The sequence below is a fragment of the Paenibacillus sp. HJGM_3 genome, from assembly GCF_045062745.1.
In the GTDB taxonomy this organism is placed as follows: domain Bacteria; phylum Bacillota; class Bacilli; order Paenibacillales; family NBRC-103111; genus Paenibacillus_AA.
On the sequence record NZ_JBJGED010000011.1, the window covers coordinates 1 to 115,343 of the forward strand.

Annotated in this window: 107 protein-coding genes and 1 riboswitch (1 of these 108 running past the window's edge); of the genes, 16 read left to right on the plus strand and 91 right to left on the minus strand. The window is 58.4% G+C overall.

Annotated features, from left to right (window positions below):
* The 15 genes from ACI5FR_RS13835 to ACI5FR_RS13905 all read right to left on the minus strand — a co-directional run.
* Window positions 1-3,011 (minus strand): ATP-binding protein (locus tag ACI5FR_RS13835; RefSeq protein WP_405455116.1); only part of this gene is annotated, 3,011 nt, incomplete at its 3' end.
* A 186-nt stretch (window positions 3,012-3,197) separates the two neighbouring features.
* Window positions 3,198-6,428 (minus strand): type 2 lanthipeptide synthetase LanM family protein, encoded by a 3,231-nt coding sequence (locus ACI5FR_RS13840; protein WP_405455118.1) that lies wholly within the window; start codon window positions 6,426-6,428, stop codon window positions 3,198-3,200.
* A 6-nt stretch (window positions 6,429-6,434) separates the two neighbouring features.
* The gene (locus tag ACI5FR_RS13845) at window positions 6,435-6,755 is read right to left on the minus strand and encodes a Nif11-like leader peptide family RiPP precursor (RefSeq protein WP_405455120.1); all 321 of its coding nucleotides are present in this window, start codon (window positions 6,753-6,755) and stop codon (window positions 6,435-6,437) included.
* Between the two features lie 103 nt (window positions 6,756-6,858).
* Window positions 6,859-8,019 carry an ABC transporter substrate-binding protein gene (locus tag ACI5FR_RS13850; protein ID WP_405455122.1) on the minus strand — a complete coding sequence of 387 codons (1,161 nt, stop codon included), beginning with the start codon at window positions 8,017-8,019 and terminating at the stop codon, window positions 6,859-6,861.
* A gap of 21 nt (window positions 8,020-8,040) precedes the next feature.
* Complete coding sequence (locus ACI5FR_RS13855) at window positions 8,041-9,303, minus strand: dicarboxylate/amino acid:cation symporter (protein WP_405455124.1); 1,263 nt, start codon at window positions 9,301-9,303, stop codon at window positions 8,041-8,043.
* Between the two features lies 1 nt (window position 9,304).
* Window positions 9,305-10,252, minus strand: coding sequence for an ABC transporter substrate-binding protein (locus ACI5FR_RS13860; RefSeq protein WP_405455126.1), 948 nt, complete (start codon window positions 10,250-10,252; stop codon window positions 9,305-9,307).
* Window positions 10,253-10,278: 26 nt separating this feature from the next.
* Complete coding sequence (locus ACI5FR_RS13865; protein WP_405455128.1) at window positions 10,279-12,945, minus strand: NHLP bacteriocin export ABC transporter permease/ATPase subunit; 2,667 nt, start codon at window positions 12,943-12,945, stop codon at window positions 10,279-10,281.
* A 17-nt stretch (window positions 12,946-12,962) separates the two neighbouring features.
* A complete protein-coding gene (locus tag ACI5FR_RS13870; protein WP_405455130.1) occupies window positions 12,963-15,128 on the minus strand; it encodes an NHLP family bacteriocin export ABC transporter peptidase/permease/ATPase subunit in 2,166 nt (721 codons plus the stop codon).
* A 19-nt stretch (window positions 15,129-15,147) separates the two neighbouring features.
* Window positions 15,148-16,080, minus strand: coding sequence for an NHLP bacteriocin system secretion protein (locus ACI5FR_RS13875; RefSeq protein WP_405455132.1), 933 nt, complete (start codon window positions 16,078-16,080; stop codon window positions 15,148-15,150).
* 213 nt (window positions 16,081-16,293) lie between these two features.
* Entirely contained in the window at window positions 16,294-17,103 is an 810-nt protein-coding gene (locus tag ACI5FR_RS13880; protein ID WP_405455134.1) for a class I SAM-dependent methyltransferase, read from the minus strand.
* Between the two features lie 19 nt (window positions 17,104-17,122).
* The gene (locus tag ACI5FR_RS13885; RefSeq protein ID WP_405455136.1) at window positions 17,123-17,506 is read right to left on the minus strand and encodes a hypothetical protein; all 384 of its coding nucleotides are present in this window, start codon (window positions 17,504-17,506) and stop codon (window positions 17,123-17,125) included.
* A 281-nt stretch (window positions 17,507-17,787) separates the two neighbouring features.
* Window positions 17,788-18,783 carry a Gfo/Idh/MocA family protein gene (locus tag ACI5FR_RS13890; protein WP_405455137.1) on the minus strand — a complete coding sequence of 332 codons (996 nt, stop codon included), beginning with the start codon at window positions 18,781-18,783 and terminating at the stop codon, window positions 17,788-17,790.
* A gap of 91 nt (window positions 18,784-18,874) precedes the next feature.
* Window positions 18,875-19,324, minus strand: a complete 450-nt coding sequence (locus ACI5FR_RS13895; RefSeq protein ID WP_405455139.1) for a NanQ anomerase/TabA/YiaL family protein — start codon at window positions 19,322-19,324, stop codon at window positions 18,875-18,877.
* A gap of 119 nt (window positions 19,325-19,443) precedes the next feature.
* Entirely contained in the window at window positions 19,444-20,448 is a 1,005-nt protein-coding gene (locus ACI5FR_RS13900; protein ID WP_405455141.1) for a Gfo/Idh/MocA family protein, read from the minus strand.
* Window positions 20,445-21,749: a hypothetical protein gene (locus tag ACI5FR_RS13905; RefSeq protein WP_405455142.1), complete on the minus strand. Its 1,305-nt coding sequence runs from the start codon at window positions 21,747-21,749 to the stop codon at window positions 20,445-20,447. Before ACI5FR_RS13905 ends, ACI5FR_RS13900 begins: the two co-directional genes overlap by 4 nt.
* Window positions 21,750-21,964: 215 nt before the next feature.
* On the opposite strand from ACI5FR_RS13905, the gene ACI5FR_RS13910 reads away from it, so the two are divergent.
* A complete protein-coding gene (locus ACI5FR_RS13910; RefSeq protein WP_405455144.1) occupies window positions 21,965-22,729 on the plus strand; it encodes a ParA family protein in 765 nt (254 codons plus the stop codon).
* Entirely contained in the window at window positions 22,716-22,952 is a 237-nt protein-coding gene (locus ACI5FR_RS13915; protein WP_405455146.1) for a hypothetical protein, read from the plus strand. The genes ACI5FR_RS13910 and ACI5FR_RS13915 overlap by 14 nt, the downstream gene beginning before the upstream one ends.
* Before the next feature lie 37 nt (window positions 22,953-22,989).
* On the opposite strand, the gene ACI5FR_RS13920 is transcribed toward ACI5FR_RS13915, so the two are convergent.
* The 15 genes from ACI5FR_RS13920 to ACI5FR_RS13990 all read right to left on the minus strand — a co-directional run bounded on the left by ACI5FR_RS13920 (window position 22,990) and on the right by ACI5FR_RS13990 (window position 44,148).
* Entirely contained in the window at window positions 22,990-24,828 is a 1,839-nt protein-coding gene (locus tag ACI5FR_RS13920) for a cache domain-containing sensor histidine kinase (protein WP_405455148.1), read from the minus strand.
* Entirely contained in the window at window positions 24,825-25,841 is a 1,017-nt protein-coding gene (locus tag ACI5FR_RS13925) for a response regulator (RefSeq protein WP_405455149.1), read from the minus strand. The genes ACI5FR_RS13920 and ACI5FR_RS13925 overlap by 4 nt, the downstream gene beginning before the upstream one ends.
* A gap of 93 nt (window positions 25,842-25,934) precedes the next feature.
* Window positions 25,935-28,058, minus strand: coding sequence for a glycoside hydrolase family 31 protein (locus tag ACI5FR_RS13930; protein ID WP_405455151.1), 2,124 nt, complete (start codon window positions 28,056-28,058; stop codon window positions 25,935-25,937).
* Complete coding sequence (locus ACI5FR_RS13935) at window positions 28,055-29,041, minus strand: Gfo/Idh/MocA family protein (RefSeq protein WP_405455153.1); 987 nt, start codon at window positions 29,039-29,041, stop codon at window positions 28,055-28,057. Before ACI5FR_RS13935 ends, ACI5FR_RS13930 begins: the two co-directional genes overlap by 4 nt.
* A 169-nt stretch (window positions 29,042-29,210) precedes the next feature.
* Window positions 29,211-30,794, minus strand: coding sequence for a type 2 periplasmic-binding domain-containing protein (locus ACI5FR_RS13940; RefSeq protein ID WP_405455155.1), 1,584 nt, complete (start codon window positions 30,792-30,794; stop codon window positions 29,211-29,213).
* Window positions 30,795-31,010: 216 nt separating this feature from the next.
* Window positions 31,011-32,573 carry an extracellular solute-binding protein gene (locus ACI5FR_RS13945; protein ID WP_405455157.1) on the minus strand — a complete coding sequence of 521 codons (1,563 nt, stop codon included), beginning with the start codon at window positions 32,571-32,573 and terminating at the stop codon, window positions 31,011-31,013.
* Between the two features lie 119 nt (window positions 32,574-32,692).
* Window positions 32,693-33,562, minus strand: a complete 870-nt coding sequence (locus ACI5FR_RS13950) for a carbohydrate ABC transporter permease (protein ID WP_405455159.1) — start codon at window positions 33,560-33,562, stop codon at window positions 32,693-32,695.
* Between the two features lie 19 nt (window positions 33,563-33,581).
* Window positions 33,582-34,541 (minus strand): ABC transporter permease, encoded by a 960-nt coding sequence (locus ACI5FR_RS13955; protein ID WP_405455161.1) that lies wholly within the window; start codon window positions 34,539-34,541, stop codon window positions 33,582-33,584.
* Between the two features lie 125 nt (window positions 34,542-34,666).
* Window positions 34,667-35,878 (minus strand): glucuronate isomerase, encoded by a 1,212-nt coding sequence (locus ACI5FR_RS13960; protein WP_405455163.1) that lies wholly within the window; start codon window positions 35,876-35,878, stop codon window positions 34,667-34,669.
* Window positions 35,875-37,701, minus strand: coding sequence for a glycoside hydrolase family 36 protein (locus ACI5FR_RS13965; RefSeq protein ID WP_405455165.1), 1,827 nt, complete (start codon window positions 37,699-37,701; stop codon window positions 35,875-35,877). Before ACI5FR_RS13965 ends, ACI5FR_RS13960 begins: the two co-directional genes overlap by 4 nt.
* 18 nt (window positions 37,702-37,719) lie before the next feature.
* The gene (locus ACI5FR_RS13970) at window positions 37,720-38,079 is read right to left on the minus strand and encodes a cupin domain-containing protein (RefSeq protein ID WP_405455167.1); all 360 of its coding nucleotides are present in this window, start codon (window positions 38,077-38,079) and stop codon (window positions 37,720-37,722) included.
* A 24-nt stretch (window positions 38,080-38,103) separates the two neighbouring features.
* Window positions 38,104-40,311 carry an alpha-galactosidase gene (locus ACI5FR_RS13975; RefSeq protein ID WP_405455168.1) on the minus strand — a complete coding sequence of 736 codons (2,208 nt, stop codon included), beginning with the start codon at window positions 40,309-40,311 and terminating at the stop codon, window positions 38,104-38,106.
* Window positions 40,312-40,344: 33 nt separating this feature from the next.
* The gene (locus ACI5FR_RS13980; RefSeq protein WP_405455169.1) at window positions 40,345-41,766 is read right to left on the minus strand and encodes an MATE family efflux transporter; all 1,422 of its coding nucleotides are present in this window, start codon (window positions 41,764-41,766) and stop codon (window positions 40,345-40,347) included.
* A gap of 1 nt (window position 41,767) precedes the next feature.
* Window positions 41,768-42,763, minus strand: coding sequence for an aldo/keto reductase (locus ACI5FR_RS13985; RefSeq protein ID WP_405455171.1), 996 nt, complete (start codon window positions 42,761-42,763; stop codon window positions 41,768-41,770).
* On the minus strand, window positions 42,763-44,148 hold the full coding sequence (locus tag ACI5FR_RS13990; protein WP_405455172.1) for a family 4 glycosyl hydrolase: 1,386 nt from the start codon (window positions 44,146-44,148) through the stop codon (window positions 42,763-42,765). The genes ACI5FR_RS13985 and ACI5FR_RS13990 overlap by 1 nt, the downstream gene beginning before the upstream one ends.
* A 175-nt stretch (window positions 44,149-44,323) precedes the next feature.
* On the opposite strand from ACI5FR_RS13990, the gene ACI5FR_RS13995 reads away from it, so the two are divergent.
* The gene (locus ACI5FR_RS13995; protein ID WP_405455174.1) at window positions 44,324-44,566 is read left to right on the plus strand and encodes a zinc ribbon domain-containing protein; all 243 of its coding nucleotides are present in this window, start codon (window positions 44,324-44,326) and stop codon (window positions 44,564-44,566) included.
* Here ACI5FR_RS13995 and ACI5FR_RS14000 read toward each other — a convergent pair.
* From ACI5FR_RS14000 to ACI5FR_RS14075, 16 genes are all read right to left on the minus strand, one after another.
* The gene (locus ACI5FR_RS14000; protein ID WP_405455176.1) at window positions 44,555-45,073 is read right to left on the minus strand and encodes a histidine phosphatase family protein; all 519 of its coding nucleotides are present in this window, start codon (window positions 45,071-45,073) and stop codon (window positions 44,555-44,557) included. The two genes, ACI5FR_RS13995 and ACI5FR_RS14000, sit on opposite strands and share 12 nt — an antisense overlap.
* Before the next feature lie 23 nt (window positions 45,074-45,096).
* Window positions 45,097-45,366, minus strand: a complete 270-nt coding sequence (locus ACI5FR_RS14005; protein WP_405455178.1) for a CD3324 family protein — start codon at window positions 45,364-45,366, stop codon at window positions 45,097-45,099.
* Window positions 45,367-45,369: 3 nt separating this feature from the next.
* Window positions 45,370-46,293: a hypothetical protein gene (locus ACI5FR_RS14010; protein WP_405455180.1), complete on the minus strand. Its 924-nt coding sequence runs from the start codon at window positions 46,291-46,293 to the stop codon at window positions 45,370-45,372.
* A gap of 106 nt (window positions 46,294-46,399) precedes the next feature.
* A complete protein-coding gene (locus tag ACI5FR_RS14015) occupies window positions 46,400-46,921 on the minus strand; it encodes a GNAT family N-acetyltransferase (protein ID WP_405455182.1) in 522 nt (173 codons plus the stop codon).
* A gap of 18 nt (window positions 46,922-46,939) precedes the next feature.
* The gene (locus tag ACI5FR_RS14020) at window positions 46,940-47,116 is read right to left on the minus strand and encodes a hypothetical protein (RefSeq protein ID WP_405455184.1); all 177 of its coding nucleotides are present in this window, start codon (window positions 47,114-47,116) and stop codon (window positions 46,940-46,942) included.
* A gap of 17 nt (window positions 47,117-47,133) precedes the next feature.
* Window positions 47,134-47,688, minus strand: a complete 555-nt coding sequence (locus ACI5FR_RS14025) for a QcrA and Rieske domain-containing protein (protein ID WP_405455186.1) — start codon at window positions 47,686-47,688, stop codon at window positions 47,134-47,136.
* Between the two features lie 26 nt (window positions 47,689-47,714).
* Window positions 47,715-47,909: a hypothetical protein gene (locus tag ACI5FR_RS14030; RefSeq protein ID WP_405455188.1), complete on the minus strand. Its 195-nt coding sequence runs from the start codon at window positions 47,907-47,909 to the stop codon at window positions 47,715-47,717.
* Window positions 47,910-48,543: 634 nt separating this feature from the next.
* Entirely contained in the window at window positions 48,544-49,659 is a 1,116-nt protein-coding gene (locus ACI5FR_RS14035) for an extracellular solute-binding protein (RefSeq protein ID WP_405455190.1), read from the minus strand.
* Window positions 49,660-49,663: 4 nt separating this feature from the next.
* On the minus strand, window positions 49,664-51,493 hold the full coding sequence (locus ACI5FR_RS14040) for an RNA polymerase sigma factor (RefSeq protein ID WP_405455192.1): 1,830 nt from the start codon (window positions 51,491-51,493) through the stop codon (window positions 49,664-49,666).
* Between the two features lie 207 nt (window positions 51,494-51,700).
* Window positions 51,701-52,369 (minus strand): TetR/AcrR family transcriptional regulator, encoded by a 669-nt coding sequence (locus tag ACI5FR_RS14045; RefSeq protein WP_405455194.1) that lies wholly within the window; start codon window positions 52,367-52,369, stop codon window positions 51,701-51,703.
* A gap of 32 nt (window positions 52,370-52,401) precedes the next feature.
* On the minus strand, window positions 52,402-53,448 hold the full coding sequence (locus ACI5FR_RS14050; RefSeq protein ID WP_405455196.1) for an ABC transporter permease: 1,047 nt from the start codon (window positions 53,446-53,448) through the stop codon (window positions 52,402-52,404).
* Window positions 53,445-54,170 carry an ABC transporter ATP-binding protein gene (locus tag ACI5FR_RS14055; RefSeq protein WP_405455198.1) on the minus strand — a complete coding sequence of 242 codons (726 nt, stop codon included), beginning with the start codon at window positions 54,168-54,170 and terminating at the stop codon, window positions 53,445-53,447. Before ACI5FR_RS14055 ends, ACI5FR_RS14050 begins: the two co-directional genes overlap by 4 nt.
* Before the next feature lie 136 nt (window positions 54,171-54,306).
* Complete coding sequence (locus tag ACI5FR_RS14060) at window positions 54,307-54,600, minus strand: Dabb family protein (protein WP_405455200.1); 294 nt, start codon at window positions 54,598-54,600, stop codon at window positions 54,307-54,309.
* Window positions 54,601-54,645: 45 nt separating this feature from the next.
* On the minus strand, window positions 54,646-55,560 hold the full coding sequence (locus ACI5FR_RS14065; RefSeq protein WP_405455202.1) for an NHL repeat-containing protein: 915 nt from the start codon (window positions 55,558-55,560) through the stop codon (window positions 54,646-54,648).
* 82 nt (window positions 55,561-55,642) lie between these two features.
* Entirely contained in the window at window positions 55,643-55,957 is a 315-nt protein-coding gene (locus ACI5FR_RS14070; protein ID WP_405455204.1) for a DMT family transporter, read from the minus strand.
* Entirely contained in the window at window positions 55,957-56,322 is a 366-nt protein-coding gene (locus ACI5FR_RS14075; RefSeq protein WP_405455205.1) for a DMT family transporter, read from the minus strand. Before ACI5FR_RS14075 ends, ACI5FR_RS14070 begins: the two co-directional genes overlap by 1 nt.
* A gap of 80 nt (window positions 56,323-56,402) precedes the next feature.
* Window positions 56,403-56,513: riboswitch (guanidine-I (ykkC/yxkD leader) on the minus strand.
* Window positions 56,514-56,679: 166 nt separating this feature from the next.
* Between ACI5FR_RS14075 and clpP the strand changes: the two genes are divergently transcribed.
* Window positions 56,680-57,264: an ATP-dependent Clp endopeptidase proteolytic subunit ClpP gene (gene clpP / locus ACI5FR_RS14080; RefSeq protein ID WP_405455207.1), complete on the plus strand. Its 585-nt coding sequence runs from the start codon at window positions 56,680-56,682 to the stop codon at window positions 57,262-57,264.
* A 75-nt stretch (window positions 57,265-57,339) separates the two neighbouring features.
* On the opposite strand, the gene ACI5FR_RS14085 is transcribed toward clpP, so the two are convergent.
* On the minus strand, window positions 57,340-58,032 hold the full coding sequence (locus ACI5FR_RS14085) for an RNA polymerase sigma factor (RefSeq protein ID WP_405455209.1): 693 nt from the start codon (window positions 58,030-58,032) through the stop codon (window positions 57,340-57,342).
* A 179-nt stretch (window positions 58,033-58,211) separates the two neighbouring features.
* Here ACI5FR_RS14085 and ACI5FR_RS14090 point away from each other — a divergent pair, with 179 nt between their 5' ends.
* Window positions 58,212-58,913 carry a glycosyltransferase family 2 protein gene (locus ACI5FR_RS14090; RefSeq protein ID WP_405455211.1) on the plus strand — a complete coding sequence of 234 codons (702 nt, stop codon included), beginning with the start codon at window positions 58,212-58,214 and terminating at the stop codon, window positions 58,911-58,913.
* A gap of 64 nt (window positions 58,914-58,977) precedes the next feature.
* Here ACI5FR_RS14090 and ACI5FR_RS14095 read toward each other — a convergent pair whose 3' ends face one another.
* From ACI5FR_RS14095 to ACI5FR_RS14105, 3 genes are all read right to left on the minus strand, one after another.
* Entirely contained in the window at window positions 58,978-60,231 is a 1,254-nt protein-coding gene (locus ACI5FR_RS14095) for an FAD-dependent oxidoreductase (RefSeq protein WP_405455213.1), read from the minus strand.
* 102 nt (window positions 60,232-60,333) lie between these two features.
* On the minus strand, window positions 60,334-61,218 hold the full coding sequence (locus ACI5FR_RS14100) for an AraC family transcriptional regulator (protein ID WP_405455215.1): 885 nt from the start codon (window positions 61,216-61,218) through the stop codon (window positions 60,334-60,336).
* A gap of 105 nt (window positions 61,219-61,323) precedes the next feature.
* A complete protein-coding gene (locus ACI5FR_RS14105; protein ID WP_405455217.1) occupies window positions 61,324-62,532 on the minus strand; it encodes an MFS transporter in 1,209 nt (402 codons plus the stop codon).
* Between the two features lie 147 nt (window positions 62,533-62,679).
* On the opposite strand from ACI5FR_RS14105, the gene ACI5FR_RS14110 reads away from it, so the two are divergent.
* Window positions 62,680-62,838, plus strand: coding sequence for a hypothetical protein (locus ACI5FR_RS14110; RefSeq protein ID WP_405455219.1), 159 nt, complete (start codon window positions 62,680-62,682; stop codon window positions 62,836-62,838).
* A gap of 87 nt (window positions 62,839-62,925) precedes the next feature.
* Here the strand turns inward: ACI5FR_RS14110 and ACI5FR_RS14115 are convergent, their stop codons facing one another.
* Entirely contained in the window at window positions 62,926-63,258 is a 333-nt protein-coding gene (locus ACI5FR_RS14115; protein WP_405455221.1) for a hypothetical protein, read from the minus strand.
* Window positions 63,259-63,405: 147 nt separating this feature from the next.
* Here ACI5FR_RS14115 and ACI5FR_RS14120 point away from each other — a divergent pair, with 147 nt between their 5' ends.
* Together ACI5FR_RS14120 and ACI5FR_RS14125 are read left to right on the plus strand one after the other, a co-directional pair.
* Window positions 63,406-64,320 (plus strand): AraC family transcriptional regulator, encoded by a 915-nt coding sequence (locus ACI5FR_RS14120; protein WP_405455223.1) that lies wholly within the window; start codon window positions 63,406-63,408, stop codon window positions 64,318-64,320.
* 86 nt (window positions 64,321-64,406) lie between these two features.
* A complete protein-coding gene (locus tag ACI5FR_RS14125; protein ID WP_405455225.1) occupies window positions 64,407-65,645 on the plus strand; it encodes a winged helix DNA-binding domain-containing protein in 1,239 nt (412 codons plus the stop codon).
* Here the strand turns inward: ACI5FR_RS14125 and ACI5FR_RS14130 are convergent, their stop codons facing one another.
* The 15 genes from ACI5FR_RS14130 to ACI5FR_RS14200 all read right to left on the minus strand — a co-directional run bounded on the left by ACI5FR_RS14130 (window position 65,646) and on the right by ACI5FR_RS14200 (window position 79,859).
* Entirely contained in the window at window positions 65,646-65,993 is a 348-nt protein-coding gene (locus tag ACI5FR_RS14130; RefSeq protein ID WP_405455227.1) for a YkgJ family cysteine cluster protein, read from the minus strand. It lies immediately after the preceding gene.
* A 28-nt stretch (window positions 65,994-66,021) separates the two neighbouring features.
* Window positions 66,022-67,305, minus strand: a complete 1,284-nt coding sequence (locus ACI5FR_RS14135; RefSeq protein WP_405455229.1) for an aspartate aminotransferase type Ic — start codon at window positions 67,303-67,305, stop codon at window positions 66,022-66,024.
* A 106-nt stretch (window positions 67,306-67,411) separates the two neighbouring features.
* Window positions 67,412-68,137, minus strand: coding sequence for a polysaccharide deacetylase family protein (locus ACI5FR_RS14140; RefSeq protein ID WP_405455230.1), 726 nt, complete (start codon window positions 68,135-68,137; stop codon window positions 67,412-67,414).
* A 58-nt stretch (window positions 68,138-68,195) separates the two neighbouring features.
* Entirely contained in the window at window positions 68,196-69,362 is a 1,167-nt protein-coding gene (locus ACI5FR_RS14145) for an MGDG synthase family glycosyltransferase (RefSeq protein WP_405455232.1), read from the minus strand.
* Entirely contained in the window at window positions 69,359-70,795 is a 1,437-nt protein-coding gene (locus ACI5FR_RS14150; protein WP_405455234.1) for a HAMP domain-containing sensor histidine kinase, read from the minus strand. The genes ACI5FR_RS14145 and ACI5FR_RS14150 overlap by 4 nt, the downstream gene beginning before the upstream one ends.
* Window positions 70,792-71,469, minus strand: a complete 678-nt coding sequence (locus tag ACI5FR_RS14155; RefSeq protein ID WP_405455236.1) for a response regulator transcription factor — start codon at window positions 71,467-71,469, stop codon at window positions 70,792-70,794. Before ACI5FR_RS14155 ends, ACI5FR_RS14150 begins: the two co-directional genes overlap by 4 nt.
* 222 nt (window positions 71,470-71,691) lie before the next feature.
* On the minus strand, window positions 71,692-72,534 hold the full coding sequence (locus tag ACI5FR_RS14160) for a Gfo/Idh/MocA family oxidoreductase (RefSeq protein WP_405455238.1): 843 nt from the start codon (window positions 72,532-72,534) through the stop codon (window positions 71,692-71,694).
* Window positions 72,535-72,719: 185 nt separating this feature from the next.
* Window positions 72,720-72,881, minus strand: coding sequence for a hypothetical protein (locus ACI5FR_RS14165; RefSeq protein WP_405455240.1), 162 nt, complete (start codon window positions 72,879-72,881; stop codon window positions 72,720-72,722).
* Window positions 72,874-73,887 (minus strand): TIR domain-containing protein, encoded by a 1,014-nt coding sequence (locus ACI5FR_RS14170; protein WP_405455242.1) that lies wholly within the window; start codon window positions 73,885-73,887, stop codon window positions 72,874-72,876. The genes ACI5FR_RS14165 and ACI5FR_RS14170 overlap by 8 nt, the downstream gene beginning before the upstream one ends.
* Window positions 73,888-73,901: 14 nt before the next feature.
* Complete coding sequence (locus tag ACI5FR_RS14175) at window positions 73,902-74,720, minus strand: arylamine N-acetyltransferase family protein (RefSeq protein ID WP_405455244.1); 819 nt, start codon at window positions 74,718-74,720, stop codon at window positions 73,902-73,904.
* 168 nt (window positions 74,721-74,888) lie between these two features.
* Window positions 74,889-76,127 (minus strand): DUF445 domain-containing protein, encoded by a 1,239-nt coding sequence (locus tag ACI5FR_RS14180; protein WP_405455246.1) that lies wholly within the window; start codon window positions 76,125-76,127, stop codon window positions 74,889-74,891.
* A 208-nt stretch (window positions 76,128-76,335) separates the two neighbouring features.
* Window positions 76,336-76,530 (minus strand): twin-arginine translocase TatA/TatE family subunit, encoded by a 195-nt coding sequence (gene tatA / locus ACI5FR_RS14185; protein ID WP_405455247.1) that lies wholly within the window; start codon window positions 76,528-76,530, stop codon window positions 76,336-76,338.
* Window positions 76,531-76,566: 36 nt separating this feature from the next.
* A complete protein-coding gene (gene tatC / locus ACI5FR_RS14190) occupies window positions 76,567-77,295 on the minus strand; it encodes a twin-arginine translocase subunit TatC (protein ID WP_405455249.1) in 729 nt (242 codons plus the stop codon).
* Window positions 77,295-79,016: a GMC family oxidoreductase gene (locus tag ACI5FR_RS14195; protein ID WP_405455251.1), complete on the minus strand. Its 1,722-nt coding sequence runs from the start codon at window positions 79,014-79,016 to the stop codon at window positions 77,295-77,297. The genes tatC and ACI5FR_RS14195 overlap by 1 nt, the downstream gene beginning before the upstream one ends.
* A gap of 69 nt (window positions 79,017-79,085) precedes the next feature.
* Window positions 79,086-79,859, minus strand: coding sequence for a gluconate 2-dehydrogenase subunit 3 family protein (locus ACI5FR_RS14200; RefSeq protein WP_405455253.1), 774 nt, complete (start codon window positions 79,857-79,859; stop codon window positions 79,086-79,088).
* Between the two features lie 166 nt (window positions 79,860-80,025).
* Between ACI5FR_RS14200 and ACI5FR_RS14205 the strand changes: the two genes are divergently transcribed.
* Window positions 80,026-80,406, plus strand: a complete 381-nt coding sequence (locus ACI5FR_RS14205; RefSeq protein ID WP_405455255.1) for a c-type cytochrome — start codon at window positions 80,026-80,028, stop codon at window positions 80,404-80,406.
* Window positions 80,407-80,489: 83 nt separating this feature from the next.
* Here ACI5FR_RS14205 and ACI5FR_RS14210 read toward each other — a convergent pair whose 3' ends face one another.
* The 3 genes from ACI5FR_RS14210 to ACI5FR_RS14220 are packed head-to-tail and all read right to left on the minus strand — an operon-like array spanning window position 80,490 to window position 82,446.
* A complete protein-coding gene (locus tag ACI5FR_RS14210) occupies window positions 80,490-81,185 on the minus strand; it encodes a hypothetical protein (RefSeq protein ID WP_405455257.1) in 696 nt (231 codons plus the stop codon).
* Window positions 81,185-82,078, minus strand: coding sequence for an ABC transporter ATP-binding protein (locus ACI5FR_RS14215; RefSeq protein WP_405455259.1), 894 nt, complete (start codon window positions 82,076-82,078; stop codon window positions 81,185-81,187). The genes ACI5FR_RS14210 and ACI5FR_RS14215 overlap by 1 nt, the downstream gene beginning before the upstream one ends.
* Entirely contained in the window at window positions 82,075-82,446 is a 372-nt protein-coding gene (locus ACI5FR_RS14220) for a GntR family transcriptional regulator (RefSeq protein ID WP_405455261.1), read from the minus strand. Before ACI5FR_RS14220 ends, ACI5FR_RS14215 begins: the two co-directional genes overlap by 4 nt.
* 153 nt (window positions 82,447-82,599) lie before the next feature.
* Between ACI5FR_RS14220 and ACI5FR_RS14225 the strand changes: the two genes are divergently transcribed.
* Both ACI5FR_RS14225 and ACI5FR_RS14230 read left to right on the plus strand, forming a co-directional pair.
* On the plus strand, window positions 82,600-82,800 hold the full coding sequence (locus tag ACI5FR_RS14225; protein WP_405455263.1) for a hypothetical protein: 201 nt from the start codon (window positions 82,600-82,602) through the stop codon (window positions 82,798-82,800).
* Window positions 82,801-83,058: 258 nt separating this feature from the next.
* Window positions 83,059-84,957 carry an acyltransferase family protein gene (locus tag ACI5FR_RS14230; RefSeq protein ID WP_405455264.1) on the plus strand — a complete coding sequence of 633 codons (1,899 nt, stop codon included), beginning with the start codon at window positions 83,059-83,061 and terminating at the stop codon, window positions 84,955-84,957.
* Between the two features lie 20 nt (window positions 84,958-84,977).
* Here ACI5FR_RS14230 and ACI5FR_RS14235 read toward each other — a convergent pair whose 3' ends face one another.
* The 4 genes from ACI5FR_RS14235 to ACI5FR_RS14250 all read right to left on the minus strand — a co-directional run bounded on the left by ACI5FR_RS14235 (window position 84,978) and on the right by ACI5FR_RS14250 (window position 89,292).
* Window positions 84,978-85,895 carry a YihY/virulence factor BrkB family protein gene (locus ACI5FR_RS14235; RefSeq protein ID WP_405455266.1) on the minus strand — a complete coding sequence of 306 codons (918 nt, stop codon included), beginning with the start codon at window positions 85,893-85,895 and terminating at the stop codon, window positions 84,978-84,980.
* Window positions 85,896-86,037: 142 nt separating this feature from the next.
* The gene (locus ACI5FR_RS14240; RefSeq protein WP_405455267.1) at window positions 86,038-86,805 is read right to left on the minus strand and encodes a sugar phosphate isomerase/epimerase family protein; all 768 of its coding nucleotides are present in this window, start codon (window positions 86,803-86,805) and stop codon (window positions 86,038-86,040) included.
* 141 nt (window positions 86,806-86,946) lie between these two features.
* Entirely contained in the window at window positions 86,947-88,470 is a 1,524-nt protein-coding gene (locus tag ACI5FR_RS14245; RefSeq protein WP_405455269.1) for a glyoxalase superfamily protein, read from the minus strand.
* A gap of 21 nt (window positions 88,471-88,491) precedes the next feature.
* Window positions 88,492-89,292 carry an HAD family hydrolase gene (locus ACI5FR_RS14250; RefSeq protein ID WP_405455271.1) on the minus strand — a complete coding sequence of 267 codons (801 nt, stop codon included), beginning with the start codon at window positions 89,290-89,292 and terminating at the stop codon, window positions 88,492-88,494.
* A 165-nt stretch (window positions 89,293-89,457) separates the two neighbouring features.
* On the opposite strand from ACI5FR_RS14250, the gene ACI5FR_RS14255 reads away from it, so the two are divergent.
* Complete coding sequence (locus ACI5FR_RS14255; protein WP_405455273.1) at window positions 89,458-89,694, plus strand: DUF3951 domain-containing protein; 237 nt, start codon at window positions 89,458-89,460, stop codon at window positions 89,692-89,694.
* 14 nt (window positions 89,695-89,708) lie between these two features.
* Here the strand turns inward: ACI5FR_RS14255 and ACI5FR_RS14260 are convergent, their stop codons facing one another.
* A complete protein-coding gene (locus tag ACI5FR_RS14260; protein WP_405455274.1) occupies window positions 89,709-90,587 on the minus strand; it encodes a LysR family transcriptional regulator in 879 nt (292 codons plus the stop codon).
* A 126-nt stretch (window positions 90,588-90,713) separates the two neighbouring features.
* Here ACI5FR_RS14260 and dapA point away from each other — a divergent pair, with 126 nt between their 5' ends.
* A complete protein-coding gene (dapA, locus tag ACI5FR_RS14265; protein ID WP_405455276.1) occupies window positions 90,714-91,607 on the plus strand; it encodes a 4-hydroxy-tetrahydrodipicolinate synthase in 894 nt (297 codons plus the stop codon).
* 72 nt (window positions 91,608-91,679) lie between these two features.
* Here dapA and ACI5FR_RS14270 read toward each other — a convergent pair whose 3' ends face one another.
* The 4 genes from ACI5FR_RS14270 to ACI5FR_RS14285 all read right to left on the minus strand — a co-directional run bounded on the left by ACI5FR_RS14270 (window position 91,680) and on the right by ACI5FR_RS14285 (window position 95,881).
* A complete protein-coding gene (locus ACI5FR_RS14270) occupies window positions 91,680-92,444 on the minus strand; it encodes a TIM barrel protein (RefSeq protein WP_405455278.1) in 765 nt (254 codons plus the stop codon).
* Window positions 92,445-92,468: 24 nt separating this feature from the next.
* A complete protein-coding gene (locus ACI5FR_RS14275; protein WP_405455279.1) occupies window positions 92,469-93,701 on the minus strand; it encodes an aminopeptidase in 1,233 nt (410 codons plus the stop codon).
* Window positions 93,702-93,804: 103 nt separating this feature from the next.
* A complete protein-coding gene (locus ACI5FR_RS14280) occupies window positions 93,805-94,686 on the minus strand; it encodes a hypothetical protein (protein ID WP_405455281.1) in 882 nt (293 codons plus the stop codon).
* A gap of 262 nt (window positions 94,687-94,948) precedes the next feature.
* Window positions 94,949-95,881 (minus strand): manganese-dependent inorganic pyrophosphatase, encoded by a 933-nt coding sequence (locus ACI5FR_RS14285; RefSeq protein ID WP_405455283.1) that lies wholly within the window; start codon window positions 95,879-95,881, stop codon window positions 94,949-94,951.
* Between the two features lie 233 nt (window positions 95,882-96,114).
* Here ACI5FR_RS14285 and ACI5FR_RS14290 point away from each other — a divergent pair, with 233 nt between their 5' ends.
* Window positions 96,115-96,822: an MATE family efflux transporter gene (locus tag ACI5FR_RS14290; protein WP_405455285.1), complete on the plus strand. Its 708-nt coding sequence runs from the start codon at window positions 96,115-96,117 to the stop codon at window positions 96,820-96,822.
* Window positions 96,823-96,843: 21 nt separating this feature from the next.
* Window positions 96,844-97,515, plus strand: coding sequence for an MATE family efflux transporter (locus ACI5FR_RS14295; RefSeq protein ID WP_405455286.1), 672 nt, complete (start codon window positions 96,844-96,846; stop codon window positions 97,513-97,515).
* A 58-nt stretch (window positions 97,516-97,573) separates the two neighbouring features.
* On the opposite strand, the gene ACI5FR_RS14300 is transcribed toward ACI5FR_RS14295, so the two are convergent.
* The 9 genes from ACI5FR_RS14300 to ACI5FR_RS14340 all read right to left on the minus strand — a co-directional run bounded on the left by ACI5FR_RS14300 (window position 97,574) and on the right by ACI5FR_RS14340 (window position 110,809).
* Window positions 97,574-99,193: a type 2 periplasmic-binding domain-containing protein gene (locus tag ACI5FR_RS14300; RefSeq protein ID WP_405455288.1), complete on the minus strand. Its 1,620-nt coding sequence runs from the start codon at window positions 99,191-99,193 to the stop codon at window positions 97,574-97,576.
* 125 nt (window positions 99,194-99,318) lie between these two features.
* The gene (locus tag ACI5FR_RS14305; RefSeq protein WP_405455290.1) at window positions 99,319-100,248 is read right to left on the minus strand and encodes a hydroxyacid dehydrogenase; all 930 of its coding nucleotides are present in this window, start codon (window positions 100,246-100,248) and stop codon (window positions 99,319-99,321) included.
* 270 nt (window positions 100,249-100,518) lie between these two features.
* Window positions 100,519-101,916 (minus strand): extracellular solute-binding protein, encoded by a 1,398-nt coding sequence (locus tag ACI5FR_RS14310; protein ID WP_405455292.1) that lies wholly within the window; start codon window positions 101,914-101,916, stop codon window positions 100,519-100,521.
* A gap of 188 nt (window positions 101,917-102,104) precedes the next feature.
* On the minus strand, window positions 102,105-104,720 hold the full coding sequence (hrpB, locus tag ACI5FR_RS14315) for an ATP-dependent helicase HrpB (RefSeq protein WP_405455294.1): 2,616 nt from the start codon (window positions 104,718-104,720) through the stop codon (window positions 102,105-102,107).
* A gap of 116 nt (window positions 104,721-104,836) precedes the next feature.
* The gene (locus ACI5FR_RS14320) at window positions 104,837-105,028 is read right to left on the minus strand and encodes a hypothetical protein (RefSeq protein ID WP_405455296.1); all 192 of its coding nucleotides are present in this window, start codon (window positions 105,026-105,028) and stop codon (window positions 104,837-104,839) included.
* A gap of 269 nt (window positions 105,029-105,297) precedes the next feature.
* Window positions 105,298-107,244, minus strand: a complete 1,947-nt coding sequence (locus ACI5FR_RS14325; protein WP_405455298.1) for a stalk domain-containing protein — start codon at window positions 107,242-107,244, stop codon at window positions 105,298-105,300.
* Window positions 107,245-107,312: 68 nt separating this feature from the next.
* Window positions 107,313-108,146, minus strand: a complete 834-nt coding sequence (locus ACI5FR_RS14330) for a DUF4362 domain-containing protein (protein WP_405455300.1) — start codon at window positions 108,144-108,146, stop codon at window positions 107,313-107,315.
* Window positions 108,147-108,249: 103 nt separating this feature from the next.
* Window positions 108,250-109,710, minus strand: coding sequence for a CoA-acylating methylmalonate-semialdehyde dehydrogenase (locus ACI5FR_RS14335; protein ID WP_405455301.1), 1,461 nt, complete (start codon window positions 109,708-109,710; stop codon window positions 108,250-108,252).
* Window positions 109,711-109,735: 25 nt separating this feature from the next.
* Window positions 109,736-110,809 carry an LLM class flavin-dependent oxidoreductase gene (locus tag ACI5FR_RS14340; RefSeq protein ID WP_405455303.1) on the minus strand — a complete coding sequence of 358 codons (1,074 nt, stop codon included), beginning with the start codon at window positions 110,807-110,809 and terminating at the stop codon, window positions 109,736-109,738.
* 512 nt (window positions 110,810-111,321) lie between these two features.
* On the opposite strand from ACI5FR_RS14340, the gene ACI5FR_RS14345 reads away from it, so the two are divergent.
* Window positions 111,322-112,329 (plus strand): aldo/keto reductase, encoded by a 1,008-nt coding sequence (locus ACI5FR_RS14345; protein ID WP_405455305.1) that lies wholly within the window; start codon window positions 111,322-111,324, stop codon window positions 112,327-112,329.
* A 255-nt stretch (window positions 112,330-112,584) separates the two neighbouring features.
* Here the strand turns inward: ACI5FR_RS14345 and ACI5FR_RS14350 are convergent, their stop codons facing one another.
* The 4 genes in view from ACI5FR_RS14350 to ACI5FR_RS14365 are tightly spaced (at most 30 nt apart) and all read right to left on the minus strand, a layout consistent with a single transcriptional unit that may run on beyond the window.
* Window positions 112,585-113,610 (minus strand): Gfo/Idh/MocA family protein, encoded by a 1,026-nt coding sequence (locus tag ACI5FR_RS14350; protein WP_405455306.1) that lies wholly within the window; start codon window positions 113,608-113,610, stop codon window positions 112,585-112,587.
* A 30-nt stretch (window positions 113,611-113,640) separates the two neighbouring features.
* On the minus strand, window positions 113,641-114,345 hold the full coding sequence (locus ACI5FR_RS14355) for a PIG-L deacetylase family protein (RefSeq protein WP_405455308.1): 705 nt from the start codon (window positions 114,343-114,345) through the stop codon (window positions 113,641-113,643).
* A 25-nt stretch (window positions 114,346-114,370) separates the two neighbouring features.
* The gene (locus ACI5FR_RS14360) at window positions 114,371-115,321 is read right to left on the minus strand and encodes a sugar phosphate isomerase family (protein ID WP_405455310.1); all 951 of its coding nucleotides are present in this window, start codon (window positions 115,319-115,321) and stop codon (window positions 114,371-114,373) included.
* Window positions 115,318-115,343, minus strand: the 3' end of a protein-coding gene (locus ACI5FR_RS14365) for a sugar phosphate isomerase/epimerase family protein (protein ID WP_405455311.1). 802 nt of this gene lie beyond the right edge of the window; only the last 26 of its 828 coding nucleotides appear in the window; the start codon falls outside the window, past its right edge; the stop codon is at window positions 115,318-115,320. Before ACI5FR_RS14365 ends, ACI5FR_RS14360 begins: the two co-directional genes overlap by 4 nt.

Sequence of the window (115,343 nt, forward strand, 5' to 3'; positions counted from 1 at the left end):
GCCTTCTCCAGAATAGGGCGGCATTCCCGGGCAGGCAAGCCCCAGACCAACAGCGACGAGCCGTAAATGCTGTACGTTCGGCCCCGTACCGAGTCGTCCCCGAGGTTTTCCGCGAGCTGAACGGCCGTATTCCCGAGCAGGTGGGCGGTCCGATATTGCTTGAAAATCATTCCCTGCATCAGGGCATACGAAGAGAAAGCCACCGGCGCATAGTCGGTATTGCCTCGCTCTATGGAAACCCGCATGAAATGATAGATTAAGTAGGCGTACATCTTGCGGTCGCTGAGCGCCGCAGCCGTACAGGCCATGGACAGCACATCCATGGCCGCGACAAATTCCGGCTCCTCTGCCTTCGGCCTCCCGGTCAGGCTGGCCAGGGTACGCTTCAATCGCACATTAATCGCTAAAGAGCCGAACAACACACCGGCCATCCTAGGCGATGCGGACAATTGAATGCCAAAGTCCCTCAAGCCCTTCACCCCGAAGCGGGTCGCCTCCGCGTACCGGTCTTGAAGGAATGCATGCATCATGCGCATCCGGTATACGCTGAGCTGATCGAGCGGACTGCTCGCACGACGGAACAGCAAGTCGAAGATCGGCTCGGCTTCCGGGAAACGGCCGCATAAGGTCAAGCACTCGGCTTGCCCTGCATATAGAGCGTAGACGACGGCGGGCGAATGCGACCAATCGTCTACGCGTACGAGCTCTAAGCCCGAGCTGTAATACTGCAGGGCGGACTGAAACGCAGCCGTTTTCTTCGCCCTGCCGCCTGCCTCGGCGTTCCAACGGATCAGGGCTATTCGGTCCTCATCCTTCACGGAAGCCGGCTTCCCTAGGTTGAGATGATGAACGGCGGCAAAGAAGCTTTGATCCTCGTCGCTCCGCTTCAGCAGCAATTGGCCGGCTTGCCAATGCGCCGCCTGTCGCGCCGGCTCGCTCATCCCGTCATAGGCGGCGGAGCGAATGCGATCGTGCAGAAATCCGTAGAGCGTGTCTGCCGCAGGCGGCAGCGTCGTTTCCGTATGCGCGATCGGCACGATCATCCCCTCCCGCCGTGCCGGCGAGAGCAGCTCCAGCGTCTCATCGGAACCGGCTCCTTCGACGCGGGCAAGGTCCCGGATATCGAACCGCTCCCCGAGCACGGCCGCGACCGCCATGACGCGGCGGCACGGGTCCGGAAGCTTGGCGAGGCGCTGCTCCATGAAGGCGGCGATATCCTCCGCGAATGGAAGCTGGTCCAGCACTTGGCTGCCCCAATGCCAGATCTCCCGACTCTCGTCGAAGACGAGCCATTCCTCGTCCGCCAGCGATCTCAACAGCTGACGAATGTAGAGCGGATTGCCGGCCGTCTTCAGCCGAAGCGTCCGCCCGAGCGTCTCTGCTTCCTGCTCCGAGCAGTGCAGCGTCTCGGCCAGCAGCCGGTGAATCGCGGAAGGCGGCAGCGGTTCGAGCGGAATATGGACCGCCGCCATCCCAGACCGTTCGGCCTCGCGGATGAATGTGAGGAGCGGGTGCTCCGCCCCGACCTCGATATCGCGGTAGCTGCCGATCAGGAGAAGCCCCTGGCTCTCGGGATCTGTGAACAGCGAGGCGAGTAAGGATAACGAGGCCGGATCCGCCCAGTGCAGATCGTCCAGATACAGGAGGATCGGCCGGAAGTCCACTACGGTGCGGATGAACTGCCGCACGACGTGCCGGAAGCGATGCTGCAGCTCATGAGACGGATGCGCCTTGACCTGCGGCGGATCGCCGATCAACCATCGCAGCTCGGGCACGGCCTCGCAGAGCAAGCTCGAGTTGCTGCCGAGCTCCGCCAGCAAGCGGGTTTTCCACTGCGGGAGCCGGCCGTTGTCGCGTGTGTACACTAGACGCACGAGCTCGCGGAACGCGGCGATCACTGCGGCGTACGGGACCTCCTGCTGCAGCCGGTCGAAGCGGCCCTCCACTTGGAAAAAATGGTCCCCTGCCGCCTCGCGGCATACTTCGCGGACGAGCGTCGTTTTGCCGATCCCGCCCGTCCCGGTGATGAAGAGGATGCGCGAGGCGCCTAAGCGTACCCATTCCACGTGCTGCAGCATTTGGGCTTTTTCGCGCTCCCGGCCATACAAACGGTCGGGAATGCGGAACATGCGCTTGCGGTCGTGCTCGCCCAGCGGAACATCCGGAATGGATCCGGTTTTAATCCACAGCTGCAAGCAAGTCCGCAAATCCATCTTCAAGCCGTATGCGGTCTGATATCGGTCGTCGGGATTCTGGGCCAGCAGCCGCCTCACAATACGAGTGATCGGCTCAGGAGCATCGGGCCTGTACGCCCGAATCTCGGTCGGCTCCCTCGTCAGCAGCGCATGGAACCATTCGTCCTGATGCTCCGCATCGTATGGATACTCGCCCGTTAGCAGCCAGTAGAGCAAGACGCCGGCAGCGTACAGGTCGGATCGAACATCGACGATGTGTTGAAGCCACCCTGCGAGCTCCGGCGACAAGAACGCAAAGTGGCTTCGCTCCATTTTTCTAGCGTTCCACCGAGCTTCCGGCGATTGGGCCTCAATGGGTTCCGCGCAGCTCAGGTCAATCATTTGCAACGCATACGTCTCGGGATCGACGATCATCGTATCGGGCCGGACGCTCCTGTGCACGAGCTTGCGGTTGTGAATCGCCTCCAGGGCGGAAGCAATCTGATGGCCGATCGTTAAGATGCCATGCAGCGGCATGGAAGGGCCAGACTGCAACAGGCACAGCGGGATGCCCTTAGCCTCTTGCAGCACGAGCGCAGCCGATTCGCCCACCGTCTCTATGCCCAGGCAGGACGAGATGCGGGGGTGGTTCAACTGACCCCGGATTTGATATTCCCGCAGCAATCGGGAGACGTCCTGCTGCTGATCCTCCGCCTGTCCGCCGTGCACCTTCAACAACACCGTCTGGCCGTTCTTGGCGTATAAGGCTCGGTACAGGCTGAATCGATGGAACTGGCCGACCGTCTCCACCAGTTTGTACTCTCGTAAATCGGACATGCTTTCACTCCTTCAAGCAGATCGAGGTCCAACCATACGCGATCTAATCCTTTCTCATTCTGCAAGAGAGAATGTAAATCCTTGTCGACAATCCAATATAGACCTAATTGCCCATTCGCTAGGCGATTAGTCCCAATAGGATGCAAAAACCCGACTGCTGTTGCATGAACAGCGAATCGGGTTCACTCATTTCAATAGGCTGGGCAACTGGGACGGCTCGATGCATCGAAGCAGCTCATAGCCGATTCCGGACGTTCCGTGGAACAAGGCCGGATTGAACACAACGCCGCCTTCACTGCCGCTGAAGCGGTAATGGCCTTCTTTCGTTTGGCGTTCGAGCATCTGGCAGGCCTTCGTCCGCGCCGTCTCGAGAAGATCCGGACGTTCCAACACGCTCGCCGCTTCCAGCAGGAAGTCGAGGCGCCCGGCATTGCCGCAGCAGAGCGTATCGCCGGAGTCGGCCGGGAAGTTCGCTGCGTACGCGACCGCGTGGTCCAGATCGGTCCGCCAGACGGACGCGTCGCGCTCCCGGACATAGGGCAAGCTGGACAGGCGGGCCAGCCCTATACCAGGAGCGCCGCTGCACCAGCCGGTCATGAAGACGCTCCGTCCCGGCTGCTCTCCCCTTCCGTTCAGCCGAAGGTCGGGCCAGTTGCGGTGCTGCGCGTCGAACAAGGCGTTCTCATAATCGACCGCCTCCATCGCCGCTTCGTAATACCGATCGTCGCCCGACACGGCCGCGAGACGCAACAGCGCGGCGGCAAAGCCCGCCATCCCATGCGCGGCTCCGGTGAGCGGCGCGTAGCCCAGGCCGCTGTCCCATACGCGGTGGCGGGTCGAGGTTTGTTGGCGTTTGGCCAGCAGATGCTGTCCGCAGTGTACGGCCAGCTCCAGTAGCCGATCGTCCGGTCGTATCCGGTGCAGGTTGACTAATTCGGAGATCATCCCCGCCGAGCCGCCGAACACGTCGAGCTGCCGGTCGGTGTCGATTTGCTCGGAAGTGATGTGGCGGATGAGATGGCCTGCATCGTCCATTAGGGATTCTTCCCCCAGATTCCGGGAAATCGCGCTCAAGCCTCGAACCATCCCGGCCACGCCATTGCCCAAACCAAGCGTGAGGCGGTGGATGGGCATCGGCCTCCAGGCATCATACAGGTTGGCCCGTATTGGCGCGAGCGCCGCCAGCGTCCGGTGCTTGATCCTCTCATCTCCGGTCAGCCGGTAAAGCGCCGAGAGGAATACGCCTAGCCCGATGAGGCCGTCATAGAAAGAGATGTTGATGGAGCCGAGCATCATTCGGTTCGTTGACCCGTCGAATTGCAGAACGATCCAAGTGAAGTCGTCGTCCGTCGTCTGAATCCTCCGATCCATGATTTCTTCATATAGCCGATACGCTTCCCGGAGGAACCGATCATTCAGGAGCTCCCCATCCTCAGGCCCCGCGGACTCTCGCAAATCTGCAGCGAGGACTGCGTCACTCGGACTAGGACGAGCCAAACCCTTGGCTGCCGCGGCCTCTCCATGCGCCGGCTCCCGGTGCATGGAGAGCGATACATGAATGTAGTCGGTCTGCACCTTGCGCTCACGGACGTCCATCTGCCCGAGAATCGCCTGGCACCGCTCCAAGGCGGTTTCCATGAAAAAGCTGCGGTGCAGCTGGGCCGTGCGGTCGCGCAGCGTTCGTTCCCCGGCATACCCGTAATAAATGGGGATGTCTCCCTCCTCCAAGGCGTTCCTTTCCGAGACGAACACGTTCCATAGGTCGCCGTAATCGTCGCCTCCGTCATGCAAGAAATAGGCGGCGGCCATCCGTTCGATCTCAATCGAATATGCCCGTCCGTCTCGTAGATAATTCGGATGCAGCACACGGTCCAGCACGTCGCCGTATACTTGCGAGTTGCGCGTGATCGTCCGCAGCAGGCACCGCTCGAACAGCCGCAGCGGCGAGGAGACGCCGGTCAGCAGCTCGCGCCGCGCCGCGAGGAAATCGAACGTACGCTCGAAGCCGCGGAGCAGGGCATGGCGGTAATCGTTCACGTTCAGCGGCTGACCGCCCAAATGCGGGATATTGCTCGCGCCTTTCTCCAGCCCGGTCAGCCCGCTGAAATCAACCGCATTGCCGCGGGCATCCGATTTCCACACCGGGAGCATGCCGGTGCGGAGCACGGAATCGACGAGGAAGTTATGCGCGACCTGCTGAGAGCTCATCCCGCTCGTCCCGAGGACGAAGGGCTTCACCCGGTGGAGGAGCAGCGTCTCCGTGTCGATGAGGACCGGATGCGTGCCATGGGCGATAAGATTCTCCATATGAAAATCTTCGCCGCCCAGCATATAAACCAACGCCAGCAGGGTGCCCGCCCGCTCGTAGAACAGCTCGGCCTCCCGCTCGTCCAGAACCGGCAGCGGCTCGATGAATTCGGTCCAGCTGTGATTCGAACGGTCGAGCGCATCAGGGACGCGAAATACAGGAAGTCCCTCCTCCTCGAGCCAAGCCACCCACCGCCTCCATGCTTCGTCGATTCCCGCTCCGCGCGGCTTGAGGACGATCTTGACTCCGGCTTCGAACGTGGCGATCAGAACCGATTGTCCGCCGTTGTGCGGGTCCGAGAGCTGCCCGGTTACGCTCACGATACGTCCGAGCGGTCTCCCGCCTGCAGCTCCGAACGTTCTTTCCAGATCCGGACGGTCTTCCTCCAGCCAACCGGCGAATTGCGCCATGTTGCGGACCCAGCCCGCGATCGTCATCATCATCCGTCTCGCCATCACCGGATACTGCTGCAGCAGCGCCTTCCAGCCTCCGCCAAGCAGCTCCTCATGGTAACGCTTCGCATGCCGCGTCAGCTCGTCCTTAGACATCGCCTTGCCCAGGATGGCGTGCAGGGGGTCACGATGGCTGGCGTATGCACGCAGCTCCGCCGCATGCACTTTATGACAAACACGCTGCAGCGACCGCGACAACAGTTCGATCATGTCATTCCGTGCATCGGCCTCGAACATCGCCAGTCTCCCGGCGCCAGAATGGCTGCGGAGCCGGCGCTCCGCGTAGCTCAGGAACGGAAGCAGCGTGTCGTGAACTCCGCCGCTTGTATCGGGAGATGCTGGCGCCTCCCCGGAAGAAGCGAAAACTTCGTTCAGTTCTGTCACCCAATCCGGCAACGCCTCATCCATCGGAGCCTTCTCTGCGGTCAAGATCGTTCGGGCCTCGCGGAGGGTGAGCCCGTCCAAGGACAGCCGTCGCAGGAAAGCCCGTTCTCCGCCGTGGCCTCCCGCGTTCCGCCTCCACGTCTCCAACCATTCAGGGACTGCGCCCCTCTCCTCGTCAGCCGAATCATCGCCCGAGGCCCAAGCTATACGTTCTCGCAGGAAAGCGGCTCCGAATGCAAGCCGCTTCTGTTCTTCCCTCGTCCAGGTTATCATCCCGGCTTAAAACCAGCTCTCGGTGAATTTGCCCGTACACATGCAGTAGCTGCCCTTTGTCGTCATGCAATACGGACAGCCTCCGCCGGCTACGGCTTCCAGCTGCTCGTCGCTCAGCTCGCCCTCCTCCACCGTGGAGATCGAGATTTGTTGCAGCTCGTCTCTCATTTCCTCCTCGGTGAACTCATACCCATGCTCGGCGCCCAGATTCACCGCCTGACTCAGAAGATCCCCGCCTGCCATCTGCTGCAGCGATTTCAGCTGCTCCTGCAATTCGTTGATTTCCTTCACTTTGGCAAAAAACAAACGTACGTTTTCCTGAGACATTGGAATAGTCCTCCCTATAATTCTTTATATCATCCGCCCTCGCGTGCACTCGAGTTTGGAGTGATACCGCTAGTCAGACAGGCATTTTGGTTATCTCGTCTTGTTACTCCTGGATCGTTCGATAGACGCCCTTCTGAAGCTCCTTGATGACGACCAGATCGGCGCTATCGTCTCCGTTGTCAGAGAAGCTGTGCTTGCCGACGGCGCCTTCCCACTGCACCGCACGAAGCGCCTCGGCGACCCGGGCCGGAGCAGCGGATCGAGCTTGCGTCATCGCTTGCGCGAGCAGGCGGACGGCATCGTAGCCCAGCGCCGCGTATTGCGACGGCTCGGACCGATAGCGAACCCGGTACGCGTCGACGAATCGTTTCGCGGCAGCCCGCGAGCTCTCTGCCGAGAAGTAGGAGCCGGCCAGAATGCCTTCTCCCGCTAGTCCCGTCATCTTGCGGAATTCGACCGAATCGACGGCGTTGCCGCCGAATAGCGGGACGTCCGCCTTCGCTTCGCGCAAGTCCAGAACCGTCTGGGCCGCGGTGAGATTGGACTGGGCCAGGAAGATGCCGTCATAGGCCAGCTGCTCCCACTTGTATTTCAGCTCCCGCAGTTTAGCCGGATCGCTGTAATCGCCGACCCGGTCGACGATGGCGATGCCCCGATCCTGGGCGAACTTTTCGAACGATTTGGCCAGTCCTTTGCCATAGGCATTGTCGTCATACAGGATGACCATTCTGCGGTTATTATGCTGGTACGCGTATTGGGCCAGCTCTTGCGCAAGCGCGATATCGCTCGAGATGCTGCGGAAGATGAGCCGGCTGCCGCTGCGGCCCGTCAGCTCAGGCGCGGTCGAGGCTGGGGACATCATAAGCAACCCGGCCCGTTCGTAGATGGAGGAAGCCGGGACCGAGATGTACGAGTTCCGGTGCCCGATCACCGCCGCTACCCGCGGATTCTCGGCGAGCTGCTGGGCGATTCGTAGACCGTCGGTGACCGAGGAATGATCGTCGTATTTGTCGATCCGCAGCGTCCTGCCCAGAACGCCGCCTTCCGCGTTTATTTCCTCGACGGCCAAGTCCAGCCCCTCCGAGAACAGATCGTTGTTTCGCTCGAACGGCCATACGGCGGCGATCAGCACTTCATGCTTATCCGCATTCGAGGCGGCAGCCCGCCGGTCGGCGTCGGAGATTGCCCCGCAGCCGGACAGGCCGAGCGAGAGCAACACGATCAACAGCCATCCCCCATGCCGCTTGCGGAATCGATTGCGCATAGTAATCCCTCTCTTTTCCCATTACGAGCTAAGTTGAGCGGTCTTGACAGGCTGGGCTCTGCCTTCGATCAGCATAGTCGATAAGCCGGCCAGCAGCACGTTCAGGAGCGTCAGAATCGGATCGATTATTGTGATCACCGACAGGAGCAGCACGACCGCCGTCTGGGAGGGAAGGCCGAGCGGGTCCAATATCAGGGAGATCATCGACAGGGAGACCAGGATTGGCGCGCCAGCTCCGGCGATGGCCGCTACGATAGAGCCGATCAGGACGAGGAGCAGTCCCTGAACCCCGAGCTCTACGCCGTACAGCTCCGACACGAAGATCGTTCCGATGGAGAATACGATTACCAGGCTGTAGCGGCAAATCACGATGCTGAGCGGGACGACCAGATTGATCACTTCTTCGTTCAGCCGGAATTTGGTACGCAGCGTCTCCAGCACCGAAGGGATGGCCATCATGCTGTTCCTCGTGCCGAAGGCTAGGAGGAGCGGCTCCTTCATCTGCCGGATCGGCGTGAATACCCCGGTGCCGCGCATCGCGGCGGTGAGCACGCTCCCCAGCGCCATCAGCAGCAGACAGGCGGCGTGTACGAGGGCGATGAACGTCGCCATCGAGTAGATGAGATCCTTTCCCATCCCCGCCACCTCATGGGCGATCATACATAGCAGTCCGAACGGCAAGCCGTACAAGGACCAGGCCATCATCTTCTCGAACGCTTTGTAGGTCATCTCGACGACGCTGATCACATCGTACCTTCGCTCGCTGGACAGCTTGCCGACTGCAGCGCCGAAGATGATGGCGACGAACAAGATCTGCAGATTGTCTCCGCCCTGAAGCGACTGAAAAATATTGTTCGGGATGAGCAGATAGAAGAAACTCCAAAAGTCAAACGACTTCCCGCTCACTTCCGGCGATTCGCCGGATTCCTGCTCCAGGATCGTCTGCCCCAGCACTTCCCGCGACGAATGGTCGACCGAAGCCCCAGGCTGGCCGATCAGTCCGACGATCACGCCGATGACGGCCGCTGCAGCCAATCCCGCGAGGAAGACTAGCGCCATGCGACGCAGATTGACGGCTACGGAACGGGCGGCGAACAGCTTGGATAAACTCGTTATAACCGCGGTTGCCATGATGGGGATGACGAGCATTTTTAAAAACAACATGTACAAGTCCCCAATAGGTGCGATCGCTTGCGCCACGGGCTTCAGGAACAATCCGATCGCCCCGCCGATGAGGATGGACGCCAGAACAACCGACGGTTTTTTCAACCATTGCGCCTTCACTTCATCCCCCTCCTTTCTTCGTACCCGGCAGCGAGTCTCGATAAGTGTTCAGCACGGCTTCCATCTGGATCGGGGGCCGATTGCGAAGGAACGTATTGACCCATTGCTGCAGATTCACGCTCGCCGGAGGGAGCGCGATCGCCAAGTCGTCTTTTCGCTCCTTCATGACTAGCAGCTGCAAGTCGATCAGTGTCTCCGGATGGTCTAGCAAATACCGCTTGAATTCGAACTCGTCGTAGTACGCGGCGATGATCTCCCCCGCCTTCACCGCTTCGATCAAGTTCGTGAAATTGTCGAACGGCCGGATCGACGCCTGCGGGAACGATTGCTGGGCGAATTCCATGTAGGAGGTCCCGCCTAACGCTCCGATCGGCAAGGCTCGGGAGCGAAGCGCTTCGATCTGCTCGCCGTTCTTGGCTTTCAGCCGGGAGAACTGAATGCGGTTCAATAAAATAGCCTGGTTCAGCTTCACATAAGGATCGCTGTACAGCACCTGCTGAGCCCGATTCAGCGTTACACTGATCTTGGAGATGCCCATATCGGCCTTCCCCCGGTTCACATTGGCTATAATCTCGTCGAACGTCTGTGCGCTCCGGTCGAACTCGACGTCCTGTATCCCTAGTTGATGAGCGAGATCCCGAGCGAGCTCGACATCGCTGCCGGTGAGACGGCCGGCTGGATCGACGAAGAAGTACGGGAATCGATCCTGAGCATACATGGCGACGATCAGCTTGCCCCGTTCATGGATACGGCGGATGTCGGGCGGCAGATCGGGAATGCGTTCTTTTGGGAAAACGCTGACCGCCGGATTCGAAGTCTGGATCGCCGCTGCGGGATCTGCCCCTTGATTGTGCCCGTCCTCGCCCGGACCCGCGGCTTTCATGCCGCAGGCGGATAGCAGGAGAACCGCAAGCAGCCCTATAAAGATTGCGTATGTGCGTATGCGCATGAACACGGTATCACCTCTGTTCCTGATCAAGCAAGCTGCCGGCTGGCCATTTCCGTGAAAATGCCTTGCCGTTCCAACAATTCCCCGTACGTGCCATGTTCTACTATTCGGCCTTTATCCAACACATAAATACGGTCCGCATTCATAATCGTGCTCAGCCGGTGGGCAACGACGATTCTCGTGGCGCGCAGCCGGTCGAGGCTGTCGCTGACCGTCTTCTGCGTACGGTTATCCAGGGCGCTCGTCGCCTCGTCGAAGAACAGAATCGCCGGTTTCCCCGCGAGCGCCCGGGCGATCAGGATCCGCTGGCGCTGTCCGCCCGAGATCGTACTCGCGCCTTCGTCGATCATGGTGAACATCCCCATCGGCATCTTCGTGATGTCGTCCGCCAGTCCCACTAGCCGGGCCGCCTCCCAGGCGTCGTCCAGCGTCAGATTGGAGGACCCGACGATATTGCTCAAGATGTCCCCGGCTATAAGCCTACTGTTCTGCAAGACAACCCCGAGCTGGCTCCGGATGAGCTGGATGTCCAGGCCCGCCGCATCCTGCTGGTCATAGTACACGCTGCCCGACTGCGGCTCTTCAAACCCGAGCAGGATGCGCATCAGAGTCGATTTGCCGCTGCCGGACGTCCCGACTAGCGCGACGAACTCGCCGGGCTCTATGTTCATGGAGACATCCTGAAGAACGGGCGGCCCGTCGGGCTCGTATCGGAAGTCTATATGGGACAGCTCTATGGCGCCTCGCAGCTTGCCCGGGTCTTCCTTCGCTTCGTTGATCTCGGGCTCCGCCTGCAGAATCGGCTTGGCCCGCTCGTATTCCGGGATGATCTGCGCTACCGTGATGAAGGAAGTGCTGATGCCGACCATCGCCGTTATGAAACCGCTGAACGCGCTCTGGAACGATAGAAAAGCACCTGTTCCGAGCGGTTCGGACATGGAGGCGAAGCTATAGAACAGCACGACGGTCGTGATTGCGGGGAACACCGCGTTGAACGTCATGAGTCCATTACCAGCGAGCTGCTGCCGGTAGGACATGGAGCGGAACTGCTCATAACTCCGCGCCCAGTAATGGAACATGCGGCTCTCGGCGCCGGCCACCCGAATTTTGGCAATGCCCTGGATGATTTGCATGATCAACCCGGTCATTTTGCCTTCGAACCGTTTGCGCCCGAGCTGCATGCTCCAATAGCTGAATCCGAACGTAACGGCGGCCGAGATGAACACGAGCAGGATCGCTACCCCCGCCAGGGAAGGGCTGTAGACGAGCAAGAGACCGAACTGAAAAATGGAGAAAATGCCCGAGAATACGGAATTCAGCACGGTACCCGACAGCATCTTCCGGATCTTATGGATCTGATTGGCCCGAACCGTCAAATCCCCGGAAGAATATTGCCGGAAGAAGGGGGCAGGCAAATTCAGGATCCGGTCCCAGACGGCCGCCTGGACCGCCGTGTCCACCTTCCCTTCCGCGCGCAGCATGGCCAGCATGCGGGTCGCCTGGAACGAGAAGGAAGCGACGCCCACAGCGAACAGGATCAGCGTCAATTCGAAGATGCGGCTGCGCTCCGCTCCAGGGATCACTTCATCGATCAACATCCCGGTCGCGAGCGGAATGCCCAAGTTCAGCAGCCCTCCGAATACGCCAAGCGCGATGGCCAGGAACAGCTCTTTCCCGACTTTTTCCTTGGCGCTGTAGAGAAGGAGATCCCAAATCTTGAGCGGGTGGTACGGCAAGGGACGATAGAACATGTACGCCCGGTTCGCCAATCCCGCAGCCGATCGGGAAGTTATCCGGATCGCCTGCTGACTCGACGGGTCGTGCATTACATAGGTCCCTTTTGCGGCCGGTACTAGCGCAACCGGACGGTCATCCTCCTTCAGAAAAGCGAGCAGCGGACCATGATCCTGTTTCCACCAGTCGATTTCGAGGATACACTCCCGAGTGCGGACGTGCGTTATGCGGGCGATCCTCCGGATTCGCTCGCCGGCATCGTCTCCCGCGGTGTTGATGGAGGCCGGTACGATCAGCTGCATATGGGCGGCGATAAGCCGGAATGCCTGCTCTAGCGGATCGTCCGACGTGCCTTCCGCACTTCGATAGGCTCGCGGCTCCCTGGTAGACATAATGTTCGCGAGACTGCGATACGAGTCCGCCATCTTTCGCTCATCGAGCTCGATCGCCTGCGAGAGACGCTTCTCCTCCTCGGAGCGGAGCCGGTGCAGGTACTCGCTTACTCCGCGCCGGAAATCTGACTGGGCCGATTGTACCGCAACACCAAGATCCTCCGTCTCCTCCTCCTCCACATTACCCTGCGATGAGACAGAACCAGAGTCAGGAGGAGCGGGAATGCCGTGCAGGATCAGCCATTGGCGAAGCGTCTCTGCAAACTCCAAACGTTTGTTCCTGAGCGCCTCGTCGGACAACTCTAGCCCCGATCCGTGAGGGGACTCGAATGGAACGCGAACAAGATTAGCCTCCTGTGTGCGTTGCAGCAGCAGCCGGTAGCCGGAAGTTTCCGGGTGCTCCATGCCCGCGATGAGCTGCCCCTCGGTGAAGGTGAGCAAATATTCACGCTTGCCGACCCCTCCCGGCGATTCGGAGCGTACGGCGAACAGGTTCACTTCTCCGGCTTCCACAATCCAGCTCGCATTCGGGTCGTTTAGTAGGATAGCTCCTTCGGCATTGCGCACCCGTGTTCTCTCCCTCGCTATATGGTGCGGACTAATTCCGCATAGTGTCCGGCTCGTTCCAAGAGCTCTTCATGCGTTCCCCGCTGCACGACTTGGCCGCGATCGAGTACGATGATCTCGTCGCTGTCCCGGATCGTGCTGAGGCGATGGGCGATGATGATGCATGTGCAGCCCCGTCGGCGCAAATTCCGATCGATCTGCAGCTCGGTTCTCGGGTCGAGCGCGCTCGTCGCTTCATCCAGAATCAAGATCGACGGGTTGTTGATGAGCGCTCTCGCGATCTCCATCCGCTGCTTCTGGCCGCCGCTGAAATTGCGCGCCCCCTCCTCCAGCCAATGATCGTAGCCGCCTGGCCGCGTCACAATGTCGTCATGGATGCAAGCGTCCTTGGCCGCCCGGATCATGTCGGTCTCAGGGACGTTCGGATCCCATAGCGTCAAGTTGTCGCGAATCGTACCCTCGAACATGTGGATCTCTTGATCGACGATGCCGACCGACACCTGGAGCACTTTGGGCGACCATTCGCCGCGAGGTTTCCCGTCGAAGCTCACGACGCCGGCCCATGGCGTGTATAAGCCGGTGAGCAGCTTGGCGACGGTCGACTTGCCGCTGCCGGACCCGCCTACAATGGCGACTCGATCTCCTGGATTTACCTTCAGCCCGAACCCGGAGATTAGCGGCGGATCCAAGCGGCTGTAGCCGAATGTGATCTCCTTCAGTTCGATTTGTCCGGACAGTTTGGCCTTCTCCGGCTTCTCCTCAGGCTGGCTTTCGGTAGGCCGGCTTTGCTGCTCCGGAAGCGGGTACGTCAACACATCGTCGATGCGATTCAAATCGGCCTTGACCTCCTGCAGCCGGTTTCCCATCTCGAGCAGGCCGTTCAGCGGTGTCAGGAAGTTCTGGAGGAGCGATTGGAACGCGACCAGCATCCCGATCGTCATGCTGCCGTTCATGATCTGCAGCCCGCCCAAGCCTAAAATCAGCGTATCGCCGATCACCATGACGAGAAGCGGGACCGACATGAAGAGGCGGGACAAGGCCCCGAGCGATTGTTCCGCTTCCAGCGCTTTGGCCTGGAAGCCGGTGAGCCGCACGAACAAGTCGGACTCCCTGCCCCCGGCTTTGATCGATTCGATCTGCGCCATCCCGTCCATAAACGTGCCGTATAACTTGCCTTGCTCTTGCTGCAGCTTCATATTTTGATCGGTTCTCGCCCGGGACATTCTCGCCAGCAAGAGCAGGTTCGCGACCGCGAGACTGACGCCCACGAGCGTAAGCGGCCAGCTGTACTGAAGCATCATGATGGCGTAGAAGACGACCATGAGCAGGTTGAGCAGGCTTGTCGCCAGTTCTCCGGACAACAGTTGGGCCACACTGTCGTTGGACGTGATGCGCTTGGCCAGATCGCCGCTCTGCCGCTGGGCGTAGAACTCGATCGGCAACCGGAGGGTATGCCATAAGAACCGGCCGGTCATCCCAAGCGCCAGCTTGGATTCCAATCGCAGCAAGTAATATTGCTGCATCCATGTCAGCAGTCCGCGCAGCAGTGCCGTGAGCAGCAATCCGGCCAGCAGCGGCATCAGCCATGCCGTGTTTCCCTTGATGATGACGTTGTCTACGAATATTCGGGAGAAGACCGGAATGACGAGACCCGGGATCATTAAGAAAAAGCTGATTAACGACACAAAGGCGAGAGGCAGCTTCAACGCATGCAAGCGCGCGGACAAAGAAGCGAACAACGTCGTCCGGCGGTCCTCCCGGCGGAATTCTTCCCCGGGCTCGATCGTTAGAACAATGCCGGAGAACGAGTCGTAAAGCTCCTCCCAGGATACGATGCGGGAACCGCTCCCGGGATCGTTCAAATAGACTTTGTCCTTCCGAATGCCTTCGAGTACGACGAAATGGTTCATGTTCCAGTGCAGAATCACCGGCATCTTGAGCCCGCGCAGCGTCTCCGCCTCATATCGGTAGCCTTTGGCCGTCAGTCCATACGTTCGAGCGGCTTTTAGAATATTCGAAGCTTTGCTCCCGTCCCGGGACACGCCGCATGCGATCCTTAATTGCTCGAGCGGCACGAACCTCCGGAAATATCCGAGAATCATGGCGAGCGAAGCGGCGCCGCATTCGACGGCTTCCATTTGCAGGACGGTCGGGGTTTTCACCCGCTTGTGCGGCACACTCACACCGAATCAACTCCAGCGTTCATTTGAATAACGGAAACAGTTTGGCAATCGGATGCGTTCGGTCCAGGGTCACGATTCCATCGCTCAGCATACCGCTGCTCAGCGTCAGGGGCGGACCAACAGACGTGGTCCATCGGTACCCGCTCGGCGTGCCGGCATCAGGAATGAGACTGACGGTCACCTTGATCGGAGCCTGGCTCCCGGCCAATAGGTTGGCCAATTCTTCATTGCCTACGGTATCCGCCACACTCTTCAATGTGGAAGGGTACTCGTCGACCGCCGTCACCGTACCCAACAGGTAGCCGAACTGTTCCTTAATGACCGAGCTCGGATGGAGCTTGACTTCCATCCCCTCGTGGATCGTGTCGCCCAGCTGCGGAGGAACATACAACACCGCCTGCAGCTGATTGACCTCATTGCCGGTTTTTTCTATGGTCAATAACGGGCTTGCTTGTTGAATAAAGTCGCCCCGTTTCACCTTCACTTCCACCACATTGCCGTCATACGCACTCTTGATCTGAGAGGATGTCTCCAGCTCGATTCGGAGCGAGGCCAGTCTGGCTTGCAAGGCGCTTTTCTCAGATTCTGAAGCGGATTTCAAGAGCTGGTCCTCCACGGCACGAATGTCGGCCAACGTTTGCGGTTTCGCCAGCCTGAGCACGATCTGGCCTTTCCGAACCCGGTCGCCCGGCTCCACGCTAATATCCGTGATTTGTCCGGACTGCTCGGAGAGCACTTGCTGAATGCCGCCGGCTCCGAGCAATATCCCGTTCCCGTTGACGCTGCTCGGTAACGTCCCCGTGAAGCTCCAGATCAGAAGCGTGAGGAAGAGCACGGCAATTCCGCCTAGTGCAATCCAGGCACGGGGGGAAGTAACCGTCAACAGACGGTCCAGTTGATCCGGCGACTGCAGCTTCTCCATAGAAGCCTTTCGAAATAAGGGTTCGGTCATAAATGAAATCTCCTATTTGTGCGTGCGTACTTGGAAATTGTACTGAAGCCTCAGAAAATGCGCATACCACCAAAGTGGTAGATGTCGGATTATGTGCTGAAATTGTTATATGCCGGGCTTTTCTCCTCCATGCCGCTTATCGAAAAAGCCCGCTCCTGGTCCATAGGGATCAGGATGGCGGGCTATATCCAGGCACATTGACTTATTTTATTTTTATTGCATTTTTCTACCGATATAAAGCAAATGGGAACCGAAGCCCAAGATAGACGGATCCGATGCGGACTCGTAAATCAACCGCAATACCCGCTCCTCCTCGCCCCGGGATCGCCAATAATCCCACTGTGCCGGCGTTAACCCCGCCCCAATTCCGCTCGAGGAGATTAATTCGATCGTCTCGAACCCGTGGCTTTCGAAGAAAGGTTCGATCTCGGCTAACGGGAAGAAGTAAGCTCCCGTGAACCGTCCCTGATCCGCATGATTGAACGTTCCGGTTTCCTTGAACTCCATGATGGCCTCCATCGTGTGAAGCGGCTTCCATTGCTCAGGAAACATTAATGCCGTTAACAATTTGCGAATCCGGGATCTCACCGCTACGAATACGACCCCTCCGGTCTTCGTTACCCGTCTCAACTCTTGAACGGCCTGGATGCGGGACGCTTCGTCCTGCAAATGATACAAGGGCCCCATCATGAGAGCGGCGTCGAAATGCTCGGTCGGGATGCCCTCCAAAAGTCTGGCGTCTCTGACCAGGAACCGGTCGAATTGCGGGCTTAGTTCGAGTTCATCGGCTTTCGCTTGTGCAATCTCCACGAGCCTCGGTGTAAGATCGGTCAGTGTCATGCGATACCCGAGCTTCGCCAGCTCCATCGCGTATTTGCCCGGCCCGGCTCCATTGTCCAGAACTTTCCCGCTCTTCGGCATGTTTTGCCGAATGAAATGCATGTTGACTTTGTACTCGAGGGGCTCCCGGTCCAGCCTCCCCCACTCGTCGAACTTGGAATAGTAATCGATAATTTCGCTCATTACCGCTCTCCTCTCTTTATCAAACAACCCCGACTTGAAACTCGTCCTCGTTGACGATTTCTCCCGGATGGTTCGTAAATACTACGTCGTACGGGACGCCATACTTCTCCAGGAGACGAAGCAACGGGTCCAGACGGCCGATCATTTCGTCGGTAGTCCCCGTTTTGAACCAAGTGATCCCACGGATCGTATTCCCGTCCTCGTAGAACGGCGGGTTGGGCAGATGCTCTTCGAACCACTCTTCAACCCTTAGAAACGTTTCCTTGTCTTCGTCCGTCAGGCAGTCCTGGCGCATCGTCCCCCTCATCAAATGCCAACAGGCCCCGAAGATCCCGACAGGCTTGCCGGTCTTCCCGGAATACCGGACTTGCACCCGCATGTACTTTTGATCGATCGGCATCATAATGCCTATGGCCCCCTGTTCCGTTAAAATACAATACAAAAAGCGCGAAGGACGCTATGGCCCGTCGCGCTTCGTGAGCGGAAGGCGGGCCAACGCGAAATGCGCTAGCCCACCTGATCGGATGCAGGTGAACTAACGCTTCGTGAGAAGATGTTCTCGATGGATACGGATCGTCGTCATAGCCAGAATCTTCCTTCGCATTAGGATTGTAGACGATTATACGAGAAAAGCCTGCGCTTGACAATGCTATTTTTCAGACTCGACTCCCACTCATCCACCCGTCAAGGCGCATACTCTTCCAGCCTGCGTCGGATGCAGTCTGCAATCTCGACGGACTGAAGCCCGGAACGGATATCGTCGACAGGCCGGCGGCCCGCCCGGATATCGTCGAAGAAGGAGGCGTTTTCCGCATAGAAGCCGTTCGTCTCGAAGAGCTCCTCCCCATCCGTGATGTCGGATCCCGACAAGTCCGCCAACACCTCATTGCTGTGCATGTGGATCAGGCGGCCTGGAAGATCCGGCGATCCCCATACCGGGAGATGCATGTGGAAGGAATGACCGCGGCCGTGAACGGTAGCTCGTTCGATCACCCCACCCGAGATCGGACAGAAATTCAATTGCGCCGTAGCCCCGGATTCGAACGTGCAGTCCATATAAATATTAACTATATCCGATCCCGGCTCCCCTACATCCTGGTATCGGAATCGGACATGTCCGTAGTCCGATCCCAAGAGATGCTTCACCGTATCGATGCCATGAATCGCAGTCGTGGAGAAATCGGCGTCCTTCCGGTTCACCCGGCTAAGATCATAGCGGATATGATGAATATCCGACGGGTCCAGCGTCGCCGACAGCTGCTGCTTCATTTTGTTCACGAGAGGCATATGCCGTCGGTTGAACGCTGCTTGATTGGGCACACCGAATCGTTTCGCCGCTTCGATCATGCGCAGCGCTTCGGTTCGATTCATGCCTGGAGGCTTCTCGGTCATCACCGGAAACCCCTTCTCGCAGATCCGTATGAACAGTTCGGCCGTAAGGTGGACCGGCACCACCAAGCTAACGGCATCCGGGCTCTCGGTATCCAGCATTTCTTCCCAATCGGTATACCACCTGGAAAAGCCGAACTTCATCTGGAACTGGGCCGCAGCCGTTTCGTTCTTATCGCAGCAGGCGGTCAATTCCACATCGGAGTGGATCGAAGCGTATTTCCGAAAGGATGGCCCATGTCCTTCCGTCGCCATATGGCCGCAGCCGATTACCGCAATTTTGAAGCTCATCAGAAGCTCCCTCCCCACATCGTTCATCTATACCGAACAAAGAAGGACACGCTTCTGAAGAAGGGTGTCCTGGATTGGCGAGAGCGGCGGGTCAGATCAACACTTTTACTACGATTTTCTTAACCGGCGCCGGCTCTTGCACCGCGATACCGGGCATATGCGCATCTTGAGGCGCCACGATCGCGAACGATCCGGCCGGCAGCAGGCAGAAGCTGCCTTCCCCTTCGAACAACGCATAGTCGCTTTCTTCTTCGTACTCCTTCGTAACGCGAACGCTGTCGAGCGGAGCATACCCGAACCTCTCCGTACCTTCCACGACATATTGGATGTCGTAATATTTCCGGTGCGCTTCCCACTTCCCCGCTTCGAGCGGCTTGGACTCGTAATGCTGGACCAGATAATAAATGTCGCTGCCCTCAATCTCGTACTTGCCGGGCTCTAGCCCGTTCAGAGCTTGTTCCTGCAAAAAGCGCAGGCCGACCGCAAGGCGCGGATGGAGGCCGTAATACTGGGAAGCATGCTTTAAGCTGTCGATCACCATCGGAATTCCACAACCTTTCCATGTTCTAGCATCGTCTGAAGACGGTTAGGGGTGGCCCTCGCCTTCCGTACAGTAAAATTCGACCGATGCCTCGACGTTCCCTGCTTGCTCATTCCAAATTACTCGAGCGACATGCTGTTCAGCTTCGTGCTGGCGCCGTCGATCCGAACGACCATCGCGTTTGCGCGGCACACGTCATCGGCCGTGAGACGGTGCGGCTGGCCGGCGATCTGCGCCAAGAAATCCGCTGTTAGCGATGCCGGCGGCTTCAGGATATCCACCCGCCTCGTCTTGTTGACATGGTCGGTGAACGCCAGGAACGGCCCGGGCTCTCCGAGCGGATCGCCGGACGTGCGAATTTCGGCCCGCCCTTTCGTGCCGGTCACGAGGATGCGGCCGTCGCCCCATGACTCGAACGCTTCCGGCATGAGCCAATCCGATTTCATCGTCGCCGTAATATGATCCTCCAGCAGGACGTTTACGATCGCGTTCTCGTATAAGCCCGGATACTCGGGGAACCGGTTCTTGACGAGCAGCGCGTGATGGCCGACAATCGATTTGCCCGTGAACCACCACAGCATGTCGACATCGTGGATCATCAAGTCGACGATCAGCCCGCCGTTCAGCGACTTGTCGAAGAACCACCCGGGGCGGGTAGCGGGATGCAGCTTGTGCGGCTTCAGGAAGGTGAAATCCTCGATTTCCCCAAGCTCTCCGTCGTCAATCATCCGCTTCAGCGTATATTGCGCGGGCGCGAATCGGGCCGTCAGCATCATGCCGAGCTTGATCCGCTTCCGGTCGATGACCGCCCGCAGCCGCCGTACGCCGTTCTCGTCGATCACGATCGGTTTGTCCGTCATTACGTGGATGTCATGCCGCTCCGCCCATTCCACCACGTCGATTTTGCCGGGGTTCGGACCGGCGCTGCCGATGACGGAGACGCCTTGGTCCAGCACCTCCTCCAGCGAGGAGAGTGTCGGCACTCCGTAAGTCACGGCATACTGCTGCGCTAACGGGAAGCCGTCCGGATCGTAGATGCCGGCGAAGGAATGGCCTTCCCGGATCATGTCGTCGATAAAAGTTTTAATATGATAATGTTGGCATCCGACAATTGCAAATTTCATAGCTGTTCATCCCCTGTTTGTTGTGTATGATGGTCCGCTTTGTAAAGTCGGCCGGTCCCCGGAGCGAGGAAAATCGCCTCGTCGGTCCGGACGGGACGCAAGCGCCCGGAGCCCAGCGATACGCTATGCAATCCGGTGAAGCCGCTTTGCAACCGCAGCCGCAGCTTGGCCGTACGCCCCATATCGAGATTGACGACCATGAACCATCGGTCCCCTTCCGGATCCCGGAACTCCCCGATCATAAGCGGCAAATCTCCTTCCACGACTGCATCCGCGACAACTTCCCCAACGCCAACGTTCATTGAGCTCAAGCGGTACGGCTCAATATTGCGGAACCGGACACCCGTGGACGTCATCGCCATCAGCCGATCGCCGTACAGCCGTGCCTGGCGGTTCACTTCCTGCAAGTAATAGAACGTCTCCGTCCGTTCATGATCCAGAGCCGCGTCTATAGGTGAGAGCTCGTAATAATAGCTGCCGTCCGCCGCGGGCCGCGTCGACTTGTAAAAGCTGTACCAGGCGAGCCCCTTGTAACCGGCCGCCAGGGTAGTATAGGCTTGAAACCCCAAATTCGCCGGTGTCGGGATCGAGGCGTGGGGACGAATCTGGCAGCTGCACGCCGTGTTCCATGCTTGAAGACCGCGTGCGAACGCAAACTCCCTCACCTGCAGCAAATCGGAGAAATAGCTTCGCAACCGCTGCCGATCGTCCTCGGACTGATCCCCGCGAACGTGGGACACCTGGAAGTTGTCGTACCGGATGAAGTTGTTCGGCTGCACGACGTCCGCGTACTGCTGCAAATAGGCTCCGAAGGGGTCTTCGACGTGCTCGTCCACGCCGAGCTGGGTGCGCTTCGCATGCGACGGATATAAGTTCACGAAGCAGGTCGTATCCGGGTCGTATCGTCGGATCGCCTCGATAATCTCCCGAATGTACGCGAATTGTTGCGTCGATGGCTCATCGAAAATGTAATAGGCCAGCACCGTATCGCGATAGGGTCGGCAAGCGTCGACGAGCTCCCGGGCCCGCCGGTCGAGTTCGTCTTGCGAGAAGAACTCCTCCGGCTCGCGCGTGGAATGCCAGGACCGGTGATCCTGCCGCACGATCGCCCGCAATCCCAGCGCCCTGCACTCCGGCAGATCGGAAGGAAGCACGAAGTTCGTCAGCGTGCAGTGAAGCTCCTTCATCGAGGCCAATCCTCCGTCCGGACGGCGGTCGTATTCGCCGTGATGGCCATGCAAGGCGCCTCCCATCATGATTGGGTAGACGTCAAGCGCTTTCAAAGACGGGCTTATTGCCATGCTCATTCCTCCCTGGGCTGAGTAGGATTCATTCTGAATTTACTGTATCCGAAACAGGCCCAGAGCGTATATGGTTTATTTTGCAGTAGTATGGACGAACTCGAATCAAAACTCTCTATCCTCAAGCTCAGACCGGACATGACCCCCCTTTACATTGAACTTTTGCAGAATTATATACAGGAATACAGATTTACAGAGATAAGGAGGAATGGATTATGGGAGCTATCATTTCAATCGGTAATCAAAAAGGCGGCGTTGGCAAAACGACAACCACGGCCATCACAGGGTATCTTCTCTCTAAGAAGTACAAGGTTCTATGTGTGGACTTCGATAGCCAAGGCAATTTGACACAGTTTCTTACTCAACGAGATATACACGATTACTCCAAAATGACGATTTTCGAGGCATGTAAAAACAGGAATCCCACCCCCTACATCCGCAAGTTAACCTACAACCTTCACTTTATCCCGGCTGATGAAATGCTTGCCACTCTGCCGATGCTGATCCATCAAAATCCTTCAATGGGTTCGACCGTCCTGAGGGATACACTACAAAAAGTAAAGGCCAGATACGACTACATCCTTATTGATTTACCTCCAAATCTGGGAGAACATACGATTAATGGTATAGTGGCTTCAGACTATGCAATCGTCATGCTGCAATGCGAACCCATGTGTTATGACGCGCTGGACAGATACATTGCAACATTGATTCACATCAAAGAGGTTAAAAAGCTCGGCCTTGTTCTATGCGGCATATTGCCAACAATGATCGATTCTAGAACAGTCCTGGATAAAACTATCATTGAGAGGGTAAGGAGAGAGTACGAGGAAGTTGTGTTTCGAACGGAAATAAAGCGAAGAAATAGAATCAAGGAGTTTTCAATTACAGGAATACAGGAATACAGCAATACGGATAAAGCGGCACTAACCAATTATAGAAATTTTGTCGAGGAGCTGGAGCAGCGTGTCCAAGCGTGATGCGATTGAGCAGTTATTAGGAAAACGGAGGAGTCAGGCTATACAGGAAACCATAAATACAGGTATACAGAAACCTGTAGCTAAGAAAAAAGCGACATTTGATTTCGATGATCAATTCCATAAGGAGTTAAAGATATTCGCCGCGAAACAGAATAAGAAGATGGTTGATATTGTGGTTGAGGCTGTGAAAGAGTATATGCGAAACCATAAACCACCGGTCTAGAAAAAGCCGCCCAAGCGTTCGCTCGGGCAGCCCTGGTTCAAGAGACGATTTTCTTCTGATGCTGGATGCGCGGCATGACCAGCTTGATCTTCGTCCCGCGATGCTCCTCGCTCTCGATGCGCAGGCCGTACTCGTCCCCGAACACCATTTGGATTCGGCGGTGCACATTAAGCAGGCCGATCCCGCCCTTGCCCTTCTTGCCGGCCTCCTCCTGATCCGGGCTGGCGAGCCGGTTCATACTGAGTTTCTGCTGGAGCGCCCCGAGCTTGTCGGCGGGCATCCCGCAGCCGTTGTCCTCCACGCTGACCCAGAAGCAGCCGTTCTCCACGCCCCCATCGATCCGGATATAGTGGAAGTCCTCTACCCCATCCGGGAACGCGTGCTGGAACACATTCTCCACCAGCGGCTGCAGGGTCAGGCGAACCATCGAATGAAGCAAATATTCCGGAGGAATCGCCACGTCCAGCTCGAATTCGCGTCCGATCCGATGCTGCAGCACCACCTTGTAGAACATGACGTGCTTCAGCTCGTTCGCCACCGTAATTTCTTCCAGGTTCGTCTGGACGGAGTAACGCAGCATGTAGGCGAGCGCTTTTACAATTTCGGAGATTTCCTCCGAGTCTTGGATCGCGGCGTAGCAGACGATCGTCTCGAGGGTGTTGTACATGAAGTGCGGATTGATCTGGAGCTGCAGCGATTGGAATTCCGCCCGCTCCCGCTCCATCCGGATTTCCTGGTTCTGCACCTCGACCTGCACGACCTTCTCGACGGCCTCGGACAGCCGGTTGACCATCGCATTATACCGCATCATCAGCTCGACGATCTCGTCGCGCTGCTGCTTCGGCAGCGGGATGGGCGCCCAATTCCCCTTCTCGGTCTCGCGCATGCCGGACTTCAGCAACTGGATCGGCTTCGTGATCGATTTGCCGAAGCGGAAGGCGAGCAGCACCGCGAGCAGCAGCGTGAAAAGGCCGACGACAACCGTCACCGTCCGGATGTTGGAGACGGGCTTGCGCAGCTCGTCGAGCTGCATGGAGACGACGAGTCTCCAGCCGGAGTAGCTGGACGTACGGGCCATGTACATGCGCGGCTCGCCTTCGACATCATCATAGAATGCGCCGTCCCCGGCTTCTCCGAGCTTCTGGATGAACGTGTCTGGAGCGGCGGTCCCGATTTTGGCGGCATCCGGATGATACACATAATTCCCGAGCTTGTCCGTGATGAACATGTAGCCGTACTCCCCGAGGTCAATGCCCTTCCACAAAGCGGACAAGTCCGCCGCCCGCACCTCGATTGCCAGCAGCCCATTCAGATCCGGCGACGTGAGCGGCCGAATGCGGCGCACGAGCGTGAGCATCTGATTTTGCTGGCCGGTCAGGATGCTGTGGTTCAGGATGCTCAGGCCGCCCCCAGGGTTCGTATTCTCGAGCAAATAGTTCCGTTGGCTGCGGATGTCCTCCTTGGTAAACGATTGCTCGTTGACACCGTTGAAATAATAGACGGCGTTGCCCTTGTCGCTGATGACGTACACCGCCGCGATGTTGGGCGCCTGGATGAACAGCGGATCGACGCTCACTTCCCGGATCAGCTTCCGGTACGAGTAGTAGTCGTACTCCTCGCGGGTGCTCGGAAGATCGAGGAACTCCATGATTTGGCGATTCGTGAGCAGCGACACGATGGACCGCTCATAATCTTTTAGGTACAGGTCGGTATGGTGGTCGGCATTGCCTACGATCTGCACCAGCTGCTTCTCCGCCTGACGGTCCAGCTCGCGGGAAGCCGACGTATAGGAGAAAACCCCCACGCCGGTGAGGGAAATCATAATAACGACCAGGAAGTAAATAAACAGCTTCTGATACAGGCTTCGGATTCTCATTTGATGCCAAACCCCGTTCGATATTCGGAGGGGGAGACGCCTACGATCTTTTTGAACGTTTTGGTGAAGTGCGGATAATCGTCGTAGCCGACCTCGGACGCCACGTCGACGATACGGATATGCGGCACGGCGAGCAGCTCTTTCGCTTTATCCATCCGCCGGTTGATCCGGTATTGCACGAACGTCTCGTTCGTGATTTTCTTGAACAGCGCGCTGAAGTACGTCGGGGTCAGACCGACCATCGCCGCGACTTGATCGAGCGATACCTCCTGGGACAGCCGGCTGTCGATATAGGCCTTCGCTTCCTCCATCGGATCGCGGAAATGACCGCTGCGCGTCGCGGACAGCCCTTCGGCCACCCGCCTCAAGCCGGACTCGAACGCGTCGAGCGCCTCTCTCACGCTGCACGCATCCATGTAGGCCTGATAGGGCGGCGGCGTGAAATTGCGGGCCGTCAGCCGCTTCGACAGCATCGCGTAGCAATCGTTCAGCAGCTCCTTCAGCTGGGCGAGCGTCAGGTTGGCGGACAGGCAATATTCGCGCCACCAGACGAGCAGCGCCCCCAGCTCCTCGTGCTGAAGCGACCAGATGTGCTGCTCCAGCCGGTCGATCCATTCCACCAGCCGGGACGGAGCGATGTGCCCGCGGGCCTTCTTGATCAGCTGATCAAGCACCTCGTGCACGTCCGGCTTCGTTACCGGTTTGAGCAAGTAGTGCTTCACCCCGTAGCCGATGCATTTTTGCGCATATTCAAAATCGTTATACCCGGAGATGACGACGGTGGCGATGTGCGGATACTGCTCGTGCAGCACGCGGCACAGCTCCAGGCCGTCCATCTTCGGCATCCGAATGTCCGTGAGCACCAAGTCCGGTTCAGCGGCGCGAATGCGCTCCAAGGCAGTGACGCCATTATCCGCGGTCTGGATTCGGGCAAGCGTCGCCGGATATTGTTCGGCCATCTTTACAAGACCTTTGCGTATGACGGGTTCGTCGTCCACGATCAACAGGTTCATGTCTCCACCATCCTCCCTGCGGTCTGCCTAGCTGTCGAGACTTCTATCTTACTCCCAATCGGGCGGTCCATCAATCGGAAAACGATTACAGCGCTACAACCGCGTTTGTTCGAAACGCCATGAAACCGACTTGTAAGCCGTCGGTTCCTGGAACGTTCCGCCTATATGACGCATCGTCCCCGTCCATCGTCCCCCGGCATCGCGGACTGCCATCGCCTGCCACCAGCCGTACCGGCCGGATTCATAGTCGTATGTTTCCCCGTCATCGTCATATAAGGCAGCTTCCCCGGCGGACGCTCCGAAATGCACCCATTCCAGAGCGACCTGCTCCGTGGAAGAAGGAACGTTCGGTAGGCTTGCAATCAGCGGCAGAACGGAGCCGTCCTTCACGAAGACAGGGATGCGTTCCAAGCCGGCGCGAATGCTCACGATCTGCCCGCCATCATAGCGTTCGCCGGTTTCCAGGCCGTACCAGACGCCTGGCGGCAGCAGCACTTCCCGTTCCGACTCGCCGGTGAACAGCGGCGCTACGAGCAAGGCGTCACCGACCATATATTGGTCGTCCCATTCCTTGGTCTTGCGCTTCCCGTAGGCGCCATCCGTCGTATTCAGGACGTCGGCCTCCGTTCTCGCCTGCTGCGCTTCCGCGGCAGCAATCTCGTCCGCGGACATGACGAGCGGCATCGCCCGGAACGGCGGAACGCCGCGCTCGCGGTATTGCGCGAATACGGTGTACAAATACGGCAGCAGCCTCATCCGCAGTTGGATATAGTGGCGGACGATCGGCTCGACCTCCGGGAACGACCAAGGCTTCGTGCCGTCTCCCCAGGCGTTCAGCATGGCGAGCGGCGAGAAGACGACGGTCTGAATGCGGCGCACCCACTCTTCCGCGCTGCCGGCCTTGCGCACTTCCGGCGTCCAGAGCAGCCCGCTGAACGAAGCGTTGCACAGTGCGCGGATGAACTGGCGATGGTCGTACAGATCGGAGTACAGCACACTGGGCAGAGAGGACGCCGCCGCGTTCGAGGCCCGTACGAGCCCGTACGTTCTAGTGTTGCGGCTGCGGTACAGCTCATCGGTCATTTTCTGGAATAACAGTCCGTACAGCTGACGCATCTGCTCCCCGTCGAGCCCGGACGGAAACTTGGCGTGCGCCGGGAACATCCAGGAATTGTTCGTCAGCTCGCTGCCGTCGCATTCGTCCAGCTTGTACCCGGCGACCCCGATGTCGACATGGTGCTCCGCATGCTGCTTCTTGTAGGCCTCCTGCGCCTCCGGGATCGTATAGTCGGGTGCGAGTCCGCCCCAGACCGTATAACTGCCGGATAGCGGTTTTAAGCTCGAATAAAGGCCGCTCTTCGGCGAGACGTAAGGATGCTCCCACAAGTTCACTCGGAAGCCGCCCTCCCGCATATCACGTATGAAGGAAGCCGGATCGGGGAACCGCTCCCGCGCCCACTCGTACGTGACGGGATAGCTGGCGCTATGCCAGCCGGGCTCGAGCCCGATCACGTCGCACGGGAAGTCGCGCTTGCGGAATTCCAGCGCCTCCTCCATCGTCTGCTCGGCGCTGTACAACGTCGGCACGCGGTGCCAGAACCCGAGCCCCCACTTCGGAGGCAGGACGCCACCGCCGCAGAACAGATTGTATCGGCTCACCACATCCGCCGCGGACGGACCGGCGAACGCGTACAGATCCGCTCCTTCGGCGGGCAGCCGGACTTCAACATGCGCCGAGGTCATCGTCGCCTTCCAGCCGCTGCCCTGATTCCGGTCCCGGATGTCTTCGTCCCGCGTGTCCTCGGTTCTAAGCGTAGCTCCGCCGTAGACGGTCACGATGCGCGAAGTGTCGATTAGGAAGCCGTACCCCCGGTCGCTGACATAGAACGGGACGGGAGCGTGCGTCTCCCCGGTATCCTGCTTCGGGTCGCTGTTCACGCGCAGATACCGGATGCGGCCGCGGTGATTCATCCGCATGAACTGCAGCCCCATGCCATACAGCTTCTCGGTCTCGCCTAGCGGCAGCGAGACGATGCGGCAGCCGGGGCCGGCCTCGACGGTTATCTCGCTCTGCTCGAAAGGCAGCCGTGCAGGCTCCATATGGGCCATCGCTTCCAGACGGGGGGCCGCTCCGATGACTTGCAGCGGGGTCAAGCCCTCCGGCGATCCCACCGTAGCTTTCCAGACACCGGGTGCGATCTCTTTCCACGGAATCACATCGTTTCCACCTTTCCTGGAGATGTTAACGGTAACACAACCGGCAGTGTTCGGCCGGCTTCTCCCGACAGCTTCGCATAATGAACGAGCGTTTGCGTCAAGAGATAATCTAGTGCGCTCGTCTCCGCAACACGTCCTTCGCGGAGAGCCGCGAGAAATTCGGCCAGCGTGTCGGACTCGTCCACACCCGACAAATCCTCGACATGCCGGATCTCCCCGTCCTTGTGAATCCGAATCTCTTTGTCGACCAGCTCGAGCGCCCCTGCGGTTCCTTCGATCCGCCAATTTCCGCTCCACGGCGTCTCTGTGCCGCGCGCCGCGATCGAGGCCGCATAGTTGACCGTGATACCGCCTTCGAGCTCCAGGAAGGCAGAGGCGTTCAAGATCGCGCCCTCTCCCTGCCAGCCGCCGATCGGGTTGTACAGCTTCGCCGCTACCGATACGCCTTCGCGGCCGGTCAAATACCGGATCATATCCATATGATGCACTCCGATATCGTCAAGCACGCTTACCGTGTATTTCCGTTCCACATGATGATAGCGGAAAAATTGAATGTCGATGGCCGAGATTTCACCGATTGCCCCGTTATCCAACAGCTGCTTCATTTTGCGAACGTACGGGAACCGGCGGTAATTCTCGGCGATCATGAACGGAATGCCTTCCAGTGCCGCCCTCGCGACGACTTCGACCGATTCGCCGTAGTCGAACGAAATCGGCTTCTCGCACAACACCGGCAGCTTGCGGTCGAATGCCGCATGATTCACGCGCGTATGAGCCATCGGGGACGTCACGTTTACGAGGAAATCGGCTTGCTCCTTATCCAGCGCTTCCTCAAGCGAGGTGTAGAACGGATACGGATCCGCTCCCATCTTCTCCTTCATGCCCGGATCGGTCTCCACAACCGCCGCGAGCAGACCTTGATCCCGCAGCCGCTTGTACCAGCTGAACCCGGCGGAGCCTAATCCGACCAGTATCGCTTTCATTGCGCACTCTCCTCTATGCCAATGTCAGGTTAAGTATGTCTTTATTATGGACGATTCCCTCTCCCCGCACTAGAGCGCCGCTTACGGTCGGTTGTGTTTTTTTACGATGCCCCGGAACAAGGAAAAGCTCCCCATCCGGATGATGGAGAGCCGATCCTCGAGTGAATTCTTATTTTTTCGTATCGATCAGAATGGCGCCTTGCTTTTTGTTCCAGCGGTCGGTCGCTTCCTTGATAATCTCGTTGCCGCCTTTCGCCTTGTACTCCTCGATGACCTTCGGCCAGTCGGAGATCGGCTCCTTGCCATAGATCATCTTGATCATATGGTCGACGATCAGCTTCGGACCTACGTCAGGCTGAGGAGCGGCCAAGTCCGGATACTGGCTGAATGAAGTCAGCTCCGGATAGAACCCGATGCCGGGCAGCCCTTCCTTCGTGAGCACCGTGTCGAACGCCTTCAGCGTCGCTTGGCCGTCTTCGTTCAGCTCCAGGCGAGGCTTGTTGTACGTCGAATCGTGTACCGCCCAGATCGTTCCGCTGCGCCAGCCTTCTTCTTCGGTATCTTCCTTGGTCACCGGGAACTTGTAGTTGATTTTGCCGGACGCATCCTTCGTGTACGTATCGCCTTCGATCCCGAAGGTGAAGAACGTCTCGGCATCCTTCGTCAGCATCCAGTCGAAAAATTTGATGATGCCGGCGGCCGTATCCGCCTTCACGTTCTTATTGATGTAGAACGTACGGATAACCGGCGAGTAGTAGAAGTATCCGCCTTTGCCTTCCGGACCTTTAGGCGAGTCGATAATGTCGATCTTGGCGCCCGGAACGGCCCGGCCGATGTTCGTCCGGTATCCCGGCAGCCCGGAAGCGTTCTGCGACCAGATCCCCGGCTTGCCCGCATCGATGCTCTTCGTATAGTCGGTGGACGAGATCGTCGCGAATTCTTTGGAGATGAGGCCTTCGTCGTACATCGTCTTGTAGACGTTCAGCGCCTTCATGACGTTCTCGGTGTCGAAGAACTTCGGCACCACTTGCCCGTTCACGAGCTCGAATTGATCTTTATAAGGCAGGACGTCGAATGCGCCCAGGATGACATCGGCGTACTTGAAGTTTTCCCGCATCTGATACGGCTGCTCAACCCCAAGCTTCTTGAAGGCGCGCAGGACGTTCAGGAACTCGTCCACGGTCTTCGGCGCTTGCAATCCCGTCTTCTCCAGCAGATCCGTACGGATGTACGTGGCCCGGCGGGACGGGTTGCTCAGGAATTCCGGGATGCCGTAGATTTTGCCGTCATACGACACCGTGTCCCACGCGGCTTTCGGGATCGCTTTCATCAGATTAGGCGCATACTTCTTCAGCAGTTCGTCCAGCGGCATGAATACTCCGCTCTCGACGGAACCCGACATCGACTTGCTGCCGGGCCCGCCGATGCTGCCGACGACGTCCGGAATCGAGTTGCTGGCGAACATAACGCCGTACTTGGCGTCTTCCATGACCGAAATGTCGATATCGGTATTCGTGAGCTCTTCGAGCTTCAACACCCATTTGTCTTTGTTCAGGTCCGGAATTCGCGTATGGTACCCGGTACTTACCGTGGTCGGATACACGATCGAGAATTTCGCCTTCTGAGCCGGCGTAGTTGTGGCCGAAGAGGTATCCCCGCTTTTCGGATCTCCCCCGCCGTTGCTGCAGCCCGCCACGATCGAAACGGCGAGAAGCGAAGCCATGCCTAGTTTTACTGCTTTTGCTTTTTTCATACAATCCCCTTCCCTATCGGTTGCTATTCCCGGCTTTTATGCTGTAAGCGGTTACTCAGTTGCCTGTATCCATCATATAAAACTTCCCCCGTCTTCTGTATGTGTTCATTTATGGCGGCTTGTGATTTTCTATGGTTGGGGCGGGTTGCGGGCACTCTGCGGACAAAACAACCCCGGCTGAAGCCAATGCTTCAAACCGGGGTTTAGACGGTCCAGCTATTTTTTGCCCAACAGCAGAACGCCCTTCTGACTGTTGTAGCGGTCTGTCGCTTCCTTGATGATTTCGTTGCCGCCCTTGGCCTTGTACTCCTCGATGACCTTGGGCCAATCGGCGATCGGCTCCTTGCCGTAAATCATTTTGATGATATGGTCCATGATGATCTTGGGAGCGGCATCGGACGCAGGGGAAGCGGCATCCGGATACTTCGCGAACGCCTCCAGGTCCGGGGCGAATCCGATGCCGGTCAGCCCTTCCGTCGAGAGGATCGTGTCGAAGGCGTTCAGGATGTACGGACCGTTCGGATCGGTTTGCATCTTCAGCCGGTTGACGGTGCTCTCGTGCGAAGAATGCAGCGTGCCACGGAAGTCCTGCTCCTCCTGCTCTTCCTTGTTGGTCGGTTCCTTGTATCTGATCAGTCCGTTCTCGACCGTGTAGTGTACACCCTCAATGCCATATGTGAAAAATTTCAACGCCTCGTCCGTAGTCATCCAATCAAAATATTTAACGATCTCAATCGCCGTCTCCGGCTTGACCTTCGCATTGATGTAATGTGCACTCGTAACCGGCAAATACATCAAGTAGCCGCCTTTGCCGTCCGGCCCCTTGGGAGAAGAGATGACGTCAACCTTGGCCCCCGGCACCGCATTCGGAATGTTCGTCCGGAAGTCGTTCAGGCTGATCAGGTTGGACGACCAGATGCCGGCGTCACCGGCCCGTACGTTCTTCAACCAATCTGCCGATGAAATCGTCGCGAACTCCTTCGCGATCAGCCCCTCGTCGTACATCGTCTTCATCACGTTCAGCGCTTTGGTCATGTTCTCCACATCGAAGAACTTCGGCACGACTTGGCCGTTCACGAGCTCGAACTGCTCCTTATATGGCAGCACGTCATAGGCGCCCAAGACGACATCCGCATACTTCAACGTTTCGCGGGCCGCATAAGGATGCTTGACGCCCATCTCCTTGAACTTCCGCAGGACGGCCAGGAATTCGTCGATCGTCTTCGGAGGCTTCAGACCCGCCTTCTCCAGCAAGTCCGTCCGAATAAACGTAGCACGCCGGGACGGGTTGTTCAGCCAGTTCGGGATACCGTAGATCCGGCCCTGATAGGAGACGGCTTCCCATGCTTCCTTAGGCACTTGCTTCATCAGATTCGGCGCATACTTCTTCAGCAAATCATCGAGCGGCATGAACATGCCGGCTTCCACCGAGCCCGACATCGCCTTGCTCGTGGCGGTACCGAGGCTGCCTACGACGTCCGGCAAGTCGTTGCTCGCGAACATGACGCTCATCTTCGCTTCCTCTACGACCCGAATATCCAAGTCCGTGTTCGTCAGCTCTTCCAGCTTCAGCGTATTCCGATCCTTGTTGATATCGACTCTCGTATGGTAGCCGGTCGTCGATGTAGTCGGATACGAGATCGAGAATTGGGTCGGCGGCTTTTTGCCGGGCGTTGCCTCCGCTCCTGGCTGCGGCTCCGATTGCCCTCCGCTCGAGCAGCCGGCGATGACCCCGACCGCCAGCAGACTGGCCAGCGCGGCGCCTGTCGTTCTTTTCATCGTGTACCCCTTCCTTCGTGTCCCATTTTAGTATAGCGCGATTTGCAATTTCAGCATAATCGACTTGGAGGACGACGAGGATTGGGAATTTTATGCTATGTTTGTTATTTTTTACGGTCCTACGATTTCACGGCTCCGACCATCATCCCTTGAATAAAATGCTTCTGCAGGAACGGATAGACGAGCATGATCGGCAGAGTCGCCACCACGATGACCGCCATCTTGATCCCTTCGGGAGACAAGAACATGAGCAGCTCGGACGAGACGTCCGACTGGCCGAAATTATCTGTGAAGACGATCTCGCGCAAGCGGACCTGCAGCGGAATCCAATGGCGATTGCTGATGTAATAGACGGCTTCCGCATACCGGTTCCAGTGGGCTACCGCATACATGATGCTCATCGTCGCCATCGCCGGCTTGGACAGCGGCAATACGATGCTCCACATCGTCCGGAATTCGCCCGCCCCGTCGATCTTGGCGGAATCGAGTAGCTCGTTCGGGAGGTTCAGGAAGAATGAACGCATGACGAACAGGTTAAATGCGCTGATCGCCATCGGAAGCATAAGCGCCCAGAGCGTATTCAGCAGTCCGAGCTGCTTCACGAGCAAGTAATTCGGGATCAGCGGCGCGCTGAAGATGAGCGTGAACATAATCATCAGCAGCACGGCCTTGCGGTACAGATACTCCGGACGCGACAACGCGTAGGCCAGCGTCGAGGTCATCGCCAGGTTGATGAGGGTGCCCCCCACCGTCAGAATGACGCTATTGCGGAACCCGGTCCAGATCGTCGTATCCTTCAGGATGATTTTATAGTTCCCTAGAGTGAAATCGACCGGCCAGAACGAAACGTCGCCGGCATTGATCGCTACGCTGCTGCTGAACGATTGGGCAATAATATGGATGATCGGCAGCACCATAGTGAGTCCGAGCACTCCAAGTGCGGCGATGTTGATCCAATTGAATATTTTTTGTCCTCTGGTCATTAGCATGGTTGTTCGCCCCCCGCCCTTAGTACAAACCTTCGCCGGTCATTTTCTTGCTGAATAGGTTGCTCCCCATGATGAGAACGAGGCCGACTACCGATTTGAACAAGCCGATCGCCGTCGTATAGCTGTATTGCCTATCCACAAGTCCAGCCCGGTATACGTAGGTGTCGAGAATTTCCCCGTTCTCGTTGTTCAGCGGATTCAAGAACACGAAGACGCGCTCGAAGCCGAAGTCCAGGAAATTCCCGATCTGGAGCAGGAACAAAATGACGATGGTCGGCAGGATGCTCGGGATCGTGATGGAGAACACTTGGCGCAGCCGGCTGGCTCCGTCCATCTGGGCGGCTTCGTATAGATCCGGGTTAATGCCTGCGATGGCGGCCAAATAAATGATCGTGCCCCACCCGCTGTCCTTCCAGATGCCCGAGCCGATCAGGATGGTCCGGATGTAGCTATTCTCGCCCATGAAGTAAATCGGATCCACGCCGAACAGCCCGATTAGCTTGTTAACCAGTCCCGTAGAGGGAGACAGTACCCCAACGACGATCCCGCCGACAATGACCCAGGACAGGAAGTGGGGCATGTAGACGACCGTCTGTACGACCCTTTTATACACGACAATACGCAGCTCATTCAGCAGCAAGGCCAGCAGGATCGGGAACGGAAAGGCAAAGACGAGGTCGTAGATCCCGATCAAGATCGTGTTTTTCAGAATCGGGATGAACTCGGCATAGGCGAACATCCGTCTGAAGTTGTCGAGCCCGACCCATTTGCTGCCGGTGATGCCTTTGAAGATGTTATAGTTCTGAAACGCTATAACGGAACCGAACAACGGGATGTACTTGAAGATGAGAAAATATATAATCCCAGGTATCGAAATGACGTAAAGGGCCCAATACTTGCGCATGAATTTCCATTTTTGTTTGACTGACGCAAACTGATAGAGCGCGGCGGTATCGGACGGTTGAATTTTGGCGGCCATGTTCCTTCTCCCTTTCTTGTGCGAGGACTCGCTTGTTCATCTTCATCATACACGGGTCGCCCGCGGGCCAACATGGCGTAACTTAGTCGGGGTTGTGTTTTTTTATGACGGCAGCCGGGGCAGTCCTAGAGCAGTCCGTACCGTCTCGCCGCACTGCCGTACAGCCATTCTTCGGCAACGCGATGCGCGGTCTCCCGCTCGATCCAGCCGCTCTCCAGCTGCTGCCACAGGAATTCGCATATCAGCTTCTTGATCAACGCGATCTTACCGTAGCTCCATTCGATGCAGCGGGCGTCCGAGACGACGAGCGAGCTCGCCGTGGCAGCCAGCGCCTCCAGCCGGTATTGCATGACATCGCGGTACGTGCTGGCGCGGAAGTTGAACCACCACATCCCGCCCACATGGACATTCGGGAAATTCCACGCCGCCTGCACGACGTCCAGATTGTTGAGCTCGGAGGCGACGACGAGCTCGAAGCGGCACCGGTACTGTTCGAACAGCGCCGTCAGCTTCAGGATGCGGGCCGGATCGTTCGCCGGTACGGCCGTACCGCACCACGAGCGCTCGACGCCGAGGAACAGCTGCACGAGCAGCCCATGCCGTTCGGCTGCCGCGCAGATGGCGTGCAGGAGCTCCATCATCGCCTCGTCCTTCGCGATGCCAGGGGCGATGGCAGCTCTCCGATCGGCTCGGGAAGCGTACGCCGGCAGCGTCGTCATGATGCCGGGGCAGCCTTGCGCGGCGAATCCCGCAAGCAGCTCGTCGATCGTCCGCTTGTGTTGTTCATACGCGGCCATCGGATCGCCAGCGCTCGCCATCTCGCTCGCCCAACCGCCGAGGCGCCCGTCAATGCGCGGGATGAGAATGGCCCGGTCGCGGGTGCCCTGGAACTCGGCATGCTCCGGGATATTCACGACGAAGCGACGGATCTGCAGCCGGTCCGCGACGGACTGCGCCCAGCCCGGGGCCGCATGCGAGCGCTGGATCGCGGCATCCGCCTCGCGCACGGACGCTTCGTCGATTAATTGAATCCCGTACAAATCTTGGAAGATGCGCGTGAGCACCCAGTTCATGTTCGTATTACGGGTAGCTCGATAAGCGTCGAGGAACGCCCGGATCCGCTCGTCCTCCGGCAGGTCGGCTGCGTTCGCCGGGTAGCCGCCGGTCTGCATTTCTCTGTTCAGCCAGAAGTAGTGGGCGATCTCCCAAAAATCGCGGGCGGCCAGCCGGTCCCCGACTAGATGCGTGTGGGTATCGAGAACCGGCAGCTGCATGATTTCGTCTAGGAAAGCTTGGCGGTCGGCAATAGTCGTATTTGGAGTTGCGGCATGGGTCATCGGTTATTCGCCTCCACAAAAATTTTCGATATCTCGGCGGTCCCGGCTGCCGGAACGGCCAGCGCGTGAATGCCCGGCTGCAGGTCGAGGCGAAGCGTATCGGTCACATCGCCCGAGCATGTCTTCAGCACAATCTCCACGGGACCGTAAGAATCGGCCACTTCTACATACAGCCCTTGCTGCAGCCGGCCGTTCACAAGGATCCAACGCGTCGGCTGCGGCTGAACTGCAGTCGGTTTGAGCGCGACGAGCTTGTCGTAGTATGTCGCGATCAATGCGCGGCTGTCCTTGTAGGCGCGGACAACCGGATAGAGCAGCTCGGGATTCATCGGCTCGAGCTCGCCGTCCAGCAGGATGTCCCGGTTGCTCTGCCAGAACGACAGCCAGTAGCGCAGCATTCTCAGGTGGTCCTCCGGCAGCTTCTCCAAAGTGACGGACACTTGCGGTACGGAGAACAGCAAGCCCAGGAGCTGCAGCGCCGCGCTCTCCACGGGCTCGTCCGGATGCCACATGATCATGTCGGCATGGGCCGCCGTAGCGCCGCAGATCAGGCGAATATCGAGCGTCCGGACGCGGTTCTGGATGCTGTCGTTCGGGCAATCCGACGCCCGGAACATGTTGCCGTACTTGCGCATGGCCGGTCCGATATAAGGCTGGCGGAATTCGACCATAATGTCCGGCTTGACCGCTCTCAGGCGTCGGATCGACTCGGTCAACAGGACGTCGACCGCTTCCGGGATCGACTCGATGTCCCGTCCCGGCAGCTCAGAAGGAGTCGCCAGCTCCGGCGTATAGAACTGGTCGATGAAATCGAGCTTGAACCCGTCCAGATCCCACTCCCGGACGGCTTGCTCGTATTTGCCGATGATGTACTCCCGCACCTCCGGGTATCGCGGGTCCATCGTGCCGGCGCCATGGGATTCGTTGAAGCGCAGCAGCTTGTCGGAATATTGCGTCCACGCCTCGCTGTGCTTGCCCACGAACGGCACTGAATACCAGAGAATGACCTTCATGCCGAGCGCATGGATGGCGTCGACGTGCTCGCGCATGCGCGGGAATTTGCCGCCGAACGGCTCCCAATCGCCCGTATACGCGTAGCCGCGGCGGTTGTCCCCCGTCTGCCAGCCGTCGTCGATGATGACCGCGTCCATGCCGAGCTCCTTGGCCCGGCGGCATTCGGCTTCGATCGAAGCCGCCGTCACGTTCTGGTGCATGTTGTACCAGGTGGAGTACATTGGGCGGCGCGCCTCGTCCGGCACGTACGACGGTGTATACCGCTCCATGCCGCTCCACCAGTCCGACACGCCGCGGAGGCTCTCGTAATACGGCACGTCCCTCGTATCCACTAACAACGTTGCCTCGTATTCGGCTATAGGAGCAACCGGCTCCTTGAACAGCTCGATGCGGCAGTGGAACTCGGCGGTTTCCTCCCGAACGCCGCCGGCATAATGCACCGTGTTCAGCGCATCGGAGAACGCGAACGTCAGCCGATTGCGCGAATCGGCGTTGAACAACGAGTAAACGGGCGCAGACGTCGCCGCATTGGAGCGCAGGACGCGCATCCAGTCGGCCTTGAAGCTCTTGTTCCGGTCTTGCGCCGGGTGCCAGCTCGCGTGGATGTCGCAGGCCGGATGAACCCAGCGCAAGGTGAGCACGGGCGGTGTGACCGGAGCGTCTGCCGTCCATCGGATCGTGATTAAGTCGATGCCTGCCTGGACATTCGCCGTGGACAGCGTGAACTGCCCCCGCTGCGTATCGCTGCTGAGCACAAAACTATGAGTGGCGGTTGTGGCCGAGTCAGATTGCACTTGAACAGCATTCATCGTAGTTGCGCCTCCTTCCTATTGTTGATTTTTGTGCCGGTTGGGACCTGCATGCAGCCATAGAGTGACGACCGGGTCTTCCGGATCGGAGTTCAAGTGGTGGTCTTCACCCGGTTCGACGATAAAAATGTCTCCCACCCCCACCGGGATTCGTTCGCCGTTCAGCTCCATGATGCCGGTCCCCTGCAAAATGACGAACGCCTCGCAGTCCGTATGCACATGATAGTCTCGCCCGTCGGGTCCGTCGTGCGTGTGGCTGCGCTCGCCCGGCTTCGCAAATGAGAGGCCCCCTACCGACAAGTATGGGCCGGGCAGCCAGTCCCCCAGGAAATGCCCTTGCCGCGTATCGGCCAGTTCGTTCAATCGCAATCGCTTCATTCGTTATCCCTACCTCTCTAAGGTTCAAATGGTTTTCAACCGGTACAGCCTGCTGCGGAAGTCGCCTTTCCACACCGGCAAGTTCAGGCCGACGTGCATCAGCTCGTCGCCTCCGAAGCGGTCCTCGCTCTCCTCCGGCAAATCCGCATCCCAGACCCGGTAATCCGCGTCGGCCTGAAGTCCCTTCAGCCTCAGCTTGCGGAGCGGCGCGTTCGGCTCGGACAACACTTGCACATACAGGACCATCGCTTCCTTGCCGTCCTCCGAGACGAACATCCACGCCGTGTCGTTCCCCTCGAACGGACTCCTCAGCCGGTAATACTGTCCGAACTGGACCAAGCCGCGCAGCTCCTTGTACAACGCCACCTGCCGCTTCACGAGCTCGCTCTCTTGTTCCGTGAACTTCGTCAGGTCGAGCTCGTAGCCGAAGTTGCCGGACATCGCCACGTGCCCGCGCAGCTCGAGCGGCGTCGTCCGGTGCACCTGGTGGTTCGGCACCGCCGACACGTGCGCCCCCATCGAGCTGATCGGGTAGACGAGGCTCGTACCGTACTGGATCTTCAGGCGCTCGACCGCGTCCGTATTGTCGCTCGTCCATGTCTGCGGCATGTAATACAGCATGCCGGGATCGAACCGGCCGCCCCCGCCGGAGCAGCTCTCGAACAGCACGCTCGGGAACGCCGAGGTGAGCCGCTCCATCACCTCGTACAAGCCGAGCATGTACCGGTGCGCCGTCTCGCGCTGCCGCTCCGGAGGGAGCAGCTCCGAGCCGATCTCGGTCATGTTGCGGTTCATGTCCCATTTCACGTACGAGATCGGACAGCTGCTCAGCACATCGGTCAGAACATGGACGATGTACTCGCGGACATCGGCCCGGGAGTAATCGAGGATGAGCTGGTGCCTCGCCGTCGTGCGGCGCCGGTCCGGCACGTGCAAGCACCAGTCCGGATGGGTGCGGTACAGCTCGCTGTCCGGCGACACCATCTCGGGCTCGAACCAGAGCCCGAACTGAAGCCCCAGCCGCTGCACGCGCTCAGCCAGATCGGGCAAGCCGAGCGGCAGCTTCTCCCGGTCGACGAACCAGTCGCCGAGCGAGCTGCGGTCATTGTCCCGCTTGCCGAACCAGCCGTCGTCCAGCACGAACAGCTCGAGTCCGAGCTCCTGCCCGGCTCTCGCGATGTCCTCGATCTTGTCCGCGGTGAATTGGAAGTACGTCGCCTCCCAATTGTTCACGAGAATCGGCCGCGGCCGGTCGCGGTATTCGCCCCGACACAGCCGGGTGCGGTATAGCCGGTGGTACGTGCGGGACATGCCCCCGAGCCCCTCGGACGAGTAGACGAGCAGCGCCTCCGGCGATTGGAAGCTCTCGTCCGGCTCCAGCAGCCAGCTGAAGTCGAACGGATTGATCCCCATGACGACCCGGGTCGTGCCGTACGGATCTACCTCCGCTTGCGCGAGGAAACTGCCGCTGTATACGAGGCTGAAGCCGTAAGCCTCGCCGCGATCCTCGTCGCAGTCTGGAGACACGAGCGCGAGGAACGGATTGAGCGAATGGCTGCTCGCCCCGCGCCGGCTCTCGATGACGGAGCCGCCCGTCGTAAGCGGCCTCCGCTCGATGTGGCGCTCCCGTGCCCAAGTGCCGGACAGGTGTACCGCCTCGAAGTCGGCCCGGTCGAAGTCGAGGCCGAAGCTGAGCGCCCTCAAGAGCCGTATGCTCCGGCCGCTCTCGTTCACGTACCGAACGGACCGCGCGACGGCGTCGAAATCCCGGAAGACGGTGTACGTCAGCACCACCTTCAGGCCGATCAACGCATCGCTTAGCACGAGCTCCAGCGTCTCCGCCTCCTCCGCCTGCTCCACATATGTCGCCGGCAGGCCTTCCAGAGCGGGCTTCCCCGCATAGATGCGGTGCGACACATACGTCGGCTCGCTCACGGTCGTACCGTTCTCGAGCTGCACCTGAAACGCCGGGACACGATAATCGCTGCTGCCGTATGACGGCAGCTCCTGCGGCAGCGTGTCCAGCGACAAGGTCAAGTCGTCCGGGTCCGTCGACGGCGAGAACGAACAGCGTCGTCGGATGGCGAGCAGCCCGCCCGGATTCGTCCCCCGCACTTGGCGGCCCCAATGCACGTGCGCCGCATATTGGCCCTTCACCAGTTGAATGATATAGCTGGATGATCGGGCTCGCAGATGAAACGTCCCAGTCGCGGAATCATATTGAATGCCCATAGCACCCTCCGTGTAATCAAGTGTTAAGAAGGATCAGATCCGAATCGTCTTCCACCGGCCCAGCCGGAAACGGCGATAGATAAGCAGCGATCGGGCGAACTGGTCGCAGGCGACCGCAGTCCATAAGCCGATCATGCCCCAGTGGAAGACATAGACGAAGATTAGGCTGAGCAGCACGCGGACGCCCCAGACGCCGACGACGGCCGATACGAGCGGATACCGGGTCTCCCCGGCTCCTCGCAGCGCGCCGGCCAGCACGAACATCGACGCCTGCGACATCTGGATCAGCCCAACGATGCGCAGCGGAAGCGTACCTTCGTCGATGATCGCCCGATCGCCGGTATACAGCATGAGGATGTACGGGGCGAACAGTACGAACAGCGCGCCCATGATGCCCGCCACCCACATGCCGTAGCGGCGAATCTGCATCGCGTACCGCTCGGCGAGCTCCGTCTTCCCTACGCCCAGCGCTTGGCCGACGAGCGTGGAGGCCGCGCCGGCGAACGCCATGCCGGGCATGAACGACAGCCCGATGACGTTCGTGAGCAGCTGATTCGCCGCCACGGCCGTCGTGCCTAAATTCGCGGCGATCATGACGAACAGCGTGATGCCGAGCCGCATGACTAGCTGCTCCGCGCTCGTCGGCAGCCCAATCTTCAACATGCGGCCGATCATCGCGCGATCGAACCGGAACAGATCGTGCCGGTTCAGCCGCACGGCGAACTTGCCGCTGAACATGACGTAGAGCATCGCCGTCATCGCTCCGCTCTGGGCGATCAATACCGCGAGCGACGCTCCGGCCACCCCGAGCCGGGGCAGCCCGAGATGGCCGTAGATGAGCAGGAAACCGAGCAGCGCGGAGGCGAGCCCCGTCAGCACATTGACGCGCATCGGGGTGCGCGTATCGCCGGCTCCGCGCAGGATGGACGACAGCGACGAGGAGATGGCCGAGAAGCCGATGGCGGCGAAGCTGATCCGTGCATAACCGGTTCCATAAGCGACTACCTCCTCCTGGGCGCCTATGAGCCGCAGCAGGTCATCCGCGAAGCCAACCGTGAGGATGACCAGCAGCACGGACAGCATCGCGTTCAGCAGCAGCGACTGTCCGGCTGCCCGGTTGGCCTCCTCATGGCGGCCTGCCCCGACATTGCGGGCGACGATAACCGTCGTGCCCATATTCAGAGCGGCGAAGCAGACTGTCATGAGCAAATACGGCTGGCTTGTTAAGCCAACCGTAGCTACCGCATTCGCCCCGAGCCGCCCGACCATGATCATGCTGATCATCTGCGTCATGTTGAGCATGATCATCTCGGTCAGCGTGGGACCCGCCAATTGGAATATTTTGCTGCGTACCGCGCCGCCGTCGTTCGGATCGACAAGCACGGCCTCGCTCACCTGGCGCCGACCGGTTGCGGTATGCTCCGGCGCCTCCGCCGGTTTACTGTCCGCGCTCATCTTATGCGTTCCCCAAGATGCGCTCGATCGTATCGAGCTCCTCTTGTGAGAAATCGAGCCGCTGCAGCGCACCGACGACGTCGTCGATTTGATGTTCCTTGCTCGCGCCGATGAGCGCCGACGTCACGCGCCCTTGCCGCAGTACCCAAGCGATCGCCAGTTGCGCAAGCGTCTGACCCCGTTCCTGCGCCAGCTTGTTCAGGAGACGCGACTTGCCGAGCTTCTCCTCCGTAATGTCCTCCCGCTTCAGGAACACGCTCTGCCCGGCTGCACGGGAATCGGCCGGAATCGACTCCAGGTACCGATCGGTCAGCAGCCCCCGAGCGAGCGGACTGTAAGCGATCGAACCGACGCCCTCCTCCCCCAGCACCTGCTGCAGACCGCGCTCGAACCGCCGCTCGTACATGGAGTAGTGGACTTGATGGATGAGGCACGGCGTCCCGAGCTCGCGAAGAATCGTGACCGCCTTCCTCGTTTCCTCCGGACCGTAGTTGGAGATGCCGACGTACAGCGCCTTTCCTTGACGAACGGCCTGGTCGAGCGCGCTCATCGTCTCTTCCAGCGGAGTCTCGGCGTCATACCGGTGGGAGTAGAAAATGTCCACATAGTCGAGTCCAAGCCGCTTCAGGCTCTGATCCAAGCTGGACAGCATGCTCTTGCGGGAGCCGCGCTCACCGTAAGGCCCCGGACCCATCCGGTAGCCGGCTTTCGTCGAGATGATCAGCTCGTCCCGATACGGAGCCAGGTCCGCCTTCAGGATGCGGCCGAACGTCTCTTCCGCCGATCCCGGAGGAGGCCCATAGTTGTTCGCCAAGTCGAAATGCGTGATCCCGAGATCGAATGCCCGGCGCACGAGCCGCACCCCATTCTCGATCGTGTCGACCCCGCCGAAGTTATGCCACAAGCCTAGCGAGACGGCCGGGAGCTTCAAGCCGCTCTTGCCGGTCCGATTGTACGGCATGGAGTCGTATCTAGCTTCATTCGCCGCGTACACCATTACAGCTCCCACCCCTTCAAATAAGCTTTCGTATTGCCCAGCATCGTCTCGAACAGCTCTTCCGCCGGACCGATGTCGATTGTGACGAGAGGGTCGTTCACGAAGGCGCTGAACGCCAGCGCCTTGTCCCGCTTCAGCGCCGCCTTCAGAATCGTCTCCTGGTTGAGCACGTGACGCATGACGAGGCTGTTCACCTCGACCGGCAGCTCCCCCGCATGAACCGGACGCAAGCTGTTGCCGGAGAACGCGGCATTCGTCTCGACGACCGCTCGGAGCGGAACGCCCTGCATCTGTCCGACGTTCGGCAAATTCACGTTCGTGACGAACGGCTGCAGCCCGATCAGCCCTTTCAGCTGGCGCACTTCTTCTTCCCCGGACGCCTTCAGCACGAGCTTCTCCTGGCCGCCGATCAGTTTGTTGTACTGCTCCTCGGTCGCCTTATGTTTGTCCACTCGGCTAGGGACTGTCGTGAGCCCGAACTTCCAGGCGCGCACCGTCTCCGGGTCTTTCGTGTACCACGGCGGCACGAACTCGGCCAGATGGCGGTCGCCGGCAGCGGCGATGAGGCCGTAGCGTCGGAACAGGTCGAATTTGACCCGGTTGGCGGCCGTATACGTGTTCGTTTTCCAGGCGTCCTTGTTGTGCTCGAAGCCTTCCTCGTAATATTTGTCCACGAATTGCCGGTACAGCGGGAACAGATCGACGTTTTTATAAGTCGCTTGATCGATCCACGTGAAGTGGTTGATGCCCAGCACGTTCACCCGGATATCGTCGCGGTGCAGCTCCTCGATCCCTTCCAGGTCGCGGAGCATCCGGATAAGCAGCCCCTGGGTGCCGAAGATCTCATGGCAGCAGCCGAACGCCTTGATCTTCGGGAACACCTCATAGAGCGTACGGGTGCACAGCGTCATCGGGTTCGTGTAATTGAATACCCATGCATCCGGCGCGTATTTCTCAATCGCTTGAGCGAACTCGACGTACATCGGGATTGTTCTAAGCGCCCGCACCAACCCACCCGGTCCGGTTGTATCGCCTACTGGCTGATAGATTCCGTATTTCTCCGGCTCATGCACATCGGAATGCATCTCCGCGAACGTGCCGGGCAGGATGGAAATGAACACAAAATCACTGCCGGTCAGCGCATCGGCGAGCGTCTCGTACGCCTCGTACATCCACTTGGATTTGGCTTCGGCATAGTCGGATACCGAGTTGCCGAGTTTCTCGTTCTTCTTCGCCTTGCCGTAATCGAGGTCGTACAGCCGCACTTTCCCCGACAGCTCTTCGTCGAGCGCGAGGTCGGCGATGAGATTTTTGGCCCAATACATCGAACCGCCGCCAATATAAGCGATCTGAATGTCGCTTGCTTTGCCGTTTGAGAATTTCATAGTGTTCCCCCTCCCGCTAAGTCGACTTCAGTATAAGGAGGAATGGGCGGACACGGTATGGGAAAACTTGAGGGGAGGCTGTGATTTTTTACGGATTCCGCATTATCACTGGGAAAAGAAACTTCCGGGCGGTTTCAAGCGTATCGTAAGTAGACAATGATTGGAGGGACGCGCGATGAGTGTAGAGGCAACGATTCAGGAGAGATTCAAATGCGTCAAATGCAGCGGTACGAGCTGCCGGACGAAGGAAGTGGCGATGACCGGCACCGGATTGAGCAAAATGTTCGATATCCAGCACAACCACTTCCTGTTCGTCTCGTGCGAGAATTGCGGGTACGTAGAAGTGTACAATCCTAACATTCTGGAAGGCAAAACACGCGGGCAGCTTGGGACGGTTATGGATATTTTATTCGGCTAGGTGCGAGGTATCATTGTATGTATGCAGTCGAACTCGTTCCTCTTCCATTTCGATTACCATAATGCTGCCTTCTCCAACCGGGCCTAGCTCCGTACTCCGCTTTTGATCGTTCGTGTCCAATAGGGTGTCCGCGATCAATCGGATCAAATTCCCGTGGGTCACGAGCACTACGTGGTTATGTTGCAGCGGGAGATGGCGGAGCCAGTCTGTCAATGCGATCAGCTGCTGCCGTTTGGCTTCAACCGGGCTGCTCGAGAATATTTCTCTCAGTAGCGGCTGTACGCTCCACTCGCATTGGATGTGCGCTTGCAATCTTTCTGCTGTCTCCAAGGCACGGGCAAAATCACTCGTATAGAGGGCCGCAACCGGATTTTCTTTGAGCCTCCGCGCGACCTTCTCCGCCTGCTGCCGGCCGGTGCTGCTTAAGGGGGGATCGTACTCCCCTCTTAAGTTGCGGTTCGTACTGGTTGATTCATATAGACCGTGCCGTATGAAATAGAGGTGCATAACCATCGCTTCTTTCTGGAAAGTTACTCCCTATGTTCTTCGTACAAAATGCCCCGAATCCGTTCTTCGCTTAGGTGATACCTTTCCGCCAGCTCGGCAATCGCGATCCCATCCATATAATGCTGGACAATGTCCTTATTCCGCCGTTCCAGCTCGGCACGAGCTCCGCTCCGGGCGCCCCACTCCGTTCGCTCCGTCTGGGGAATGTATAGATGCTCGCCCCGAACGTATTTCTGAATTTCACGAATTAAGCTTTCCGGCAGCACATCGCGTGCATTGCGATACCTCGACATCGTTCATTCCCCAATCCGCTTGCCCAGGGCATAAAAAGTACTCTGAATCTCATCGAAGCCTTCCCGCACTAGCAAGGTAAAGATATCGGGGCGTTTCAAGGACTGGAGCGAGTTCGCCGCATGCAGCTCCAGCTGTTTCATCGAGTGCAGCGCAGCCTGGAGAAACCGCTGCTTCTCTTGTCTCGTAAGTTCGAACTGAGGTCGGAAGTGCATATTGAACGCGGCTGCCGATAGCGAGCTTCCGTCGGGTCGCGACTTTATTACTTTGTAATAGGCAAACCCCATCAAGGTTTGATCGGCATTGCGCAGAGTTAGCATTACGTTTCTCGTCTCGGCGCGCTGATACTGGTGTTTGAATATAATCGCATTCTCGCCATTCTCATCTTCCATCATCATAGCGGCCATTTCATTCAAATCCAACGGCTCCGGTTGAATTCCTGTGGTGTCCAGTTCGGGCGGGGCCTCCCAGTCACGCAGCAGTAGTTTGGTGGAGACACGCATGTATTCGTCTTGCGGCCGGAAGCCGAGCTGCTCCAGGAGGGCGATCTCCGGGTTGCGCAGCTGGCCGAATTCCGTGAAGGCAAAATAGCCGAGTCCCCGGCCCCCTCTCTCCCGAACCAACTCCATAATCGGTTCGAGCAGCGCTGCCAGCACCTCCCGCGGATTCGGTTCGGATGGGTGAATCGCATAAACGAACACGCCATCCAGACCCCTTCGTTCGAAGCCGATGAAGGCGATCATCTCCGATCCCGAGACTGCCATATACCCGATACGCTCCACTTGGTTGGAGAAAAACCATTTCCCGATGTTCTCACAAGTTTGAGGAAAAAACATTGGCGGGCGGGCGTTCGCCAGCAGCAGCTCGCGGATTGGCCCGAAATCGTCCTCCGGCTGAATTTCTCTAATCTTCATCTCGATTCGTGACATGCTATCCCATCTCCTTCACATTGGATGATTCAAGTATGTCACGCCCGCGGTGCCGGTGAAATCCCGATCATTGGTGTAAAAAAACTCAAACAAGCACGGATACCGGCTAGAAAAAAGTTGCAGGGTACAACAGCTCGCCCGTCATCCCCCTGGACTCGCCCTCACCCGGCTTCAGCTCCCGCACCATAAACACCTCGTCCGACACCGGGAATTGCTTCAACTCGAACCCAAGCCGCCGGGCGGAGGTAAAGCCAAACTGCGGGTAATAGCTCGGGTGTCCGATCAGGAACACGTGCGAAAAGCCTCGTTCTGTGCAGCGCCTAAGTCCCTCCCGAATCAGCTGACCGCCGATTCCCTTGCGCTGGTGCCCGGGCAGTACTGCAATAGGGGCCAGTACGATCACCTCGAAAGGATTAACCTCATTCACGACGTCCGCAAGACTGAACAAAGCGTGTCCTGTCACTTGGTTCGCCTCCACCGCCACAATCGACAAATCCGGGATATATCGCTCCGAGCCCCTGATCCTCTCCACTAGCCTGGATTCCTGGTCTTTGTTCATGAACGCCGCATCGTGCAGCCGATATATAGCTTCGTGATCTTCCGTTTTTTCGGTACGAATCTCGACCATCGTTATCCCTCCGACTGATTAAAGTCGACTCTTAGTCTTTTCTTCGATGTATAAATCCAACGCGCGAATCCCCCGATGGGCCAGGCGAATAAACAACACCAAACAGTAAACACCAAGCCCGGTCAAAATTAGATAAAAGAAAAAAACGAATGTGCTGAAAAAACCGATATGAACAGCTGAACTAGTTGCTCCCATGACCTTTCCCTCCTATGCTAACGATTCGACTCTCCCCTAATAGGTGCCAAAATGTTGATGTACACATCGCCGCCCGCAATATAAGGCTTGTATGTGTCCAGCCCCGGAATTCCGAATTTACGGATCGAATTCCCCCTCCTGCTAAACTCAGCCAAGTGGCAGGGACAGCGGAAATACAGCGCCTCGCCATCCTCGTTCCACTCAGCTTCCGGAACGGGTTCAATCGTACATCCTAAGTGTGTGCATACCGAAGAAAGGATGAGTAGGCTCCCGTTCTCCTCTATCGTAACGTAGACTGTGCCGCTCTCACTTTTGTCAACCCATGCATCCTTATAGTTCGCTGTGTATGAAACGCGCACAAACCCCTCCCGGACCGACAGTTCCTCCACACTCCCGAGCCGAACGAAGTTGCCGGGCAGCTCCGCGGCCCGTGTCTCATCGTGAAGCGCTCCGTAGACGAATAGTCCGCTGCTCCCCGCGAGCAGTCCAGCTGCTCCAAGCGCCAGCTTGCCGGATGTCTGGAGGAAGGTCCTTCGAGTCAATCGCTGGGGTAACCGTTCGTTCATCGCCATCTTGGCTCCCTCTCCTTTCGATCCCGTCAATCGTCCGATTTCAGATACAACAGCAGGGCCAAGAACGCAACGCCCAGACAGGGCAAATAATATAAATGGGCGGACTCTTTGGACAACCCCCACCATATCTTGCCTCCGCCCGTCATCTGCGCGGTTGTGCCGATGAAGAAGAGCGCCAACAAGATGGAGCACACGACGAAGAACATACTGAATTTCCGCAATTTCGCTCCTCCTTTCATCCCATGATCTCCTAGTTTAGACGCGGGTTACCAGTAGAAGTTGCACGCAATAATGCTTCACCGGGCGCTGAAAACGGTGTTTTGCCCTGCATGTTTGTCCATACAATTCCTATGCATCCGTCATAGAATATAGCAATCCAACTGAAAGGGTGATAGATATGATCATAAGCGGCCTTAGGCTCGAGCTGTTCTCCGGGATCAACTTTACGAACCGGCGAATTGTTTTTAAGCGTGCCGGCGTAGCGGTCAAAGATTTGGGTGCATTTCGGTTCAATAACGTCTTGTCGAGTTTTCGTTTAAGGAATAATACAATCTTTCCGGTGACGCTCGTTTTGTTTTCTCAAATCAACTTCCAGGGTGAATTTCGCGTATTTCGCGGGGCCCAAAATGTGGCGAACTTAGGCAATTTCAATTTCAATAACGTAACCTCTTCTTTCATTCTAGTAAGAAGCACCCTCACAACTGCCCAAATACAATTCATCCAAAGGACCGGCGTCCTTCCTTCCGGCATATTAGTCATCAAGCAATAGGTTTAACGAAAAAAGGCACAGGGATGTGCCTTTTTTCCATGAGGGGCACCATAGGCTGCCGTCTCCGGCAGCCTTCGAGCTCCATTTTACGCAAATCGGGTCCAGGAGCGCAACGTGTGGGCGACGTCCGCCCCCTCCTTGATCAGCTTAAGAATATCATCGTTGATCAACTGACGGGAAGAATTCCATTTCTCGCTCAAATAATACCCGCTGGCTGTTACATCGTCCAGCTCCTGCATATAGCGCGACCATATCCGGTGCTCGGTAAGGCCTCTGGCCTTTGCTTGGGATCGCGTAAGCGGTAGCTGCCACGAAGGCAGTTCCAGTACGTAATGGCGCAGGAACTCCCATGCGAGCCTTGGGTGCTGCGACTTGGTCGTGATGCCGGCCCCGCCCATATAGATCATGTTCGACCGCTCGCCTCCCGGCATATGAGGCAGGCCGACGACGCCGAACTGATCGTCCAGCTTATGCTCGATCAGCCAATCCGCGAACCACATGAACCCGCAGACCATCGCAAAGCCTTCATGCAAGTGACCGGCGGCCGAAGGCTCATCCGGCAGACGAATGACGCGGTGCACACGGTGGGCCTCGACAATCAGGCGGTACGCTTCAATCGTGGCCGAACTGTCCACGAACCCTCTGGCCGTAGTGCCGTCCGGCGACAAGTACCGGCCCCCGTTCCGAAACACGAACGGTTCGTACCACTCTACGTCCAAGCCGATCCCGAAACCGAACTGCCGGGCTACGCCATCCTCATTGCGCAGCGTGAGCGACTTGGCCAACCGGATGAACGCCTCCCAAGTCCAGTCCTCGGTCGGATAAGCCAGGCCCGCCCGATCGAACATCTCTTTCTTGTATACGACGAGAGGCACGCTCATATCGACGGGCAGACCGGGCAAGTTGCCTTTGTGCCGGGCGATCCGCATCGGACCGGCGTATAGATCCGCTTCCAGGCCCGGGGTCTCGGCTACATATGGATTCAAATCGACGAATAAGCGCTCCCGGTTGTAGAGCGACCACCCGCCGGATTCGATAAGGTCCGGAGCCTCTTCGGACTGAAACGCTCGCAGCGATTCGTAGTGATCGGTCGACTGCTCGATCACAATCGTAACGCCCGGGTTCGCCCGCTCGAACGATTCCTTGGCCGCGGCGATTCGGTTTACATTTTGAAATTCGGTCATAAATCTCAATTGGGTCATCTACTTATTCCTCTTCTCCTGTCAAGATGGTCATACATTTCTCCAAGTATCCGACGGCTGCGCTCTCGAACGTACGGGCTTGCTCCAGCTTGACCGCGCATCGTTCCCGCAGTTCCGCCGACAGCACTTCGGACGAACGTACGAACGGGACGAGCTGCTTCAGCTCATCCAGGGCGTCCGCAGCCTGCTCGTACGCCTCCGAGGCGAGCAGGGCGAGCCGCATCGGTTCCTCCTCGAACGGAACGCTTCTCACAAACTGCGACGCGAGACGCTTAGTCTCCGCATAGACCGCCGTGAGGTGTCCCATGCCGTATCGGTTCGGCGCGACGTTAGGACTCTTCAGATGGCCGATCCAACGGTCATAGGCGGCGAGACCGGACGTGTAAGTCAAGTAAGAGGTACGGGGCCGATACTCACATCCTCGGCGCGCATACCGAATCGCGTACCGGATCGTGTCCATCGCGAGATTACGGGCCGCATTGTACCTTTCCTTCATAGCATAAATCGCGGACAAGCCCGGCGGGTTCGCTTCCGGATCCAGCCTGCTCCCGAGTCCCGCCAGGAAGCGAACCGGATTGTCGACGAGCTCCTCGTACGACAACCGCTTTCCCTCCGGGAACATAGGATCAGTCAACAGGACGCATCTCGCCTCGTCGTCGTAGCCGTAGATAAGCGACCACTCATGGACGAATGGACGCGAGACGAGCGTGTCGAAGTATAACACCGGCTTCTCCAGATCGATATGCTTGCGGATGAACGGGACCACCGCTTCCTCCATTCTAAGCACGATGGGGAATCGCTCCACTGCGCCGAGCAGCGGCACCGGCGAATCCCCGAGTTGGCCGCAGAGCACATTGACTTCGAACCCTGCTCGCTGCATGACGTTCCGGATCACGGCTTTCCAATCGAAGACGAATAGGCTGTCGGCGAACGTCGTCCGGTCCGATACTTTCATGCGAAACGCAATAGTGGACGTGCCCATCAATTCTGCCGCGCCGATCGGCTGGCCGGCTGCAGCGAGCATCCGTCCCATGGCAGAGGCTAACGTAGAGAACACCGGCCCTTCGCGCCATTCCGGCAAGGCAAGCTGCTTCCGCCTCCCCATTCCGGTTCCCTCCTTCTTTTGCGAGACTAGGCCTAGAGAGACGCGGACATGCTCCTGGCGGAGCTTCTGCCGAGAGCGATGGATATAGGTGTAGATCGAGCCGGTAGACATGTGGTACATGGCCGCAATCTCATCCGGACTCAGCTGGCGGAAGAAATAAGCCTGGAAGATCGCCCTCTCCTTGCGGCTCAGGCAATGCAGGAGCGCATGGATCGTCTCGTACAGCTCCTTGCGCATCAGATGCTCCGCCGGATCCTGTTCACGGGACGCCGCATCGGCCGCCGTCTGAGCCAAGTGAAACAGGATGCTGTCGAGATCGTCCCATTCGACCGCAGTGCGGCCCGCGGCCGAAGCGGACGAAGGGGAGGCCCCGATCGACGTGAACGGCTTCTCGTGCCGGTGCGGGCCGCCCCGGCGCAGCCGCATGTTCGCCTGGTTCCGGACGATCCGGTGGAACCAGGGCAGGAACCGGCTCGTATCCGTCAGCGAGCCCAAGTGCAGGAACGTGCGGATGAGCGCATCCTGCACGATGTCATCCGCCATATGCGGATCCCCCGTCATTCGCGCAGCCCAGCCATGCGCCCTGTGCCGGTGACGCTCGATCAGCTCGCCGAACGCTTCCGTATCCCCTTGCTTCGCCCGCTCCACAAGCAGACGGTCCTCCTGAATCGACTCGGCCTCTTCGTCCTGCGCCTGCCGGCTATTTTCTGTCTGTGGATCTGCTCCCATATATCCTCCCTCACGTCACCTTGGCCTATCTATAGAGATGCCGGCGGACCCGCTGATTTGAACATCGCGGCTTCGATTTTTTTCAAGTATTGTGCTAGTGGATCAATTTTCGACATCTGGGTGCCTTTTCCTTCCCATAAAAAAAGGACCTCGGGGGCAACCGCTCCGGAGATCCTTCCTTCTGTTGTTCCTATAGCTGCAGTTTGGTTAGCTGGATGACGCCTTGTTGCTGACACCCGACATGACGAACCGCACCATCAGCTCCACCTCAGCCTCGTCGTCCGTGATGAAGTCTTCCCGCATCACGACGAATCGGATCGCGAACTGACTAATGATAAATGAGAGGATCATGCGAATGAGCGTCGGGGTAGGGATGTCCACGAGCTCTCCATTTGCCTTAAACCGCTCGAGCGCTTGATGAAAATGCTGGAACACCTCGCGGCCGAACAAGGAGAGCAGCTCGTTTCGGAAGTCTTCCCGATACAGCAGCTCCTTCACGAAAATCTGGAAAAGATCCTTGTTCGCCTTCAGAAACTCAAGCCGGTTCCGAATCAGGGCCCGCAGCAAATCCTCGAACCGCTCGAAACCGCTCGGCGCTAGCTGCTCGACGAACTCGTGGGCCACCATGGGCAACGAGTTTTTGAGAAACGGCAAAATGACCGACAGCAGCAAATTTTCCTTCGTCCCATAATGCCTGAAAATAGTCGCTTCCGCTACACCCGATTTTTTGGCGATCTCGCTCGTGGACGTATTGGCGTAGCCTTTTTCCGCAAACATGGCGATAGCCGTTTCGACGATTTTTTGCTGCTTTGCCGTTTCTTTCTTGGACAGCTTCACTTGAGCGATAATCGTATCCAACAAATTCGAGGTTGTCATGCTGCATCCTATCCTTCTCACACAGCTGTCCGTTACAGCTTGCGATATTTCTTCAGGGCGAGCGTATTCAGCGTCACGAAGACGGCAGCGTACAACACGAGCGCCAGCAAGTCCCAGGCGATATCGCCGATCCCGAGTCCTTTGTACATAACGGACTTAAGTGCATCCGCCCCGTAATAAATCGGCATAATCCGACCGATCGCCTGCAGCCAGCCCGCCATATCCTCCACGGGAAAAATACCGGCAAAAAACACTTGCGGAATGACGACGATCGGTATAAATTGTACCATTTGGAATTCGGACGAGGCAAATGTCGACAACAGAATGCCGAGCGACAGCGCGACCAGCGCCATCAGCAGGTTGATCAGCAGCACGTTCCAAATCGAGCCGACCAGCGTCATGTCGAGCACCGTGGTTGCGTAAAGCACGATGATGCACGTCTGGATGACGGCGAAGATCCCGTAGCCGATCAGGTAGCCGGTAATGACCTCGCTGCGCCGTATCGGAGTCGACATGAGCCGCTCCAGCGTACCGGTTGTCCGTTCCCGCAGGAGGCCGATCCCGGAAATCAGGAACACGAAGAAAAAGACGAAGAAACCGACCAGCACCGGACTGACCACATCGAAGAAGGTCGTTTCACTATCCCCGTACACGTATGTTGTGGACAGTGCCGGCAGTTTCAGACCGGGTACGGCTCCGCCTCCGATAGCGGCAGCTAAGCCGCTCAAAGCCTGGGTCGCCTTCATCTGCAGAGCACGCGACTTGGTCGGGTTGCTGTTCAGCAGCGTCAGCTCCAGTCCGTTCCCAGTCTTCCTGAGCAGCCCGTCGAGCTTCTCGTCGAGCAGCGTCTGCGTATCGGCGTCGGCATAGCTCGTGACGGTCAATCCGCTCTTCGCCAATGCTTCCGCGATGCTCGGATCCACGCCCACTACGCCCAGCTTGGGATCGGCACTGTTGCTGTTGAACAGCACATACATGAGCGACAAGACGAGGAGCGGCGCGACGAACAGCAGTCCGAGCGTCCGCTTATCCCGCAAGAGCTGCTGGGCAATTCGCTTGATTAAGGCGGCTGTTCTCATCGGCCACTCCCTCCTGCCTGCAGGAATACGCCTTCCAAGCTATCCGCGTCATACAGCTTCATCAGCGAATCTGGCGTCCCATGCGCGATGATCCGCCCTTCCCGCACCATCGCCAACCGGTCGCACCGGCCTGCCTCGTCCATGACGTGGGTCGTAACGAGAATCGTCTTCCCTTCCCTCTCCTTCAAGCGGATAAGCTCGTTCCAGACTTGCAGCCGCAGCTCCGGATCGATGCCGACTGTCGGTTCGTCCAGGATGAGCAGCTTCGGGTTTTGAATCAGCGCGATGGCGAGCGACAGCCGCCGTTTCATGCCGCCGGAGTACGCCCCGACCTTCTTGGACAGCTCGTTCGTCAGCTTCACGAGTTCGGCGGCATAGGCGATCCGCGCAGCTTGCTCGGCCTTGTTCAACTTGAACAGCGAGGCGAAGAACTTCAAGTTCTCCGCGCCGGTCAGCTCCGTGTACAGCGCATCGGATTGGGCCATATAGCCGATGGATTGCAGCAGATCCAGATTCGGCACCTTCGTGTCCAGCACGCGCACCGTGCCGGAATCCGGCAAGTCCATCCCGACGAGCAGCTTGACGAGCGTCGTCTTCCCGGCGCCGGACGGTCCGATCAAGCCGTAGATTTGACCGCTCTCGACCTCTAGACTCACATGGCGGAGCACAGGCCGGGAGCCGAAGCTTTTGCTGACGTCCTCTACCTGGACGGTGAGATTCACGGGGAACTCCTCCTTCTTATTTTTGTGAGTAACCACTTACTTTTTTGAGTATACCGCACTTCCCCTTGACCTGAAAAGAGCAAAAAAGCAAGATCCGCACCTCTCGGCGCAAACCTTGCTCTCTCGCTGAACCTTTTTATATTTCAATATCTGCAATTATGCTGTCGACTCGTCCTACCTCGCGGATAAACGCCGCCACCGCCTGATGCTCAGGGTTCGGTCCGTATGCCTCCAACGCGGCCCGATCCTCGAATCGAACGGAGAGCAGCACTTGATACCCTTGGCTTTTCTCCGAAAAGTTAATTCCGGCCTGCAGGTCTACGACGCCCTTCAAGTGGGGGCGAAGCGCCCGGAACCGGGTCACTACTTCGGTGAGCTGCTCCTGGGTCGTGGTCTCCGCGAATTTGACAAGTACGATATGATCGATCATGCGAATAAGTCCTCTTTTCCCGATTGAATAAGTCGTCTGACCGCCCTATTGGCGAATCAGCTTCGTGATGCGTCCGTCCTTCGTCCACTCGGCCACATAGACATTATGCTGCGAATCGACGCATACGCCATGCGGAGAGCTGAATTTGTTCGGACGGAAATAGTCAAGCGGCAAGTTCGGCCACCCTTCCTTCTTGTACGCTTGCTGGTCCTCGCCCAGATGGGTAATGAGCCGATCGTTCTTGTCGAAGATCGTAACCCTGCTGTGGAGATCCGGGAAGAACACTTCGTCGCCGTCGTAGTAAAAGCTGCACGGCATATCCATGTCGTCGACGATGAACCTCTTATGTACCCCGTCCAAGGTGAACACCTGGATGCGGAAGTTGCCGCGATCCGCGACGTACAGCTCCGGTTCCGGCCCGCGAAGGTCGATCGAGATACCATGAGGGCACTTCATACGCCCCGGATCGGAGCCCGTTCCGCCCCAAGAGCGGATATAACCGCCGCGCGCATCGTATTGGTGAATGTAGTGCTGGCCATAGCCGTCCGTCACATAAATGTCGCCGTTCGGAGCTACGCAGACGTCGGTCGGGACGTATTTGCGGTCCTCGCTGTACACATCCGGGAGATCCGGCGTGCCAAGTGTAAGCAGGGCCTGCCCGTCGGTGGTCAGCTTCTCCATGACACCGCGCTTCGTATCCGTGATATACAGGAATTCCTGCTCGCCTTCCTTGTGCAGGTAGAACCCGTGAGCCCCGCCCTCGAACTGCTCGCCCCACGAAGTCAAATACTCGCCCTGGGCATTAAACTTCACAACCGAAGGCGTCCCGGTGTGGAATACGTACACATTGTCTTCACCATCGACGACGATGCCGTGGGTGTACCCAAGCGTCACACTTGACGGGACTTTCGCCCATCCTTCCGCGACTTCATACACGTGCGTGCCATTCCCGACTCTCATCTTCCATTCCTCCCCATCCCAATAATGGCTTTGGAAGCCGTTACATCCCCTTTATTGTACATAATGCCGGGCCATTTTGCACCTATGCAATTGCTTTTAGTACGACCGCCGACCCTAAAATAAGCACGATGAACAACACCCGCTTCCAATTCCGCGACTCCCCGTAAACCCACATGCCGAGCAAAGTGCCTCCGGCTGTGCCGATCCCGGTCCAGATCGCGTACGCCGTCCCCATCGGCAGTTCTTTCATCGCAACCGACAGACAAAAGAAGCTGAGCGCGAAGCCGCCCGCCAAGAGCATCATCGTCGTCCATCGGCGGTCCCTCACCCAGCGGTTCATCATCGAGACCCCGAACACCTCGCATAATCCGGCTAAAATCAAAGACGCCCATGCCATTAGGTACCCGCTCCCTTCTCCTGTGTTTCGCCCGTTGTATTCTCCTCCGACTCCTTGGAGCTCATCTTGAGCCCGATAACCCCGACCAGCAGGACGAGGAGCAGGATGAGCTTCAAAGGCGTCCACGGCTCATGAAAGATCAACAAATCGACGCCGACCGTCCCCGCCGTTCCCAAGCCGACGAATACGGCGTATACCGTCCCGACCGGCAGCTCCTTGCTGGCCGACATCAACCCGTAAAAGCTGACTAGAATGGCGATCCCCGTCCCGATCCATTCCCAGGCCGTCTCGGCGTGCTTCAATCCGATCACCCACATTACTTCGAAGATGGCCGAACCGAACACATACATCCAATTGCGATTCATGCTGACTCCCCCCAGACTTAAATTACCCCACAAATTGGAACAAATAAAAAAGCGCGAGAGATACCGTCCAATGGACGATGTTCTCCCGGGCTTTTGTCCCTCCGTGTATGCGCGGCCGGCGGCGGCCGCGTGTCTCCCCTCGGACCAGGCCGGCTCGCCGTAGCGGCCGCGGAACCCTAGGAAACAGCTTGTGTTCAATTCCCTACATGTTAGCACACCGGACCGCGGGTTTCAACCCCTGGAAGATGAGCCTCACCTGCGCGCAAATTCGCCGCTTGAAGCCCCGTATCCTTTGACTCCCCCTCTTCGTCTTCCCATTGAGTTCTGAAACTTCCAACCCCATCAGGAGGTGCTTCCATGAGCACATACATTCCTTACGTCGTCGAACAATCGAACCGCGGAGAGCGGTCGTACGACATTTATTCCCGCCTGCTGAAAGACCGCATCGTCTTCCTCGGCTCGGCCATCGACGATCCGATCGCCAACAGCATCGTCGCGCAGCTGCTGTTCTTGACGGCGGAAGATCCGGACAAAGACATCTACATGTACATCAACAGCCCGGGGGGCTCGACCACGGCCGGCTTCGCCATCTATGACACGATGCAATACATCAAACCGAAGGTGCATACGATCTGCACCGGGTTCGCGGCTTCGTTCGCGGCGATCCTGCTGCTCGCCGGCGCGAAGGGCAAGCGGTTCTCGCTGCCGAACAGCGAGATCATGATCCATCAGCCGCACGGCGGCACGCAAGGCCAGGCGAGCGACATCGCGATCAGCGCGAATCGCATCCTCGGCATCCGCGAGCGGCTGAACCGCATCACGGCGGAACGCACGGGCCAGCCGCTGGAAAAGGTCGCGATGGATATGGACCGCGACTACTTCATGTCGGCAGAGGAGGCGAAAGCGTACGGCATCATCGATGAAGTGATCGTCACGCTCTGAGGCCGAAACTGCAACAGGCTCTTGCCCGCTTCCCGCGGTGCAAGAGCCTGTTGACTTTCCGTGCGCGGAGGGCAGTTAAGCCGCCATCCGGGCCGGGTCGCTCGCGCGTATGCGCCGCGCGGTCTGGGGCGCCTGCCGAATGCGCGTCTCAGCCAGGCGGATGGCCATAATCGGCTCGACGTCGCCGCGTTGCGCCAAGCGGACCAGCGTGACCACGTCCCCGGCGAGGTAAGCTTGCGCCAGCGTATGCAGCCAGGCGCGCATAGGTCCCTCGAGCGGCATCTCCGGCTCATCGTCCCGCAGCTCGCGCCGGACCTCCTCCAGGGCGTGCCGCGCACGATGCAGCGCCGCCTTGACCGCGCCTTCCGTCGTCTCGAGCAGTCTCGCGGTCTCCGCGGCGGTGTAGTCCAGCACGTCCCGCAGCAGGAATACCGCCCGCTGCAGAGGGGACAGATGGCGCGCCAGCGCGTGGAACGCCGCCTCGAGCTCGAACAAGGCGCCCGCCTCCTCCTGCTTCCGAGGCCCCTCGGCTTGCTGCAGCGCCGATGTCTGAACTCCTTTGCGGCGCAGCCGGTCTACCCAGGCATTCCTCGCCACCCGCAGCAGGAACGCCTCCGGATTCGGATGGCCGTCCCCCTGGATCGTGCGGATCGCCTTCACCCATGTATCTTGAACCAAATCTTCGGCTTCCCATCGATTCCCCGTGAGGGATTGACAGTAACGGCTAAGCGCAGCCTGCAACTGCGTCGTCGTATCGGACACGATCATTCGGCATCTCCTCCACTACAAGCGTGATTACGGTCTTCTAATCGGTAGACGAATGAACTCTCCTATAGGATACGCTGGAACCAAATTTATTTTTCTTATTTTCGAGGAGGCGGGTTTTTGACCAGACACGTTTGTCCGGATGTTCATAAGATGGGATAACGAACAAAGGGGGGGACATTTTGACTAAAGCAGGAGTGTCGATTATCACATGTACGAACCGCCCCGAATTCATCGACAATATTTTATCCAATTACGGCGATCAACGCTACCGACACAAAGAATTAATTATTATCCTCAATAACGATCGTCTGCGATTGAGAACATATCGCCAAAAGGCTTCCGCTTATCCGAACGTATCCGTGTATCAGGTACAGGAGAATGTTTCGTTAGGCCAATGCTTGAATTGCGGCATCTTCAAAGCCAAATTTCCCCTGATAGCCAAGTTCGATCACGACGATTATTACTCTCCGTACTATTTGCGGGAACAGGTCAAGGCGCTCGTACGTAAACGAAGCTCGGTTGTGGGCAAACATGCGTGTCTGGTCTATCTGGCGGCAAGCAAGAGACTGATCATCCGCTCTCCCCGCGAGCAGCATAAATTTGCGGATTTCGTTCAGGGAGGAACGATCCTATTCCGGAGAAGCGTCCTGAAGCACGTATGGTTTCCCGATGTTTCCCTGGGCGAAGATGTGAGATTTTTGAGGAAATGCCGCGAAAAAGGGTACCCGGTATACGCCGCCTCGCCTTATAACTACGTCTATATTCGCAGAAAGAATAAAAGCACGCACACATGGAAGGCCAAGGACCGTTACTACTTAATGGGCAGCCAACCCGTCGCGGTGACGAAGAATTATCGTAAATTTGCGGATCGGAAAGTATAGAGGGATTATTAAAGGCCGCCGGATCATTATCGAGATCGGGCGGCCTTCTTCGTCTACTGCCGGATTACTTGACGAACACGACGTTCATCTCCTGCAAACCGTCATGCAGGGCTTGCATCGGGATGCTTCTCACGTCGCACGCCTCATCCATCGCCAGCGTGGCGGCGATGCCGGCTGCTTGCCCGAGGGCGTAACAGGTCGGCTGCACGCGCATCGACGACATGGCCACATGTGTGGCCGAGATGGAGCGCCCGGCAACGAGCAAATTGTCAAGTTCGGCGGATACCATGCAGCGATACGGGATGTCGTAGCCGCTCACGTGGCGCTCGTCGGTCGTCTTCTTCCCGTCAGGGCTGTGAATATCGATCTCATAGTTCGTCTGGGCCACGACATCCTCGAAACGGCGCCCCCCTACGACATCCTGCTCGGTCAGGGTGTACAGCCCGCGAATCTGATTCGTCTCCCGCACCCCGATCTGGTTCGCCACATGAGACAATACATACGTCTCGAAGCCGTTGCGCTGCAAGTAGTTAACGATGGAGAACACTTGACGCAGCGATTCCATCTCGGCATAATTCACGTCTTCGATCTTCGCTCCGTTGCCCTTCACCCGCGTCATGTTCACGAGCAGCGTGCCCTGCTGGTTCCGTTCCCAGAACAGATGCCGGCCCTGCGGCAAATCTTCCTTGCGCTCGTAATAATAACAGCCTTCCGGCAATATCGGCGTCACCGGCTTCCCGGTGTTCTGCATCATGAACATAAGCGTCATCGGCTGCGTCAGCCCGTCTTCGTCCCGCCCCGACGTGTAGGGGACGCCGGCGTCGATCGCCACCCGGGCATCCCCCGTGCAGTCGATGAATTGCCGGCCCTCGAACGCGACCAAGCCCTGCCGGGTGGAAGCGATGACGGCCTTGATCCGCCCCCCCTCGCGGACGGCACCGACGAATTCGGTGTGATACATCACCCGGACGCCTTCCTTCTTCATCTTCTCGTTCAAATAATGCCTCAGGATGAACGGAGAATATTGCGGAGCGATCGAGGTGTCGTGCTGCTCGGGCAAATAGTCCGCCAGCACTTCGGCGATCAGCTCGCGATAGATACCGGTGACATTGCCGATGGGCATGAAGATGCTTACGTTGCCGAGCGTCCCCATCCCTCCGAGCTGCGCCGACTTCTCGAGCAAAATGACTTGCTTCCCCCGCCGGGCCGCGCTGATCGCAGCCGCCGTTCCGGCCGGTCCGCCGCCAATGACGACGACATCCGCCGATGCGTAAGGACGGACCTCTCGTTTCAATTCATAAGTAACTTGTTCGCTCACCGTATCCCTCTCCCTTATCTACTAATCCTAGATTTAGCATTCTCGCTTCATTATAGGGGGCCGGGAATCGGAATGGCTATGTCAAAATGCACTCGGCTTTTATCAAAACGTCTTGTCCTGCGTCGTGTTTCGGAGCTGGCTGGGCGGAAACCCGAATCGGAGTTTGAACATCTTGGAGAAATGATGCACGCTCGAGAAGCCGCAGCTGTCGGCGATCTCCTGCAGCGGCAGCGCCGTACCCCGCAGCAGGTCTGCCGCGGTGTCCAGACGCAGACGAAGCAAATATTGATGCGGGGCCGCGCCGAACTGCGTTCGGAACAGCAAGGAGAAGTACGAACGGGACATATACGCTTTGCGGGCCATTTCCTCTACGGACAGCGTCTCGGCCAGCCGGTATTGCATGTAGGCCGGCACCCAGGACAGATCGGTCAAGCTTTTGCGCTCGCCTGAGCCGGGAGAGGTCGTGTCTTTAATGAGTTCGATGAAGAGTTCGGCCGCATGGAGATGCGCCTGCAGCAGGTCGATCGCCGTCTTGCGGCTCCATAGCTCGATGAGACTCCCGAGCGTCTCCTTCATCCAATCCGGCTTCGAGGGCTGGAGCAAGACGGGCACCGAGACGCCCGCGAAGGCAGCAAAAGAAGGCTGCAGGTGTTCGACCGGAGGGGACTGCCCATCGTCGACGGTGATGACCATCGGGAGGTAATCGTTCCCTGCGGCAGGGAACAGATCCACATGCAGCGCCATTACGCTGACAGCGGATAACGATTCGATCTGATGCACGACGCCCGGTTGGACGAAGAGGAACGTGTCGGGTGTGACGACGAAGGCGTTCTCCTCGATCGTCAGTTTGATCGTCCCTTTCTGCATATACAGCAGCATGTAGTCGGTAATGATCCGGCGCGGCGTCTTCCATAATTTATAGTCCAGAATATCGGCATATTGAATGCAAGGTCTGAATTCTTGGGTCAGCGGCGGGTCGGGAACCATCGGAATCGCTCCTTCGGACATATCGTTCGATCCAGCATGTCCTATTATAAACCGAACTCATTTCCCTTTCGAGTGCCCCGACCCGATAATCGAGCTCGCCCGGGCCTACTCCACCGGCTGTCCCTTCGTCTCTTGGCCCAGGAACAGGACCGCCATGGCTCCGATGACGATCGCGGTAAAGAAGATCATGAAGATCGCCCCGACAGCCATCTTGCCCGCCACCAAGTACCCTACCAAGTAGGGGCCGATGATCCCTCCGATGCGTCCGAACGAAGCGGCAAAGCCGGAGCCGGTCGCGCGGATCGCAGTCGGGTACAACTCCGGAGTATAGGCATACATCGCACCCCAGGCACCGAGGTTGAAAAAGGACAAGCACATGCCGGCCGCAAGCAGCATCCCCTCCGTCCAAGCATTGCCGAACCAGATCGCACAGATGCCGGTCCCGAGTAAGAAAACGGCCAACACGAACTTACGGCCCGTCTTCTCGATCAAATACGCGGCCGTGAAATAGCCGGGCAGCTGGGCGAGCGTAATGATCAGGACGTATTGGAAGCTTTTGACGAGCGTATAGCCCTTCATCACCATAACCGTGGGCAGCCAGAGGAACATCCCATAGTAAGAGAAGACGACGGTGAACCAGAGCACCCACAGCATGAGGGTCGAGCGGCGATACCGCTTCGACCAGAGCGCGGCGATGCGCTCGCCGAGCGGCCGGCGCTCCTGCAAGCGCGTGTAGCGCGGCGGGTCCTGAATCGCTCTTCGCAGATAGAGTGCATAGATCGCGGGTACGGCGCCGATCGCGAACGCCACCCGCCACCCGTAATCGGGAATGACGAAGTAGGCGATGAGCGCCGCCGCGATCCACCCGACAGCCCAAAAGCTCTCCAGCAGGACGACGGCTCTCCCCCGCTCGCGTTCGGACACCGTCTCGGATACGAGCGTAGTGGCGACCGGAAGCTCTCCCCCGAGGCCGAAGCCGGCGACGAATCGGAGCAAGCAGAGAACGGCGAAGCCTGTCGTCAGAGCGGAGAGCCCGCTGGCGGCGGAGAAGATGAGCAGCGTCCACAGCAGGACGGCGCGGCGTCCGTACCGGTCGGCCAGCGATCCCGCGACAGCCGCTCCGACTGCCATGCCGACGGAGTTGATCGCCGTCAGCAGGCCGATCTGCTGCGGTCCCAAGTGCCATTCCGCGGCGAGCGCGGCCACGATGAACGAGATGAGGCCCACGTCCATAGCGTCGAACATCCAGCTCAGTCCCGCGCTGAGCAGCAGCTTCCTCTGTTTCGAATGTTGCAGGATTGCGGCTTTGTCCATGAGCGCCTCCCAATCGACTTGTTTGCTAGCACCATCATCTCCTTTTCCCGTGCGGCCTATACTTTCGCCCTTTTAACGAATCCGGATTCCGGGTAATATGAAGAGAAGCCTTGCTCAGATTTACCATATGAACAGGAGGTCGGAGCGATGAAAGTGATGATTACCGCAAAGGAAGCGATGGACAGAGGCATTTGGCCGGAGGTCATGCGGCTGTTCGGAAGAGACCAGAAGGATGAGATTTGGCCGAACGAGGAGTTTATATTGACCGAGGAGCAGGCGAAAAGGCTTGGGCTCTTGAAAGGATAAGCGGACATGCCGTATATCCATGTGAAGAGCCAGAGTCGACTCTTTGAGCGACTGCTGGCCTTGTGTATTTCCGGTGCGTGCGTGGGATCAATAAGGGATTTTTTTGCAATATCTTCGCATGCATTCGAACGTAAGCCAGACCGCCGCATCATTGCGCATTTTGAGCGTCAGCTCCTGCTCCTTGTCGACCGTAAGCTTCAGCTGCGAATCCAGCATGTCTCTCATGTTCCCCCGAATGTCCTGAATATTCCGGATGTAGGGCATGTAGTCCTCGATGAAGCCATCGGCTCGATCGCGGCTCTTGCTTAGGATCGATTCGGCTTCGCTCTCCGAGATGTGGTACGTTTCCTTCAACAAATCCTTGATCTCGTCGACCACTTCGGTCCATTCCCGCTCCGTGACGAATTGAGACAATCTCATGCCCATCCCTCCTTGTCAGCCTACGCAGCACAACTCCGTACAACTCCGGACCTGATTATCCTTAGTTTATCAGTCTGGGATAAACAATAGTTATAATCGAATGTTACAAAATGGCACTGTATTGCTATAATGGAAGAGATGTAAACGTTGTCATACAGAGGTGAGAGCATGCGGGTGGATGATTATATTCTGGATGGTCGGCATATGGAGTACCGGTATCGCCATGTTGCGAAAAAGGATTATGCGGGATTTTACCATTACCACCGGGGGATCGAGCTCCTCATCGTTCATCGGGGCGAGGGCCACGTGGTCCTGAATCGGAAAATGTACACGCTCGGGCCGGGCTGCATCATGTTCGTTCAGCCTTTCCAGCTGCATCGCGTGCATTTCGACGTCAGTCCGCTAACCCCCTACGAGCGTACGGTGATTACATTCGAGCCGGCCTGGTACTTCCCTGCCTTTCAAATGTTTCCCGCCTTGCGCCGCTTCTTCGAGCATATGTGGAAGGACGAGCTGGCGGTTCAGGTGTTTCAGACGGAGCCCCAGTCCGGTGCATCGGCTGGTACCGGGATCGCTTACTTGGACGCACTGCTCGCCCATTACGCCCCCCATCTGTCTAGGCGTGGAGCGGCGGAGACCGAGCCGGTGGAACCGGCGTCGCTTCTGCTCTTGGCCCTCTTCGACTTTCTGCAGCCCATGGTGGCGGACACGGACACCGCTCTGCGGGTCCCAAGGCCGGAGCGGCATGTGGAGAAAATCATGCAATGGATCGAAGAGCATTACGCCGAGCCGTTCGATCTGGAGACGCTCGCGAGCTCGCTGCATCTGTCGAAGCATCACGTCTCGCATTTGTTCCGGCTCGAGACCGGCAGCAGCCTGACGGACTACTTGATCGCGCGCCGCATCCGGCAAGCGTGCTGGCTGCTCAAGACGGAGTCCATCTCGATCGAGCAGGTCGGCGCTAGCGTAGGCATCCCGAACTTCTCCTACTTTTGCCGGCTGTTCAAGAAGAGCACCGACATGACGCCGAAGGAATACCGCCACCATGCGATGCTGAATTAAGGCGCCGATCGACTGACAACCGTTGTCAGGAGACACCAGTATAATGGGAATATGAATAATGACAGGAACATTAGGAGTGTGTGAGGATGGACAGCAAAACTCTTGCAGGGGTTGACGCCGGCATTAGCGGGTATGGCGGGAATGGCGAGTATGACGGGTATGGCCGGAATGGAAGGCTCGTCGGGGGCGACGGACCCCTGGAGCCGACCCGGGAGGGCGCGCGCGTGTTGGGGCGCCGGGCGCTGAACCGGGCGCTGCTCGCCCGGCAGCTTCTGCTCGAACGGTCGACGCTGCCCACGCTCGAGGCGCTCGAGCATCTCGTCGGCCTGCAGGCTCAAGCGCCCCATCCGCCGTATTACGGCTTGTGGGCGCGGCTCGCCGGCTTTCGCCAGGAGTCGCTGGCGAACTGCATGTTGGAGCGGAGCGCGGTGCGTCTGTCCCTCATGCGCTCCACGATCCACCTCGTCAGCGCGCGGGACGGCTCCGCGCTGCGGCCCCTGCTCCAGTCCGTGCACGAGCGCGGACTGAACGGCGCCTACGGCCGGCAGCTGGCCGGCCTGGACATGGACGCGCTCGCGGGCGAGGGCCGAGCGCTCGTAGAAGCGCAGCCGCTGACGCTCGGCGAGCTGGGCAAGCGGATGCGCGAGCGGTGGCCGGACCGGGACGCCCATGCGCTCGCGATGGCGGTGCGCACCGCCGTCCCGCTCGTCCAGGTGCCGCCGCGCGGCATCTGGGGCCAGAGCGGACAGGCGGCGCACACGACCGCGGAAGCTTGGCTCGGCCGCACCGAGACGCCGGCCGAGCTGGAGGAGCTCGTCCTGCGCTACTTGGGCGCCTTCGGGCCGGCCACGGTCAAGGACATGCAGGTGTGGTCGGGCCTCACTCGCCTGCGCGAAGCGTTCGAGCCGCTCCGGGACCGGCTGCTCGTGTTTCAGGACGAACAGGGGAACGAGCTGTTCGACTTGCCGGATGCGCCGAGGCCCGATCCGGACACGCCGGCTCCACCCCGATTCCTCGGCGAGTTCGACAACATGCTGTTGTCCTTCGACGACCGGTCCCGCATTATGGCCGAAGCGGACAAGCCGCGCGTCTTTACCGAGAACGGCATCATCCGGGCGACGATCCTGGTTGACGGCTTCGTCCGCGGCCTGTGGCGCCTCGAGGCGAAGCGCAAGGCGGCGGTGCTGGAGGTCGAGCCGTTCACCCCGCTCTCCGAGGAGGATCGCCAGGCAATTGCAGACGAAGGCGAACGGCTGCTCGAGTTCGCCGCCTCGCAGACGAGCCCGGATCAGCGAACCGTTCGGTTCGTCGACCCGGGCTGCTAACTACTTGAAATCGGCCCACGTGAAATCAACCGACAGGATGCCGGCCGGGGCGGCCTTCGCAACCCACGGCTTGCCGGCAGCCGCCTTCGGGTTGCGGAAGCAGACTAGGTTGCTGTGCAAGCCGAACGCCCGGCAGATCGACGGACGGAAGGCATGAATGCCGCACTTGTCGCCTTCCGCGTCGTAGAATATGCATGTGCCTCGCAACCGCTGCTGCTGTTCGAGCTCCGATCGCTTCTTGGCCGGCATCGCTTTCACCTTGCGCTTGATCTCCTTCAGCTCCTGCTCCGTAACCGGCACCGGGCCGCAGCATAAGCCGCGGCACCCTTGGCAGGGCAAGCTCTCCATCCGCCCGCCTCCTCTCTCATCTGTCCGCTCATCCCGCGAGCAGCCGCTTCACGCTGACGAGCCGGACGCACAGGCACAGCACTTCCAGCGCGCGCCCCAGCTCCGCCAAGGACGGGTATGAAGGTGCGATCCGGATGTTCCGGTCGCGCGGGTCGTGCCCGTACGGGAACGTAGCCCCTGCTTGGGTGAGCGTCACACCGGCCTCGGCGGCGAGACGGACCACTTCCTTGGCGCAGCCGTCCAGCGTATTCAGGCTGATGAAATAACCGCCGTTCGGCTTCGTCCATGTCGCGATCCGTTTCCCGCCGAGCTCGGCTTCCAGCGTTCGCAGAATGAGCTCGAACTTCGGCCGAAGAATGTCGGCGTGCTTGGCCATATGCTCCAGAACGCGCGCCTTTGTTTGAAAAAACTTCACATGACGCAGCTGGTTCAGCTTGTCTGGCCCGATCGTCTGGACGCTCAGCTGCTTGCGGATCGTGTTCAAATTGTCGACGCTCGCTGCCATGACCGCCACGCCCGCGCCGGAGAAGCTGATCTTGGACGTCGAGCTGAAGATGAACACCCGGTCCGCATTGCCTGCGTCTTTGCACGCTTCCAGCATATTCCGAAGCGGGTCCGGCCGGTCGGTCAGATGATGCACCGTATAAGCTTCGTCCCAGAACACGCGGAAATCGGCCGCTTTCGTCTTCATCGACGCCAGACGGCCCACCGTTTCGTCCGAGTACGTACCTCCGTCCGGGTTGCTGTATTTGGGCACGCACCAGATCCCTTTGATCGAATCGTCCTCGGCCACGAGCGCCTCAACCCGGTCCATGTCCGGTCCGCCTTCGACCAGGTCGATCACGATCATCTCAATGCCGAACAGCTCGCAGATGGCGAAGTGCCGGTCATAGCCCGGGCTTGGGCACAAAAATTTCACCTTCGGCAGCCGGCACCAAGGCAGCTCGCTTCCGCGCACTCCGTGCAACATCGCCCGGGCCACGGTATCATGCATCAGCGTCAGGCTGGAAGTACCTCCAACGAGAATCTCCTCCGGGCGGACGTCCAGCAGCTCGGCGAAGAGCTCCTTCGTCTCCGGCAGGCCGTCGAGCCCGCCGTAATTGCGGGCATCCGTACCATCCCTTGCGATCCAGCCTCCTGCGGAATTCACGGCGTCTAACAGGCCGCTCGACAAGTCCAGCTGCTCCGGGCACGGCTTGCCTCGCGACATATCCAGCTTCAGCTTCCGTTCCTTGCACACCGCATATTGCTGCTCGAGGCTCCGCTCGAAGTCCCTTAGCTCCTCCATGCTTTTCGTTTCGTATGCCGACATGTAATAGTCCTCCCTCATGATCTCAACCTGTATTGTAAACGATCCGGCGCCGAGATGGTAGAGTGCGAGTCTAAGGATCCGACATTAAAAAAGCCGGGAGAACCGGCTAGGACGCAAAAGGTCCCGATTGCCGTTCCGCCTGGCTTCCGATCTCATCAATTCTGACGAATGCCATGTTCGCCGGGCAAACTTGGTCGAGAAACAGCTGAAGCGCTTGAAGCATATGCCGAGGCGCGTCCTCATCGGCGCCCAGCGTCTCGCCGCTGTCATGCAGCACGATGATCGCTCCTTCCTTGCAAGCCTCGAGCAGCCGTTCCTTGATCGTATCGGCCCCGGCGGCGCTTACCCAATCTCCCACGATCACCGACCATAGGATAATGCGGTACCGCTGCAGCAGCCAAAAGTCAAACAGGTTGAACACTCCCCAAGGGGGCCGATAATGAAGCGGCTTCGACCCGATAATGTTCTCAATCGTATAGGCGGCACGATTCAACTGCTGCCTGACCGTCCATGGGGACATGATCGCATTCGAGCGGTGGCTGTAGTTATGTATGCCAACAAGGTGGCCGTCCTCGTGCATTCGGCGGATGAGCTCCGGATACTGTTCGGCCTTTGCGCCCAGGACGAAGAATGTCGCCTTGATCCGGTATCGCTTGAGCAGGTCGAGCAGCTGAGGCGTGAACCTAGGGTCGGGACCGTCATCGAACGTCAACGCGATCCCGCGCCCCGTTTGTTCTTTATGTGCGCCGACCCCCAATCCTCGGATGACCAGAGTCGGGATTACCGTATAGACGTTTACGAACACGATCAAAATCCAAAACGCATGCTTCATCTCGCCATCTCCCGTTTGTGTAAAGTGTTATGAGAGGCATGCAACATCCGATAGACCATTACCACGAGGGCTGGAGCTGTTCGACGGAGCGATAGCTGGCCTCGTGCTGAAGCTGCCACAAACGACGCACCGCATCAGGGGCGGCGTGTTTTCTCTCCAGCTCCATCGCCTTCTCTTGCATCACCCGCAGCCGCTCCGGATCGCGGATGAGGCGGTCGATCATGTCAGTCAAGGAATGGCCCAAATTGGCTTCGGCCGCCACCCCCGAGTGGACTAGAAATCTCGCGTTATCCTCCTCTTGCCCGGGCAATGCATTGTACAACACCATGGGCAGCCCCATCGCCAGCGCTTCCGAAGTCGACAGTCCTCCCGGTTTCGTCACCAGCAGATCGGCTGCGGCCATCAGTTCCGCCACATAGTCGACGTAGCCTTTGACATGGATCGAATGCTTCGATCGCCGTGCTGCCTCCCCCAATCTCATCTCCACGGCCCGATTGCGGCCGCACACGATGACGAGCTGCAGCCGGCAGGACAGCCGCTCCAGCCCGCGGACGAGGGCAACGGCGTCCCCGAACAATCCGTACCCCCCGCCCATCCACAGCAATGTGGGCAGCTCCGGATCCAGCCCGTGCTTTTGCCGGATGAGCGGCTTGTCGTAAGACTCGCGGAAGTCCCGGCGGATCGGGATACCCGACGCTTCGATGTGTTTCGGGCCGATCCCCTTCCCCGCTAAGCTGGTCTTCACATATTCCGATCCTACCAAGTACAAGTCCGTATGCGGGTAAATCCAATGATTATGGTGTGAATGATCCGTGATGACCGTAGCCGTTCTCGCGTCAGTCAGCCCGTACTGCTTCAGAATCGACATCGCTCCCGCGGCGAGGGGAAACGTGGAGACCACGAGGGCAGGCTTCGCTTCCCGCAAGAGCCGCACGAGGCGGGAGCTGCCTAGGCGGTTACCTTTCTTGAGCAGCTTGGACAGCGTATTTTCATTTTTGGTCGCATTATAAATATAGCCGTACACGGAAGGGAACTTCTTCATCCCATGCAAATAAAGAGAACGGCTGATCCGGTGCAGGTAGGGATGTGTCCATTCCGTGTAGTCGACCAGGTCGATCTTCACATCGGGGTGAAGCTCGCCCGCGGATTGAACGATCGCACGGGCCGCTTGTTCATGACCATCTCCGTAGCTGCCCGATAAAATCAACCATCTGTTCTCGCTCATAGGCGTCTCCTTTCTTCATCTGGATCTCCAGCAGGGAACATCAGCCGGACCCGAGTTCGGACTCCCTCTTCGCTTTCAATGGCGATTTCCCCGCCGTTCAGCTGCACAAGCCGCTTGGCGATCGACAGGCCGAGACCGGAGCCGCCCTTCTCCCGGCTGCGTGCTTTGTCCACTCTATAGAACCGGTCGAACACGCGGGGCAGCTCATCTGCCGGAATCCCAATGCCCTGGTCTACCACGGAAATGCTCAGCCGACCGTCCCGCAGTTCTCCGACGAGACGAACCCGCTTACGATCCTCCGAATACTTGACCGCATTGTCGAGCAGGATGAGCAGGATTTGCTCCAGTTGGCGGGCGGCTGCCCGTATCGTGCATGCAGCCGGGATGGCGCTCAGCTCCGTATCGAATACAAAATCAGGGTGGAGAACGCGAAACAGTCGCGCTGCATGCTCGATCGACTCGGTCGGCTGCAGCCGCATAAGCGGAGCCGGATCGGCATCATTCTCCGCCCGGTTTAGCTCGATCAGCTCGCGAACGATGACTTCCAATCGCTCGATCTCCTGCAGCGAGACGGCCAGCGACTTGTCCAAAACCTGCGGATCGTCCTTTCCCCAGCGCAGCAGCAGGCCCAGATGGCCCTTCACGATCGAGACCGGCGTCCGCAGCTCGTGCGAAGCGTCCTCCACGAACTGCTTTTGCTGCTTGAACGACGTCTCCAGTTCGCTTAAGAGCTCGTTGAACAATCCGGTCAGCCGGCTGAACTCATCGTTCGCGCCGTGGTGTTCGACCCGCTCGTGCAACCCTCGCCGTTTGACATTCTGGATCGTCTCCGTCAAGGAATGGATCGGCCTCAGCAGCTGCCGTACAAGCATTAGACTGCCCAAAGCGCTCAAAAACAAGCCGAAAATGCCCGAAGCGATCATGACCCAGACGATCATGCCCGTCAGCCTCTCGAACGGATCGATGTTATTCACGATCTCGATCGTGCCGCGGAACACCCCAGCCTCGAGGGGGCTGCGCATCACGAGCCAGCTTTCATCTCCATGTCCCATCGTCGTCAGCTCCGTCTGCGATACCGAACGCGGTGCCAGCTTATCCGTATGAAAATGGTTCGAAACAGTAATTAGAGGATTCCCCTCGGCGTCCAAAATACGGATCATCTGGTTCCTCTCGTTCATTGTAGCCAGGAAGCTGCGGCTGTTCAAAAGCTCGGAGACGTTCATGCCCGATTGCTTGTCGCGGTAATAGTTTTGGAGCTCCGCCATACTGCGCTGGATCGCCTGCTTCTCTTCGTTCAGCATCCATTGCGTGACGGTAATATATTGCGCTACATTATACGCGGCGAACAGAACGAACAGCGTAATGGAAGACCAGAGCGCCATTTTCCACTTGACGGGCAATCGCGTGAGCCAGCGTTGGATCACCTGTCTCATCGCATGACGTACCCGATGCCGCGGACGGTGTGGATTACACTTTCTTCACCGGGCGTATCCAGCTTGCTGCGCAAATAGCGGATATACACATCGACTACGTTCCCAGCGACTTCCGCATCGAATCCCCATACTTTGTCCAGCAGCGTATCGCGCGACAGGACGATGTTCGGATTCTGGGCGAGGAAGACGAGCAGATCGAACTCCCGTCTCGTTAACTCGAGCGGCTGGTCACCCTTCGTCGCCGTTCGGGCTTCCACATCGATGCGCAAGTCGGCAATCGTCAGCACTTGATGGGACGGCGCCCCCTCCGCCCGCTCCTGACGCCGCAGAATGGCACGGATCCGCGCGAGCAGCTCCTCGAACGCGAACGGTTTCGCAATGTAATCGTCCGCGCCGAGGTTGAGACCGGTCACCCGGTCCGTGACGCCGTCCCGCGCCGTCAGCATTAGAATCGGCGTATTCTTGGCCTCCCGGATTCGCCGGCACACATCGAGGCCGTTAAGCTTCGGGAGCATGATATCCAGTAAGATGAGGTCCCATTCCTGCCGCAATGCCAGCTCCAATCCGGATATTCCGTCATACGCGACGGTTACGGCGAACGACTCGTGCCTCAGCTCCAGTTCGATGAACATGGCCAAATTTTTTTCATCCTCGATCAGCAACACCGATTTCATGGTTCCACTTCCTATCCGCGCTTACCTAACTGTACACGATCAACATGAGAATTTCATGAGAACAGGCTCCTTTTCTCTATTTTCTCCCATCCGGGCCGCTCTAGCAACCCGCCCCCCCCGGTGCTCGTATCGGCCTAATAAAACAGGAAGAACCTGGAGCGCGTTGCACGGCTCCAGGTTCTTCGTTCATACAGGGTTGATCTTCGATCTGCCTATCTGCGATTAAGCCCGAGGCATGTCCACCCACTGATGAGGCGTATGCATCGCCTTGATTCCTTGCTCGATGACCGTGATGATGGCTACCGTTTCCCTCGGATCCACATTCGACTCGCCGGTCTCGAAGAACTTCACGAGATTGGCGATGAACAGCTGGAAGAAGTTGGACTCCGGCTTCACGACCTTCGCCTGTCCCGACGCGTAGTTCAACACCATGCTGAACGGGACTTCCGGGCCGAACTGATTGACCGTCGCCTGTCTCCCGTCCCCGAAGGCGAGCAGGAGCGCCGGCGAGTGGGCCGTGCCGGTGTACATGACGCGGCGGACGTCCGTCCCCATCAGCGAGATGATCGGCTCGATCTGGTGGATGCTGTAGTTGTCGAGCCGCCCGGGACCGAGGCTGCAGATCGTCTCGATGCCGGTACGGTCGGCCTCCATATACTCGGTTGCGAAGCGAAGTGCAGACGTGGAATACATCGGCGTGCCGTGCTTTTCGGCCGCTTCGAACAGCTGGAGCGCAGTTTGACGGTCAGGCGCGAACGTCTTGTCGATGTATGTCCGCTTGCCGGATTGAAGCGGCAGCTCCGCCAGCTCCGCGTGGAATTCCGGATTGTCCGGCGACAGGACGATCAAGTAGTCGCTCTTCTCTACGACCGCGTCGATCGTCGGCAACAGCTCGATCCCCTTCTTCTCGCACCAGGCCGCATTCGTCAGTCCTTTGGGCGAGTCGATCTTCCCGTACGCATAAGCCACCTTCATCGTTCCGCCGGAAGCGGCTTCGATCCAGGCCGGGTATTTCTCCGCATGCCATTCTTCTAGGAAATAATCGATAAATCCGATCGTCTTCATCCGACCCACCATCCTCATTGGAGTTCTTGTTCATTTTGTCAGCTTCATTCGGCAGAAGGTTCCAAAGCCTATTATAGCAGAATGCGTGCCGCCCTGTGCAAGAAAGAAAATGTTCTTCTCTGCGAATCGGGTACATGTAAAAAAGCGACCCAGAGGGTCGCTATCGGATTATAGGGCTATAAGGACTATCGGGCGAACGACGGCTTGTTGTACACGGCCTTCTTCTCGAACACGACCATGTATTCCTTATCCGCCCCGCCGTTAAGAGAAGGAGCCACGACCTTGCGGGGGCTCTCGGTTCTCTTCGCCGCATTCGCACCGCCCAGCTTAGCTTGTCGCTTATTCATGTGCATCCCCTCCGAATAAATAGTGTACCGCGTCGAGCAAATCGCGGTTCTCCTCTTCGACTCTCGAGAGATCGTCGGGAGAGACGAGATACGGTACCGTCACATGCATCGTCATGACCAGCTTCCTACCCACAGAATAACACAGCAAATATTCATAAGCAATATGCTCCTTGTAGAGCAGGAACTGCACCTTGTCGTTCAGGAAGGCATCCAGCACGCCGATGCGCTGCTCGTCCTGGCGTCTCGAGTCGTAAGCGCGGAAGGAATAAAACCGGCCTTTGCCTACGTTGCCCGCCACCTGCCGGATGCCTTCGTCGCCCTCAGGCACCCAGACGGCCGCTCCTCGGAGCCGGCCCCCCTTCAAGGAGGAGATGTTGTAGCAGAACCGGAACGCCTCGTACAGCTTCTCATAGGCTGCCGGCTTCGGGGCGTTCACTTCCAGGAGCGCATGGATGAACTCGAGCACTTGCTGCTTCCGCTGCAGCTTCTCCTCGACCGCCTGCAACTGGACGCTCGGATCGCGATAGGAGCCCAGCTCCCGAATTCTGGCGATGATATGGGAGCAGGCGATGTTGACCGCGGCCCGGTTGTTGCGGTCGTGCCGGATCTCATAGTGCAGCAGGGTCAAGCCGTTCAGATCGGAAGGGATGTGAAACCCGTCGATCCGGGTGCCGCCCCGTTCCGATTCGGTCTCGGCGGGAACGATGAAGAACACCCGCTCGCGCTTCAGGCGGCCCCAGAACATGCCGAGCTCCAGCATGCTGTTGTCGCGGGGCGACAAGTAGACCTTGTCCCGCAACATCACGACATCGTCGGGGGAGAAGATGAACACCGCGAAATCGCTCGTCTCTACTTGCCGCTCCAGGTCCTCCATCGGATACCGGCCCGCGGTGAAGGCCGCCGGCCAGGGCGTCACCTCGGCGTAATAATGCAGAAGCTCGTGCACGGCATTGACGAGCTCCAGCGCTTCCCGGGACGATCCGATGAACACTTTCGGCTTCTCCACGGTCAGCCTCCCTTCTACGCCCGCTCACCCGACGGAACGGACGGAGCATACTCCGTCACGATGCCGAAATGGGTGCGCAGCGCTTCGTGATAGGCCTCCTTCGAGTCGGGAGTGAACGTCTTCACACCTTCCGCAGTGAATATCCGGAACTCGCCGGCTGCAATCGTATTGCGGCCTTCTCGCGTGCGGATCGCCACCATCGGATTTTTGCGGAAGATCGAGTCCGGCGCGTGCTCGCACCAATAGGAGGGCATCAGGAAGTCCTGGGGCAGCTGCGGCTCCTCGGTGAACGAGTAGATGCGCTGCCACTCTCCATGCTTCAGCTCGCACAGCAGCCAGCCGAAGTACGGATCGCGGTCCATTCGATAGGTCTCGCTCCCCTGAGGCTGCTCGAGCCCTTCCTGCAGCAGCACCGGAAACCGCGGAACGATCCCGCCCACTCCGACGTCGCTCAAGTAGGCTTTCCCGTCGATAACGACGTGGAGCACTTGATGGCGGCGTTTCGGCGGCGGGTTCGGCTCGTCGCGCCAGAAACGCGCCATCAGATCGGTCACCTCGTAGCCCAGCTCCCGCAGCAGCCAGCCGAACAAGGCGTTCAGCTCGAAGCAAAATCCTCCCCGGCGCCGGTCGACGATCTTGGCCTGCAGATCGGGGATGTGTAGCGAGAGCGGCACTCCGTTCAATATATCGAAATTCTCGTAAGGTACCGCATGCAAGTGCGCGTCCTGCAGCCGGGACAAAGCGTCCAGACTGCCGTCGAGCGGGCCTTCATAGCGAATGCGGTCCAAATAGGCTTGTACTTCCGGTTTGAGAGATGAAGATTCCTTCGTCATCGAATCGGCTCCTTCTCGGCATCTGTATCCCAGACGTATTCGACGTTGGTGCACAAATTCCTCTCCCGAGGGCTAAAACCGCAAAGTGACGCGGGCCTTCGCTAAAAAAGCACGATCCGGTCCGGGAGTGAGCCTCCCCATCCGAATCGTGCTCTGGCATCATGGCGGCTATAGCTGAATCAATGTAAGCGCAATGCCGACGATAAAGCCGCAAAGCGCCCCGTTGACGCGAATCCATTGCAAGTCCTTGCCCACCTTCTCTTCCAGCATGCGGACGAGGGAGGCGTCATCCATCTGATCGACATTCTCCTTCACCAGTTGGCCGATCCGGTAATGGTTCGTCTCCACCAGATGGATGATGTAGGCGGTCAATCGCGCCTCCCATGCGGCGATCAAGTCGGCATCCCGGCTAAGATGCCGCACGACGGCGGAATAAGCCGCGAACAGCCGTCTTCCGCCGCTCGAACGCTCTGCCTCGAGCATGTCCAGCGCAAGCCGGCGCAGGTCCTCGAGCCGCTCGAGCAGGAACCGCTCCCCCGCTTCGCCTTCGGCCAGGGCAATCGCCCATTCCTTGATCCTGTCAAGTCGCGTCTCGTCGTCGACCAGCTGGAACAGCTGGACGCGCAGCTCCCGGAGCAGCTTCTCCCGGTGCACATTGTCCTCCTGCTGCAGATCGCGAAGAGCGGAGAGCAGCATGTTTTGCAGGACGCTGCCGAGCTTCTCCTCGTCCATGAAGCCCGCGAACGCCTGGATCGCGAACCCCATGAACCCGCCGAGCTTCACTTCATTGATCTTTTCGCTCGCGATCCGTCCGAGCAGCGCCTGAGTTTCCGGCCGGGCCGCCCATCCGCCAGCCTCCCCCAGCACGTAATCAAGGGCTTTGGCGTCGTAGCCGTCCGTCAGCGCACGCGTGACGAGCGAGTCGGCGGCTTGCTTCAGATCGAGCTGGCGCACGAAGGCTGCTAGGCCGGACCGGATGAGCGGCACGAAGCGCTCTAGCGGTAAACGCGTCACGAGGCCGATCGCGACGTCGGCCACTGTGCGGCGAACGGACTTCCGGCCCATTAATACGTTCAGCTTGTTTATGGCGGCGCGGAATAAGTTCCACTTCTGGAGCTTGCTCTCGATGCTCTCTTTATTGAGCAGCTCGTTCTCCATGGCGGAGACGAGCGACTGGACGATCCGATTCTTGTTGCGCAGCAGCAAGGACGTATGCGGAATCGGAATGCCGAGCGGATGCCGGAACAGCGCGGTGACCGCGAACCAGTCCGCGATGCCGCCTACTAGGCCGGCCTCGAACCCGCCCTTCAGCAGCTCCGTCCACCAAGTGTGCGGCAGGAACAGGGTCGCAATGAATCCGCAAGCCATCACGGCGAGCGACAAGCTGGCTATGTATCTGGATTTCATCGGGAACGACCTCCCATCTATCTCTAGTAAACAGGAAACAAGCACCAGAATCATACTCTACTCAGAGCAAAAAAGCAATTACCCGCGCTTCCCGGAATCGGCAAACGCGGTCGTAACGCGCTGGCCTGCACCTTGCGAGTAATTGCTTTTGTGTTGCGGCCGCCTGAATCCCAAGCTCAGTTCGCCTCGCTACCGGCTCAGAATCGGCTCAGCTAAGCTTCTTGATGTCCGAACCCGTTTCCGACGACTGATCGTCATCCACGATATTGCGAGTTGAGTTGCGGAATTCTCTCAATGTATCGCCGAACGCCCGTCCGAGCTGAGGCAGCTTGGCCGGCCCGAACACGATTAGCGCAATGGCCAGGATAATGATCAATCCGGACACGCCTATATTGTTGAACATGGTGGATCGCCTCCTTTCGCCATTTTATTAACGACATTAAATATTTGAAGCGCTGCGTCGAATCGCAACCCACTGCCGGTTCGCCACGAATACGCTGAGCTCGAACAGCAGGATGAGCGGCACCGTGACCGACAAGTGGGACACCATATCCGGCGGCGAGATGCACGACCCGGTAATCGCGAGTCCGAGGTAGGCATACTTGCGCGTCGCCTTGATCCGGCTCGGCGAGAGCAGCCCGATCCGGGTCAGGAACAGCATGACGACCGGCAGCTCGAAGGCCACCGCCATCGGGAACACGATATCGAACAGGAAGGCGAAATACCGGTCGATGCCGTACGTTTCGGTCGCGCCGATCGATTGATTCATTTTCTTCATAAACCGGAGCATCATCGGGAATACGACCCAGTAGCTGAACGCCATGCCGGTCACGAACAACCCGAAGGCGGCCGGAATGTACGGCCACGTGCTTCTAGCCTCCCGGCTCGTCAGGCCGGGGCGCACGAACGCCCAAGCCTGGTGCAGCAAGACCGGCAGCGTGAATAGCAGCGCGACCAGCAGCGCGCACTTCATATAGATCAGAATCCCGTCCGTGAACGAGAAGACGTTCCACTCGATGTGAGCCGCCGACGGCCGGGATTTAATAAACCGCAGAATGGAAGGCGATATGTACAGCCCGGCGCACAAGGTCGCGATGAACCATCCCGCCACGAGAATGAGCCGCTTGCGTACTTCGGTCAAGTGGGCGATCCAGTCGTCCTGCTCCATCAGACGAGCATGCCGCCTTCCTTCATGTACTTAGAGACACCTTCCGCACAGCGGTACGCAAGCGCCCCGACCGTCGCGGTCGGATTATAGCCGCTGTTGTGAGCGAACGCAGATGCTCCGACAACGAACAAATTCTCCGCGTCCCACATCTGCAAGTACGAGTTGACCGCCGAAGTAGACGGATCCGCCCCCATGATAACGCCGCCCGTATTATGCGTCGATTGGTACGGCACGATATTGTACGGGCCGAGCTGGTCCGAAGAGCCCATCGTCGTCGGGCCCATTTCTTTCATAATCTCCGTCGTTTTCGTGGCGATAAACTTGATCATTTGCCGGTCCTGCTCCTCGAAGTCGAACGTAATCCGGACGAGCGGCAGACCGTACACATCCTTGTATGTAGGATCCAGGTCCAGATAATGGTGGCGAAACGGCAGGCTGGAGCCTTGGGCGCTGACGGACAGCACGCTGTTCGCATATTGAAGCGACTTTTGCTTGAAGTCCTTACCCCACCCGGGCGTCCCCTTCGGCACCGAGTTCGTCGCGATCGGACGCTGGCCCGTCTGCGATATCCGAATGCCGGCTCCATGCAGGAAGTTCAAGCTGCTGTGGTCGAAATTGTCGCCGTTGTAATCGGGAATTTCCATGCCGAGCGAACCCGCGCCGGCGAACAGATTGAACTGCTTCTCGTCGAAAAATCCGGTCGCCGCACCACCGTTCGTTTGGTAGCAATAGTTTTTGCCGACGACGCCCTTCCCCGTCGCCGGATCGTACGGCTTGCCCAGCTTGGATGTCAGCAGCAACCGAACATTATTGAATACATAGCTGGCCAGGATGACGATATCGGCCGGCTGTTCGAACTGCTCGCCGGTCACCGTATTCACGTAGACCACGCCGGTCGCTTTCTTGCCGTCGTTCTTCACCGAGACGACGTTCGAGTACGTGCGAAGCTCCAGGTTGCCGGTTTTTTGCGCGACCGGAAGCACCGTTACGACCGGATCGGCCTTCGCGCCGTATTCGCAGCCGAACCGCTCGCAGTAGCCGCAATATTGGCACGGGGCCCGCGTAATGCCGTCGGGGTTCGTATATTGCTCGGACAAATTCGCCGAAGGCATCATGTAGGGATGATACCCGAGCTTCTTTGTCGCATCCTCGAACATTTTCAGCACCGGCGTTTTGATCATCGGCTTGGTCGGGAACGGACTGGACCGCTTGCCCACCAGCGGATTTTGCTCCTGATCGCCGGAGATGCCCGCCATCTTCTCGAACTTGTCGAAGTACGGCTCCAATTCGTCGTACGTGATGCCCCAGTCCTGCAGCGTCATCGCCTCCGGGATTTTCGCCTTGCCGTACCGCTCTACCGTCTTGCTGTAAATCTCGAAATCATAGGGGAGGAACCGGTACGTCTGTCCGTTCCAGTGAATGCCCGCGCCGCCCAACCCTTCCCCGAGAAGGAACGAGCCGTATTCGCGCATCGGGACGGCCGCCATTTTGTCGGTATTGCGGAACGTGATCGTCTCCCTGGACAAATCCTGCATGAGATCGTACCGCTGCGCATACCGCAGCTCGTCATGCACCATATAGTAGTCTTGCGTGCTGCGCGGCTTGCCCCGCTCGAGTCCGACGACCTTCACGCCTTGCTTCGTCAGCTCCGCCGCGATGATGCCGCCGAGCCAGCCCATCCCGACGATGACGACCGGGACCTTCGGCAATACTGTTGCCATGTGCCATGCCTCATTTCTGCTTGATGTTGGGAGTGATACAGCTCGATAGCTGCCCGTTGCGAACGGGGACTAGTGGGTGACGAAGTGGTCGTGCAGGGAGCGAGGCTCCAAAGCGACGAAATCCTTGTCCATAATGCCCGTGTAGCTCATCTGGTTGCCCGGATACTTGCGCATCTTCCAGCCCATCATATTTTTGTTGCCGCCATAGAGGGGGTCGGAATAAACGCCTTCGATCGTCAGCATCCGCAGCAAATTGAAGAACGATTTGCCGGTCACTCCGTTCACGACCATAATCTCGCCTTTCTCCATGGAGGCGAGCAGCGCGTCCTTCTCTTCATCGGTCAGTTCGATGAACGTTTTGCCTCCATACTTCGACTTGCTCGCATCCTCCAGCGCCTGCAAGCCCATCGTGAACACTTCGTGCCTGGGGATGCTCTGGTAATCGCCTTGGGTTGCTTCGCCTCGTACGAACGGGCCCATCCTATATTCGCGGGCGTTGTACCCCCAGGGGCTTGCCATCTGATGGTCGATATAGAACGCCACCCCCAGCTCGGATGCGCCGGGTCCGTTCTCGTCCTTCGGGTAAATGCGCTCCGCCGCCGCCTCGGTAATCTGCAGCTGCGCTTGGGTGAAGAACATCGGCGCTTGGTTGTAATCGGCCGCAGGCGGCACTTCCGGAGCGGCGCCTTGGCCGCCGTCCGGCGCTTTGGTCTTGTTGTAGCTTCGGCCAATCGCGCCGCCGATCACCCCGCCGACGACTACGCCGCCGATCGCCGCCCCGGATACTTTCAGAAATCGGCGTCGGGACTCGTCCGCGGGTTCATTCCTGCGTTCATCTGCCATCGTTTCCAGCCTCCTTCTTGTTATGTAAATGTTGGTTTGTGCGTATTGTGTTCAACTCGGTCCTCTCTTATACAAGTAGACGGAGCCAGCCCCATGTATGATTTTGTCCCTTGAGGGCAAAGTATAGGCAAGTTGCATCTCACAACCTCAAAAAGGAGCGGCTTCCATGAAAAAAACGTTGATCCTTTTGTCCATGCTGCTAGCGGTTTCGGTCACCGCGTGCGCCAGAAAAGACGGGACGACAACGCCATCCCCGGCCCCGGCCGGATCGCCGGCGGCATCGCCTGCAGCTTCCCCGGCGGCGAGCCCGGGCGGCACCACAGCGGCGGCGGGGCAAACGATTTACAAGCAAAATTGCGTCAGCTGCCACGGCGACAACCTGCAGGGCGGTGTAGGACCGAATCTGACCAAGGTCGGCGGCAAGCTGTCGAAAGACCAGATCGTGACCGTCGTGTCGAACGGCCGAGGCGCGATGCCCGCGTTCAAGGGCAGACTATCGGATTCGGACATCGGCTCGATTGCCGATTGGCTGGCTACCCAGAAATAAAAATAAACGTACCCTCATGCGGTCCGATAACCGCAATGAGGGTACGTTTATTTTGAGGGCGGTAATTCGTTGCTAAGCTTGGGTCACACGGTCGCTCTGCGGAGGAGCGAATAGGAAGCCGCCAGGAAAACGGCAGTAGGCAATAACGTCCAATTTGCAAGCCCGAGCATCGAATAGTCCGACACCCAGTGAGCCAGATCGGCCCACCATCCATAGTACGTGGCCGCGTAACCGATTACGGTGAAGGCCAGCGCGAGGATCAGGAAGAAGGCATACATGCCGTTACGCCCGAACTTGCGGTAAATGCTGGAGATCGTAAAGCCCGCATAGAACAAAAAGAGGAGCAGCAGCAGGTAGATCCATAATTGGGCGAGTACGTTCCCGTCGGAGAAGTAAGGCAAATCGAAGAAATGCAGATTCACGAACCATCCGTCCGTCGCATTCTCGATGAAGGCTAGAAGGACGAGTGCGATCGAGATGAATACACTGACGGATCCGATCGCTATCGCGGTTCCCCAAAAAAAGTCTTTTCTCCGCACATTGAATCCGAGTGCGAACGGGTACATCTGAACGAGCGAGACAATGCCCCCCACGAAAAAGTAGACGAACATAGAAGATAGGCCCCCGGTCGTAAGACCTTCCTCTTCCATCGGGGCAATCCCCGCTATAAGCAAATTGATGACGAAGCTGGACAGAAGGATCACCCAGGGAAGAATGATCCAGGACCAACGATCCTTCAGGTGCATCCGAGCGACGGACAACATATATCGATTGATCATTACACCTCTACCGCCTTCCGATTGGACTCGTTCTTAGTCATATAGACGATCAACTGCTGCAGCGATACCGGAGCCAGCTCAAGTCCGAGCTCGGCCGCGTATTTGCGGTCCTCCGGCTTCAGCCGGCCGATGCCGGCCGCCGTGGCCAAGCCCCCGAGCGACTCTCGATTCAGCACCGTCCTCCCGGCCATGAATGCCTCCACGGCAGCCGATTGCCCGGCAACGGCGAACGCGCGGTCCCGCAAGGCGTCGGCGTCTTCGTCGATGATCAGTTTGCCGCTGTCCAGGACGAACACGTGCTCGAGCAGCCGGCTTACTTCGTCGATCAGATGCGTGGAGAGGATGACCGTCCGCGGGTGCTCGGCGTAGTCTTCGAGCAGCTTGTCATAGAACAAGCTGCGGGCTACCGCATCGAGCCCCAAGTACGGCTCGTCGAAGATCGTGAGCGGCGCACGGCTCGCGAGCCCCACGATGATGCCGACGGAGGAGAGCATCCCTCTCGACAGCTTTTTCATTTTGCGCTTCAAGGGGAGACGGAACGCCTCCGTAAGCTCCAGCGCATACTCGCGGTCCCAGTTCGGGGATGTATAGGCCGCAATGTCCAGCACATCCTGAACCCGGTACGTTTCCGGATATTTTTGGCTCTCCTTGATGAAGCAGATGCGGCTCAGCACACCGGCATTCTCGTACGGCTCTTCCCCGAATACGCGCAGCTCTCCGCTCGTGGGGAACAGCTGGGCGGTCAGCATGTGCATGATCGTAGTCTTGCCCGCGCCGTTCCGGCCCAACAGTCCGTAGATTTTGTTCGGCTCGATCGTGAGGCTGATCTCGTCTACCGCTTTAAACTCCCCGTAAGCTTTGGTCAATCGCTTCAATTCGACGATCTGGTTCATCGACCCGTCTCCCCTCTCCGAATCATTTCCGACAATTGATCCGCCGTAATCCCAAGCTTCTGCGCTTCCTGGACCATCGTGACGACATATTGTTCATAAAACTGCTCTCGCCGCTTCTCCAAAATTACCGACTTTGTCCCTGACGCTACGAACATTCCAATCCCTCTCTTCTTATAAAGAATGCCTTGATCGACCAGCAAGTTGACCCCTTTGGCAGCGGTAGCCGGATTGATCTGGTAAAAGCTCGCGAATTGATTCGTAGAAGGCACTTGGGACTCCTCGGGCAATCGCCCTTCCAGAATGTCGTTCTCGATCCGCTCCGCAATCTGTACGAATATCGGACGGCTGTCGTCCATTAGAAAACTCATCGTCTCACCGCCTTGCCTCTCAGTTTGTTGGTTAGTTACTCATGTAACTAACTATATAAGCAATAAACCTCAAAGTCAACCCTAATTTTACAATTGGGCGTTTTATTGCTATTTTGTAGGTAACTGACTCCATACGAAAAGCAGGTGAATGTCGTGATCCCCTATATTCTGCTTATTGCCCTGTTCGTCCTTGTCGCCGCCGTCTCCACCGTTCTAGTCGGCGTATCCAAGACGAACCGGGAAGGCAACCCGGACTACGAGCGCAGAACGACCGGCAACATGGTCCGATTGACGAGCTTTTACGTCCTGGCGGCGATTGTCGGAATTGCGATTTTGCTGTATATTTTGTTCTGACTCGTCCCCTTTCCGACCGGCTTAGAACCAGCATTTGGCGGGCATTCCCAGCCATTTGCTGGTTTTTTTTGCGGGTGCGCGAAATTTCTCGGATTCTTCATTTTTTTGTAACTAATTGCCCGTGCCGAGCGTTTATAATGAACCGGAGACATAAGAAATGAAAGGGCATTGGCGAGTATGAAACACAGCACAAGAGCAAGCGCAAGCGCAGCAGGAAGCAGGCAAGCAGGACAGGAAGTTAAGTCGGAAAGGCGTTACATGGCAGGTCTGGACGGGCTGAGGGCGCTATCGGTGTTCGCGGTCATCGCCTACCACCTGCATGCGGGCTGGGCCCAGGGCGGGCTGTTGGGGGTCGGGGTATTCTTCGTTCTATCGGGGTATCTGATCACGGACATCCTGGCCGACCAGTGGGGCCGGCATCGCACAATCGATTTGAAGGATTTTTGGATGCGCCGCATCAGACGGCTCATGCCCGCCATGCTCGTCATGATCGGCGCGGTGCTGGCTTGGGCGACGATGTTAGGCCGCACCCAGCTGTCCTCCATCCGGGAGGACGCCATGGCGTCCGTGCTGTACGTCATGAATTGGTGGTACGTGTACCACGAGGTTTCATACTTCGAGAGCTTCGGCCCTCCTTCCCCGCTCGGCCATCTATGGTCGCTCGCGGTGGAAGAGCAGTTCTACCTGGTCTGGCCGATCGTATTCATGCTGCTGCTCCGTTTCGTGAAGCGGCGCGGTCGGATCATCCTGCTCCTGGTCGCCGGCATCGCGGCTTCCGCCGTAGCGATGGCCGTCCTGTACGAGCCAGGCCTCGATCCGAGCCGAGTGTATTACGGGACCGATACGCGGGCGTTCGCCCTGCTGATCGGCGCCCTGCTCGCCCTCGTCTGGCCGAGCCGCCGCTTGGCGACGAAGCTGACGCTTCGTTCCAGGACCGCGCTCGATATGAGCGGAACCGTCGCGCTGTTCACGGTCGGGCTGCTCGTCTGGCGGACGAACGAATATGACGCCGGCTTATACCAGGGCGGCATGGTGGTGCTGTCCATAGCCGCCGCCGTGCTCGTAGCCGTGCTGGCCCACCCGGCCAGCCTATTGGCCAAGGTGCTCGGCTCCGCCCCGCTGAAGTGGCTCGGGCAGCGCTCCTACGGCATCTATCTGTGGCATTATCCCGTTATCATTCTGACATCGCCGTCCGTGCAGTCCGAGGAGTTGAACGTGGTGCGCGCAGCGGTGCAGGTCACAGCCACTCTGATCCTGGCGGCGCTCTCGTACCGTCTCGTGGAGGAACCGATTCGACAAGGCTCGATGGGCAAGCTCTGGAGACGAATCCTGACGGGAGATCACAAGCGTCCGTTCAGGCCCGGCCGGCTGTGGGTGACGTCCGCCGGCACCCTCCTCGCTCTGCTCATGCTCGGCGGGGGCACGAGCGGCTGGTCGCCGTTCATGGACGGGAACGCGGTGAGCGTCGCGGGCGGTGTCCACCCGTCAGATACGGGGACTCCGACGCCGCTGCCGCTGCCGACTCCCACGGCTCAGCCTACGCCTGATACGGCGGCAAAACCGACCCCGACTCCGGGCGGCTCATCATCGCCGGTGCCGACTCCGACACCCACGATGAATCCTCCAAACGGCGGTACAAAACCGACTCCGACACCGGCCGCCTCGCCCGGATCCGGAAAAGGCATAACCGTAATCGGGGACTCCGTCATCCTGGATGCCGGTCCTTATTTGGAGAAGCTGCTTCCCGGCATCCATATCGAGGGCAAAATCGGCCGCCAGATGGCGCAAGCGCCGGAGCTGATCAACCAGCTGAAGGCGGATGGCAACCTGGGCAGCCGGGTGCTGATCGAGCTCGGCACGAACGGCTCGTTTTCCAAGAAACAGCTGGACACCCTGTTCGCCTCTCTGAAGGGCGTACAGCATATCGTTCTAGTCAATACACGGGTGCCTCGGCCCTGGGAGGAAGAAGTGAACAACACGCTTGCCTCGTATGCGGCGACGTGCTCCAATGTCACCCTCGTCGACTGGCACACGGCGAGCAAGGACAAGAGCGAGCTGTTTTATGACGACGGCGTGCATCTGAACCCCGAAGGCGCGGAATTTTACGCCTCTTTGCTGGCCCAAGCGTTCGAGCCGGTCCATTCGACCGGCAGTTAAATAACGATCCCGCCCCTCGATCAGGGGGCGGGATTTTTGGTTGAGCCTTTGGGCAGCCATTTTTTCAGCCATGGAAACGACCAGCCGAATGCTTTGCACTCCGGCTTCACGCGTCCCTCCCGGCTAAACGCAAGCGTTGCATTGAGCTGACCGCCCAAGATGACCATAATCGAGCTGATGTACAGCCAGATGAGGAGCACGATCACTCCGCCTAAACTGCCATATGTACGAGTGTAGTTGCCGAAGCGGTTTACGTAAAAGGAGAAGACCAGCGAAATCGCGATCCACCCTATCGTCGTGAAGATCGCTCCGGGAATGACCTCACGGATTCGCAGTCTACGGTTCGGCGTGATCCAGAAGAGCAGAGTGAACACAGCGAGCATCGCAGCGACAGGCACGGTATATTGCATCACGGCCCAAATACGGTCGAATTGATCGGCATTGGTCATGAAGCGGAATAGGTATTCGCCGATCGCCCGGCCGAAAATGACCATGCCCATGGAGAGTAAAATAACGACGGCGAGCACCAGGGTCGACAGAATTGAGATGCCTCTCACTTTCCAAAAGGCTCGGTTCTCCTCCACGTCATAAGCCCGGTTCAGCCCTTTGATAATCGCGTTAATTCCGTTGGAGGCCGCCCACAGGGTCGCAATCATCCCGACGGAGAGCAAGGTCTGGCTTTTGTTTCCGGACACTTCGCTTAATATGCGCGTGATCAGTTCCTTCGCCGCCTCCGGCAAAATCGAGATCCATTCCCAGATCACCTCGTCGCCGGACAGCTGAAAAAACGAGATGATGCTGATGAGAAAAATGAGGAACGGAAAAAAAGACAAAATCAAATAGTAGGTAAGTTGAGCCCCAAGCGCCGACACCTCGTCGTCCCGGACCCGGTTCAGCATACATTTGGTTACATCGATGAGCCTCTCTCGACGAGTCATCCTTCCGCCCCCTCCCTTGCCTTTATACTGTTACTATACCCGAATGCACCTTAATGAAGCACGAAGAGGAAGCCGCACCGGAACTTGGCAAGTCCGGATCGGCTTCCTCTCGAGTATTCATTCATCACAGATCTCGTTCGCCTTATCGTTCGCAGTAAGGGAGCAAGTTGTTGAAGCTGATGGCCAGGCTCTCGAACGGATCGCGCAGGCACACGTCTTGCTCGACCACATACCATTCTACCCCGATGTCGCGGCAGGCATGTAGGATCTCGTCCCAGGGCATGTTGCCCTCGCCGATCTCCGCGAACACTTGCTTGTCTTCGACAATCGCCATGTCCTTCAGATGCACGACCTTCATCCGGCCGTTCACTTTGCGAATCCACTCGGCCGCGCTCGCACCGCCCGCGTGTACCCAGTACGTGTCGATCTCGAAGCCGAACGACTCGCGGTCCGATTGCTCCATCAGGATTTGCAGAGCGGGCATGCCGCCGTACTTCTCGAACTCGAATTTGTGATTATGATAAATGAACTGCAGGCCTTGCTCGCTAAATTTCCGGCTGATGACGGAAGCTTCCTTCGCGAACGTCTCATAGCCTTGACGCGAGCCGCGGAACTCGACCGGAATGCCACCGATGCCTACGTAAGCGCAATTCCACAGCTTGTGCTCGGCGACCAGCCGGTCGAAGTCGTTCTTCATCCGGTCGTAGCTGACGTGGGTTGCACAGATCGACAGTCCGTTCTCGTCGGCCAATTGCTTGACGACCGCGGGATCGATCGGACCGATGCCCGATACTTGGACCGACTCGTAGCCGATTTCCCTTACTTTGCGCAGCGTGACGGCGAGATCGTCCGCCGTCTTGGAATATTCCCGGAGCGTGTACAGCTGAGCTGCGATCATGGAGCGTTTCATGGAATCACCTCGTTCGAGAATTGGGACTAGCACTCCCAAATATTGTACGTCGATATGGGGGACGGCTGCAAATTATTTTTTCGCCCGCAGCCGCTATCGCCAAGCGTATCATTCAAGCCGCATCACTCCGTCATTGTAGGTTTAGATGCGTTCATAGAAAATGATCTTATTGCCGGCCGGGTCTTGGATACACATTTCCTTCGTTCCCCATGAAGTGGTCTGCAGGCCCGGGCGGGCGTATTTGTAAGCACGGCCGAGCAGCTCCGCCTGCATCCGCTCGATATGTCTCACCTCGAGGCGGACGGCCGACCCGGGCGTGGCGTCGCCGTGATGCTCCGAGACATGAAGCATCGCACCCAGACCATCGGACAGCTGCATGTACAGGGGGGTGCCCGGCTCGAAGCGATGCTCCCAATCGAGGCGGAACCCGAGGAAGCCGATATAGAACTCCTTCGTCTTCTCTTCGTCAAACATGCGAAGGATCGGGATGGCCCCGTGGGGGGCTGATGCAGGAGCGCCGAGCTCATTGTATGCCTTAAGCAACGTAGCCCGATTGCGTACGAGGTGCGCTTCCCGCAAGCTGCGCCGCAGCAGCTCTTCCTCTATGCCAAGCGCTTCGGGCGAAGTCGGGCCGCCGACCTGCCGCAGCAAGTCGCGGATCGTGTCCGGACTCGGGACACGGGGCAGCTGCGAAACGATCTCCCCCCAGTGCTGCTGGAGTGTGCCGCCGGATTCCACCGACCGGATGAACTCCGCGATTACCCCGCATGCCACCCCCACCTTAGCGCCATGAAGCAGCTGTTTGCGGCCGAGCCGGATATACTCCATCTCCCAGTAATGGGACAGGTGATGCTCCGAGCCGGATGCCGGGTGCGATTGACCGAACAGAAGCATCGCAAGGCCCGATTCGATAAGCGCATTCGTAAGAACGCGAACCCCCTCTTCCGAGCGTGCGCCTATGTCTCCCGCAGCGTTGACGCAAGCGTCCAGCGCCCGGCGCGTGATGTCCGCCGCCGCCTCGCAGTAGGGCTCGCCTGCGGTCAGATGGCCAAATTTCCAATCGAACAGGGACGTATATTTGCCGAGCATGTCTCCGAACCCGGCCGCGATCATCGGCTGCGGAGCGGCCATCAGCACGTCCAGATCGGCGAAGATCGCCTCCGGGGCAATGGCGGGAACGGTCGTCTTGATGCCCCGGATAATGAGAGGCGCCCCGATCGAAGTGAACCCGTCGACCGAAGGCGCGGTTGGAACGGACACGAACGGCTTGCCCATCTTGTAAGCGGCGAAGCGCACGAGATCGTGAATCGTGCCGGCTCCGACGGCGAGCAGCGCCGAAGTCGCCTCGTGCCGAACCTCCAGCAGCAGCTGGACAAGCGACTGTTCATCCGCTACGATATCGCCCCGGTCATCGGGCTTCAGCACAATTACCGTCGTCTCGATCCCCGCCTCCTCCAGTCGCGCATGCAACGCCTCGCCGGCCGCCCGAAGCGTGTTCGCGTCAGCGACGAGCGCGACGTGCCGGTGTCCGCGATCCTGAAGATAGGAGGCCGTTTGGCCCAACGCTCCGCGTTCCACAACGATGGCATCCATCGTTATGGCTCGATGCTGCCCGCATCGGCACGGTTCAACCGATTGTAACAGCTCCTCAATCCTAGCCAGCACAGATCATCTCTCCTGTCCCACTCATTTCAACAAATACGTGTCGACCGCGTAAGCGATGCCGTCCTCATGCATCGGCTTCGTCACGAAGCGCGCCCGCGCCTTCAGCTCGTCGATCGCGTTGCCCATTGCCACACCCATGCCTACGCTCTGGATCATCTCCAGGTCATTAAGTCCATCGCCGAACGCGGCGGCTTCCTCGGGCGCGATATTCAAATGCTGCAACAGCCGGAGCAGCCCGTTCGCCTTGTTCGTCCCGACCGGATTCAGGTCGATCGCCCAATCCCGCCACCTATGACGATAATAAGTCTCTGTAGTCTGCTGGAGATCCGCTGCGCTCAAATACGCGGGCTCCTCCTCGGCCGTGCAGAAGAGAATGCACTGATACACCGGCGGCAGCTCGGCCGTCTCCAACCCTTCCACCGGCAGCCGATCCGGATCCATGAACCCGATCTCTTGACGGGCTTGGTGAAAATGCGGTGCGTCTACCCCAGCATTCATATACATGCGCTTCGAGCCATAAAGCAACACCGTATGTTTCCGCCGACTGGCTTCTAAGAGCCAACGGCGTACGGTGGCCGGTTCGAAGGCGCTGCCGAATACGGTTTCCCCCCGGTAGCCTACATGGCTTCCGTTGCACGTAATCGCCCAATCGATGTCGAGCTCTTCCCTAAGCGAAGCCATCTCGTGCTCGCTGCGGCCGGTGCAAAGCGCGAGTGCAATCCCTTGTTCCTTCAGCTTGCTCAGGGCGGCCTTCGTCGAGGCGGGTAGATGATCCCGCTCCCGCAATGTGCCGTCTACATCAAAAGCTGCCAATTTAATCATCGTGTGCCACCCCATCGTCGAATATGTCCCTAATTATAGCAGAGGATGTCAGGGAGTAGGGCGAATTCCATCAATTCGCATCGAATTAAACAAATATTAAAGAAACCGACGCGGGGAACATCCGTATACAATCTACAAATCTTTCAATAAAGGACGGGTGCGCCCATGATTTCGTTCTATATCATCCTTTCGCTAGTCGTCCCTATTCTTGCTCTGCTCGGCATCATTGTCGTGAAGATGATCCGGAACCGGACGATTCCCGACAGCCGCTACACCCCGTTCGACTACGTTACCGGCCAAACACCGGTTGAATTCCACGAGGAGAAGGAAACGCAGCAAGAAGAAGACGACTCCGGGGACGGCAACAAGAAAGACCGCCACAAGCTGCGGTTCCGCTTGTAAGGGGCTCGGGAGCATCAGGCCCCCTCCTGCTTCAACTGGTCGATGAAAGCCACGTGGGATTGCGAAAGCCATTTCTTCGTGTGATACACCAGCTGGATATCGAACGTCAGATCCTGGTGGACGAAAGGAAGTGCAATGAGGTCGCCGTTCGCCAGTTCTCCGGCAACCGAGATTCGCGGCAGCAGCGCAATGCCGAGCCCATACAGCACGCATTGCTTGATCGCCTGCAGGCTGCCCAGCTCGAACGCGATGCGGTAATCGACACCCCCCTCCTTCAGCAGCCGGATGAACGCAGCGCGGTACAAGCAAGCTTCCTCCGCCACGATGAACGACTCCCCGTTCAGTTCATGGAGCGTTACCTCCGCGATCCGGCTCAAAGGATGACCGGGCTTCGTCACCAGTAATAGCGGCTCCCTTCGAATCCGGATCCCTTCCAGCGGACGGCTCGGAGGGGCGTCGCTTAGCAGGACGCCCATGTCGAAGCTTCCTTCCTTCACCCGCTCGTACAAGCTAGCTTCTTCCACCGTATGCAGGGTGAGCCGGTTATTCGGGAACGCCTTCTGCCATTGCTGCAGATAAGGCGGCAAGTAAAACGAGGCTAACGATTCGATCGTACCGATCGATAGATTCCCCGCTGCATGACGGCCGACCGTTTCCTTGGACTCCTCGTACAGCTCCAGCATGGGCCGGGCGAGTTCCCACAGGGCGACGCCCGCCGCAGTCAGGCGCATGCCGCGGCCGAACCGCTCGAACAAGGGAACGCCGTACGCCTGCTCGAGCTTCTGAATTTGAGCCGTTACGCTCGATTGCGCGTAACCGAGCTCTTCGGCCGCCTTCGTGAAGCTCTGGCATTTCACAATTTCCCGGAACGTTTGAAAGTAGGTCAAGTCCACCGCTCAGCGCCTCCATCCCATCACAGTTTTCGATATTATATATCACTTATTATAGATAACTCCGATCAGGCATTCCATGCTATAGTGAAGGCAATTCCATCAGCATTAATCCGAGGAGTGATTCCTATGCTAAACGCTTCCCAATTGAGAGGTGTTCATGTCCCGGTCATAACCCCTTTCCGGACCGACGGGACGCTGGATCTTCCCTCCTACCGCGCCTACTTGACCTGGCTGCTGCAGCATCGCATCCAAGGGGTTATCGTTGGAGGAACGACCGGAGAGTCCCCCGCGTTGTCGTGGGGGGAGGTGGAGCAGCTCACCCTAGCCACCCAAGGCGCGATGAATGAGGCAGGCGCCGTCCTGCCTCTCACGATCGGGACCGGTACGAACGACACCGCCACGTCCATCCATCGTACCGAACGGGCTCTCGCTCTCGGCGCCGATGCCGTCCTGGCGGTCGTCCCTTATTACAACCGCCCGTCGCCTGCCGGCATCCTCGCCCATTATCGGGCGATCGCCGAAGTCGGCCTTCCTGTGATTGCGTACAACATTCCTTACCGGACCGGCGTGGAGCTGTCGACGGATACGGTCCTGCGCATTCTGGACATCCCGAATGTGATCGGGCTGAAGGACAGCTCCGGCGGCATCCGTCAGCTGCTCGAGCTGTCCCGGCGCACCTCGAAGTCGATCCTGTGCGGGGAGGATGCCTACTTCCACGCCGCATTATGCGCCGGAGCGAAAGGCGGAATCCTCGCTTCCTCGTGCGCATTCCCTGGCGAGCTCGCCGACGTGTATGAGGCTGTACAGCAAGGTAGGCTGCCGGAGGCGAAATCACAGTTCGACCGTTTGCTGCCGCTGATTGAACTGCTCTACCGCGAGCCGAATCCCGCCCCGCTGAAATGGCTGCTCCGGCACCGGGGCCTTATTGCTTCCTCCTCGCTCCGCTTGCCGATGACGGAGATCAGCCCCGCCCTGGAGCAGGAGCTGACGAACGAGCTCGGAGACATTTACCTGCATTAGCACGCAAAAGAGCCGAAGCCTCTCGGTCGAGAGACATCGGCACCTTTGCGATACTGGCTAATATTAAAGGAACTACCCGATCTTTTGCAGAATGTCGCGTTTGAACCGGTCCAGCGCGAGATCGGGATCGACCGTATATCCGCACTCCAGCCCCACGAAGCCGTCGAAGCCCGCTTGGTTAATGGCATTAAGAATATGGACGTAGTTCAACTCCCCGGTCCCGGGTTCCTTCCGGCCCGGATTGTCGGCGATATGGTAATGGTTGATGCGGTCCCGATAGCGGGTTGCGTTGCGAGTCACATTTCCTTCGGTAATCTGCTGGTGGTAGACGTCGAAGACGAGCTTCACGTTCGGGCTGTCGACGGCGTCAATGATCCGTACCGCCTCGTCGGAGGCTTGCAGGAAATGACCGGGGTGATCGACCAGCCCATTCAGCGGCTCCAGCTCGAGGACGACATTCGCCCGCTCGCACAGAGACGCGCATCGCTTCAGCGTCTCGACCATCGCTTCGATCTGCGGCTCCCGGGACACCCCCTCCAGCGCTTTGCCCGTCTGCGAGATGATGGAGCGTGTCCCGAGTCGCCGGCACGCTTCGATCGTCTCGGCCAACCCGGCTATGTACGCTTCCCGTTTCGTGCCGTCTACGAGATTGAACTCGTTCGTGCAAGTGGCGATAATGCCGACGCCGAGCCGTTCCTGGGCCTTCGCCACCTCGACGAGATCCAGGTTCCACCAAGCGTAATACTCGAGGCCGTGGAACCCGTGCTCCCGGATTTTCTCCAGATGGTAGATTGCGTCCTGACCTTTATAAGCCCCGATGCAGAGTGAAATGTTCATCGTGTCGTTTCCCCTCTTCACGAATTAGAACGCCCAATTGCCTTCGCGGAAGATCGGCTCCCGCCGGCCATCCTCCAGCACGCCGTCAATGTCCATCTCCGGCGAGCCGACCATAAAATCCACATGCACGAGACTCGTATTGACGCCCGCTTCCGCCAATTGCTCCTTCGTCATCCCCGCCCCGCCCTGCAGATTGGTCGGATAGGCTTGACCGAGCGCCAGATGGTTCGAGGCATTCTCGTCGAACAGCGTATTGTAGAAGATCAAGTTCGCGTTCGAGATCGGCGAATGGAACGGCACGAGCGCCACTTCCCCCAGCCGCCGCGACCCCTCGTCGGTATCCAGCAAATGCTGCAGCGTCTCGCGGCCGGTCTCGGCCTGCATATCGACAACACGCCCGTTCTCGAACGTAAGCGAGAAGTTGTCGATCACCGTGCCGCCATAGTTCAGCGGCTTCGTGCTGCGCACGACTCCGTTCACGCCGTCCTTATGCGGCAATGTGAACACTTCCTCGGTCGGCATGTTCGGATTGAACATAACGCCATCCTGAGCATCCTTCGAACCGCCCAGCCACGCGTGATTGTGCGGCAGGTCGATCGTCAGATTCGTGCCGGGCGCCTTATAGATCAACTGACGGTATTGCTTCCCGTTCAAGTAATCGACCTTCTCGCGCAGTCGGGCGTTGTGCTCGTGCCAGGCGGCGATCGGATCGTCGAGCTGTACGCGCGTTGCTTCGAAGATAAAGTCCCACAGGCGCGAGACCGCCTCCTCGATCGGAAGCTCGGGGAACACTTTGGCGGCCCAAGCCTCGTTCGCCACGGCGATCAGCGACCATCTGGCCTTGTAGCTCATCGAATTGGCCCGGTATTTGCTCAGTGCGGATGAGGCAGTGCGCTGCGCGGTCGCAACCCGCTTCGGGTCGATGTCCTTCAGCAGGTCCGGATTCGGGGATAGAACGCTTATGAACGCAGCTCCGTTGTCGCTCAGCTCCTCCAACCCTTTCGCTCTCCACATCGGATATTCGGAGAACGCCTCCTCCGGGGCTCCCTTGTATTTGATCAGGGTGATGATATCGTCGTTCCAGTCGACTATGACGTTCTTCGCCCCGGCCGCGTACGCTTCCTCCGCGATTTTGCGAATCAAGTCTTTGGCTTCGATCGGCGCGTTCACGAACAAGGTTTGTCCCGGCTGGACATTGACTCCGACGCGAACGGCAAGTTTGGCGTATTTCTTCAAGTTGTGGTCCATGCTGCTCATAGCCGTTTAGATCCTCCGATCCCCGTAGGGTTGTCAGTATGTACACGGTCATCATAGTGCATTCCGGTGACCGTGTAAAGCGCGGCGCATTGCTCCGCTAAAGTCAGGATCCCCATTGGGCGGTTCGCGATGCAGGGGCAGCTGCACGACGGAGCATCAGGGCTCCGACGGCAATTGTGACCAGGAAGCAAAATCCGGCGACTAGCGGGAGGACGGACACTTCCATTACGGCGTCGCCGTTCCAAGTTTGCCATCCGATGGCAAGAAGGCCAAGAACATAAGCGATCCCCGTGATGTGGATCCCTCTGCGGCGCACATGCGGCGCCTTCGGGGAACGCTCGGCGAGCCAAGCGACCAGCGGCATCACTTGCAGAGCGTGGAACCCGAGGCCATGCAGCCAGATGATGTTGCCTTCTAGTCCCGTGGTGCGCCCTTGATTCATCGAGATCCAAATGCCGGCGGCGAACGAAATCACGACGGCGACCATCGCATACCGGATGCCGACATTCAGTTCCGGACGGAGTGCGTAGGCGCGCGACTTGAAGAATTGAACCGCCAAGTACAAGTACACGACCACCAGAAGCAGCGCCACGAGTGCAAAAAGGTTACCGACCGCGTAGTCGAAGGCGCTTCCGTCCTTCACGAACCTGGGGTTCACGCCGCGCATATTTTGCACCGTCTCCGCCCCATAGGAGTAGAGCGCCAGTATGACGTAGAAGCGGCGAAAAAACGCGCGCCCCTTCTCGCCCAAGCCCGACAGCGGAATGATCGCCGCTGTAGAGAGAATGAAGGCGCCTAGCGCGGCATTAAACGAGATGGCCTTCGTCACGTCTCCGTCCGGGGCGACCTCCCCGCCCCAGATCAGCACCCACACGGCGCACAGCGCCGCCAGTACGAAGCCGAGCAGTCCCGTCAGGACAAGCGCTTGCTCCCCTTGAAAAAAGCCAACCTTCGCATTCGACATTCCCAAAGCTTGATTTTTCATTCCGATTCCATTCCTTCCCTCGTAGAGTTTTGATACATTCACTCTACCGGATGGAAAAGAAAGTCATAACAGGCGCGGGAATGAACTTGATTTCGTGCCGCGGACGGTTCGGAAGCTGGACCTTGGTCGTGGTTGACCTTTCCAAAGCACAACGAAGCCTTGCACACGTATTACCTGAATGATGGTAAACTTCTGACACTCCGAGCACATGCAAAAAAGCCGCCAAGTTCCTAAGAACTTAGCGGCCCTCAAGCCAAGACGCTTATTGCTTGGTGAACGTATCGGTCAATACCGGCACGATCTGCGACTTGCGCGACACGACACCCTTGAGCGTGATGCGGTTGCCCGACAGCTTCTCGTTGTAGGCTTGCTCCACAACGCCGGCCGAACGGCCAAGCGCCACGCCGATGGAATCGTTGTTCAGGATGTCCGTGACGACGAACAGGAACAGGTCAAGCCCCTTTTGCTCGATAATGGCGTTCAGCGCCGCTTCCAACTCCGATTGGCGCGACAGCACGTCGTTCGTATCGACTGCATTTACCTGGGCGATCTCCACCTTGTAGCTGCCCATCTGGAATTCCTTCGCGTCGAGCGAGATGAGCTGGGCGATCGACTTGTCGCTCAGATTAGCACCCGCCTTCAGCATGTCAAGGCCATAGGTCTCCAGGTTGACGCCGGCAATGTCGGCGAGCTCACGGGCTGCAGCGACGTCTTCAGGCGTGCAGGTCGGCGATTTCAGCAGCAGCGTGTCGGATACGATGGCGGATACCATCAGGCCCGCTACCGATTTCTCAATGGCGATTCCGTTTTCTTTGTACAGCTTATTCAAGATCGTAGCGGTGCAGCCTACCGGCTCCGCTCGGTAATACAGCGGATGCGCCGTCTCGAAGTTGGCGATGCGGTGATGGTCGATCACTTCGGTAACGCGGACTTGGTCGATGTCGCTGACGCTTTGCTGGCGCTCGTTGTGGTCGACGAGGATGACGCTTTTCACTTCACCCGCTACCGTCTCTACCAGGCGAGGAGCCGCCGCTTGGAACGTGTCGAGCACGAATTGAGTTTCGCTGCTGACAGCGCCGAGCCGGACTGCCTCTACGTTTTGCCCCAGCTTCGTCTTCAAATCGGCGTATGCGATCGCCGAGCAGATTGTATCCGTATCCGGATTTTTGTGGCCGAAAATCAGTACTTTTTCCATCACGATTCTCCTTATCCATAATCTAAAGGTTCTTGTCCACTCTCGATTATAGCGTCTTATTCACCTTATTCCAATCCCTTTACCAAGAATTTCCGACGGGCGGACAAACCTCTCTCTATCATCCCGTATCCCGTTCCGGAAAGCAAATGTTTACAATAGGTTTCGTTAGACAGCGGCGGGCTGAGGTGGGATAATGTTTGATGTTAATCCAAACATAGGGGTCTTGCACAAACATGAACAACACAGAGCTTTTGGATCGAAACGCGGAAACGCGGCCGTCTTGGAAAAAGCTGAGTCTCTTCGCCCTGACTTGGCCGATTCTCGTGGATTCCGTGCTGCGGATGATGCTCGGCACCGCGGACGTATTTATGCTGAGCCGCATCTCGGACGGGGTAGCCGGCGCAGTCGGGCTGGCGAATGAAATCATTGTTTTTTGCATTTTGATGTTCGGTTTTGTCGGCATCGGCACGAGCGTAGCCGTGACCCAATTTTTAGGCGCGGGACAACGGGAGACGGCGAGCCGAATATCCGCTTTGGCGGTTACGATGAACCTGATTTTCGGCTTGGCCGTCAGTGCGGTGATCGTCGTTTTCAGCGAACCGGTTATGCGGCTGATGAACCTCGCCCCGGAGCAAATCGCCATCGCCAACAAATATTTGCTGCTCATCGGCGGCTTCATTTGGGTGGAGGCGATCTCCTATGCGGTATCCTCCATCATCCGGGCAAACGGCAATACATGCGACGTCATGTTCGTTACTTTGGGCGTCAACGTGCTGCACGTGACCGGCAACTATTTGCTGATCTTCGGCCACTTGGGTTTCCCGGAGTGGGGCGTGACCGGAGCGGCGATCTCGACCATCGTCAGCCGGATTCTCGGGGTCATCGCCTTGTTTATCTTGATGTACCGCCGTGTGCCTAGTCCGATTCGTCCGAAAGATTAAATCCGGTTCGAGAAGCGGCACGTGCGCTCGATTCTAAGCGTAGGGCTGCCGGCCGCCGGGGAGCATCTGGCATGGCAATCCCAGCTGATGATGATTTTGGGCTTCATCAATATGATCGGGCCGCAGGCGTTAAGCGCGCATGTGTACGTCTTTAATATAAGCGCCTACTATATGGCGATCTCCACCGCCATCGGGATGGGCACGGAGATATTGGTCGGGCATATGGTGGGCGCCGGAGAATACAAGGCCGCTTATCATCGCCTGCTCCGGAGCTTACGGATAAGTATCGCCTTGACGGCAGGGATTGTTGGGATCGCGGCGATATTCCGTTCGCACTTAATGGACGGTTTCACGGATGATACGGAGATCATCACGATGGGAGCCGGCATTTTGCTGCTGTCGATCCTCCTGGAGCCCGGCCGGGTGTTCAACATCGTCATCATCAACTCGCTCCGCGCGGCCGGGGATGCTCGTTTCCCGGTCATGATGGGCGTGTTCTCGATGTGGGGCGTTTGCGTGCCGCTTGCCTACTATTTGGGCGTCCACCTGGATTATGGGCTGCTGGGCGTCTGGATCGCCTTTACCGTCGACGAATGGACGCGGGGATTGATTATGCTGGCGCGCTGGAAAAGCGGCGTCTGGCGCCGGAAGTCGCTGGTCCGTCCGGGGACGGTGCAGGTTTTGGAGGCGTAGGCCAAAAAAAGCCCGGACCCAAAGGATCCGGACTTTCCACACAAAACTTAAACTGCGATTACTTCCAAGGGTTCAGCTTCTTATCCGCCGGGAGAACGGCATTGATTTGATCGACATAACCTTGGAAAATTTGCTGCCCGCTGAATTTGGACATCAGCTCGGCGCGGTATTTCGGCCAGTTGGCGCCGCTCTTGTCGTCGAAGATGGCAACGTTTTGCAAGCGGGCCATTTCCTTGCGGAAGTCGGCGATGTTCATGCCCTGCGGAGGAGCCAAGGTCACGGGCTCGCCGGCATGCTTCGGAATCGCCTCGACGAACTTGAGGACGCTGCGGTCGCGATCGGACATTCTAGGGTCGACGACATCCAGCTTCAGGACGGACGGCTCATCGAAGTTCACGAAGAAGCGGTAGATGGACAACCAGTCGCCGGCTTTGGTGATGTCCGCATCGTACGCAGCCGGATCAAGCGTAATTTTGCTGCCTTCCTTCTTGTAATGCTTGCCTTCTTGACCGTAGTGCGTCAAAATGTAGCCTTCTTCGCCCGTGAGCCAGTCGAGAATTTCGATGGAACGCTTGATCTTGTCCGGCGATTTGTCGGCGACAGATTTCGCGAACAGGAACGGCGCGGCGCCGCCAGCAGTTCCTTGCTTCCAGCCATACGGTTGGTTTTGGAACGGGAAGATCGGCTGCCAGTCGGTTTTCGGGTCGATCAGCTTACCTTTCGCTTGTACGCTAGTAGGTACCGAATCCAAGGCGATGTTCTTGTCCGTAGACCAGAATACGCCGATTTTGCCTTGAGAAGCTTTGTCCAAATGCTGCGGCGACTTGTTCACGAACCAGTCCGGATCGACGATGCCTTCCTTCGTCATATCCACGATGCCTTGGATGACGTTTTGGATCTTCAAGTCGGTTTGCGTTTCCACGAAATCTTTGCCGTTGATCATAAAGTCCGCGACAAGCCCGTTGTTGATCCATTGCGGGAAGTCGAGCGGGATGCGTCCGCCTGCCGCAGACGCGCTGAAGCCGTAGGTGTCCTTCTTGCCGTTGCCGTCCGGATCGTTGTTCGTGAAAGCGCGCATGACGTTCAGCAGCTCATCGTACGACTTAGGCGCTTGCAGATTCAGTTTGTCGAGCCAGTCCTTGCGCACATAGAACGAACCGTACGTCATTTTCGGGAATGGAATCGGAGAGCGTGCATGCTTGATGCCTTGCAGCTGATAGTTGTTCAGCACGTCTTGGCTGATCCACTTGAAGTAGTTCGGCATCGTTGTAGGCGTTACGAACGTGCTTTGATCGGCAAGCAGACCGTCCACTGCATATTTCTGGCTCGCAGCACCGTCCGCCAGGAACATATCCGGAATGTCGCCGCTCGTCAGCATGACGTTCAGTTTGTTATTGGCGTCCGCGCCGTACGGCATGTATTCAATCTTCAGATCTACGTTGAATTTCTCTTCGATCGCTTTTTTGACGAAATCTTTATCGGCGGACGGCAGATTAGCGTTAGCTGGCGCAAAAACGAACCACTTCAGGGAAAGCTTCTCTTTCTTGGCCGGCGTTGCCGCTCCCGTTCCGGGCGATCCGGACGGCGAGGTGGTAGGCGTGGCTTCTTCCTTGGACGAACAGGCGGCAAGAACCAAGCTCGCAATCATAACGGTGCTAAGTACTTTAAGCGCTTTCATTGAGATCCTCCCTTTTTGTCGGTACAAATGATAGAAGTGCATCTTCTCGCGGATGTCAGGTCGGCAGCCGAGGCTGCCCTACGAAGCCATGAAACTAGTGTTCCACCCCCTACACTTAATATGAATTAAGCGATAACGTGAAGCGACTGTAGGTTCACTTCGCCAAGCAGCGGTTCCTTGCGCAAATAGTTGCGGATTTCATCGACGGCGTATTGGGCCAACCGATGCTTCCCGTTGTTGACGGCTCCGGCGATATGCGGGATCAGGATGACATTGTCTAGCTTCCGGAACGGGTGATCCGGCAACGGCGGCTCCGGCTCGGTCACGTCGATGCAGGCGGTGAACCGGCCCTTGGCCAACTCGGCAGCGAGCTCCGCTTCATGGATCAAAGTGCCTCGCGCCGTGTTGATCAGAATGGCATCGTCCTTCATCAGGGAGAAGGTGCGGGCGTTGAACATGTTGTCGGTTTCCGGAATGGACGGGGCGTGGATCGAGATGACGTCGGATTCGACGAGCAGCTGCTCCAGCTCCACCTTCTCCGCACCGATCGAACGGGCTTCCTCGGCGCTCAGGATCGGATCATACACCAATACTTCCACATCGAAGCCTTGCAGCAAGCGAATATAGTGACGGCCGGCTTTGCCTGCCCCTACTACCCCGATCTTCAACTCATACATTTCGCGAATCAAATGTTTGTCTTCTTCCCATCCGCCGTTTCTCGTGTTCTGCGAGAGCGGCCACATCCGTTTCACCGCCGCGATCGTAAGTCCCAGCGCCGTCTCGGCTACGCCGACGCCTAACGGATCGTTAGCGCTGCTGACGCGGATCCCGCGCTCGATCAGCTCGGGGCTCACGATGCCCTTGACCGTGCCGGCCGCGTGCATGACGAGCTTCAGGTCCGGCGTGTGCTTCAGCACCTCCGCATCAATCGTAGGGCAGCCCCAGGAGGTGATGGCGATCTCTGCGGCTTGCAGCAACTCGGCTACCCGCTGCTTGGACGGACGCACGTCGTCGGTGTTGATGATAACGGTACCAAGCTCACGAAGCTGCTCCAAATGTTTGGCTTGAAATATGTGTGAGGCAACACTTCTGTCGGCAAGTAGAGCAATTCGGGTCATTTCCTTACACAATCCTTTCCAGTGACTCATATCTAACTCTGTCTGACTCCATCTTAACGATGTAAGGGTTTTCTGTCAACGATTATTTATTTTTCGGCCCTGCTCTGACTCACACCTAACTTGGATATGAGTTAATAAAGTCAAGACACCAAAAAATCCTGAACGAATGCGCGTCCACCGCGCTCCATTCAGGATTCAGGGTCCACTCTATTCGGCTGCAGCGAGCTGCTGCTGGCGCTGCTCCTCCAGCTGATCTTCGATCCAGGCTTCCAGCCTATCCTGGAGCGCATCGTCGGAATACAGGCCGGACCAGTAATATTTGGCTTCCTTCAGCAAGCTGCTGATCATCCGTTCGTTCATATTCAGCTCGCTGATCAGGCCGAATGTCGGCACGATCTCCCGATGCATCGGAAATCGGGAAGGCCGGTGTACGCTGTCCTTGCCGTTCCATTCGGCCGCGGTCTTGAGGGCTGGAATGCTGAGCGTGCGCGAGCGGATCGTCTGCTGAGACGTGTAAGAGAGCAGGAAATCGATGAACGCTTTGGACGCTTCCTTCTGCTTCGAGCCGGCCATGAGCCCTAGACCGATCGTGATCAGCTGCGTCTTGGAATTATGCGAGTATGGCAAGGGCGCGATGTCGTATTCGAACGGCGCTTTCTTCAGCTCATTCAAGCGGAAGTATGTCGTCATGATCATCGATGCCCGTCCCTGTAGGAACAGCTCTTCGGTGTCTTCTTCCCTGTCAAATATAGTCTTCATGGATTGCTGACGGATCAAGTCCCGGCAAATCCGGAGCGCTTCCACCCATGTGCCGAGACGCTCGACATAGGAGCGATCGCCAGGCTTCGGGAAGGCGAGGCCGCTCTGGAGCAGCAACGTCGGCCACCGGTTTATCGCCTGAAGGTACGTGTAGAAGCCGAACCGTTCATTCGGGATTTCGAGCTGAGCCGCCGCCCGGATCAGGTCGTCCCAGCTCCAGCTGCTGTCCGGCTCCAGGACGTTTTTCTCGGCGAAATGCGCCTTGTTGTAACACAGAATGACCGGGGAGAACGTGAACGGCTGTACCTTGAGCTCCCCCTCATACAGGAAGCTTTTAAACAAATAAGGGTAGACGTTCTCCCGAGGCTGCTGCGTCTCCAGCCGATCCGTTAAGCCTTCTTTGACAATTTGCTGAAACCCGATATGGTTGACGGAGAACACGTCGAACAGATCGGAGTCCATAAATTCCGTGAAATCCATGAGCGGCATCGGCTGCACCCGGATATGCGGATGCTCCTTATGAAACATCGTAATTAAATGCGAGATGTCGCATTCGTGCACGAGCTCGTTATGATAGGCGAACCGGACACGGATCGCCTTATCGTCGGGCAAGCTGGCGACGCGGGAGCCAACCTTCGGAATTTTCTCGATCAATCCTTCGGATTGCAGGATACCGAGCGCATCGCGAACCGATTTGTTGCTGATGCGAAACTGCTTGCCGAGCGCACGTTCCGAAGGCAAAAACTCCCCTACTTGACGTTTCCCCGAAATCATTTCGTCGCGCAACACACTGACCATCTCGTCCATGCGTTCATGAAACGTGCTTCGACTCGGTCTGTCTGCCATGCGTATTCCAGCCTCTCTGCCAGGTTCGTCCCTGTAACTGTTCTGATTCTCAGCTTACAACAAAAAAGGTTGTTCGACAAGAGAGTTACCTATGAGTCACTTTGTAGGCGTTTGCAATTCGCTGGGCGGCAGCTCAACTGAAAAAGCTTCTGCGAGTCGATCGCAGAAGCTCAGGGTAACTCTATTTTCTAAGGCCTAGGGCGTACCCGATTCGTAGGGACCGCTTGGAAGGGGTCCTCGGGCCAATAATGCTTCGGGTACCGGCCTTTCAAGTCTTTTTTGATATCGAAGTACGTCTCCCGCCAAAAGTTAGCCAAGTCCCGCGTCACTTGGACGGGCCGGCTAGCTGGAGACAGCAGGTGCAGTGTCAGCGGCACCCGGCCCCAACCGAGCCGCGGAGTCTCCATCAGGCCGAACATCTCTTGCAGCCGCACGGCTATGGCGGGGGCCTCCGGATCGCTGTAGTCGATCGGCACGCGCGAGCCGCTCGGGACCGTATAATGTGTCGGCGCTTCCTCGTCGAGCTCGCGGCGCTCGTTCCACGACAAAGCGTCCAGCAAAATCGAAACGAGGTTCAACCGCTGCAAATCGGCACGGCTTTTCATCCCGTCCACGTACGGCGCGAGCCACTCCTCGAGCGTCTGGAGAAGATGAGCTTCGCTCCTGTCCGCCCAGGCCGGGTTCAGCCGATGCAGGAAGACGAGCCGCTCTTGCAGCTGGCGAGCCGGCCTGGACCAGGGCAGCATGTCCAACCCTTCGACCTCGATCCCGCTAAGGAGCGCAGTCGTGACCGCCCCCGGGTCCGGTTTCGGGTCCGGGACATCCTGCAGGACGATCGCCCCCAGGCGGGTGCGCTTGCGGGCTTTGACGCTGAGGGCTTCGCGGTCCCATTCGACCGAAGTCTCCCGCTCGATGCTGCCCTGGAGATACCGCTCCAGATCGGCCGGCTCGAGTGCGGCCGCCAAGTTAATGCGGCCGTCCGCGCCCTGATCCTCCAAGTCGACGGCGACGATGTAGTCGGCTTGCGAGAGCGGCTGCACGTGCGCGAACGCCGCGCCGCGGCCGCTGCGCAGCAAGAAGCGGCCGTCGGGTCGCCGCTGGGCGATGCGGTCGGGGTACGCGAACGCGAGCAGCACGCCGCACGCCGCCAGGTCGCTCGCACGAGGCGCCGCGCCGGCGCCAGGCCCGTCGGCCGGGCGACTGCCGGCCGCTGCCGGCTCCGCCGCGCCGCCGCCGTGCGCGGCGCCCGCGAGCGTGCGCGCGAGCCGCGCGGCTTCCTCGGCGATCCGACGCCACACCGTCGGATCGCCTGCGCCCGCGCTAGCGCTCGCGCCCGCGCCGCCGCCGCGCGGCGCCGCCCGCAGCGCCTCCACGCGCAGCCGCACGTCCGCATCCGCCCCCGCGGATGCGGACCCGGCGGCCGCGCCGGAGGCGCGCAGCGGATCGCGCTCGCCGAGCAGCGCGGCGAGCTCGCACGCGAGCTGCTGCAGGCCGATTCCCTCGGCCTGCAGCAGCATATGCGCGAGGCGCGGCGGCAGCCCCAGCGCCGCCATTCGTCGGCCGTAGGGCGTCATCGCCCCGGCCGCGTCGAGCGCGCCCAGCTGCGCGAGCAGCTCGCGCGCCTGGCGGTACGCCGCAGCCGGCGGCGGATCGAGCCAGCGCAGCTCGGCGGGATCCGCGGCGCCCCAGGCGGCCAGCTCCAGCGCGAGCGGCGCGAGATCGGCCGCGGCGATCTCCGGCACGCCGTGCGCGGCGAGCTGCCGCTCCTCCTCCGGCGTCCAGAGCCTATAGCAGACGCCTGGAGCGACACGTCCGGCCCTTCCGCTGCGCTGCACGGCGGAATCTAGCGTCACCGGCACGGTCTCGAGCCGGGTCAAGCCGGTGCGAGGCGAGAACCGCGGTACCCGCGAGAAGCCGCAGTCGACGACCGTCCTGACGCCTTCGACCGTCAAACTCGTCTCGGCGATGGATGTCGCGAGGACGACTTTACGCGTCCCCGGCGCACTCGGGGCGATCGCTTGATCCTGCTCCTCCGGAGTCAGGCTGCCGTGCAGCGGCGAGAGCCGGACACCCGGTCCGAGCCGGAGCCCCGCCAGCAGCCGGGAGACCCGGCGGATCTCGCCCAGGCCAGGCAGGAACACGAGCACGTCCCCCGCTTCCTGAGCAAGCGCCTCCGCGATCGTCCGGGCTGCCTGCGTCTCCCATCGGTCGTCCCTTCGCCGGGAGGCGGCATGCCGAATCTCGACCGGAAAGTTCCGGCCCTCGCTGGACACGACAGGAGCATCGTCCAGCAGCTTGGCGATCCGTTCCGTATCGAGCGTAGCGGACATGACGAGAAGCCGCAGCTCCGGTCGGAATAAACTCTGCGCTTGCAAGCACAAGGCGAGACCCAGATCGGCCTGCAGGCTCCGTTCATGGAATTCGTCGAAGAGGACGATCGCGACGTCCTCCAAAGCCGGGTCTTCCTGCAGCAGCCGGGTGAGCACGCCTTCCGTAATGACTTCGATCCGGGTTGCGGGACCGACGCGCGTATCGTATCGCATCCGGTAGCCGACCGTCTGCCCTACCGGCTCGCCCAGCTGACGAGCCATGAAGCGTGCCGCCGACCGGGCCGCAATCCGCCGGGGCTCGAGCAGCAGAATGCGTTTGTTCCTCGCCCAGGGCTCCTGGAGCAAGGCGAGCGGCACGCGGGTCGTCTTGCCAGCGCCAGGGGGCGCCGCAAGCACCGCGTTCATGCGGAACTCGAGCGCCCCCTTAAGCTGATCTATCACTTGATCAATCGGGAAATCGAAGGATGATTGCATCTCTATACGCCTCAACTGTCTCTCATAGACTCCACAGCTTGCATGCAGCTACAATGTAGCATTCCGCATTGCGCGGAGTCAACTCAATCGAACTATGCAACACGCCCGATCGGCCGTCAGTTATAGGCTGCAAGCTTTTGCTTCGCCTGCTCGTAATCCATGGAGATCGTCAAAATCAGGTTAATGCCCGGATTATGCTTCAATCTCGCCTTGAGCAGCGAATGCAGCAGCGGTTTCTCATATTTCAGCACCGTAATCAGTTCGGCGAGCGGTCCGCCCGTCCGCTGTACCTCATAAATCAAATCCACGCATTTCTCCACTTCAGTATGTTGATCTCTGATTTTACTCAGCGATGTCAGTATCTGATTCGCCGTCATCTCTCATCCACCTCTGTCCGAAATAAAGTTTCGCCGTAGGTCTTATGTCCTTCTTATCATTATATCACTATTGACAAGATAGTGACTATATACCCAGTGAGACTTATGTAAAAAAATAGGTGACACCAAAAGGCAGACTTCCACCCTTCTAATTAGGACAAAAGTCATGCGAAAAAGGTTGCACGGAAACATTATTTATTTTATGACGAAACGATGGTTACATGACGGGTAGCGCCCTCCCAGGTCACGTGCCCCCCAAAAGCTTCACCAATAAATCGCGCCGGCCCCATCGTGAAACCGCCGATCAACTGCGCCGGCTGCTCGAGAGGCACTTGGTTTCCGTTCACAATGGCGACGGACGACCCGATGGTAATCGAGACCGTTTTGCCGTTTTTCGTCCCCGTCGCGGTTTTGGTCGCATCATTCCAGCTGACCTGCGCGCCCATCCGCTCGAAGATCGCTCTTAGCGGCGTCAAGGTGCTCCCGTTCACGATAACCGGAGGCTGCTCGAACGATTGCCGCACTCCGTCGATCGAGACGGAAACTTGGGACGAGACGGAGAACGACCGGGTTCCCGCTAGCCGCCCTTCCCGACTATAGACTTGAATTTCCAGCACGGAGCCTTGCGGCACGTCGCCCGCCTTGACGTCAACCTCGAACGGCGGGTTTGTTTTGGCGGCGAAAATGGTTCCGTTCAGGACGTATTGGACTTTGCCGATATACACATCCGGGATGCGGACGAACGGCACCCACTTCGTTCGCTCCTCGAACGGCTTGCTTCCGTCCCGGTACCCTATGCCATCGTCCGGCTTCTCGCCCGTTTTCACGGAGGTCAAATAATATTCGTCCGCAATCGTCGTCTTATACAGCTCGAACAACCTTTCGTCCTCGCGGAGACTGTAATTGTCCTTCGCTCCCGGGACGAGTCCGACGTTATAATACGTGATCGCCTTGAGGCGGGGATATTTCAAAGGCATGACCCGGTATAGCCGCTCCAGGTTCAAAGCCGCATAATCCACATAAGACTGACCGTCCACGGACGAGTAGTGCGAGACTCCGGTCTCGCTCAGCATGATCGGCTTTCGGTCGGCGTACAGCCGGTACATTTCGTCGAGCCGTTCGATCGGGGTGGTGCCGAGCAGATTGCCCGTTTTGCTCGCATCCGCCAAAGGCTCCGTGTACAAACTAAGACCCACCCAATCCGTATACTCGTCGCCTGGGTAGTACAGGTCCATCGTATATCGCGGCACATCGCCGGGGCTCCACACCATGGCCACGTTTGGCGCCAGCTCGTGCATGACTCTGGCCACTGTCCTGAATTTCTCTATGTACACCTGCGGATCACCCGCCCATGGCGTCCAGTCTCCGTTCATCTCCCCGGCGAACCGGAGGAAGATCGGGATGCCGGCCGCGGCCGCCTGCTTCGCCCATTCCCGCAAATAAGCGTCGTCCAGCACGGGCGCGAGCCCCTTGAGCGGCTGCCAGGCGATCTGCAGGGCGCCTCCTGCGGACTTGGCATTGTCCGCATAACGACGCGGAAACGATTCCCCATATGTGGCGTAGGCCAAGTAGATCGCATGATTTTTGCCGTAAATCGATTTCGAGCGGTTGAAATAATTGCTCATCCCCGGATCCTGCTCGGAGTAAATGCCGATGTAGGCTCCGTATTCCGGCTCGAACTTGGCGAGTTGTCCGCTAGCAGGCAGCGCTGCACGCCTCAGCTCATCCGATTCGACTGCCGAAGCATACAGCTCGATCGTCGTCTTCAGCTGCTGGGCCCTCTGGTAATCGTTCGAACCCCAGTCCTTGCCGTCCTTGAGCCAATATTCACTCTCCAGCTCGTAATAATAAACGGCCTGCTCGTAATCGTGAATCGCATCGTAGTGTTCGTCCAGATATCCTGCGTATAGGGCTGCGGTCATCCAATCGGAACGCGCGGCAGCTCGGCGCATGAGGTCATCCCAGATCGGAAGAGCCAGGCTGGCTTGTCCGGACTGCACGTACTGCTCGGCCTTCAGATGCAACGGCCATGTATTGTCCTCGGCCGCCATGGCCGCCGACGACAGCCAGCCTCCTGCCACTAGGGCACCTAATGTGAGCACCACGCCATGCCGCATGCACCTTTTCCAAACGTTCCGCTCTTTCATGAACGACACGATCCTTTCTGGTCTAAGCGAACATCTTTCGATACTCCTCATTATAGCGCTTCCGCCTGTCAGGAGCGGCTACGAACCGTAGCCAGCGGCTGGGTCGCATTCGGACCGGAACAGCCTGTCGCGTTGTATCGGACGACGGTCCCTCCCTCTTGTATCGCTTCGGACACTTTCTCCACGCCGGTACAATCGAATCTCACCGCACCCTTGTCTTGACCGGCATAGGCGTCCTGACTGTTGTCCCTAACGTACACAAGCTTGGATCCGTCCCAAACGCCATATGTAAAGATCGGATCGCCCTCGATGGTAGAAGCAGTCACTTTCAGCTGGTCCGCCTTCCCTTGATGAACGGATTCCAGGAACATGTCCAGCTTCCCGACGTTGTACGAATCGCTGAGCTTCAGCTGGACTTCATCTCCCAGCAGCCGTTCGATCGATTGATCGATGGCATCATTGTACGCCGTCATCCTGCGCGGATTGTCCCCCGTAGTCCTGTGCGCATACAAGATCATAATATTCTTAACGTCATAAACTATCGGCCGGACCGTATCCTGGAGCTTCGTATGCTTGGCAAAATCATCTCTCGCCAGCTTCACGCTGCGCTCGGAATCGTACAAGTAAACATAGAGCGTCTCCTGATTCGGCAGCTCCAGCACAATCGGGTGAATATTGTTCAGCCGGATGTAGCGTCCCTCCTTGTTCCGGTTCATCGGAATGCCTTCCGCCGACAACCGGTCCACGACCTCCTGGGCACCCAGCAGCTTCTCCTTATACCCGCTGGCCACGACCGCCTGCGGAACGCGGGTCCCCCCCGGTTCCCCGTCGGTACACCCCGCTACAGCCATACCGAGGCTCATGAGCAGAGTTGCCTGCCACCACCGCTTCCTCTTCTTCATCCGCTCCATCCTCCTGACTTGATGCCACCGTCCTCCATCTTACAACAAAAACCGGATGGCGTCTCGCTTACAGACGCCATCCGGCTTCAAATTTTGGGTCGGATTAGTATCGAGCCACGATCATTTTCTTGCGCGTGTAGAACTCTACGCCATCTCGGCCGTTCGCATGCAAATCTCCGTAGAACGACTTCTTGTAGCCCGAGAACGGGAAGAACGCCATCGGCGCGGGTACGCCGACGTTCACGCCGAGCATCCCGGCGTCCATCTGCTCGCGGAACTGCCGGATCGCCTTCGCGCTGTCCGTATAAATGCAGCCGCCATTCGCGAACTCGGATCGGTTGGCAATCTCGATCGCCTCGTCCAGCGACTCGGCGCGTACGATCTGCAGCACCGGCGCGAAGATCTCGTCCCGCCAAATCTTCATTCCCGGCTTGGCATGGTCGAAGATTGTCGGTCCGACGAAGTAGCCCGGCTGCTGGGCCGCCGCGTCTGTCCGACCGTCGCGGACCAGCTTCGCGCCTTCCTCCACGCCGCTCGCGATATAGCCGAGCGTCCGCTCACGATGAGCATCGCGGATGACAGGCCCGAGGAACACACCCTCGTCCAGTCCGTTGCCGATGCGGATGTCCTCGGCCGCCGCCGCGAGGCGGGCGGCCAGCTCGTCCCCGATGCCGCCTACGGCCACGACGACCGAGCACGCCATGCAGCGCTCGCCGGCGGAGCCGAACGCCGCATTCACGATCTCCTTGACCGCGAGGTTCAGATCGGCATCCGGCATGACGATCGAATGATTTTTCGCGCCGCCCAACGCTTGTACTCGCTTTCCCTGGGCGGCGGCTTGCTTGTACACATACTCGGCAACCGGCTGGGAGCCGACGAACGAGATCGCGCTCACGTCCGGATGCTCGAGCAGGCCGTTCACGATGTCATGCGCGCCGTGGACGACGTTCAGCACGCCTGCCGGCAAGCCGGCTTCCGTGAACAGCTCGGCCAGCCGGTTCGCCGAAAGCGGAGTCCGCTCCGAAGGCTTCAGTACGAATGTGTTGCCGCAGGCGATCGCGAGCGGGAACATCCAGCACGGCACCATCGTCGGAAAGTTGAACGGCGTAATGCCTCCGATGACTCCGATGGGATACCTGTGCATATTCGATTCGAGGCCGGTCGCGATGTCCGGCAGCGTGCTCCCCATCATGAGGGTAGGCGCGCCGGCGGCGAACTCGACGCATTCGATGCCGCGCTGCACTTCGCCATACGCTTCGGAGTAGCTTTTGCCATTCTCGATCGTGATGAGCCGGGCGAGCTCCTCCCAATGCTCTACCAGCAGCTGTTGATATTTGAACAAAATCCGGGCGCGGCGCGGTACCGGTACTTTGCTCCACTCGGCGAAGGCCGTCTTGGCCGTCCGTACCGCGTGATCCAGATCCTCTCGCGTCGACAGAGGTACCCGGGCAATCGTCTCGCCGGTCGCCGGGTTCGGCACGAGCTCTTGACGATCGGAGCCCGACTCCACCCATTGCCCGCCGATGAAATTCCGTATTGCTTGCTCTTGCTGCGTTCCTTGCACGTAGTCCCCTCCGTTCCGATATGATTTAGATGGATGATACGGTCGATTTGCGTTCGTTCTTGAACAGAGGCAATACCGTCGCGCCTACGCGCTCCGCTTCTTCGAGGTGCGGGAAGCCGGACAGAATGAAATGGGTGACGCCCACATCGATGTACTCCTGCAGCCCTTCTCTTACTTGCTCCGGCGTTCCGACAACCGCCGTCCCCGCCCCTTTGCGGACGCGGCCGATGCCGGCCCACTTGAACTTGCCGAATCTGAAATCGCCTTGGAGCAGGACGCTCATCCGGCTCTGCGCCACGGAGTCCGCAGTCTGATAGTACTCCCGCATCCGCGCCTCAACCGCGGGATCGACGATCGACACGAGCTTGTCTGCCGCCGCCCAAGCCTCTTCCTCCGTATCCCGGACGATTACATGAATTCGAACGCCGTACTCCAGCTCGCGGCCATAGGCAGCCGCGCGGCGGCGAACGTCTTCGATCTGCGCGCGCACTTCTTCGACCGGCTCGCCCCATTGCAGATAGACGTCTCCGTATTTCGCGGTCGATTCTTTGCCGGCGTCCGACGATCCGCCGAAGAAGGCTGGAATTTTCCGCTGAATGTTTTTGGGGATGAGCACCCCATCCTTAATGCTGTAGTGAGGCCCGGTATGATCGACATGGTCGCCTTCCCACAGCTTGTTCATCACTTCCATGAAATCGTCCCCGCGCTCATAGCGCACGTCATGATCGACGAAATCTCCGTCCTGCGCGAGCTCGTGGGCCGAGCCCCCTGCTACGATATTGATATCGATCCGGCCGCCGCTGAACAAATCCAGGGTAGACGCCATCTTGGCCGACAGCGATGGGGCAATGAAGCCCGGACGAATCGCGATGAGCGGCCGCAGCGTCGTCGTATGGTGCACGATCGCCGAACCGACCATCCAGGAATCGAAATATGGAGTGCCTACGGGCACCAGGATGCCGTCGAAACCCGATTTCTCCACCGCTTGCGCGACCTTGATCACATAGTCGAGGCTGGGCTCGCGTTCCGGCTTGGACAAGCCGATATGAGCTCCGTCTCCGTTCGTAGGGGTAAACCAAGAAAAATGAATGCGACTCATAGCCAAACTCCTCCTCGGGTATACTATTATATAGAAATCTTTGAATCCGCCAGTTGGGTGATACCGCATGTTAATCATAATGCCGCTTTACAAAGCCTGGACAACCGTGTATAATATAGAATTAAGTTTTTGAAGCATAAACGAATCACGTTCTTAACTTCTTTTACCCTCTAGGATTAACCCGCCTTTTGGACCCCGAGCATGAATTCGTTTCACCCTTCCATTCCCAACTATAAGCGGCTGATGGTTCAGGAAATATGAAAGTTGCTAATTCGAGACTGGCGCGGCCGAGGAGCCGTAAGGACGGATGAGAGGTAGGGCTTCCGTTGTGTTAGTATATTGACGATGGGTTTTCAAAAACTGTACTCTCCGAACGTTATTTGTCCTCGATCGTACACCTGATGCAGGTAGAGCGGCAAATAGCGTTCTTTTATTTCCCCTTTGTCCGATTCGGTTCCTGCCGTTCCGGGAATCCTATGGTACAATCATTCTAGGATTGGAGGTCCATGCCCATGTCCGACTCTCATACGCCTTACACGCCATCCTCGGAGACACATACCCCACTTCGCCGCTTGGGCCAGTCCGACCTGCTCATCTCGGCGCTTGGGCTCGGCTGCTGGCAGTTCAGCAAAGGCAGCGGGCTCGTCGGCAAGTTCTGGCCGGTGCTCCCGGATGCCGACATCGTAGACATCGTGCGCCTCAGTCTGGAGGGCGGCATGAATTGGTTCGACACTGCCGAAGCGTACGGCTGGGGTGCGTCGGAGCAAGCGCTCGATCAAGCGCTGCACGCCGTCGGTCCGTTAGGGCGTCAAGCGGTGATCGCGACCAAATGGTGGCCGGTGCTCCGTTCCGCGGGCTCCATCACGAAGACGATCGACGAACGGATCGAGCGTCTGGGCGGGCGCACGATCGATCTGTACCAGATCCATCAGCCCTACTCGTTCTCCTCGGTCCGCAAACAAATGCGCGAGATGAGCGAGCTGCTGAAGCAGGGCCGGATCGTGCATGCCGGCGTCAGTAATTTCTCCGCGGCCAAGATGAGAGAGGCGCATCGTATTCTGGCGGACTATGGGTTCCCGCTCGTATCCAACCAAGTGAAATACAGTCTGCTCGACCGCCGGATCGAACGGAACGGGATTCTGGATACCGCCCGGGAGCTCGGCATGACGATTATTGCATACTCGCCGCTGGCACAAGGGCTCTTGACCGGGAAGTTTCACCGCGATCCATCGCTTGTGAAACGCAGCGGCGGTCCCCGGCGCTTCCAAGCGAAGTTCAAAACCGCCGGTCTGAATGCCAGCCGGCCGGTGCTCGACCTGGTGGAGGAATTGGCCGGAACGTATGGCGTCAGTCCAAGCCAAATCGCCCTGAATTGGCTCATCCACGCCCATGGCGACGCCGTCGTCGCAATACCCGGCGCTTCCAAGGTGAAGCACGCGGAAGAAAACATCGGCGCGCTCCGGTTCCGCCTCGCAAGCGAGCATCTCGCTCAGCTGTCCGACGCCTCGCGTGAGTTTTGAATGAGCCCGATGCGGCGATCTCCGCTCATGCGGTCGATGGTTTGCCGGTAGCGCTTACATACACCTTTTAGACGAAATGGGACGTCCACGGTCCCTCCTCTCAAGGTGGAATCGTTCCTTCCTCGCTCATCATAGGACTTTTTCAGGGATGTCACTATGTTAAATTATAGTTTTTTATGTGTTCTCTTGACTAAAAAACAACCCGGCCTTTGCAGGCCGGGTTGTCGCATTAGGGGCTATTCACGAGCTTAAACCTTATGCCACGCTGACGGATGCTCCGTCGCTCTCCGCAGACAGCTTCTCGGCTTCGGCGATTTGCAGCGACACCCAAGTGTCCTCCGGCGCGGATTTCTCGATCGGCGTATCGTTCATGACCGCTTCCGCGAAATAACGGATTTCCCGGTAATAGCCTGTATCGGCGGACAATTCGGGCGAAAAGCCCTTCCCGTCCTTCGGATAATCCTTCAGTCCTCGCTTCTCGAAAACGAGATTGCCGCCTTCGAAGTTGACGCGGAACGACATCTCGAAGCCGAAATCGCCATGCAGCACGCGGTCCACTTGACAGTTGACGACCTTGTGGTCGGGGTACTTGTAGTTCGTCGAGATAATGTCGTAAGCGCTGCCCGGCAGCACGTGCCGCGCGAGTGTCGTGACCGACTCCGGCTTGCCGAACAGCCAATTGACCATGTCGATGTCGTGAATATGCAAGTCCATCATGCCGCCGCCGCTCTTATCCTCCAGCACCATCCAGTCTTCATGCGTCCACTTCGGCGGATTGCCGCCCCGGAAGAACGAAGCGGCCAACACTTTGCCATAACGTCCGCTTTCAACCGTCTCCTTCAGGTACTCGTACTCCGGCCAGAACCGCAGGCATTGCGCGATCATCAGCTTCTTCCCCGCCTGTTCGGCCGCTTCGATCATCTCCCGCCCTTCCTGCGTGTTCAGCGCCATCGGCTTCTCGCACATCACGTGCAGGCCGCGCCGCAACGCCGCAATGGCCGTCGACTTGTGCAGAAACGTCGGCAAGGCAATGTCGACAAAGTCCAGCTCCTCTTCCTGCAGCATCCGGGAGTAATCCGTGTACTGAGCGTAACCGCTGAAGTCGAACTCCGTACTCGCCACTTGCATATTGCCCTCCGTGAAGTAGCCTTGGAACTTTCGGCTATCCGTATCGCAAATGGCCGTGACTTGAATCGGAAACCCTTCCTCCTGCAGCCGGACGTAATTTTTCAAATGAGCCCTTCCCATAAAGCCCAGGCCCACCAAGCCTACTTTGAGCATGATCGTTCTCCCCTTCTATCGTTCTCCTGCTTATACCGGGAAACGGACGGCGTTCGGCCGCGTCCAGACGAGATGCTGCCGGAACGCTTCCGCATACGTGCAGCCCGCCTGGATCCCCCGGGTCTTGCTAAACGTCGTGACGAAGTCGACGATGTCGACATTGTCGTGCTCCTGCAGCCAGACGAGTTGGCTCTGATGCTTCTTCAGCATCTCCAGCTTGGTCGTCATGTGGTCGGTCACATCGACATAAAAAGTAGGCTCGAAGCCGAGTCCGGACAAGTTGTCCATATAGTAGAGCGCCGGCACACGCTCGGCGGCCTCGAATTGCGTCTTCATATTCGGCAGCGTGGCGAAGAACGTCGCATAGAATACGAGCTGGCTGACGGCGACATGGTCGGGCATGTAGTCGTTCGGCGCGTGGGTGATGACGATATCCGGCTTCGCCTGACGCACCATATCCACGAACCGCATCCGGTTGTCCTGATTGTCCGCGATTAGCTCGCCATCGCCGAATTCGAGGGTCAGCACCTCGCTTCCGATCACCGCGCCGGCCTCCCTCGCTTCCTGTCTCCGGATCTCGGTCAGTTCGTCGGCGGGGATGCGGTAGTGCCCTTTGTCGCCCTTGCAGGCGTGGCAGAGCACGATATGATGCCCCGCTTGCTTCAGCTTGGCCAGCGTGCCGGCGCAAGAGATCTCGATGTCGTCCGGGTGGGCCCCGACGGCTAAAATGTTCATGAAGACCATGCTCCCTTCATATGCGTTAATTCAGTTCAGGCTCGAGCGGTCCCGCCAGCTCCTCCAGGAAGAACAGCTTCCCGGCCAGTGTCGGCATGTAGGACGACGGAATCCAAGGGCTCGGCCCGTACTTGAGCGTCGACCAGAACGACAGACCCTGCCACATCATCCCGCGCCCCAGCGCACCGTCCGCTCCGCCGATCGCATAGTCCGCCTGCAGGAACAGGCCGGGGCCGATCGTATTCGCGTAGCACGGCACCAGGGTGGTGCGGCTCTTGAAGCTCGTGATCGCATTCTGCTCGATCGTCAGCGGATGCAGCCTCGCCCCGATCCGATGCGTCGCGGCCCGCCATTCCGCCTCGCTGGCGTACTCGCCGGCGAATTGCGGCTCCCAGAAGGCGATGTGGAACACCCGGCCGATTCCGTACACGACTACTAGCTTGGCGCCCTCTTCCTTCAGCTTCGCAATCCGGGGGGCGAAGGTCGGCAGTGCCTCCCGGGTCGCGAAATGGCGCTGGTGCTCCGGCACCGTCAGCTCGCCCAGCAGGTTATAGAACGAATGCTCCATCGCGTACTGGAATGCACCAGGATTCGTAGGCGGCAGCGTCTCGCCTTCCGCATCGCTCCATTCGTCCATATTGAACCCGTGCACATGGGAGGCGCTGACTCCCCAGCTCTTCAGGAAAAACACGGTCCAACGGTACATGCCCATCGGGCCGACGGGGAGAATGATGGCGAGCTGCCGTCCCTCTTCGCGCGCGGCCCGGATCTGCATCGCGATCTCATGGCCCATGTACACCTCGAAGTCGTTCAGAGAGCGGCACGGGACCGGCTGAAAGCCCTCGTGCCAATGCGGCTCGCGAACGCCTACGTCCGCCGGGCCGTGGCTGGCGCAGCGGTCGATTCGCTCCAAATCCCAGCCCTGCGGGAAATACCCTTCCATCATCGAACCCTTAAGCGTCGTCAGCAAATTCATTGCAAAACCCCCTCGCCCAGCC

Excerpts from the sequence above, each read along its gene's own strand:
- ACI5FR_RS14210 (WP_405455257.1), bottom strand. The coding sequence starts at position 81,185 with ATGATCAATCGATATATGTTGTCCGTCGCTCGGATGCACCTGAAGGAT.
- ACI5FR_RS14200 (WP_405455253.1), bottom strand. The coding sequence starts at position 79,859 with ATGGCAGATGAACGCAGGAATGAACCCGCGGACGAGTCCCGACGCCGA.
- ACI5FR_RS14040 (WP_405455192.1), bottom strand. The coding sequence starts at position 51,493 with ATGGGAGCAGATCCACAGACAGAAAATAGCCGGCAGGCGCAGGACGAA.
- ACI5FR_RS14100 (WP_405455215.1), bottom strand. The coding sequence starts at position 61,218 with ATGGTTCCCGACCCGCCGCTGACCCAAGAATTCAGACCTTGCATTCAA.
- ACI5FR_RS14340 (WP_405455303.1), bottom strand. The coding sequence starts at position 110,809 with ATGAGTCGCATTCATTTTTCTTGGTTTACCCCTACGAACGGAGACGGA.
- ACI5FR_RS13940 (WP_405455155.1), bottom strand. The coding sequence starts at position 30,794 with ATGAAAAAAGCAAAAGCAGTAAAACTAGGCATGGCTTCGCTTCTCGCC.
- ACI5FR_RS14240 (WP_405455267.1), bottom strand. The coding sequence starts at position 86,805 with ATGAAACGCTCCATGATCGCAGCTCAGCTGTACACGCTCCGGGAATAT.
- ACI5FR_RS14000 (WP_405455176.1), bottom strand. The coding sequence starts at position 45,073 with ATGCACCTCTATTTCATACGGCACGGTCTATATGAATCAACCAGTACG.
- ACI5FR_RS14275 (WP_405455279.1), bottom strand. The coding sequence starts at position 93,701 with ATGAGCAGCATGGACCACAACTTGAAGAAATACGCCAAACTTGCCGTT.
- ACI5FR_RS13950 (WP_405455159.1), bottom strand. The coding sequence starts at position 33,562 with ATGCTAATGACCAGAGGACAAAAAATATTCAATTGGATCAACATCGCC.
- ACI5FR_RS14330 (WP_405455300.1), bottom strand. The coding sequence starts at position 108,146 with ATGAAGAAGAGGAAGCGGTGGTGGCAGGCAACTCTGCTCATGAGCCTC.
- ACI5FR_RS14195 (WP_405455251.1), bottom strand. The coding sequence starts at position 79,016 with ATGGCAACAGTATTGCCGAAGGTCCCGGTCGTCATCGTCGGGATGGGC.
- ACI5FR_RS13910 (WP_405455144.1), top strand. The coding sequence starts at position 21,965 with ATGGGAGCTATCATTTCAATCGGTAATCAAAAAGGCGGCGTTGGCAAA.
- ACI5FR_RS14130 (WP_405455227.1), bottom strand. The coding sequence starts at position 65,993 with ATGGAGAGCTTGCCCTGCCAAGGGTGCCGCGGCTTATGCTGCGGCCCG.
- ACI5FR_RS13840 (WP_405455118.1), bottom strand. The coding sequence starts at position 6,428 with ATGATAACCTGGACGAGGGAAGAACAGAAGCGGCTTGCATTCGGAGCC.
- ACI5FR_RS14015 (WP_405455182.1), bottom strand. The coding sequence starts at position 46,921 with ATGGTCGAGATTCGTACCGAAAAAACGGAAGATCACGAAGCTATATAT.
- ACI5FR_RS14250 (WP_405455271.1), bottom strand. The coding sequence starts at position 89,292 with ATGATTAAATTGGCAGCTTTTGATGTAGACGGCACATTGCGGGAGCGG.
- tatA (WP_405455247.1), bottom strand. The coding sequence starts at position 76,530 with ATGTTCAACAATATAGGCGTGTCCGGATTGATCATTATCCTGGCCATT.
- ACI5FR_RS14050 (WP_405455196.1), bottom strand. The coding sequence starts at position 53,448 with ATGAGAACAGCCGCCTTAATCAAGCGAATTGCCCAGCAGCTCTTGCGG.
- ACI5FR_RS14235 (WP_405455266.1), bottom strand. The coding sequence starts at position 85,895 with ATGACTCGTCGAGAGAGGCTCATCGATGTAACCAAATGTATGCTGAAC.
- ACI5FR_RS14325 (WP_405455298.1), bottom strand. The coding sequence starts at position 107,244 with ATGAAAGAGCGGAACGTTTGGAAAAGGTGCATGCGGCATGGCGTGGTG.
- ACI5FR_RS14145 (WP_405455232.1), bottom strand. The coding sequence starts at position 69,362 with ATGAGCGAGAACAGATGGTTGATTTTATCGGGCAGCTACGGAGATGGT.
- dapA (WP_405455276.1), top strand. The coding sequence starts at position 90,714 with ATGCTAAACGCTTCCCAATTGAGAGGTGTTCATGTCCCGGTCATAACC.
- ACI5FR_RS13985 (WP_405455171.1), bottom strand. The coding sequence starts at position 42,763 with ATGGTGTACGCGGCGAATGAAGCTAGATACGACTCCATGCCGTACAAT.
- ACI5FR_RS14205 (WP_405455255.1), top strand. The coding sequence starts at position 80,026 with ATGAAAAAAACGTTGATCCTTTTGTCCATGCTGCTAGCGGTTTCGGTC.
- ACI5FR_RS13990 (WP_405455172.1), bottom strand. The coding sequence starts at position 44,148 with ATGAAATTCTCAAACGGCAAAGCAAGCGACATTCAGATCGCTTATATT.
- ACI5FR_RS13935 (WP_405455153.1), bottom strand. The coding sequence starts at position 29,041 with ATGAAAGCGATACTGGTCGGATTAGGCTCCGCCGGGTTCAGCTGGTAC.
- ACI5FR_RS13955 (WP_405455161.1), bottom strand. The coding sequence starts at position 34,541 with ATGGCCGCCAAAATTCAACCGTCCGATACCGCCGCGCTCTATCAGTTT.
- ACI5FR_RS14005 (WP_405455178.1), bottom strand. The coding sequence starts at position 45,366 with ATGTCGAGGTATCGCAATGCACGCGATGTGCTGCCGGAAAGCTTAATT.
- ACI5FR_RS13885 (WP_405455136.1), bottom strand. The coding sequence starts at position 17,506 with ATGATGCCGATCGATCAAAAGTACATGCGGGTGCAAGTCCGGTATTCC.
- ACI5FR_RS14020 (WP_405455184.1), bottom strand. The coding sequence starts at position 47,116 with ATGGGAGCAACTAGTTCAGCTGTTCATATCGGTTTTTTCAGCACATTC.
- ACI5FR_RS14230 (WP_405455264.1), top strand. The coding sequence starts at position 83,059 with ATGGCAGGTCTGGACGGGCTGAGGGCGCTATCGGTGTTCGCGGTCATC.
- ACI5FR_RS14065 (WP_405455202.1), bottom strand. The coding sequence starts at position 55,560 with ATGAGAGTCGGGAATGGCACGCACGTGTATGAAGTCGCGGAAGGATGG.
- ACI5FR_RS14300 (WP_405455288.1), bottom strand. The coding sequence starts at position 99,193 with ATGAAAGCGCTTAAAGTACTTAGCACCGTTATGATTGCGAGCTTGGTT.
- ACI5FR_RS14175 (WP_405455244.1), bottom strand. The coding sequence starts at position 74,720 with ATGACGAAGGAATCTTCATCTCTCAAACCGGAAGTACAAGCCTATTTG.
- ACI5FR_RS13920 (WP_405455148.1), bottom strand. The coding sequence starts at position 24,828 with ATGAGAATCCGAAGCCTGTATCAGAAGCTGTTTATTTACTTCCTGGTC.
- ACI5FR_RS14360 (WP_405455310.1), bottom strand. The coding sequence starts at position 115,321 with ATGAATTTGCTGACGACGCTTAAGGGTTCGATGATGGAAGGGTATTTC.
- ACI5FR_RS13965 (WP_405455165.1), bottom strand. The coding sequence starts at position 37,701 with ATGAATGCTGTTCAAGTGCAATCTGACTCGGCCACAACCGCCACTCAT.
- ACI5FR_RS13905 (WP_405455142.1), bottom strand. The coding sequence starts at position 21,749 with ATGGCAATAAGCCCGTCTTTGAAAGCGCTTGACGTCTACCCAATCATG.
- ACI5FR_RS13980 (WP_405455169.1), bottom strand. The coding sequence starts at position 41,766 with ATGAGCGCGGACAGTAAACCGGCGGAGGCGCCGGAGCATACCGCAACC.
- ACI5FR_RS13900 (WP_405455141.1), bottom strand. The coding sequence starts at position 20,448 with ATGAAATTTGCAATTGTCGGATGCCAACATTATCATATTAAAACTTTT.
- ACI5FR_RS14255 (WP_405455273.1), top strand. The coding sequence starts at position 89,458 with ATGATTTCGTTCTATATCATCCTTTCGCTAGTCGTCCCTATTCTTGCT.
- tatC (WP_405455249.1), bottom strand. The coding sequence starts at position 77,295 with ATGGAGCAGGACGACTGGATCGCCCACTTGACCGAAGTACGCAAGCGG.
- ACI5FR_RS14150 (WP_405455234.1), bottom strand. The coding sequence starts at position 70,795 with ATGAGACAGGTGATCCAACGCTGGCTCACGCGATTGCCCGTCAAGTGG.
- ACI5FR_RS13995 (WP_405455174.1), top strand. The coding sequence starts at position 44,324 with ATGAGTGTAGAGGCAACGATTCAGGAGAGATTCAAATGCGTCAAATGC.
- ACI5FR_RS13890 (WP_405455137.1), bottom strand. The coding sequence starts at position 18,783 with ATGAGCTTCAAAATTGCGGTAATCGGCTGCGGCCATATGGCGACGGAA.
- ACI5FR_RS13945 (WP_405455157.1), bottom strand. The coding sequence starts at position 32,573 with ATGAAAAGAACGACAGGCGCCGCGCTGGCCAGTCTGCTGGCGGTCGGG.
- ACI5FR_RS14025 (WP_405455186.1), bottom strand. The coding sequence starts at position 47,688 with ATGGCGATGAACGAACGGTTACCCCAGCGATTGACTCGAAGGACCTTC.
- ACI5FR_RS14155 (WP_405455236.1), bottom strand. The coding sequence starts at position 71,469 with ATGAAATCGGTGTTGCTGATCGAGGATGAAAAAAATTTGGCCATGTTC.
- ACI5FR_RS14160 (WP_405455238.1), bottom strand. The coding sequence starts at position 72,534 with ATGAAGACGATCGGATTTATCGATTATTTCCTAGAAGAATGGCATGCG.
- ACI5FR_RS14045 (WP_405455194.1), bottom strand. The coding sequence starts at position 52,369 with ATGACAACCTCGAATTTGTTGGATACGATTATCGCTCAAGTGAAGCTG.
- ACI5FR_RS13875 (WP_405455132.1), bottom strand. The coding sequence starts at position 16,080 with ATGACCGAACCCTTATTTCGAAAGGCTTCTATGGAGAAGCTGCAGTCG.
- ACI5FR_RS14115 (WP_405455221.1), bottom strand. The coding sequence starts at position 63,258 with ATGAGATTGTCTCAATTCGTCACGGAGCGGGAATGGACCGAAGTGGTC.
- ACI5FR_RS14355 (WP_405455308.1), bottom strand. The coding sequence starts at position 114,345 with ATGAACATTTTAGCCGTCGGGGCCCACCCGGACGACATCGAGATCTCT.
- ACI5FR_RS14350 (WP_405455306.1), bottom strand. The coding sequence starts at position 113,610 with ATGCTCAAAGTAGGCTTGGTGGGCCTGGGCTTTATGGGAAGGGCTCAT.
- ACI5FR_RS14010 (WP_405455180.1), bottom strand. The coding sequence starts at position 46,293 with ATGTCACGAATCGAGATGAAGATTAGAGAAATTCAGCCGGAGGACGAT.
- ACI5FR_RS14125 (WP_405455225.1), top strand. The coding sequence starts at position 64,407 with ATGGACAGCAAAACTCTTGCAGGGGTTGACGCCGGCATTAGCGGGTAT.
- ACI5FR_RS14070 (WP_405455204.1), bottom strand. The coding sequence starts at position 55,957 with ATGGCATGGGCGTCTTTGATTTTAGCCGGATTATGCGAGGTGTTCGGG.
- ACI5FR_RS14280 (WP_405455281.1), bottom strand. The coding sequence starts at position 94,686 with ATGAAAAATCAAGCTTTGGGAATGTCGAATGCGAAGGTTGGCTTTTTT.
- ACI5FR_RS13970 (WP_405455167.1), bottom strand. The coding sequence starts at position 38,079 with ATGAAGCGATTGCGATTGAACGAACTGGCCGATACGCGGCAAGGGCAT.
- ACI5FR_RS14220 (WP_405455261.1), bottom strand. The coding sequence starts at position 82,446 with ATGAGTTTTCTAATGGACGACAGCCGTCCGATATTCGTACAGATTGCG.
- clpP (WP_405455207.1), top strand. The coding sequence starts at position 56,680 with ATGAGCACATACATTCCTTACGTCGTCGAACAATCGAACCGCGGAGAG.
- ACI5FR_RS13975 (WP_405455168.1), bottom strand. The coding sequence starts at position 40,311 with ATGGGCATTCAATATGATTCCGCGACTGGGACGTTTCATCTGCGAGCC.
- ACI5FR_RS13925 (WP_405455149.1), bottom strand. The coding sequence starts at position 25,841 with ATGAACCTGTTGATCGTGGACGACGAACCCGTCATACGCAAAGGTCTT.
- ACI5FR_RS14075 (WP_405455205.1), bottom strand. The coding sequence starts at position 56,322 with ATGAATCGCAATTGGATGTATGTGTTCGGTTCGGCCATCTTCGAAGTA.
- ACI5FR_RS13860 (WP_405455126.1), bottom strand. The coding sequence starts at position 10,252 with ATGCGCATACGCACATACGCAATCTTTATAGGGCTGCTTGCGGTTCTC.
- ACI5FR_RS14345 (WP_405455305.1), top strand. The coding sequence starts at position 111,322 with ATGTCCGACTCTCATACGCCTTACACGCCATCCTCGGAGACACATACC.
- ACI5FR_RS13880 (WP_405455134.1), bottom strand. The coding sequence starts at position 17,103 with ATGAGCGAAATTATCGATTACTATTCCAAGTTCGACGAGTGGGGGAGG.
- hrpB (WP_405455294.1), bottom strand. The coding sequence starts at position 104,720 with ATGCAATCATCCTTCGATTTCCCGATTGATCAAGTGATAGATCAGCTT.
- ACI5FR_RS13845 (WP_405455120.1), bottom strand. The coding sequence starts at position 6,755 with ATGTCTCAGGAAAACGTACGTTTGTTTTTTGCCAAAGTGAAGGAAATC.
- ACI5FR_RS14165 (WP_405455240.1), bottom strand. The coding sequence starts at position 72,881 with ATGAATAAGCGACAAGCTAAGCTGGGCGGTGCGAATGCGGCGAAGAGA.
- ACI5FR_RS14285 (WP_405455283.1), bottom strand. The coding sequence starts at position 95,881 with ATGGAAAAAGTACTGATTTTCGGCCACAAAAATCCGGATACGGATACA.
- ACI5FR_RS14035 (WP_405455190.1), bottom strand. The coding sequence starts at position 49,659 with ATGACCCAATTGAGATTTATGACCGAATTTCAAAATGTAAACCGAATC.
- ACI5FR_RS14085 (WP_405455209.1), bottom strand. The coding sequence starts at position 58,032 with ATGATCGTGTCCGATACGACGACGCAGTTGCAGGCTGCGCTTAGCCGT.
- ACI5FR_RS14180 (WP_405455246.1), bottom strand. The coding sequence starts at position 76,127 with ATGAAATCCAGATACATAGCCAGCTTGTCGCTCGCCGTGATGGCTTGC.
- ACI5FR_RS14270 (WP_405455278.1), bottom strand. The coding sequence starts at position 92,444 with ATGAACATTTCACTCTGCATCGGGGCTTATAAAGGTCAGGACGCAATC.
- ACI5FR_RS13850 (WP_405455122.1), bottom strand. The coding sequence starts at position 8,019 with ATGCGCAATCGATTCCGCAAGCGGCATGGGGGATGGCTGTTGATCGTG.
- ACI5FR_RS14105 (WP_405455217.1), bottom strand. The coding sequence starts at position 62,532 with ATGGACAAAGCCGCAATCCTGCAACATTCGAAACAGAGGAAGCTGCTG.
- ACI5FR_RS14060 (WP_405455200.1), bottom strand. The coding sequence starts at position 54,600 with ATGATCGATCATATCGTACTTGTCAAATTCGCGGAGACCACGACCCAG.
- ACI5FR_RS13895 (WP_405455139.1), bottom strand. The coding sequence starts at position 19,324 with ATGGTGATCGACAGCTTAAAGCATGCTTCCCAGTATTACGGCCTCCAT.
- ACI5FR_RS14140 (WP_405455230.1), bottom strand. The coding sequence starts at position 68,137 with ATGAAGCATGCGTTTTGGATTTTGATCGTGTTCGTAAACGTCTATACG.
- ACI5FR_RS14215 (WP_405455259.1), bottom strand. The coding sequence starts at position 82,078 with ATGAACCAGATCGTCGAATTGAAGCGATTGACCAAAGCTTACGGGGAG.
- ACI5FR_RS13960 (WP_405455163.1), bottom strand. The coding sequence starts at position 35,878 with ATGACCCATGCCGCAACTCCAAATACGACTATTGCCGACCGCCAAGCT.
- ACI5FR_RS14290 (WP_405455285.1), top strand. The coding sequence starts at position 96,115 with ATGAACAACACAGAGCTTTTGGATCGAAACGCGGAAACGCGGCCGTCT.
- ACI5FR_RS14310 (WP_405455292.1), bottom strand. The coding sequence starts at position 101,916 with ATGGCAGACAGACCGAGTCGAAGCACGTTTCATGAACGCATGGACGAG.
- ACI5FR_RS14135 (WP_405455229.1), bottom strand. The coding sequence starts at position 67,305 with ATGTCGGCATACGAAACGAAAAGCATGGAGGAGCTAAGGGACTTCGAG.
- ACI5FR_RS14110 (WP_405455219.1), top strand. The coding sequence starts at position 62,680 with ATGAAAGTGATGATTACCGCAAAGGAAGCGATGGACAGAGGCATTTGG.